Raw genomic sequence first — 112,517 nt, 5'->3', positions numbered from 1 at the left:
AAGCGCAGATCGGGCCACAGGGGCACCGGCCATTGCAGGGCCTCGCACGTCAGATCGCCGATCCGGCGCTCCTGCGCGGACTCGGGGGCGCCGAGGACCGAGCGGTAGCGGGACGCGGCGGACCGTGAGCGCGGGACGTGCAGCATCGCCTGCCAGCGCCGGTTGGCCTCGCGCATGTCGGCGATGGACACGCCCAGTTCGTGACGGGCGTCCTCGACCGGGCCCGGGTTGTGGTCGGCCATGCGGCGCAGCAGGACCAGCTGGAAGTCGAGCGGGGTGAAGGGGGTGGCGGGGCGTTTGGCCGGCATGGGTCCATGGTCGCTCGCCCGGCCCTCGCCGGGCCCTCGCCGGGCCCTCGCATGGCCCTCGCATGGAGGACGGGAGGAGGACGGGAGGAGGAGGCGAGCGGCAGCCGACCGGAGCCGGGCAGCGTTCCCCGGCCGCCGGCCTCGCCCTGCCGACCTCCTGCCGACCTCGCCCCGTCGGGCAGCCGCGCCGGGCGCCATGAACACGCCGTGGGGTTCGCCGTGGGGTCCGTCACGAGGAACCGACGTGGGTTCGCAGCGGGGCCGTCGCGGGGGGCGCCGTGGGGTTCGCCGTGGGGTCCGTCACGCGCACCTTCGAGCAGGGGGCACCCCCAAACCATTGCCCGCCCGAGGGCACTATGGCTAGCCTGGCCCCTGTTCGTCATCCCGATCGTCTGTTGAAATTTCGAACAAAAGAGAGGGGGCCGGTTGTGGGACGCCTCGTACCTGCCGTGACCCGAGCTCTGGACATACTGGAGCTCTTTCTCGACGGGGACGGGACTCTCTCCGCCCCCGACATCGTGCGCAGGCTCCAGCTGCCCCGCACGACCGTGCACGAGCTGGTGACCACCCTCGCCGCCCGTTCGTACATCGTGCAGGTGCCCGGTCAGCCGGGACGCTACCGGCTCGGGGTGCGCCCGTACCAGCTCGGCAGCCGTTACGCCGAGCAGCTCGACCTCGCGGCCGAGGGCCAGCAGGTCGCCCGCTCCGTCGCCGAGACCTGCGACGAGACCGTGCACGTGGCGATCCTCGAAGGCACCGACGTCATCTACATCGCGAAGGTCGACTCCACGCACGCCGTCCGCATGGTCTCGGCGGCGGGCCGCCGCCTTCCCGCGCACTGCACCTCCGTCGGGAAGATGCTGCTCGCCTCCCTCTCCGAGCCGGAGCTGACCTCGCGCGTCCCCGACGACGCCGACCTCGTCGCGATGACGCCCAACAGCATCACCGAGCCGGGCGCGCTGCGCGAGGCCCTCGCCGAGATCCGCAGTCGTGGGATCGCCGTCGAGAGCCGTGAGTCCAACCCGGACGTGAGCTGTGTGGCGGCACCGGTGCGCGACCGAGCCGGACAGGTCGTCGCCGCGCTCTCGATCTCCGTACCGATGATCCGGTGGAGCGACGAGCGCCGCGTCGAGCTGGAGCAGCTCGCGGCGAAGGGCGCCGCGGAACTGTCCGAGCGGCTCGGCCACCGGAACGTGCGATGACCGCCGTCGAGGTCGCGGTCCCCGCGCACGCGGCGCTGGGCGAGGGCCCGACCTGGGACACCCGGGCGGGCCGGCTCATCTGGGTCGACATCCTCGGCTCCCGGGTCCACACCTACGACCCCGCCTCCGGCCGCCGCACGGTGATGACGACCGAGCAGCACGTCGGCGCGGCCAAGCTCCGTGCGGGCGGCGGCCTGGTCGTCAACCTCCGCGACGGCGTGGGCCTGTACGGGCCGCCGACGGGGGCCGGCGGGGTCACCGCCGCCGGAGCCGAAAGCGCCACCGGAGCCGAAGGGACCGCCGGAGCCGCCGAGCCCGGCGGCGCGTTCCGGTGGCTGCACCGGGAGCCCGTGCCGGGCCGCCGCGCCAACGACGCGGCCGTCGCCCCCGACGGCTCGCTGTGGTGCGGCACCATGCGCTACGACGAGGCGCCGGGCGGGGGCACGCTGACGCGGATCGCCCCCGACGGCACGGTCCGTCCGATCCTCGACGACGTCGCCGTCAGCAACGGCACGGGCTGGAGCCCCGACGGCCGCCGTGTCTACTACGTCGACTCGCCGACCCGCCGCATCGACGTCTTCGACCTCGACGACGATCAACTCCCGGTCGACAGGCGCCCGTTCGCGACCGTGGAGGACGGATTCCCCGACGGTCTGACGGTGGATGCCGAGGGCGGCGTATGGGTGGCCCTCTGGGACGGCGGGGCGGTCCGCCGCTACACGCCGGAGGGCGCGCTGGACCGGGTCCTCGACCTGCCGGTCCGCCGCCCCACCGCCTGTGCGTTCGGCGGCGCCGACCTCACCGACCTTTACATCACCACCGCCCGTACGGGTCTCACGGCGCCGCACCCGATGTCCGGCTCCCTGCTCGTCGTCCCCGGCGTGGGCAAGGGCCTGCCGCAGCCGGCGTTCGCCGGCTAGCCGACACCGGCCGACATCGACACGGGCCGACACTGACACCGGCCGGCTTTGACACCGGCCGACACCGACACCGGTCGACACCGGCCAGTCCTGCCCCCAGTCCCACCGCGAGTCCCCGCCCAGGTGCCGGTCACCGGGCGGGGACTCGCGTTTTCGCGCCACCGTTTTTTTGCGCAAACCATTGACTAGTAAGCGCTTCCTATCTACGGTCCCGTTCGAAGTTGCGATCACCTGACGAAATTTCGAACAGTGGGAGCACGGTATGGGACGACCTGGCCTGAACCGCAGGCAACTCCTCTCCGCGGTGGGCGGGCTGACGGTCGCGGGCAGTCTCGGCTTCGCCGCGCTCGGCACCGGCGCGGACGCCCTCGCCTCCGGCGCGAGCACCCGGGTCCGTTACTGGAACCTTTTCACCGGAGGCGACGGCGCCAACATGGTCGCGATGGTGGACGCCTTCCGGAAGGAACATCCCGGCATCGCGGTCAAGGACTCCACGCTCACCTGGGGCGACCCGTACTACACGAAGCTCGCGATGGCCGCCGCGGGCAACCGCGCGCCGGACCTCGGCGTCATGCACCAGGGCCGCGTGCCCGGCTTCGCGCCCGGCCGTCTCCTGGACCCCTGGGACATGGACCTGCTCACCAAGTACGGCGTCCGGGAAGCCGACTTCAACCCCGTCCTCTGGAAACGCGGCATCGTCGACGGCAAGCTCTACGCCCTGCCCCTCGACATCCACGTCCAGCTCAGCTTCTACCGCAAGGACGTCTGCCGGAAGGCCGGCCTGCTCGACGCGGACGGGAGGCTGCCGACCGCGACCTCCACCGACGACTGGTTCGCCATCCTGAAGGAGGCCAAGAAGCAGCTGAAGGACGGGCAGCAGACCCTCGGCCTGCACGCCTTCGACCAGAACTTCTCCTGGTGGTTCTTCGTCGCCTTCTACCAGCAGCTCGGCGGCGGCTACTTCGACGACGAGCGCACCGACGTCACCTTCGACACCGACAAGGCCACCCAGGTCCTGGAGTTCCTCCACCAGCACGTCGCCGACGGGTACACGATCGTCGGCCAGACCGACGCCGAGGCCTTCCTCGCCGGATCACCGTTCGTGTGGGAGGGGAACTGGTCGGTGCCGTACTTCAGCGGCGAGAAGGTCGGCTACGGGGCCCAGCCGCTGCCCCCGGTCTTCGGTACCCCGGCCACCCACGCCGAGTCGCACTCCTTCGTCCTGCCGCACCAGGCCGACCGCGGCGGCCCCGCCGACGAGGGCGCTCACCTGCTGGCCGCCTACATGGTCAAGCACGCGACCGCCTGGGCGGGCGGCGGCCATGTCCCCGCCTATCTGCCGACCTTCCAGGACCCGGCCTATCTCAAGCTGACCCCGCAGAACGAGTACTCCCGCCCGGCCATGGAACACCCGGCCACCGAACCGCGCATCTGGTTCGCCGGCTCCACCGGCACCCTCGCCAAACGGATCGGCCCGGTCGTCGCCTCCTCCAACGTCGGCTCCGCGAAACCGGCCGCCGCCGCCCACCGGATGAAGTCCGTCCTGGAGGAACTGCTGGCCATGCGGAACCCGATGGACGGCCGCACCGCCGCCCAGGAGCTGAAGGGAACCGCGGCATGACCACCACCGTCGCCCCCGCCACCGGCCTGCGGCCCCGAACGGCCACCGCGACGGAGTCCGCCCGCGCGCGCTGGGGCCGCCGGTTCCAGCACGGCGGCTGGTTCGTCGCACCGTTCTTCGTGCTGTACGGGCTGTTCGTCGTCGTGCCCGTCGTACGCGGCCTCTACCTCAGCCTCACCGACGCCAACATCTCCGGCGACCACACCCGCTTCATCGGCCTCGACAACTACCGCGAGGCGTTCCAGGACCACCTGGTGTGGAACTCCCTGTGGCACAGCGTCCAGTTCACCCTCTACGTCGTGCCCTGCATCGTCGTCGTGGCGCTGCTCATGGCTCTGATCGCCCACCACATCACCCACCTCAAATGGCTGTGGCGGCTGTGCTTCTTCGCACCGTTCCTGCTCCCGTCGGCCGTGGTCGGCAACCTGTGGTGGTGGCTGTTCCAGCCCACCAACGGCATGGTCAACCACGTCCTGGGCATCGACACGCCCTGGCTCACCCAGAAGTCCACCGCCATGATCGCGGTCGTCATCGCGACCCTGTGGTGGACGGTCGGCTTCTCCTTCCTGCTCTACCTGGCCGCGCTCCAGAACATCCCGCACCACCTCTACGAGGCGGCCGAACTCGACGGCGCCAACGCCTTCCAGCGGATGCTGCACATCACCGTGCCGAACCTGCGCAACATCACCGGCCTGGTGCTCGCCCTCCAGGTCCTCGCCTCGCTCCAGGTCTTCGACCAGGCAGTCGTCATGTACCAGTTCGGCCCGGGGCCCGAGGAATCGACCCGCACCTTCGTCCAGTACACGCTCGAACAGGGCTTCACCAGCTACCGCGTGGGCTACGCCTCCGCGATCTCCTTCATCCTGTTCCTCATCATCGCGGCCGTCGCCCTCGGGCGTATGTGGCTGCTGCGGCTCCGCGAGGAGGACGCCCGATGACCACCGCCGACCCGACCACCGCCGACCCGACTCCCGTACCGCGCAAGGCCCGCAGCACCTGGACGCCGGGACAGGTCGCGCTGACGGCGGTCGCCGCCGCGCTGTCCCTCGTGTGGATGGCTCCGCTCGGCTGGGCACTGTCCACCTCGCTGAAGACGCCCACCGAGTCGGTGATCTCCCCGCACTGGATCCCGGAGCACCTCACGGTGGCGTCCTGGAAGAGCGTCATCGAGGCCGGCAACATCCCCAACTGGTTCGTGAACTCCCTGGTGGTGTCGGTCTGCGTCACCTCCGTCGTGCTGCTCGTGGCGGCCCTCGCCGGATACGGCTTCGCCCGCACCGAGTTCCGCGGCAAACCGGCCCTGATGGCCCTGACGATGGCGGGCCTGATGTTCTCCCCGGCCGTCCTCGGCGTCCCCCTCTTCGCGACCGTGCAGTCGCTCGGCATGGTCGACACCTACTGGGGCATGATCCTGCCGCAGTGCGCCCCGGCGGCCATGGTCTACATCCTGTACAAGTTCTTCCAGTCGCTGCCCCGCGAGCTGGAGGAGGCCGCGTTCATCGACGGCGCGGGCCGCTGGCGGATCTTCTTCACCATCGTCCTCCCGCTCTCCAAGCCGTCCCTGTCGGCGGTCGGGATCTTCACGTTCATCGCCTCGTGGAACAACTTCCTGTGGCCGTACATGGTGACCAACAACCCGGACCTGATGACCATGCCGAACGGCATCGCCACCGTGCAGAACTCCTTCGGCATCATCTGGCCGCAGCTCATGGCGGGCGGTCTGATCGCGGGCCTCCCGCTGATCGTCGTGTTCGTCTTCTTCCAGAGCCAGATCGTGCGGGGCGTGGCCCACACCGGTCTGGCCGGCCAGTGACCGGACGAGGAGCCCCAGTTGACCGCACACCGACTCGCCGCCCTGCTCGCCGCGGCCGTCGTCGCCCTGCTGCCGACCACGGCGCAGGCCGACGTCGGCTACCCCGACCCGGAGCCCGTCACCGGACAGCAGATCATCCATGACCCGACCGTCATCCAGCTCAAGTCCGGTGGATACGTGGCCTATTCGACCGGCGGGGTGATCGGCGCCCGTCTCTCCCGGGACCGGGTCCAGTGGGACGACACGGACAGCACGGGCACCCCGATGCTCGAAGGCGGCGGCGACCTCCTGCTGGCCGGCCACGGCCGCTACATCGGTCCCGGTGGCGAGTCGGTCTTCCGGGACGGCGGCCAGGACTGGCTGGCCTACCACTACTACGACGCGGACGACAACGGCACACCCAAGCTGGGTCTGAACAGGCTGAGCTGGACGAAGGCCGGCTGGCCCGTCGTCGGGTAGGGCTGTGCGGGGCCGCGTCGGTACGCGGCTCCGCGGCGGGGCCGAGACCGGCGGCGACGGACCCGCACCCGCCCGCGAAACCCAAGCCACCCCCCGGCCACCCAAGCGACTCTCCACCTGTGCCGCCACTCAAGGCGCCCCCGAAAGGACCCCATGCGCACCGCCCGCTTCGCCCTCGACCCCGCCTTCACCATCGGTGAGGTCAACCCCCGTCTCTTCGGTTCCTTCGTCGAGCACCTCGGCCGCTGCGTCTACACCGGGATATTCGAACCCGGCCACCCCTCCGCGGACCCCGAGGGCCTGCGCACGGACGTGCTGGAGCTGGTCCGCGAGCTCGGTGTCACGGCCGTCCGCTATCCCGGCGGCAACTTCGTCTCCGGCTACAACTGGGAGGACTCGGTGGGCCCCGCCGAGGAGCGGCCCCGCCGCCTCGACCTCGCCTGGCGCTCCACCGAGTCCAACCGCTTCGGGCTCGGCGAGTACATCGGGTTCCTGAAGAAGATCGGCCCGCAGGCCGAGCCCATGATGGCCGTCAACCTCGGCACCCGGGGCGTCGCCGAGGCCCTGGAACTCCAGGAGTACGCCAACCACCCCTCGGGGACGGCCCGTTCCGACCTGCGGATCGCGCACGGCGACAAGGACCCGTTCGGCATCCGGCTCTGGTGCCTCGGCAACGAGATGGACGGCCCCTGGCAGACCGGCCACAAGACCGCCGAGGAATACGGCCGGATCGCCGCCGAGACCGCCCGCGCCATGCGGCAGATCGAGCCGGACCTCGAACTCGTCGCGTGCGGCTCCTCCGGACAGGGGATGGCGACGTTCGCCGCGTGGGAGGCGACCGTCCTCGCCGAGACCTACGACCTCGTCGACCACATCTCCCTGCACGCCTACTACGAGGAGACCGACGGCGACCGCGACTCCTTCCTCGCCTCCGCCGTCGACACGGAGTCGTTCATCGAGAACGTGGTGGCGACCTGCGACCACGTGGGCGCCCGTCTGAAGTCGAAGAAGAGGATCAGCCTCTCCTTCGACGAGTGGAACGTCTGGTACCAGAACCGGCCCAACCCGCACCCGGTCGAGGACTGGCAGGAGGCCCCGCGCCTGCTGGAGGACGTCTACTCCGTCACGGACGCGGTCGTGTTCGGTTCGTTGCTCATCGCGCTGCTGCGGCACGCGGACCGGGTGACCGTCGCCTGCCTCGCCCAGCTCGTCAACGTCATCGCGCCGATCATGACCGAACCGGGCGGTCCGGCCTGGCGGCAGACGACCTTCTACCCGTTCGCGCAGGCCTCGGCGCACGGGCGCGGGCAGGTCCTCGACGTCCGGGTGGACTCGCCGACGTACCCGACCCGCAAGTACGGCGAGGCGGACCTGCTGCACGCCACCGCGGTGCGCGCCGAGGACGCTTCGGTCACCGTGTTCGCCGTCAACCGCAGCCAGACCGACCCTTTGCCGCTCGAAGTCGCCCTGAACCGACTGGGTTTGACGACGGTCGTCGAGCACAGCGCGCTCGCCGACGCCGACCCGGACGCCACCAACACCCTGCACGACCAGGAGCGGGTCACCCCGCACCCGGTCGAGGGGACCACGCTCCGAGGCGGCACGCTGAACGCCGTCCTGGAGCCGCTGTCCTGGAACGTGATCCGGCTGGTCTAGGACCTGTCCTGGGCGGCGCCGGGGCCGGGGGAGTGCACCGGGGTCACCGGTACTCCTCCGGCCGCGCTGCCCAGCAGCGTCAGTTCCACCCGGCCGGGGCCGGCGGGTGTGGTCCCGTCGGACAGCACCGCGAGGGCCAGTGTGTTGCGCCCCCGTGTGCGCAGCACCCCGTTGGGAAGGACGAACGTGTGCTGGGGCCCTACGTCGTTGATGTACTGGCCCATGTTCCAGCCGTTCAGGAAGATCTGGACGCGATAGGCGCGGGCCGGATCGTCGGTGAGGGTGAGCCCGATCGACGCGTCCACCCCGGTGTCCACCGCGAGCCGGAATTCGGTGCGGTACCAGGTGACACCCTGCCGCCGTTCGGCGCGCGGGAAGCCGACGGTCTTCCAGCCCCCGTCCGCGAACCCCGGCAGATGCCAGCCGTGCCGTTCCCCGTGCAGACCTCCGGTGTTCAGCGGTCCGCGCACCGGGTCGGGGGCCGCCGTGCCCTGGACGCGCCAGCGGATCGCGGGAGCGGCACCGGCGAAGGCGACGGCCGTCAGACCCCGGGCCGCCTTGTGCGTGTCGTTCGCCTTCCCGTCCTCGTCGTGCTGCATCCGCCGGACCAGGACGGACAGCACATGGGAGTGCCCGTCCCGCGGCAGGACGGGAAAGGTGGCGGTGGCCGCCCAGGTCCCCTGCCGGACGGTCTTCTTGTCCGGTACCGGCATCCGGTGGGTGCCCAGCGGCTCACCGTCCAGCCAGGCCATCAACAGCCCCTGTGCGCCCGCGACATAGGAGAGGGACACGGACTCCGCGTCGCCCGCGTCCGCGAAGTGCCCGCGGTACCAGACGTCGCCGTAGTGGAAGCCGTAGTCGTCGGCGAACAGCACGGGCTGCCCGGCGGGGACGGGGGTGACGCTGTACGAGGACGTCCTGTCGGCGACGGGCCATGCCGAGTCCTCGTAGTCGGCTGCCGACTCGGGATTCCCCTCCGCCCGGCGCCAGTCGGTCAGGGCGGGCAGCCGCACCTGGTCCACACCGGCCAGCGGCCGCTCGGCCCGCAGGCTCCCGGAGGCGGTGGCGCGGGACTTCAACGTGTCGTGATTCCAGGCGAGTTCGCTCATTCCGCGCGGCCCCCACACCTCCAGGTCCGCCGCGTCCACCGTGTCGCCGGTGAGCTGGACGGTCGTGCCGCGCAGGGCGGCCGTGCGCAGCAGCGCCGGGCCGCGCACCAGTACCGGACCCGACGGGGTGTCGTACCGCCACAGCAGGCGGGAGCTCTCGTCGTCGGCGAACAGCAGCAGGAGGGGGGCGGCGATGCCGCCGCCCTCCACCCGGACCCGGGTGATGCCGTCCAGCACGGTGTCGATCCGCAGGGCCCCGTCCCCGTAGCCGTGCCGGGCGTCCCCGTCCAGCACGGTGACCGTCGGCTCGCTCGCCGACTCCAGACAGGTGCGCGTCGACTCGCCCGCCCGGCCCGTGAACACCGCGATGTCCTGCCGCCCCGCGTTCAGCCACAGCATCGGCTGAGCGGTCGAGTAGCTCAGCCTCCTTCGTCCCAGGGCGATACCGGCGGTGAGCAGTCGGGCGTCGAGGCCGGGCACCGGCACGGCGACCGTCGTCCCCGCGAGCGCGACGGAGGCGACGGCCTCGGTGGACGTGTCGTTGCGCAGCACATGGAAGTGCGCCTTCGTGTCCGGATTGACGAGGTGGTACGCCTTGATGCCGGGGCCGGCCCCCATGCCGTCGCCGGGGACCGGTTCGGCTGGGTCCAGCTTCGCCAGGTCGGGCACCGAGTGCAGCAGTTGGCCGATCTGGTGCATCGGCAGGAGCTTCTCGGTCGGCTGCCGCGCTTCGTCGAGGGCGGCCCCGTAGTCGTACGACGTGTAGACGATCGGCGCGGGCAGCCAGCCCCAGGACGTGCCGCCGAAGGTCATGTAGACGTTGTGGACCGTGATGCCGTTGGCGAGGTTGGTGAGGTAGAAACGCCGTTCGTAGGCCGCGTCCCGGGTGCGGCGCGACTGCGCGTATCCCAGGCCGTCGAACTCCGCCCCGCCCCACGGATCGAACCAGCCGCCCCCGAACTCGGGGATGAACCCAGGGGTGTCGGGACTCGCGGTCGAGCCGCCCTTCATGCCGCCGGGGCCGAAGTGCCCCCAGTCCGGAGGTGTCCTGAAGGGGGAGGGGTAGCCGTCGAAGCCGTAGAGGTAACGCCCCTGCTCGCCGCCCGTGTCGAAGGTGCCGGGGGCCCAATGACCGTTCCTGCCCTTGTCGTTGTGGAAGAGCGGCACGTCGATGCCGTCGGCCCGCACCTTGGCGTACAGGTGCGCCATGTAGTCGCGGCCCGCGGGCTCGGTCACATGGTCGTCGTACTCGTTCTCCAGCTGGTAGAGGACGATCGTGCCGCCGCCGTCGGTGTAGAGGTGGCGGGCGGCGATGCGGTCGACGGCGGTCAGCCACTCGTCGGCGTGCTTCAGATAGGCCGGGTCGGAGGTGCGGGCCACCCCCGGGGCGGCGGTGAGCCAGCCGGGGAAGCCGCCCGCGTCGACCTCGGCGTTGATGTACGGGCCGGGGCGCAGGATGACGTACAGCCCGGTCTCGGCGGCGGTCCGCAGGAACAGGTCGAGGTCGCGGACCCCGGTGAAGTCGTACTGTCCGGGTGCGGGGGAGTGGTAGTTCCACGCGACGTAGATGCTGATCGCGTTGTACCCGTGGGCGCGCAGCTTCTGCAGGACGTCCCGCCACAGCGACGGGCTCGGCAGCCGGAACGGGTGGACCTCTCCCGACCAGATCACCAGGCGCCTGCCGTCGATCAGCATCGAATAGCGGTCGAAGCCGACCGTGTGCGCCCTGCCGTCGGCGGCGGGCGGTGCGGGCGCGGGCCCGGTGGGTGCGAGAGGCGTCCTTCCCGCCGCGCGCGCCTCGTCGCCGCCGCCGGAGTTCAGCGAGAGACCGAGCGCGGCGGTGCCGGCGAGTGCGCTGAAGGTACGTCTGCTCAACACCATGCGGGTTCTCCCGGGGACGGCGAAGGGGGTTCCCCCCGCTCGGTCCGAGCCCGAGAACCCGGGGGAAGGTGCGGCCATTGTCCACAGGAGCCGGTCATTTGATGGTCATATGACCATCTCGGCGCGGGGGATTACGCGGTATGGGCGCTGCAGGGCGCTGCAGGGGGCGGCAGGGCGCGGTCGGCGCGGCCGGGGACGGCCCGCACGGTCGCGGGCCGCCCCCGGCCTCCGTGGGGGGAAGGAGCGGGTCAGCTCGTCTCGACGCCGAGCGTCAGGGTGCCGGTGTAGCCGGCGGAGGTGGTGCTGCCGAGGGCCGTCAGGGTCAGGAGGCCGGAGGAGGCGCCTCCGTCGTCGTAGATGGAGTCCTGGGCGAGCGTGGTGCGGGTGACCGTGTTGGTGGAGTACGGGGACACCTTGGCCATCGCCGCGGTGATCGTCTCGCTGCAGAAGAGCTGGCCGGTGTGGAGTTCCCTGCCGCCGGTGAAGGAGCCGTCGGAGGTGAGGGTGACGCCGGTGTGCACCTTGACGTGGATGTGCACGCAGCGGCCCCGGTACCAGCCGGGGTAGATCGTGGTGATGTTCGCGACGCCGGACGCGTTCGTCAGGACGCCGCCGCGCAGGAACGTGCCGTCGTCCGGTTCGCTGTGGCCGTTGTTGCCGACGAAGCCGGAGTACTCGCCGAGCGCGTCGCAGTGCCAGATCTCGACGAGGGCGTTGCTGATCGGTACGCAGGTGTCGTCGTCGACGACGGTGAGCACCAGCTTGAGCGGGGCGCCCGCCTTGCCTTCGGTGACGTTGGCGCGGACGAGCTGTCCGTCGAGGTAGTAGGGGCCTTCGGTCATCTCCTTGGTCAGGGTGCAGACGGCCGCCGCGGCGGCGGGGACGGCGTCCGCCGCGTCGGTGGCGGGGGTGGGGGCGGCGGGTGCCGCCGCGCCCACGGCCAGCGCCGCGGCCGTGGCGCCCGTGGCGATCAGTACGGTTCGGCGCCCGAGCGGGGTCGCCTCTGACATGTCTTTCGAGGGGGAATCTGTCATGAACACGGCACCGTAGGGGTGGATGCTGTCGGTCACCTGTCAGTTCCGCAAAGTGACAGCCCGTCAAGTTCCTTGTTGGACACCTTGCGGGTCCCGGCTCGCTCGGCGTGCCGCGCCCGCGGCCGACGGGGGAGACCCGCCCGGCGCGGGGCCGCGCCGTCTCCGGCCGCAGGGGTGCGACGGGAGGCGGTTACGGGTGAGGGCGAAGGCGTCGGTGCCCCGGTTCGCCGGGCACCGCGCCGTGGTGTCCGGCGCCGGAGTCCGCGGCGCCGGACACGGGGATCCTCCGGCGCCGGGAGGGCGTACTCCTGCCCTGCCCGCGTCGTCGGTGACGGGCGGTTCCCGTCGGCCGGCCCCTGGCCGGCCGCGCGGAGGTCCGCCCGGAGATGTGAGTGGCCTGTCAGCCGGCCTGGTTGTACAGCATCGCGCCCACGGCTCCCCAGCCGCCGTCCGACTGGGGTGGCGGTGGTTCCGGCTGCGTCCTGCCCCGGACCTGGGCCGCCGTCAGGCCGCCCTGCGCGCCCGCGGAGTTCGTCATGCCGGGCATACCCGTCTGGGCGGCCGGCTGGAGACCCGGCGACTGGGGCGGCCCGGTCATCGCCGCGGGCGGCATCTGGGCCGGCATCGCACCCGGGCCCTGGGCCGCGGCCGGCCAGTTGGTGGGCTGCGGAGCGGGGTAGCCGGGCGCCCCCATGGGCTGCTGCTGGGCGGGATAGCCCGGGGCCGCCACGGGCTGCTGCTGGGCGGGGTAGGGCGAAGCCGCGGCGGGCTGCTGGGCGGGGTAGGGCGAAGCCGCGGCGGGTCGCGCCGGCGGACCGGGCGGCAGGCTGGGCTGCGGGGCGGCCGCCGCCACCGGCTGGGGCTGGGCGGGCTGGCCGGGCCAGGCGTTCGCCTGCGCGGCCAGCCCCTGCATGCCCGCTCCGTTGGTCGCGCCGACGAGACGGTCCACCATGGCCGTACCCGAGCTGTACCCGGTCCCATTGCTGAGCTCGGGTACGGGGGCTTCCTTCCTGGACCCGTAGAGCACCTGTTCCAGGCCGGCCACCAGGCGGCGCACGTCCGTCTGCGGACGTACCACGAGTCTCAGGAAGCGGCTGGACGAACCGACCTTGTTGCCGCACTCGCGGACCAGGATGCGGTGCTCGGTGAGCAGTCGGTCCCGGACCACGGTGCCCTCGGCGCCGACGGGAAGGCGTACGAACAGGAAGTTGCCCTGCGAGGGGTAGATCGTCAGACCGGGCAGCGCGGAGAGCTGGCGGGCCATGTCCAGCCGGTCGCGGCGGACCATGTGCAGGCTCTCCATGTACTCCTTGCCGTGGTTCTTGAGCATGAACACCACGGTCTCCGCGAAGGAGTTGAGGTTCCACTTCGGCAGCATCGAGCGGACCTTGCCCGCCAGGGAGGGGTTGGCGACCATGTAGCCGAAGCGGATGCCGTGCAGGCCGAAGTTCTTGCCGAGGCTGCGCAGCACGATGACGTTGGGTCTCATCACCGCGTCCTCGACCACGCTGGGCTCCGACTCGGCGTCGGCGAACTCCAGGAACGACTCGTCGATGACGACCAGGTCCAGATCGGCCATCGCGTCCATGAACTGGATGACCGACTGGCGCGGCAGGAAGCCGCCGTCGGGGTTGTTCGGGTTGCAGATGACGGCGACCTTGGTGCCGCGCGCGCGGATGAACTTGGCGTACGCGGCGAGGTCGAGCGCGAAGCCGGTGGACTCCTGGAGCGGGAACATGTCCACCCGCTTGCCGGTCTCCATCGGCTGGTCGGTCCAGCGGCCGAACGTGGGGACGGGTATCGCGAGGGACTCACGGACCAGCAAGTGATCGATCCATGTGATGAGTTCGGTCGAACCGTTACCCATCGCGACGCATTGCGGCGGGAGTTGGAGCAGCGAGCACAGTTCGCTGGTGATCGTGTCGGCGCTGCTCGGGTAGTAGGTGATGATCTCGCGCAGCCGGCCCGCGAGTTCGTCGAACATCGCGGGCGTGGGGAAGTACGGGTTGCAGGGAATACAGAAGTCCACCGGGCCGGCTCCGTCGCCCTCCCGCGTCAGTGCGGCCATCGACGGACTGTGCGCCGCGGTGCCGCGAAAGAGCGAGGTGACATTGCCGGCCATGGAACCTCCGTATAGGGCGAGCCCGCTGGGGAGGACGGGCCCTCCGTCTTTGGGTGGCCCGCGCGGGGGAGCACGGGCCGCCCTCTCATACGGAAACGGAAGTGGCGCTGTTCAATCGCTGCGCAATCGTGCGGATTTTGTGAACCGGCTGTGAGGTCCGGTCACGAACCCGGCACATACGGCTGTGAGGAAGGTCCGTTCAGGCGCCGAACGAGTGCACCGTGGAGGTCCGGTAGGTCTGCCCCGGCCGCAGCACCGTCGACGGGAACGACGGGTGGTTGGGGGAGTCCGGGAAGTGCTGGGTCTCCAGGCACAGGGCGTCGCCCTGGCGGTAGATGTGACCGCCGGTGCCGACCAGCGTGCCGTCCAGGAAGTTGCCCGAGTAGAACTGCAGGCCGGGCTCGGTCGTCGCGATGCTCAGGGTGCGGCCGGAGGAGGGGTCGCGGAGCGTGGCGACGTGCGCGGGCTTCGCCGTGACGCCCTTGTCGAGAACCCAGTTGTGGTCGATGCCCTTGCCGTACAGGAGCTGCTGGTGGGCCACCCTGATGTCCCTGCCGACGGTCTTCGTCCGGCGGAAGTCGAAGGGGGTGCCCGCGACCCCGGCCAGTTCACCGGTGGGGATCAGGCCCGAGTCGACGGGAGTGAAACGGGCGGCCGCGATCTCCAGCTCGTGGTCGTAGATCGAGCCGCTGCCCTCGCCGGCCAGGTTCCAGTACACATGGCTGGTGAGGTTGACGACGGTGGCCTTGTCGGTGGTGGCCTCGTAGTCGATGCGCCAGTCGCCGTGCCTGGTCAGGGTGTAGGTGACCTTCGCCCTGAGCGTGCCGGGATAGCCCATCTCGCCGTCGACGCTCGTGTAGTGCAGGACGAGCCCGACGTCGGAGCCCGAGGTGAAGCCCTCCACGTCCCACAGGCGCTTGTCGAAGCCCTTGGCGCCGCCGTGCAGGCTGTTGACGCCGTCGTTGACGGAGAGCTGGTGGCTCTTGCCGTCCAGGGTGAACTGCCCCTTGCCGATGCGGTTGCCGTACCGGCCGATCAGCGCGCCGAAGTACGGGCTGCTCGCGACGTAGTCGTCGATGTCGTCGAAGCCCAGCGCGACGTTCCTGTACCTGCCGTGCCGGTCGGGGATCTCCAGGGACTGGACGATTCCGCCGTACGACAGGACCTTGAGCCGCGTCCCGCCGTTCTCCAGCGACCACCGGTGGACCTTCGTCCCGTCGGCGAGCTTGCCGAAGAGCTCCCTCACGGGCTTCCTGCCGCCCGAGGCGTGCGCGGTGCCGATGGTGGCCGCGGTTAATCCCGCCGCCGCCGCTCCTGCGATGACCGTGCGTCTGCTCATGTCCATTGCGGCTCCTGCAAATGGAGGGGCCCCGCCTTCCGGCGGGGCCCAGCTGAGTTACGAACCGGACTTGCGCTTGTTCCACACGTCGAACCCGACCGCCGCCAGCAGGGCCAGGCCCTTGATGACCTGTTGCCAGTCGGTGCCGACACTGAGGAGGTTCATTCCGTTGTTCAGCACGCCGAGGACCAGGCCGCCGATGATCGCGCCGAGGACGGTACCCACACCGCCGCTCATGGACGCGCCACCGATGAACGACGAGGCGATCGCTTCCAGCTCGAAGCTCAGGCCGGCCTTCGGGGAGGCCGCGTTCAGGCGGGCGGCTACCACCAGACCCGCCAGGGCCGCGAGCATGCCCATGTTCAGGAAGACATAGAAGGTGACCTTCTTGTCCTTGACGCCGGACAGCTGCGCCGCCGGGAGGTTGCCGCCGATCGCGTAGATGTGGCGGCCGAAGACGGCGTTGCGCATCATGTAGCCGTAGCCGACGACCAGCGCGCCGAGGATCAGCAGCACGATCGGCGCGCCCTTGTAGCTGGCGAGCATCATCGTGACGATGAGGACCGCGGCGACCAGCGCGACCAGCTTGAGCACGAACAGCTTGGCCGGCAGCACGTCCAGCGAGAACTCCTGCTGGCGCTTGCGGTCACGGATCTCCTGCAGGACCACGAAGACGATCACCGCCAGGCCCAGCAGCAGCGTGATGTTGTGGTAGTTGGTGGTCGGGCCGACCTCCGGCAGGAAGCCGTTGCCCATCTTCTGCAGGCCGCCCGGGAACGGGCCGAGGGTCTGCCCCTTGAGCAGGATCTCCGTCAGACCGCGGAAGATCAGCATCCCGGCGAGGGTGACGATGAAGGACGGTATGCCGAGATAGGCGATCAGGAATCCCTGGACCGAGCCCGCCACGGCGCCCACCGCCAGGCTCAGCACCAGGGCGACGGGCCACGACATGCCGTGCTGCACCGTCAGTACGGCCGCGAACGCGCCGACGAACGCCGTCAGCGAACCGACCGACAGGTCGATGTGGCCCGCGATGATCACCAGCATCATGCCGATCGCGAGGATCAGGATGTAGCTGTTCTGCAGGACCAGGTTGGAGATGTTGTGCGGCAGCAGCGTGCTTCCGCCGGTCCAGACGGCGAAGAGGGCGACGATCAGGCCGAGGGCGATCAGCATGCCGTACTGGCGCATGTTGCGGCGCATGCCGTCGAACATCAGCCGCACCAGGTTCTCCCCGGTCTCGCCGCCGCCCTTGCCCGGCGGTGCCTCGGCCGGGGTCTTGGTCACATCGGTGCTCATCGCGTTACCTCTTTGTCCTTCGTCATCTGACGCATCAGCACTTCCTGCGTGGCCTCGGCCCGCGAGAACTCACCCGTCAGCCGCCCCGCTGCCATGGTGTAGATGCGGTCGCACATGCCGAGCAGTTCGGGCAGCTCGGAGGAGATGAAGATGATTGCCTTGCCCTCGGCGGCCAGCTTGTCGATGACCGTGTAGATCTCGAACTTGGCCCCCACGTCGATGCCGCGGGTCGGTTCGTCCAGGATCAGCACGTCCGGACCCGCGAAGATCCACTTGCTGAGGACGACCTTCTGCTGGTTGCCGCCGGAGAGCTTGCCGACCCGCTCGAAGACGGTCGGCGCCTTGATGTTCATCGACTTGCGGTAGCGCTCGGCGACCTGGCGCTCCTCGTGCTCGTCGACCAGACCCCGGTTGGAGACCTTCTTCAGGGCGGTCAGCGAGATGTTGCGGTTGATGGTGTCGATGAGGTTCAGGCCGTAGTGCTTACGGTCCTCGGTGACGTAGGCGATGCCGTGGCCGACCGCCGCCGCGACGGACTTGGTGCGGATCTCCTTGCCGTCCTTGAGGACCGTGCCGCCCATGTACCGGCCGTACGAGCGTCCGAAGACGCTCATCGCGAGCTCGGTGCGGCCGGCTCCCATGAGGCCCGCGATACCGACGATCTCCCCGCGCCGCGCGTGGAGCGACACGTCGTCGACCACCTTGCGCTGCTGGTCGATCGGATGGTGCACGGTCCAGTCGCGGATCTCCAGCGCCGGGGCCGCGCCCTCCTCCGGTTGGTGCGGGGTGCGCTCGGGGAAGCGGTGGTCGAGGTCCCGGCCGACCATTCCGCTGATGATCCGGTCCTCGGTCGTCTCCGGCGCCTTCACGTCGAGGGTCTCGATGGACTGGCCGTCACGAAGGATCGTCACCGAGTCGGCGACCTTGCGGATCTCGTTCAGCTTGTGGGAGATGACGATCGAGGTGATGCCCTGCTTCTTCAACTCCAGTATGAGATCCAGGAGTTTGTCGCTGTCCTCGTCGTTGAGCGCCGCGGTCGGCTCGTCGAGGATGAGCAGCTTCACCTTCTTCGAGAGCGCCTTCGCGATCTCCACGAGCTGCTGCTTGCCCACGCCGATGTCGGCGACGCGGGTCTCCGGGTGATCGGTCAGACCGACCCGGCGCAGCAGCTGCGTGGCGTGCCGCAGCGTCTCGTTCCAGTTGATGAACCCGCCCCTGGCGTGTTCGTTGCCGAGGAAGATGTTCTCCGCGAGGGAGAGGTACGGCGACAGCGCCAGTTCCTGGTGGATGATGACGATGCCGTGCTGCTCGCTCGCCCGGATGTCCCCGAAGCGGCAGACGTCACCCTCGAAGAGGATCTCGCCCTCGTAACTCCCGTGCGGGTGGACGCCGGAGAGGACCTTCATCAAGGTCGACTTGCCGGCGCCGTTCTCCCCGCAGATGGCGTGGACCTCGCCCTGGCGGACGGTCAGCGTGACGTCCGACAGCGCTTTGACGCCGGGAAAGGTCTTGACGATCGAGCGCATTTCCAGGACGGGTCCCGCCATGGTCGTGCCTTCCAATCAGTAAGAGATCAGTGGGACCGGGTGGTTACTTGAGCTCGTCCGCCGTGTAGTAGCCGCCGTCCACCAGGACCTGCGAGTAGTTGGTCTTGTCGACGCTGACCGGCTGGAGCAGGTAGGCGGGGACGACCTTCGAGCCGTTGTCGTACGTCTTGGTGTCGTTCGTCTCCGGCTTCTTGCCGTTGAGGGCCGCGTCGACCATGTTCGAGGCGACCTTGGCCAGTTCGCGGGTGTCCTTGTAGACGGTCTGCGTCTGCTCGCCCGCGATGATCGACTTCACCGAGGCCAGCTCGGCGTCCTGACCGGTGAGGACCGGCAGCGGCTTGCTCTTGGAGCCGTAGTCGTCCGACTTCAGCGCCGACAGGATGCCGATGGAGATGCCGTCGTACGGCGACAGGACCGCGTCGACCTTCTTGCTGGCGTACGACTTGGTGAGGATGTCGTCCATGCGCTTCTGGGCGGTGGCGCCGTCCCAGCGCAGGGTGGTGACCTGGGTGAGGCCGGTCTGGCCGGACTGGACGACGAGCTTCTTGCTGTCGATGTACGGCTGGAGCACGCTCATCGCGCCGCCGAAGAAGTACTTCGTGTTGTTGTCGTCGTTGGAGCCGGCGAACAGCTCGATGTTGAAGGGGCCCTTGCCGCTCTTCAGACCGAGCTTGTCGACGATGTAGTTGGCCTGGAGCTCGCCGACCTTGCTGTTGTCGAAGGACGCGTAGTAGTCGACGTTCTTCGTGCCCAGGATCAGGCGGTCGTAGGCGATGACCGGGATGTGCGCGTCCGCGGCCTCCTGGAGCACGTTGTCCAGGGACTTGTTGTCGATGGCCGCGACGATCAGCGCCTTGACGCCCTGCGTGATCAGGTTCTCGATCTGCGAGACCTGCTGCTGGGGGTCGTCCTCCCCGTAGACCAGCTTGGTCTTGTAGCCCTTGGACTCCAGGTTCTTCACGACGTTGTTGCCGTCGCCGATCCAGCGCTCGGAGGACTTCGTCGGCATCGCGATGCCGATGGTCCCGCCCTTGCTGCTGCCGCTCGTCTCTTCCTTGCTGCCGCCGCTGCCGCTCTGGCCGCAGGCGGTCAGGGCGAGGGCGAGGGAGGCGGCTCCGGCTATGGCGGTGAGGGCGGCTCTGCGGTTACGCATGATCATCATCCTTGATGTCTTGGACCGGGCTCGGTCTCGCGGAACTCGAATACTCCGGGAGCTTTGAGAGGAAGGCCGAGAGGGTGTGTTGGATTGTGCGCGACTGTGTCGGCTTGTGTGAAGGGGGTTTGTGCGAACGTTATGAGGGAGTGTCGAACCGTGAGAGCGCGCCGGGCAGCCGGGTGCCGAGCGGCGCCATGTCGCCGTCCGCTCCGTGCCGTGCCAGCAGATCAAGGGCGAGCCGGCCGCGCCGCACCCTTTCCCGGGCCGTGCTCAGGGTCAGGTCCCGCAGATGGTGTCCGTACGGATAGATCCCGGGGGTCTTGGACAGCCCGAACTTCAGGTACAGCGGTGCGCCGCGGCGGATCAGCTCGGCGACCTCGTACATCCGTATGTACCCGCCGAGATCGTCGGGGGCCTCGATGTACATGTCCATGGGGGCGGCGGAGACCCGCCGGATCTCGGTGAGATGATCGAGCGTCAGATCGCTCGGCACGTTCACCGAGTCGGCGCCGAGGTTCTCGTACACGGCGTACGAGGCCGGGTTGACCGGACCTATCAGCGCCGAGACCTTGAGGGTGGTGTCGGCCGGGATGATCCCGGCGGCCCGTGCCCGGTGCAGTGTCCACAGCACGCCCTCGTCGGCGACGAGCAGACACTTGACGCCCAGCTCCGTCGCCCGGACGGCGTCCTCGACACAGCCGGCCACCGCGTCGTGGCCGCGGGCGCGCAGCCCGCCGCCGCGCGAGTCGGTACGGGCCGAGGCGCCGATGTCCCAGATGCCGCGCGGGCCGGTGAACAGACAGAGCTCGATGTCGCGTTCACCGGTGGCCTCGACCATCTCGGTGATCTCGGCGTCGGTCAGCATCCAGATGCCGCTGCCCTGGCTGATCCGGTGGATCGGCACATCGAGCCGGGAGGACTCCTTGAGGACCACCGCGAGCGCCTCGGGCCCCTCCACGGAGGGGACCTCGGTGCGCCAGCGACCGCCACCCGGGAAGGTGTGCGGCGAGGCGTCGGCGGGGGAGAGGGCGGGCGCGCCCAGGCCGAGCGCGGCGAGCGCGCTCTCACCGGGTCGACGGGCTGCCGTAGGGGAGGCGTCGGTCACGAGCTGTCCTTCATGTTCGATATTTCGGGCGGAGTTCGCGGCTCAGGGTGTGCGGGGGCCTGGTGTACGCCGGTACGGAGCCGTCAGGAGTCTCCGTACCGGCGTACGGCTCGGATGGTCAGGGCTTCAGCAGGACCTTGCCGACCTTGGGATCACCGGACCCCACCAGCTCGATGGCCTCCGGGAACGCGGCGAGCGGCAGCTCGTGCGTCACCAGCGGCGACGGGTTCAGCAGACCGGCGCCGAACACCCGCACCGTGTGCGCCCAGGCCTCCGGCGGCGCCCCGAACACGGTGTGCACCTCCAGCTGCCGTACGACGAGATCGGTCGGGTCGAGACCCTCGGCACCCGGCGCCGGGATCCCCGTGAGGACCAGGCGTCCGCCGCGCCGCAGCAGGGAGGCGGCGGTGCGCGCGGCGGACGCGGACCCGGCGGTCTCGATCACGACGTCGAAGTCGTCCGGGAGTTCCTGGTCCCTCGTACGGAAGTCGGTGGCGCCGAAGTCCTTCGACAGCGCGGCCCGGTCGGGGCGGGTGCCCACCACGAGCAGCTCGGCCGGCGAACCCGCCTTCAGGAACTGCACGGCGAACATCCCGAGCGTCCCGGTGCCCACCACGGCCACGCGCTCACCGGGCCGCGCGTTCGCCTTGAGCGCGGCGGCCGCGATGCAGGCGGCCGGCTCCAGCAGGGCGGCGGCGGTCAGATCGGCGTCGTCGGGCAGCACGTGGAGCAGCCGCGCCGGCAGCGTCAGCGTGCCCGCCATCGCGCCGGGCTGGGTGAACCCGGTCTCCTCGTACCCGGCGGTGCACAACGTTGTCTCGCCCGCGTGGCAACGGTCGCAGACCTGGCAGTTGCGGAAGCCCTCACCGACGACCTTGCGGCCGACCAGCGCCCGGGGGACACCGGCGCCGACCTCCTCGACGGTCCCGGACCACTCGTGACCCGGGGTCAGGGGGTAGCGGACGTAGCCCTCGGGCCGGTTGCCCTGGTAGACCTCGCGGTCGCTGCCGCAGATGCCGACCGCGTGCACCCGTACGAGCGCCTCGCCCGCCGACGGCCGGACCGGCTCGTGCGGGATCAGCCGGTGCTCGCCCGGACCCTCGACGACGACCGCGGTGCTCACTTCGCCCCCTTGGGCTTGCGCTGCTCCCAGCCGTCGGCCCACAGGTCGAACCGGGCCTGCTGCTGCGGGAACTCGGCCGCCGCGTCCACGTCCAGCTCGACGCCCAGACCGGGCTCGTGGGACAGCTCGAAGTAGCCGTCGACGACCTGCGGGGCGCCCTTCACGACCTTCTTGATCTCCGCGTCCGCGAAGTCGTTGAAGTGCTCCAGGATCTTGAAGTTCGGCGAGGTGAAGCCGACCTGGAGCGAGGCCGCGGTCAGTACCGGGCCGCCGACGTTGTGCGGCGCGACCAGGACGTAGTGCGCCTCGGCGGTCGCGGCGAGCTTCCGGGTCTCCCAGATGCCGCCGATGTGGCCGACGTCGGGCTGGATGATGTCGACGGCCTGGCTCTCGAAGAGCTCGCGGAACTCGACGCGGTCGTGGATGCGTTCGCCCGTGGCGACCGGGATGTCGACCTTGGCGGCCACCTTCTCCAGCGCCTTGAGGTTCTCCGGCGGAACCGGCTCCTCCAGCCACGCGGGCTTGAAGGGCGCGAGCTCGTTGGCCAGCCGGACGGCGGTGGACGGCGAGAAGCGGCCGTGCATCTCCAGCATCAGCTCGGTCTCGGGACCGATCGCGTCGCGCACCGCCTCGATGAGCGACACCGAGTAGAGGGTGGCCGCGTGGTCGAGCTCGAAGTGGCCGGTGCCGAAGGGGTCGATCTTGAGGGCCTTGTACCCTCGTGCGACGACCTCCTGCGCGGCCTTGTGATAGGCCTCCGGGGTCCGTTCGGTGGTGTACCACCCGTTGGCGTACGCCTTGACCCTGTCGGTGACCTTGCCGCCGAGGAGCTGCCAGACCGGCACCCCGAGCGCCTTGCCCTTGATGTCCCAGCACGCCATCTCGATGACCGCGATGCCGGACATCACGATCTCGCCGGCGCGTCCGTAGTCGCCGTACTTCATCCGGCGGACCAGGTCCTCGACGGCGAACGGGTCGGAACCGAGAATATGGTTGGCCTGCGCCTCGTGCAGATAGCCGAGCAGCGCGTCGGTGTGGCCCAGCATGCGGGTCTCGCCGACTCCGGTGATGCCCTCGTCGGTGTGCACCTGGACGTAGGTCAGGTTCCTCCAGGGTGTCCCGACCACGTGTGTGGTGATTCCCGTGATGCGCACGGCAGATGCCCCCTGTGCTTTCGGCTCTGTTCGAAATTTCGTCACACGTTCGAAATGCTGGCGTGACAGTAAGGACGCGGCCCCGGGAGTGTCAATGGGTCGCGCGCATAACGGTTTCGACGCGATGGGCGCAGGATGGTGGGGAATGGTCGGGGGTGTCGGGGTCCGACGGACCGGAATCCTGGATTCCGCACAGAATCTTCACAACTGCGCCTAGGAACGTTACCGGCGGTGACCCTAGTCTTCCCGCGTCATGGACTACTGCCACGTGTGCCGAAGGCACCTCAACGGCGCCCTCGCCTGTCCCGGGTGCGGCACCCCGGTCGACGAACTCGGCGCGGACGCCGAAGACGCCGACGCGCGCCCGGAACCGGGCGCCGACGCGTACCGCGGTGAGGACGGCGGCACCGAGGGGCGGGCCGCGCGACGGCGCGGAGGCCGTGGCCGGGACGCCGGGAGTCCGGGCGGCGCGCAGGGCCCCGACGCCCCGGCCGGCACCAGCAGGCGTGACCGCAAGGCCGCGGCGCACCGCCGGCGGCGGCGGCGCACCCTGTACGTCGCGGTGGGCTTCGTCCTCGCGGCCGGCGGTCTGAGCCTCGCCGAACTCGGCGTCGACGCACCCGGACTGGGCCCGGGCCCCGCGGCGGCCGGAGGCGAGTCGCCGGACGGCTCGGCCTCCTCGGCGGCGTCCTCGCGACCGAAGAGCTCCCCGTCCGGCTCCGCCTCGGCGACCCGCGAGTCCGGCTCCTCGTCGTCACCCTCCGGATCGGCCCCCGTATCCGCCTCCGCGTCTCCCGCGGCGGCCGGCGAGAAGAGCGCAGGGGGTGGGTCGGCGAGCGCCGGCACGCTCCCGGGCCGTTCCGCCTCGGCCCCGGCGACCGGCTCCTCGAACCCCAGGACCTCGGCCCCCGCCACTACGGCGCCCACGACGTCGGCGCCCACGCCGACCCCCTCGTCCTCGGACGCGTGCAACCACGTCTTGTGGTGGTGCGCTTGACGCCCTCACCTGCCCGAGGGCAGGTGATTCCGGTCCGTACTGCTCCGCAGTACCACCATGGGTTCCTGTTTCACGGGCCTCTGCCGGCCGGTGAGGTCGGTCTTGCGTGGCCTCCGCAGGCCTGACTTCCCGCCCGTCCGGCGGTAGGTCGGACAACTCCGTTGTCCGACAAGGTGATTCTGCCGTGCCGCTGCGGCTCTCCGGGCCGCTATAGGCAGGATGCCCTTCACCTCCACCCTGAGGGTGGAGCACTGAGTAAATGTTCGGTAGCGCCTGCCGGTGCACAAGCTGGGCCCGCGACGGTCCGACACGCCGGTGACAAGGCCCCACGCCCGTCACGCGGCGGTCCCTTTCCGGGGCGTCCTCGGCGATTTTCCCCGCCGGGCCCCGGTGGACCCCGGTCGGTCACCGCCCCTGCGCAGTGAGACGTTCCGGTCCACCGCGCCGGTGCCGGCGCAGGCGTTCTCAGCCGCTGGCGGCGTCATCGCCCAGCATGCGGCGCAGCAGGTCGCGCAACGCCAGCCGTTCCTGGTCGGAGAGCTCCGCCAGGGGTTCGCGGGCGAAGTCCAGCGAGTCGCGCAGCCCCCCGGCGATCCTGCGCCCCTCGGCCGTCGCCGCGGCCAGTTTCACCCGGCGGTCCGCCGGGTCGGGGCGCCGTTCCACCAGTCCGCGCGTCTCCAGCCGGTCCACGATCCCCGTGACGTTGGACGGCTCGCACTTCAGCTTCTGTGCCAGGCGCCGCATCGGCAGCGGCTCCAGCGAGAGCAGGCTCAGCAGCCGCGCCTGCGCGCCGGTGAGGGCGTGCTCGGCGGCGGCGTCCTCGTACTCCTCGTGATAGCGGGCCACGACCGTGCCGATCAGTTCGACGACCTCCATGGTCAAAGGGTCGATCCGTGGTCTCTTGTGGGTGGCCATGCCTCCGAGCCTACCGGGTTACTTGACATCATGAAATATTGAGGCGCATGGTTGTTTCAGGTACTGAAGCATTCGTGAAGCACCAGAGCCGCTCGCCGGTCACCGTGAAAGGCGCAATCTCATGTCCGAGACCCCCCAGCTCCCCTCCGTCGGCCGCGAATGGCACCTGGTCAGCCGTCCCGTCGGCTGGCCCAAGCCCGCGGACTTCGCCCTGGTCGAGGCCGAGGTCCGGCAGCCGGGTCCGGGCGAGGTCCTGGTGCGGAACGCCTACGTATCCGTCGACCCGTACATGCGGGGCCGCATGAGCGCCGCCAAGTCCTACGTCGCCCCCTTCGAGCTGGGCAAGACCATGCAGGGCGGCGCGGTCGGCGAGGTCATCGCCTCGAACGCCGAGGGCATCGAGGCCGGCGACCACGTACTGCACTTCCTCGGCTGGCGCGAGTACGCCGTCGTGGACGCCAAGCAGGCCGTCAAGGTGGACCCCGAGGCCGCGCCGCTCTCGACGTACCTCGGCGTCCTCGGCATGACCGGCCTCACCGCCTACGCCGGACTCCTGCGCACCGCCTCCTTCAAGGAGGGCGACTCCGTCTTCGTGTCCGGCGCCGCCGGTGCCGTCGGCAGCCAGGTGGGCCAGATCGCCAGGCTCAAGGGCGCCTCGCGTGTCATCGGCTCCGCCGGGTCCGACGAGAAGGTCAAGCTGCTGGTCGAGGAGTACGGCTTCGACGCCGCCTTCAACTACAAGAGCGGCCCGGTCTCCCGGCAGCTGCGCGAGGCCGCCCCCGACGGCGTCGACGTCTACTTCGACAACGTGGGCGGTGACCACCTGGAGGCGGCCATCGGCTCGCTGAACCGGGACGGCCGCATCGCGGTCTGCGGCATGATCTCCGTCTACAACGACACCGAGCCGGCCCCCGGGCCGAGGAACCTGGCCCGGCTGATCCAGACCCGCGGCCGTATCCAGGGCTTCCTCGTCGGCGACAACTACGACCTCCAGCCGGAGTTCGTCCAGGAGGTCGGCGCCTGGGTCCGCTCCGGTGAGCTGAAGTACGCCGAGACGGTCGTGGAGGGCATCGAGAACAACGTGGAGGCATTCTTCGGCGTCCTGCGCGGCGACAACATCGGAAAGATGATCGTCAAGCTCTGACCCGGCCCACGGGCTGTCACCCACACTCGAACCGGGTCCGTCACCGGCGCTGGACGCCGAGTCCGTGCCCGCGCCGGGTGCCGGGTGCCGGGCGCCATGGTCCGTAGTGGATGCCGAGGCCGTTCTCGTCGTGCGGGGTGCCGAAGCCGTTACCGCCACGCGCTGGGGTCGGCCCCGGCACCCCGATAAAGTTGCCCCATGCGCGATCTTGGGGTGGGCTTCGGCTATTTGCTGCGCGGCCAGCGGTGGGTGGCCCGGCACGGGAGGAGTTACGGGTTCGGGCTGGTGCCGGGGCTCATCACGCTCGTGCTGTACGCGGCGGCTCTCGTCGCCCTCGGCATGTACGGGGAGGGCTTCGTCACCTGGGCGACACCGTTCGCGGACGGCTGGACCAGCCCCTGGGCAGGCCTTTTCCGCGGCTTCCTCACCGCGGTGCTCTTCGGTCTCGCCCTCCTCCTCGCCGTCCTCACCTTCACCGCGGTCACCCTGCTCATAGGCCAGCCCTTCTACGAGAACCTCTCGGAGAAGGTCGACCGCGACGTCTCCCCGGACGGCACGGCCCCCGAGTCGGGGCTGCCGCTCTGGCGTGAACTGTGGATCTCCGCGCGCGACAGCCTCCGCATCCTCGTGCGGGCCCTCGTCTGGGCGGTCCTCCTCTTCGCGCTCGGCTTCGTTCCGTTCATCGGACAGACCGTCGTCCCGGTGCTCGGGTTCTTCGTCACCGGCTTCTTCCTCACCGAGGAACTCGTCGCCGTCGCGCTGCAACGCCGTGGCGTCGACCTGAGGGCGCGCCTCGCCCTGCTCCGTTCCCGCAAGACACTGGTCTGGGGCTTCGGCACGCCGCTGGGCCTCGCCTTCCTCGTTCCGTTCGTCGCCGTCTTCCTGATGCCGGGCGCCGTCGCGGGCGCCACCCTGATGGCCCGGGACCTGCTCGGCGAGGAGATCGACGAGAGCGGCGAGAGCGGCGAGGGCGAGACCGACGACGACTCCGAGGGGGCGTCCGAGGGGCAGCGCGCCACCTCGTGACCTGGTCGGACGGGCTACGGGTTGTCCGTGCCGCCGGCGCCCACCTGGTGCGGTTCGGCGGTGCCGGGCTCGGCGTCACCCCCGCGCTCGCTCCGTCCCGCTGACGGCCGGGGCGGACGCGTCCGCGGCCACCGTCAGGATCGCCCGCACCTGCGCGATGATGTCGAGACGGTTGCGCACGAACTCGGGGTCCGTCACCGTCCCGGTCGCCGGGTCCGTGTTGTCTGCGCCGAACTGCAGGACGGGCGTGTGCACATGCCCGCAGGGCAGGCTCGCGCCCAGGCCGAGGCGGTCCCGCAGCAGGGTCGCCCGGTAGGCGATCTCGTTCGACAGATAGTCCCCGCCTCCACCCGCGCGGGCCTGCGATCCCGGGGTCGGCCCGTCGGGGCGCACCACGGGATCGGTCCCGCCCGCCGGGATCTCCGTCACCGAGGTGTGGTCGTAGACGGGGAAGCGGCCCGTGTGCGCGGCGACGATCCGCGCGTACGGGAGGGACGTCGTCGTCCACTGGGGCTGCGAGGCCGGATCGGTGACCGGGACGGTCCCCGTCACCGAGACGTTGTCGTTGTCGGGGAAGCCGCCCCGCCAGGCCCCGTTGGTCCGCTCCACGTCGAACCGGCCGACGCGCCCCTGGCTGACCGTCGTGAACAGGTCCACCCGCGGGAGGTACGGCCGCAGGGTCCGCTCCACCGTCCCCTCCCCGGAGCCGGACCCCGGGGAGGTGTCCCCGCTGAAGTCCTGCCAGCGGACCGGGAACACGACGGTCTCCACCCGCGCGGGACCGTCGGCCGTCCGGATCGTCGTGCCGTCGAGAGCGAGCGCGGTCGCCCCGGACGGGTTGGAGATCCGGATGTCGCGGTCGAGCGTGAACGGGTCGAAGCCGGTGACCAGGATGCGCTTCATCCCCTGGTGGGGCCCGGTGCGCGCCGGGTACCGCACGGAGTCCTGGCCGCGCGAGGTCCGCTCCAACTCGTCCAGCAGCCGGGCGCGTCGGGCATCCGTCAGCCCGAACCCGGGTTCCCACCCGCGCACTTCGCGGGTCATGCCGAGCCGCGCCCAGTACAGCGGCCGGTCGTCGTCCCGGCTCAGGTCCCCGCCCGCCGGGCCCCGGCCCTGCGCCCGGTCGACCGCCCGCCGCCACAGCCGGGCACCCTCCCGCGCCACGATCCGCTCGGCCCGCGCGTACGTGGCGGCCCGGCCCAGCGCCCGGACGAACTCCGGTGCCACCGTGTCGAATCCGGAGCGCCGCAGAATCTCCTGGGGCGCCGCCCCGTCGAGCCGCCGCTCCTCGGTCGAGGGGGTCCGGGCGGCGGGAATCCCGGCCGGCGTCGCCGTCGCGGCGGGTGTCACGGTGAGTCCCGCCAGCAGTGCCAGTCCGAGGACACCGATCCGAACGCGTAAGTGGGTCAAGGGATTTCGGGCCTTCCGTCAGGTGGGGGGGTGCTGCCGGACGGCGGCAGTATCCCGTGACGTGGGGGCGTCCACCATGGCGCGGGGCGGAAGTGGCCGAAGGGCATGGGCCGTTGTCCGGGACGGACGGACCGGTGTTGCGGCGGCCCCGGCGGACGCCCTCGCCCCGTGGCCTCGATGGCCTCGCGAGACGGTCAGTCCTCGCCCAGCAGCGTCAGGAAGTCCCGGAACGCGGCCGGCATGTCCACCGACTCCGGGTCCAGCAGCCACTGGTACTGCAGCCCGTCCATCACGGCGACGAGCAGGGGGGCGGCGCGCTCCGGCGTGAGACCGCTCGGCAGCCGCTCTCCGTACTCGGCCCGCAGCACCGAGGCCATGCTCGCGCGCACCGCGGTGTAGCGCCGGGTGAAGAACTCGCGGGCCGGATGCCCCTCCGTGACGCTCTCGCCCAGCAGCGCCGCGAAGGTCTGGATGATCGCGGGCCGCATGGCGTTGTACTCGACGAGCGACACGAGCAGATCGGCCCGCCAGGTGGTGTCCGGCAGGGCGTCCCACTGGTCCCGCTCCTTGAGGACGGCGACGAGCAGGGCCTCCTTGGTGGGGAAGTGGTGCAGCAGACCCTGCTGGGTGAGGCCCACGCGCTCGGCGACAGCCGCGAGGCTCGCGCCCCGGTAACCGCGCTCGGCGATCACCTCCAGCGTCGCGCGCACGATCTCCGCGCGCCGCTCCTCGCTCCTGGTCCTGGTCGCCATGGCGTCACCGTACGGCATCCGATCACCCCCGTCATAACGGCCACGTCACGAAACCTACCGCTCTACAGGTGGCGGATGCAGGATGGGGGAGACCGACGGCTTTCAACGAGGAGGTGCCGCGATGGCGGAGACTGCGGTGGAGACGGCGAACGACCGGAAGACGGCGAACGACCGGAAGACGGCGAACGACCGGAAGGACGCGGAGGCGGACGCGGCCCGCGAGGCCGTCGTCGAGGCGGCCCTCGGCCGGCTCGACCTGGACGCGAAGGCCCGGCTGCTGTCCGGCCGGAACATGTGGACGCTGCCCGCGCTCCCCGAGATCGGGCTGAAGCCCCTCGTGATGTCGGACGGCCCGATCGGCGTACGCGGCGTCCGCTGGACCGCCGACGACCCCTCCGTCGCGCTCCCCTCGCCCACCGCGCTGGCCGCCACCTGGGACCCGGACCTGGCCCGCCGCGCCGGCGTGCTCCTCGCCCAGGAGGCCCGCCGCAAGGGTGTCCACCTGCTGCTCGCCCCCACCGTCAACCTGCACCGCTCCCCGCTCGGCGGCCGCCACTTCGAGGCCTACAGCGAGGACCCGCTCCTGACCGGCGTGATCGGCGGCGGCTATGTCCGGGGCGTGCAGTCCGGCGGCGTCGGCACCACCGTCAAGCACTTCGTGGCGAACGACGCCGAGACCGACCGCTTCACCGTGAACAACCTCGTCTCCGAACGTGCCCTGCGCGAGCTGTACCTGGCGCCCTTCGAGGCCATCGTCGAGAACGCCCACCCGTGGGGGATCATGACGGCCTACAACTCGGTCAACGGCACGACGATGAGCGAGCACCGCCATCTCGTGAACGAGGTCCTGCGCGGCGAATGGGGCTTCGACGGCTTCAACGTCTCCGACTGGACGGCCGCCCGCTCCACCGAGGCCGCGATCGAGGGTGGCCTCGACGTCGCCATGCCCGGCCCCCTGACCGTCTACGGCCCGCCGCTCGCCGCCGCCGTGCGCGCCGGCGAGGTGGCGGAGGCGACGGTCGACGCGGCCGTCCGCCGTGTGCTCCGCCTCGCCGCCCGCGTCGGCGTCCTGGACGGTGCCGAGCCCGTCGTGACCGAGCCTCCTGCGACCGTGGACGGGGAGGCGCTGGCCCGCGAGATCGCCCGCCGCGGCTTCGTCCTCGTCCGCAACGAGGGTGCCCTGCCGCTCGCCGGGGGCCACCGGGTGGCCCTCATCGGAGCCGCCGCCCGCGACGCCCGCGTGCTCGGCGGCGGCTCCGCCACCGTCTTCCCGGCCCGGATCGTCTCGCCCCTCGACGGTCTCACCGCCGCCCTCCCCGAGGGCGGCCTGACGTACGCCGTCGGGGCCTACCCGACCGTGGAACTCCCCATCGCGGACAAGGGCTTCGAGCTGCGCGCCGTCTGCCGCGACGCCGCCGGCGAGATCATCGCCACCGTCTCCGCCCCGAACGGCCAGATCCAGTGGACGGGTGACGACCTGCCCGAAGGAGTCGCCCTCCCCCCTGCTTCCGACTCCGCTCAAGCAGGGGATACCCCCAGCGTCCTCCGCACCGTCGAACTCACCGGCACCTTCACCCCGTGCGACAGCGGCCCGCACACCTTCGGCGTCAAGGGCCTCGGCGCGTTCACCCTCACCGTCGACGGCACGACGTACTTCGACGACGTCCAGGGCGCCGACAAGGACGACCCCTTCGTGACGTTCTTCGGTGCCCCGGTCCCGCACGGCAGGCCCGAACTCACCGCGGGCGAACCGGTCGAGGTCTCCCTCACCCACGTCGTCGCGCGCCCCGAGGGAACCCCGATGACGGTCGTCGGCTTCTCGCTCGCCCACCAGGAGCCCGTGCGCGACGCGGACGAGCTGATCGCCGAGGCCGTCGAGGCCGCCCGCGCCGCCGACACCGCCGTCGTCGTGGTCGCGACCACCGAGCGCGTCGAGTCCGAGGGCTTCGACCGGGCGGACCTCAGGCTCCCCGGACGCCAGGACGAACTGGTGCACGCCGTCGCCGCCGCCAACCCGAACACCGTCGTGGTCGTCAACTCAGGATCCCCGGTGGAACTCCCCTGGCGGGAGGAGGTCGCGGCCGTGCTCCTCAGCTGGTTCCCGGGCCAGGAGGGCGGCGCCGCCCTCGCCGACGTCCTCACCGGCGCCCACGAGCCGGGCGGCCGCCTCCCCACCACCTGGGGCTCCCTCACCGACGCCCCGGTCACCCAGGTACGCCCCGTCGACGGTGAACTCCCGTACACCGAGGACGTCTTCATCGGCTACCGCGCCTGGGAGAAGGAGGGAAGGACCCCCTCGTACGCCTTCGGCCACGGCCTCGGCTACACCGACTGGACGTACGAGTCCATCGAGGTCGAGGGCACGACCGCCACCGTCCGCGTCCGCAACTCAGGTGAGCGCGCCGGGCGCGAGGTCGTCCAGGTCTACCTCGCCCCGGCGGAACCCGGCACCGAGCGCCCCGTCCGAGTGCTCGCCGGTTTCGCGGGGGTCGAGGCCGGGCCCGGCGAGAGTGCCGAGGCCGTCGTGGAACTCCCGCGCCGCGCTTTCGAGATCTGGGACGCCACCGCGAAAAGCTGGGCGTTTGTGAAGGGTTCGTACGAGGTTGAGGCAGGCCGTTCCCTCGCGGACCGTCGTCTGAGCAGGATCATCGAGGCGTGACCGGCAAGCGCCCGATCGGCGAGCCCCGGCCCGGAACCTGACATCCGGACCGGGACTCGCCGTCCCTCTAGGACCGCACGGAGAACCCGTACACCGTCTCCGACCTGTACACATCGCCCGGCCGCAGCTCCGTGCTCGGGAAGTCCGGCCGGTTCGGGGAGTCGGGGAAGTGCTGGGTCTCCAGCGCGATGCCGTCGTTGGGTGCGAAGGGGTCGCTCAGGTGGTCGGCGGTGTAGAGCTGGAGACCGGGTTCGGTGGTCGCGACGGTCAGCACGCGCCCGGACGCCGGATCGTGCAGCTCGGCGACCTCCGTGGGAGCGCCGGTGATCCCCTTGTCGAGCACGTAGTTGTGGTCGTATCCCGCGCCGGTCTTGCGGGACTCCCGGAAGTCGAACCGGGTGCCCTCGACCGGGTCGAGTTCCCCGGTCGGGACGAGGTCCGCGTCCACCCGCGTCAACCGCGACGCGTCGAGGCGGAGTTCGTGCCCGAGCGCGCTGCCGGAGCCGCTCAGGTTCCAGTACGTGTGGTTCGTCAGGTTCACCACGGTCGGCGCGTCGGTGACCGCCTCGTAGGCGATCCGCAGCGCGCCCCGCTCGTCGAGCGAGTACGTCGCCGAGACCTCCAGGCGCCCCGGGAAGCCCTCCTCTCCGTCCGGGCTGACCCGGGAGAGCCGCACCCCGTGTTCGAGCGGCTCCGCGTCCCACACGCGCTTGTCGAAGCCGCCGTCGCCGCCGTGCAGCGAGTTGGGCCCGTTGTTCGGGTCGAGCCGGTAGGTCGCTCCGTCCAGCGAGAAGCGGGCGCCGCCGATCCGGTTCGCGTACCGCCCGACCAGGGCCCCGAGATAGGGCTCCGGGTGCGCCACGTAACCCGCCAGACCGGGGAAACCCAGCGTCACGTCCACGGTCCGCCCGTCCCGGTCCGGCACCTCGGCCGACTGCACGATCCCGCCGTACGTGAGCACACGCACCCGGACCCCGGCGCGCTCCAGCGTCCAGCGGTGGACCGGGGTTCCGTCGGAAAGTGTGCCGAAAAGTTCACTCATGAGGGAAACCCTAGGTCACGGGTTCGCGTGCCGTGACGGTCCGGTAGGCGATCTCCGCGAGTCGCGCCTGTCCGTCCCTGCTCGGGTGGAACCAGTCCCAGTGGCTCAACTGGTCCGTGCCGAAGTGGTAGTCGAAGACCGCGTCCCCGTCGAAGCGGCAGCGTCGGTCCTTGGAGCACACCTCACGCAGCACCTGGTTGTACGCCTTCACCCGGTCCCGCACCTGCCCGCGCCGCAGGGTCGCCGCAGCGCCCAGCGAGTCCGCGTCGCCGAGCATCGAGGGGCAGATCCCCAGCTTCCAGACCTGCTTGCCCAGCGGATTGCCGCGTCCCTGGGACCACAGGCGCTTCAGATCCGGCACGCTCGACACGTACACCTGGCTCCTGGGCAGTGCCCGGCGCAGGGTGCCCATCGCGTCCTGGAACTCGGCACGGAAGTCGGCGACGTCCGTCATCGCCGAGGCCGAGGAGCGGCAGGCGTCGTTGGCGCCCGCCATGACGGTGACCAGCTCCGGCCTGCGGGTCGCCGCCTGCGCCATCTGTCCGGGGAGGTCGGCCATCCGCGCGCCGGTGACCGCGTAGTTCCAGCTGCGCTCGGCCGCCCCGGTCGCGCCGAGCAGCCGTACGGCGAGACTGTCGACCTGCGGGTCGCTGCCCGTCGCCCACGACACCTCGGGGCAGTCGGACAGCACGCTGCACGCGTCGAACCCGCGCGTGATGGAGTCGCCGACCGCCGCCATGGAGTCCGGGCTGCGGTCCCAGACCGGCGTGGGCTTCGGGGACGGCCGGGTCCCGCTGGACGCGGAGGAGCCGCCACCGGTGGCGTCGCACGCGGCGACGCCCAGGAGCGCCACCGCCGCGGCGACGGCGAGGACGGCCCGTGAACGGTGGCTGCGATTCCGCATCCCCTGGTCTCCTCGTTCGTTGTACAGGGTTGGTCGGCACCCGTCCCGCGCGGTCGGTCGCACCACGTCGTACACGGTCGGTCGCACCGCGTCTCCATGGGGCGGCCGTCTCCACCCGGGAGGCAACCCCGTACCCCCGACAGGGGGGTCCGGACGCGTCCCGCCGGGTGAAACCTCGGAGGTTCACGGCGCTTGGACCGACGGTACGTCACACTCCTTGCGCCGCCGCAGGGTAGCCTCGCCACGTGGCCGCCCTGCCACTGCCGTTCCGCTAAGTTACAAGATGTCTCGCTCTGTCCGGAGGCCCCAGTGACGACACGTGGAGTTCTCTACGTGCACTCCGCGCCCCGCGCGTTGTGCCCTCACGTCGAGTGGGCGGTCGCGGGGGTGCTCGGCACGCGCGTCAACCTCGACTGGATCCGGCAGCCCGCCGCCCCGGGTACCTGGAGATCCGAGTTCTCCTGGAAGGGCGAGGTCGGCACCGCCTCCAAGCTCGCCTCCGCGCTGCGCGGCTGGCACCTGCTGCGCTTCGAGGTCACCGCCGAACCGTGCCCCACCGCCGAGGGCGAGCGCTACAGCTGCACCCCCGAGCTCGGCATCTTCCACGCGGTCACCGGCATCCACGGCGACATCCTCATCCCCGAGGACCGGCTGCGCGCCGCGCTGCTGCGCTCCCAGCGCGGCGAGAGCGACCTGGAGGCCGACCTCGCCAAGCTCCTCGGCAAGCCCTGGGACGACGAGCTGGAACCCTTCCGCTACGCGGGTGAGGGCGCCCCGGTCCGCTGGTTGCACCAGGTGGTGTGACGCTCCGTCAGGGGCCTGCCAGGGGCCTCCGTCAGGGACGCGGGGCTCAACCCGACCGAAGAACGAACGGCGTGTGGCCCGTACCCCTGGAACCAGGGGTACGGGCCACACGCCGTTCGGAACAGGGAACCCGGCGTCAGACGGAACGGAACGCCAGCACCACGTTGTGCCCACCGAAGCCGAACGAGTCGTTCAGCGCGGCGATACGGCCCTCGACGGGCAGCTTGCGCGCCTCGCCGCGGACGATGTCGGCGGCGGCCTCCGCCTCGGGGTCGAGGTTGTCCACGTTGATGGTCGGCGGCGCGAGACGGTGGTACAGGGCCAGCACGGTCGCGACCGACTCGACGCCACCGGCGCCACCGAGGAGGTGACCGGTCATCGACTTGGTCGCGGAGACCGCGAAGTGGTCGGCCTCGTCGCCGAACACCTTGCGCAGCGCCTTCAGCTCGGCCACGTCACCGGCCGGCGTCGAGGTGGCGTGCGCGTTCACGTGCACGATCTCGGCCGGGTCCAGGTCGGTGTTGTCGAGCAGGTTCTGCAGGGCGCGCGCGATGCCGCGGCCCTCGGGCTCCGGCTGCACGATGTCGTGCGCGTCGGCAGAGATGCCCTGGCCGACCGCCTCGGCGTACACCCGGGCGCCGCGCTTGGCGGCGTGCTCGGCGGACTCCAGGACGACGACGCCGGCGCCCTCGCCGAGAACGAAGCCGTCACGGGCGACGTCGTAGGGGCGCGAGGCACCCTCGGGGTCGTCGTTGTTCTTGGACATCGCCATCATGTTGCCGAACGCGGCGATGGGAAGCGGGTGGATGGCCGCCTCGGTGCCACCGGCGACGACGACGTCGGCGCGGCCCGTGCGGATCATCTCGATGGCGTAGCCGATGGCCTCGGCGCCGGAGGCGCAGGCGGAGACCGGGGTGTGCACACCGGCGCGGGCGCCCACGGCGAGCCCCACGTTGGCGGAGGGACCGTTCGGCATCAGCATCGGGACGGTGTGCGGGGAGACACGGCGTACGCCCTTCTCCTTCAGCACGTCGTACTGGTCGAGCAGGGTCGTTACGCCACCGATGCCGGAGGCGATGACCGTGCCCAGCCGGTCGGGGTCGACGCTCGGGTCCTCGCCCGCCTTGTCGGTGAAACCGGCGTTCGCCCAGGCCTCCTTGGCCGCGATCAGCGCGAACTGCGCCGAGCGGTCCAGGCGACGGGCCTGCGGGCGGGGAATGACCTCGCCCGGCTCCACGGCGATCTGCGCCGCGATACGGACAGCCTGGTCGGCGGCCCACTCCTGCTCGAGGGGGCGTACGCCGGAACGTCCGGCGATCAGGCCCTCCCAGGTAGAGGCTGCGTCGCCACCCAGCGGTGTGGTTGCGCCGATACCGGTGACGACCACGGTGCGATTGGTCGGGCTCACGGGAATTCTTTCTCCAACGGATACGAGGATTCAGCGGCGCCACCGCCGGGTGGCGGGGCATCAGCCCAGGGGAACCAGGGCACCAGGCCCCGGTGAACCCGGACGGTCGGCCCAGGTGACCGGAAGATCAGGCCTGGTTCTTGAGGATGTAGTTCGTCGCGTCGCCGACGGTCTTGAGGTTCTTGACGTCCTCGTCCGGGATCTTGACGTCGAAGCGCTCTTCGGCGGCGACGACGACCTCGACCATGGACAGCGAGTCGACGTCCAGGTCGTCGGTGAAGGACTTGTCCAGCTGGACGTCCTCGGTGGGGATCCCGGCGATCTCGTTGACGATCTCGGCGAGACCTTCGACGATCTCTTCCTGAGTGGCGGCCATGTCAGGCGCTCCTTCGGTGTGTTTCCAGAGGGGTGGCGGTATTCCGTACGGACCGGATGATCCGGTACGGAGTGCCTAGGGGAGGGTAACGACCGTCGCGGCGTACACGAGACCCGCCCCGAAGCCGATGACGAGCGCGGTGTCGCCGCTCTTCGCCTCACCGGTCGCCAGGAGCCGCTCCATTGCGAGCGGGATCGAGGCGGCCGAGGTGTTGCCGGTGGTGCGCACGTCACGCGCGACCGTGACGTGTCCCGGCAGTTTCAGCGTCTTCACCATCGAGTCGATGATCCGCTCGTTGGCCTGGTGGGGAATGAAGACATCCAGGTCGTCCGGCGAAAGTCCGGAGGCTTCCAGCGCCTCCTTGGCGACCTTCGCCATCTCGAACACGGCCCAGCGGAAGACCGCCTGGCCCTCCTGCGTGATGGCAGGGAACTTGATCTCGCCCTTGGAGTCGAGCGGGAGCGCGGAGACGTCGCCGACCCTGAAGCGGTCCCACGGCACGGTCTGCTTGATCGTGCCGGCCTTGTCGCCCTCGCTGCCCCAGACCGTGGGGCCGATGTGCGGCTCCTCGGAGGGACCGACGACGATCGCGCCCGCGCCGTCGCCGAACAGGAAGGCCGTCGCGCGGTCCTCCAGGTCGGTGAGGTCGGACAGCCGCTCCACGCCGATGACGAGGACGTACTCCGCCGAACCCTCGACGATCATGCCCTTGGCGAGGGTCAGGCCGTAGCCGAAGCCCGCGCAGCCGGCCGAGATGTCGAAGGCCGCGGCCTTGTTCGTGCCGAGCTTGTCGGCGATCTCGGTGGCGATGGCCGGGGTCTGGCTGAAGTGCGACACGGTGGCGACCACCACGGCGCCGATCTGCTCGGCGCTGATCCCGGCGTCGGCGATGGCCTTGCCGGACGCCTCGATCGACATCGCGGCGACGGTCTCCTCGTCGGAGGCCCAGTGCCGGGTCTCGATGCCCGAGCGCGAGCGGATCCATTCGTCGGACGAGTCGATCGTCTCCAGGATCACCTCGTTGGGCACCACCCGGACAGGACGGTAGCCGCCGACGCCGAGGATGCGCGCGAAAGGAGCTCCCTTGGGGGCCTTGATCTTCGACATGCTCTCAGGCTCCTTGGGCCGCGCTGTGCTCGGCGATGAGCTCGCGAGCCGCGTCGAGGTCGTCGGGTGTCTTCAGGGCCAGCGTCGCGACGCCGGGCAGCGCGCGCTTGGCGAGACCGGTCAGCGTGCCGCCGGGGCACACCTCGATCAGCGCGGTCGCGCCGAGCTTCTGGAAGGTCTCCATGCACAGGTCCCAGCGGACCGGGTTGGCGACCTGGCCGACCAGACGCGAGACGACCTCGGCACCGGAGGCGACGGCCTGACCGTCCCGGTTCGAGACGTAGGTGACCCGCGGGTCCGCCGGACTCAGTTCCTCGGCGGCCTTGGCCAGCGCCTCGACCGCGGGGGCCATGTGGACGGTGTGGAACGCGCCCGCCACCTTCAGGGCCACGACACGGCGGACGCCCTCGGGCTTGTCCGCCTCCAGGGCGGCCAGCTGCTCCAGCGTGCCGGCGGCCACGATCTGGCCCGCGCCGTTCACGTTCGCCGGGGTCAGCCCCAGCTTCTCCAGGTGCGCGACCGTGGTCTCGGGGTCCCCGCCCAGCAGTGCCGACATCCCGGTCCGCGTGATCGCGGCGGCGTCGGCCATCGCCAGGCCGCGCTTGCGTACGAGGGACAGCGCGGCGGTGTCGTCGAGCACGCCCGCGAACGCGGCGGCGGTGATCTCGCCCACGCTGTGGCCGGCGACGGCACCAGGGGTCACGTCACCGAGTGCCGCGGCGGACAGCAGACCGGCGGCGACCAGGAGCGGCTGGGCGACGGCCGTGTCGCGGATCGCGTCCGCGTCGGCCTGCGTGCCGTAGTGGGCAAGGTCGAGCCCGATGGCGTCCGACCACGCGGCGAGGCGTTCGGCGGCACCGGGGAGGTCGAGCCAAGGAGTCAGGAAGCCGGGCGTCTGAGCGCCCTGGCCGGGAGCGACGAGTACGAGCACTCTCACACTCTCTCTTGTGGACGGCCACGGCCGCCCGTGGGGACAGGGACGAAGAACACGAGAGGGAATTGTAGGTCCCCGACAAAAGCCTAGGTCTGGGGATCTCCATCGGCCAGACGCCCCAGAATCAGCGCGATCCGCAGCGTGAACGCGGATCGTACATCCGAGGGCGACCAGCCGGTGACGTCAGTCACACGTCGGAGCCGGTAGCGGACGGTGTTGGGATGGACGAACAGCATCCGGGCAGCGCCTTCGAGGCTGCTCGCCTGCTCCAGATAGACGCTCAGCGTCTCCAGGAGCGCGGAGCCGGCCTCCTCCAGCGGTCTGTAGATCTCCTCCACCAACTGCTCACGGGCGGACGGGTCCGAGGCGATGGCGCGCTCGGGCAGCAGATCGTCCGCGAGCACCGGGCGCGGGGCGTCCTGCCAGGCAAAACACGCCTTCAGCCCGGCCGCCGCGGCCTGCGCGGACCGGGTCGCGGCGAGCAGGTCGGGCACGATGGGCCCGGCGACGACCGATCCGGCGGCGAACGGGCCGATCAGCGACTTGGCGACGGCGAGCGGGTTGTCGCTGCCGCCCGCGATGACGACCAGCCGGTCCCCGAGCACCCCCGTCAGCACCTGGAGCTTGGCGTGCCGGGCGGCCCGCCGGATGGCCTCGACCGTCAGCTCGCTGTCACCGTCGGGTGCCGTGCCCAGCACCACGCAGACATGTTCGGGCGAGTTCCAGCCGAGCGCGGCGGCCCGGGAGACGGCGCCCTCGTCGGCCTCGCCGGAGAGCACGGCGTTCACGACGAGCGATTCGAGCCGGGCGTCCCAGGCACCGCGTGCCTCCGCCGCCTGCGCGTACACCTGGGCGGTGGCGAAGGCGATCTCGCGGGCGTACACCAGGAGCGCCTCGCGCAGCACGGACTCGTCGCCGGGAGCCGCCACCTCGTCGATGGCCGACTCCATGACCTCGATGGTGGTCCGCACCATCTCCACCGTCTGACGCAGGGTGATGGCCCTGGTCAGCTCGCGCGGCGCGGTCCCGAAGACATCGGTGGAGATGGCCTGCGGCGCGTCCGGGTGCCGGAACCACTCGGTGAAGGCGGCGATACCGGCCTGGGCGACCAGCCCGATCCACGAGCGGTTCTCCGGAGGCATGGCCCGGTACCACGGCAGCGTCTCGTCCATCCGCGTGATGGCCTGGGCGGCGAGACTGCCGGCCGACTTCTCCAGCCGCTTGAGGGTCGCGGTGTGCGAGTGGACGTCGTGCGCTTGGCGCTCGGTCTTGCTGGCTTCGGGTTCGGGCACGGGACAAGACTGCCTTATCCGGACGGAGCTGTGCGGCGGCGGGTCGCAAGTAGGAGCGGAGCGGCCGCCGGGCCGGGGCTACGGTGGTGGATGTGATGGACGTCCGCCGCGCCGACGAGCGCTACCGCGGAGGGGACCCGGCGGCCGGGATCTCCTCGCTCCACGCCTTTTCCTTCGGCCCGCACTACGACCCCGACAACCTCCGCTTCGGCGCGGTGATCGCCTGCAACGAGGAGCGGCTCGCCCCCGGCGCCGGCTTCGACGAGCACCCGCACGCTCACACCGAGATCGTCACCTGGGTGGTGGAAGGCGAGCTGACCCATCGCGACTCGGCGGGCCACGAGACGGTGCTCCGCCACGGCGACGTCCAGCGGCTGAGTTCCGCGGGCGGTGTCCGTCACGTCGAGCGCAACGACGGTGAGCTGCCGCTGGTCTTCGTCCAGATGTGGCTGGCCCCGCTGGAACCGGGCGGTGACCCCGTGTACGAGACCGTCCGGGGCATCGCCGACTCCACCCCGTACGCGGTCCCGGAGGCGGGCGCCATGCTCCATGTGCGCCGGCTGACGGCGGGAGAGCGCACGGCCGTCCCGGACGCGCCGTTCGTCTACGTCCATGTCGTGCGCGGCGAGGTCCGGCTGGACGGTGTGGAACTGGGGGAGGGCGACGAGGCCCGGGTCACGGACGCCAAGGACCTGGAGCTGGTCGCGGGTGTCCCCGCCGAGCTGCTGGTGTGGGAGATGGCTGTCGGCTGACACCGGGGGGCCGACCCGTCGGCCCCGACCGGATCAGCCGGTCCCTACACCGTCGTGTCGAGTTCCCGGATCAGCCGGTCTCCCTCCCGGGTCATGATCTCCGGGTCGCGCAGGGCGTTGGAGAGCAGGGACATCCCCTGGTAGGCGCCGACCAGTGTCAGCGCGCGGCCCGCCGGGTCGGCGGCGCCGATCTCCCTGTACTGCCGCTCGACCCAGTCCAGCAACTGGCGGACGACCTGTCCCGCCAGGAGGTCGAGGCCGCCCTCCTCCCGTTTGTCGAGCTCCGCGGCGAGGGTGCCGGTGGGGCAGCCGTAGCGCGCCGCGGTGTCCCGACCGGAGACCCAGGCCGCGATGAGCCCCTTGAGGCGGTTCCGCGGGTCGGGGAGCTGGTCGAGCTCGTCGGTGAGTTCGCGCAGATGGCCCGCGTGTTCGGCGAGAGCGGCCTCGACCAGCTCGTCCTTGGTCTTGAAGTAGTAGTACACGTTGCCCGCCGGGACCTCGGCGGCGCGGGCGATGTCGGCGATCGTCGTGCGTTCGACGCCCTGCTCGTGCAGCACCCGGGCCGCGGCCGCCGTCAGCTGCCGCCGCTTGCCGGCCGCCTTGGCCCGCGGCCGCGTTCCCCGGGACATCTCTGAGTCAGTCACCCGACTGACTATAGACAGCGGCATCCCGACTTGCTAGCGTCCTGTCCATCGGGGTTAGTCAGTCGACTAACTAACTTACGGGTCGAGGAGATCGACATGTACGTGGTGACGGGTGCGACCGGGAACGTCGGACGCGCGCTGGTGCGGACGCTCAGCGGAGCCGGACTGCCGGTGACGGCGGTGGCCCGGAAGATCACCGGGGACGAGGTGCCCGAAGGCGTCCGCGCGGTCGCCGCCGACCTGGCCGAACCGGCCGGGCTCGGACCGGCGTTCGAGGGTGCCGGAGCACTGTTCCTGCTGGTGGCGGGCGAGGATCCGCAGGGTGTCCTGGCGGCGGCGAAGACCGCAGGAATCCGCCGGGTGGTACTGCTGTCCTCACAGGGTGCGGGAACGCGCCCGGAGGCCTACGCCCACCCGGCGCGCTTCGAGAAGGCCGTGCGGGAATCCGGCCTCGGCTGGACGGTCCTGCGGTCGGGCGGGATGGACACCAACGCCTACGCCTGGGCCGAGTCGGTCCGCGCCCGGCGGGAGGCCGCCGCGCCGTTCGGTGACATCGGTCTGCCCTTCGTCGACCCCGACGACGTCGCGGCCGTCGCGGCGGCGGCCCTGCGCGAGGACGCCCACGCCGGGGCCGTCTACACCCTGACCGGTCCCGCGCCGACCACCCCGCGCGAACGGGCCGCCGCGATCGGCGCCGCCCTGGGCGAGCCGGTGCGCTTCACCGAGCAGACCCGCGAGGAGGCGCACGCCCTGATGGCCGGGTTCATGCCGCTGCCCGTCGTCGAGGGCACCCTCGCCATCCTGGGCGAGCCGACCGAGGGGGAGCGGCGGGTCAGTCCCGACGTGGAACGCGTCCTCGGCCGCGCGCCGGGCACCTTCGCGGCCTGGGCGCGGCGCAACGCGGCGGCGTTCCGCTGACGCCGCCGGGGCCGCCGGGCCGCGTCAGGAGTCTTGCGTCAGGAGGCGAGATCGGCCAGCACCGCGTCCGTGAACGGGGTCCACGCCTCGATGGCCCAGGGCCCGAAGGTCCGGTCGGTCAGCGCGACACAGGCGGCGCCCACGGCCGGGTCGACCCACAGGAACGTACCGGCCTGCCCGAAGTGGCCGAAGGTCCGCGGTGAGGACGAACTCCCGGTCCAGTGGGGTGACTTGGAGTCGCGGATCTCGAAGCCGAGCCCCCAGTCGTTGGGGCTCTGATGGCCGTACCCCGGCAGCACGCCCTTGGTCCCGGGGTACTGGACGGTCATCGCCTCCGCGACCGTGCGGGGGTCCAGCAGCCGGGGCGCCTGGAGCTCGGCGGCGAAGCGGACGAGGTCGTCCACCGTCGAGACGCCGTCCTTCGCGGGCGAGCCGTCCAGCGTCGTCGCCGTCATGCCGAGCGGTTCGAGGACCGCCTGGCGCAGATACTCCGCGAAGGGCATGTCGGCCGCCTTGGCGATGTGGTCCCCGAGCACCTCGAACCCGGCGTTGGAGTACAGCCGCCGCTCCCCGGGCGCGAAGGTCGCCCGGTGCTCGTCGAAGGCCAGCCCCGAGGTGTGCGCGAGCAGATGACGGACCGTCGAGCCGGCGGGCCCGGCCGGTTCGTCGAGCTCGATCGCCCCCTCCTCGTACGCGACGAGCGCGGCGTACGCGGCGAGCGGCTTGGTGACCGAGGCCAGCGCGAAACGGTGCCCGCCCGGCCCCTGCGAGCCGGCCACCGTGCCGTCCGCGCGGACGACCGCGGCGGCGGCGGTGGGAACGGGCCAGTTCGAGATCAGCGCCAGACTCTGCAAGGACATGCCCACGAGCCTAAGTCGTTCACAGGCTCAGCCGCATCGAGGGGTCGGGCTTGCGGACGAACCCGAGGGCCGCGTAGAGCGGCTCGGCCTCGGCGGACGCGTTCAGGTCGACGTGGGCGACACCCCGCTCGCGGAACCAGTCGAGGAGCGTCTCCACACAGGCACGGGCGTAACCGCGGCGCCGGGTGTCCGGGTCGGTGGCGACGCTGAAGACGTATCCGACCGTGCCGTGCGGGTTGTCCGCCCGCCCGATCCGGTACTCGACCGTCCCGGTGGCGAGGGCCGCGAGAGCCCCCGGCCGGTCCGGACGGTCGACCACGAAGGCGGCGAAGGATCCTCCGGGATCGGCGAGCTTCCCGCGTACGGTGGGCAGCGACGCCGCGTGCCACTCGGTGGAGGAACCGACGTCGAACACCGAATCGATCATCACCTGGCGCAGGCGCAGTACTTCCCGGGCGTCCTCGGGCGTGGCACGGCGTACGAGACTCATGATCCGCACGGTAACCACCGCCTCCCGGCCACGTCCTCGCAATTTCGGCGGATTCGGCTTGCTTCGAGTGCACTCCAGGGTTTTAGCGTGGGGGCATGACGGTGATGGAGACCACAGCCGAGGCCACGGGGGCCGGTACCGGGGCCGACACCTGCGCCGGCCCTCCCGAGCGGGAGCGGCGTCCGGACGGCCGGGACAACTACACGATCAGCGAGGTCGTCGTCTTCACCGGCCTCAGCGCGCACACCCTGCGCTGGTACGAGCGCATCGGTCTGATGCCGCACATCGACCGCTCGCACACCGGCCAGCGCCGCTACAGCAACCGCGACCTGGACTGGCTGGGTCTCGTCGGCAAGCTCCGGCTCACCGGGATGCCTGTCGCCGACATGGTCCGCTACGCGGAGATGGTCCGCGCGGGCGACCACACCTACCTGGAGCGCTACGAACTCCTGGAGGCGACCCGCCGGGACGTCCAGGCCCGGATCGCGGAGCTGCGGGACACCCTCGCCGTGCTCGACCGGAAGATCAGCTTCTACGGTGACGCGGGGCACGCCCTCGCGTCGGAGAGGTCTCGATGACCGACAGCAGGATCAGGGCGGTACGGCTCGGCGACGAGGGGCCCGAGGTCGGTGTGCAGGGCCTCGGCTGCATGGGCATGACCTGGGCGTACGGACCGCCGGACGCCGACGCCTCCCGGGCCGCCCTGCACCGCGCGCTGGAACTCGGCGTCACGCTCTACGACACCGCCGAGGGCTACGGCGGCGGCGAGAACGAGAGGTTCCTCGCGCCGTTCCTCAAGGCGCACCGGGACGAGATCGTCATCGCGACCAAGTACGGCGTCACGGTCCCGCCGGACAACCCGCGCAAGCGGATCATCCGCAACGACCCGCCGTACATCCGCCAGGCCGTCGAGGGCAGCCTCCAGCGCCTCGGCGTCGATGTGATCGACCTCTATTACATGCACCGACGCGATGTGAACGTGCCGATCGAGGAGAGCGTCGGCGCGATGGCCGACCTCGTCCGCGAGGGCAAGGTCAAGCATCTGGGTCTGAGCGAGGTCACCGCGGGGGAGCTGCGGGCCGCCCAGGCCGTGCATCCCATCGCGGCCGTCCAGTCGGAGTGGTCGTTGTTCAGCCGGGACATCGAGGCGAACGTGGTGCCCGCCGCGCGTGAGCTGGGCGTGGCGCTCGTCCCGTACTCGCCGCTGGGCCGCGGCTTCCTCACCGGCTCCTTCGGCAACGCCGACCAGGACCTCTCGCAGGACGACGTCCGCCGCACCCAGCCCCGCTTCACCGGCGAGAACGCGGCGGCGAACGTGGCGCTCCTCGCCCCGATCCGTACCGTCGCCGAAGCCCGTGGCGTCTCGCTCGGCCAGATCGCGCTGGCCTGGGTCCAGCAGCGGGCGAGTGTCCACGGCCTGACCGTCGTACCGATCCCGGGCACCACCCGGCGCGCGAGGGTGGAGGAGAACACGGCGGCCACCGGCATCGCCCTGACCGAGGACGAGCTGGCCCTTCTGGAGCCGATCGCGGCCGGGGTGGCGGGCGACCGCTACCCCGACATGTCGTTCTCGTCGGCGGGCCGGGAGTGAGCGGGGCCCGGAGCGTCCCGGCCCCCGCCGCTACAGCTGCGCCAGCAGTTCCGCCTTCTTGACGGAGAACTCCTCGTCCGTGAGGAGCCCCGCCCCGTGCAGTTCCCCGAGGTGCCGGATCCGGTCGGCGATGTCGGCCGGATCCCTGCGCGGCACCGGGGCCGCCGCCACCGGCGCGGGACTCGCGGAGCGCGCGGCGGCCAGCACGGCCGCCGCGAACGGCAGCGACTCGTGGACCGGCCCGTACCCGAGCCCGAAGACGACCGCCGCCGGGTCCTGGTCCGCCTGGGCGGGCTGCGCCTGCGCGGGCTCCCGTCGGAGCAGCCGCAGATGGCCCTCGAACACCTCCGGGGACCGCCACTCGACCCCGCACAGTGCGGAGACCGGGAAGGTCTGGTCGCCGGCCTTCCACTTCGCCGAGGACGCGCCCGTCCAGAACCACCGGAAGGACACCGCCTTGCCGTCGAAGGACGCCTTCCCGTCGTAGGCCTTGAAGTGCAGCGGTCCCTCGGGCGGCTTCACGAGATAGCGCTCGGCGGGCTCGTCGTCCGTGGTGATCTGTTCGCGCAGCTCGTCCGCGTAGTACTCGGCGAGCGTCTCGCGCTCGGCCGGCAGCACCAGTCGATAGGGATCGCACCCCTCCTTGAGCTGTCCCGCGGCCGCCTCCATCAGCGGATCGGCGCCGGGCCTCGGCACCGCGTGCAGAACGACCGTGCCTCGCTTCCCGGGCGTCAGCGTCACCGCCGCGATCGCCTCCAGGGGGATCCGGCGTTCGCCCAGTGCCTGGAACAGCTTCGGCGTACGGATCCCCCGTTCGAAGCGGATGAGCACGGAGTCGGACTCGAACTCCCAGGCGGCATGAAATCCGGCCAGTACGTCACCCATGCGGGCCATCGTATGCGGCACGCGAGCCTCCGTCGCCTCTCTGGGCGGACCGCAGTTTTTCGTCCTCTACGCGCGTCAGGCCGACGCGCCGACGGACAAACCCGTCCGGCATACGTCATCATCGTGCGCGCATCGGACGGCGCGGTACGCGCCGATCCCGATCTCCGCGAAGTTGCGGAGACTCTCCGTGCCCGGCTCGAAGTAGCCGGCGTGCCCCTTCGCCCCGTCGGCGGACAGGAGACGTGCCCCGAACCCCTTCGACACCGGGTCGGCCCCGTGCCCGAGGCCGCCGACCTCCATGTGCGGCACGTCCTGGATCCAGTCGTCCGCGTCGCGCATCGCCCATACCCGGGCGGTGGTGTGCAGGTTCGCCGCCTTCGCCGCCCGCATGCCGGGGCTGCCCGCCACCGCTATGTCGGACACCCGGGAGGGCAGCGAGGAAGCGGCCACCCCGCACAGGACCGAGCCGTAGCTGTGGCAGTACAGCGCCACCTCCGTGTTCCCCGGCAGCGCCCGCACCAGCGCGTTCAGCCGAACCGCGCCCCCCTCGGCGCGCATCGCGGTGGCCGAGTCGATGCCGAGCCCGCTGGGCGCGGTGTAGTCGGCCCACGCGATCACCGCCGTACGCGCGCCCGGGTCCGCCGAGCGCTCCGCCCGGTAGAGGGAACCCGCCATGCCGACCGGCGCCGAGTACTGCTTGTACGTGCGCTGGAAGGTGAGCAGGTCGGTGTCGACACCGGGCACCACGACCGAGACGCGGCGCGCCGTGTCGAGGTCGCCGAAGACCTCGGCGACGCGCCCCGAGCCGTTGGGGTCGAAGGCGAGGATCTTGCGGCCGTCGTGCAGCAGCGCTTCGTAGCGGTGCATCCGGCGGCCCGCCTCGTGCTGGCCGAGCGAGGACAGCCGGTTGTCGTGCGTACGCCTCTGCTCGACCTCGCGCTCGTGCTTCAGCGCGAGACGGTTCGCCGCGTAGCGCAGGGTCACCGGTGCGCCGTTCATGTTGCCGACCGCGAGCGGATAGCGATGGGCGAGCCGGGAACGCTGCTGCGTGTCGAGCGTGGTGAAGAAGTGGGCCAGCCGGCCCGGAGCGGAGTCCGGGTCGGGCAGCTTGTGTCCGGCGATGCCGCCGTGCTCCCACGCGGAGCGGGACGCCTGGAGCGGGGAGGCTGTGCGGTGGCTGTGGAGCGCGGTCCAGCCACTGGTGGCCAGCATCACGAACACCACGGCCAGCGCGAGCAGCGCGCGCCAGGCGTTGAGTTGGGGGGGTGTGTCGAAGGAAGTCACTGAGAGGACACCCTAGGAGAAGTGGGCAGCCTCCCGTTAAACGAGTGACTGGTATCACGTTTCTGATGGGGTGATTGGGGCAAACCGGGTTCAGTTTGAGATAAAGAGTGACGCTCTGTGCGCATATCCCTGCGACGCGTGTGCGATATGTGGCGCTCCGTGTGGGCGTGTTGTGATTCCGCGGGCGCGCCGTGAGGGATGTCGCGCGGACGTCATCCGTACAACGAGCGCGAACGGGTGCGAGGTTCCGTATACGGACATGCGCTGGGTTCTTCACGCGGGCGCGCGCCGAGCTCTCGGTGCGTGAACCTCACCGGCTGTCCCGAGGGGGCACCCCGGGGTGACGTCACGAAGCGTCACGCCGCCGTCACCGCGGCGCCGTGCCCCACTTCTCCGCCAACGCGGGCCCCACGTGGTCGAGATAGGACGCGGTCAGCTCACGGATCGCCTCGACGCTGGTGTCCTCGCCGGCGCCCCACAGCCGGCCCGTGACCCGCATCACCCCGCCGAACACCGCGACCGCGATGCGCGGGCGCGGGTCCATGTCCACGTCGAGGCCCTCGCGCTCGGCGATCAGCCGCGCGATCTCCTCCTCGATCTCCTCCGAGCGACGCAGATGGACGGCGAGCAGGGCGGGCGTCGACTCGATCAACTGGTAGGTGCGCATGTGCAGTTCGATCGGCACGACGGCTTCGATCGCCTCGCCGATGGTGTCCCAGCTCTCCAGGACCGCCCGGCGCAGCGCCTCCAACGGGGCTTCGTGGGGCGGTCGTTCGCGCACCGCGGCGATGAAGTGCGACTCGCTGAGTCGCTGCAGGAACAGAGCGGCGTCCTCCTTGCCCGCGAAGTAGCGGAAGAAGGTGCGCTGGGAGACGTCGACGGCCTCGGCGATCTCGTCGACCGTGGTCCGTTCGTACCCCTGGGTGGTGAACAGTTCGAGGGCGGCCCGCAGCAGCGCGTCCCGGGTGCGCTGCTTCTTGCGTTCCCGCAGCCCGGGGCGTGACGCCGTCGGAGGCGCCGCGCCGACCGTCCCCGCCGTGCCGACCGTGTCCGTCATGGTGTCGCGATCTCTCCCTGTCCGAACTGTTCGCCCTGTTCAGCCTATCTGTGAGTGACGTGACAGTTACCGACTTGTGAATCGGTTTGTCAATTGTCAGTGGCTGTCACTAGCCTCGAAAAATGACTAGTCAGACCACCATCGACAAGACGGGCCCGGGCGACAAGACTCCGGTCTCCCCGTTGGACCGGGCTCCGTCCACGGGCCTGCGCGGCCATCAGTGGTTCACCCTCATCACCGTGGCCGTCGGGGTCATGATGGTGGCGCTGGACGGCACCATCGTGGCCATCGCCAACCCGGCCATCGCCAAGGACCTCGGCGCGACCTTCGCCGACGTCCAGTGGATCACCAACGCCTACTTCCTCGCCCTCGCGGTCTCCCTCATCACCGCGGGCAAGCTCGGCGACCGCTTCGGCCACCGGCAGACCTTCCTGATCGGTGTGACCGGCTTCGCCGCCGCGTCCGGCGCGATCGGCCTTTCGCACAGCATCGCGCTCGTGGTCACCTTCCGCGTCTTCCAGGGCCTGTTCGGCGCGCTGCTGATGCCGGCCGCGCTCGGCCTGCTCCGCGCCACCTTCCCGGCCGAGAAGCTGAACATGGCGATCGGCATCTGGGGCATGGTCATCGGTGCCTCCACCGCGGGCGGCCCGATCCTCGGCGGTCTGCTCGTCCAGCACGTCAGCTGGCAGTCGGTGTTCTTCATCAACGTGCCGGTCGGTCTGATCGCCCTCGTGCTGGGCCTGCTGATCCTGCTGGACCACCGCGCCGAGAACGCCCCGCGCTCCTTCGACATCCTTGGCATCGTGCTGCTGTCCGGCGCGATGTTCTGCCTGGTGTGGGCCCTGATCAAGGCCCCGGCCTGGGGCTGGGGCGACACCAAGACCTGGCTCTTCCTGGGGCTGTCGGTCCTGGGCTTCGCGGCGTTCTCCTTCTGGGAGACGCGGGTGAAGGAACCGCTGATCCCGCTCGCCCTCTTCCGCTCCGTCCCGCTCTCGGCGGGTGTGGTGCTGATGATGCTCATGGCCATCGCCTTCATGGGCGGCCTGTTCTTCGTGACGTTCTACCTCCAGAGCGTGCACGGCATGAGCCCGGTCGACGCGGGCCTGCACCTGCTCCCGCTCACCGGCATGATGATCGTCGGCTCCCCGCTCGCGGGTCTGGCCATCACCAAGCTCGGCCCGCGCATCCCGCTCGCGAGCGGCATGGCGGCCACCGCGATCGCCATGTACGGCATGTCGACGCTGGAGGCCGACACCTCCAGCGGTGTGATGTCCGTCTGGTTCGCCCTGCTCGGCTTCGGCCTCGCGCCGGTCATGGTCGGCGCGACCGAGGTCATCGTCGGCAACGCGCCGATGGAGCTCTCCGGCGTCGCCGGGGGTCTCCAGCAGGCCGCCATGCAGGTCGGCGGAAGCCTCGGTACGGCCGTCCTGGGCGCCGTGATGGCCTCCAAGGTCGACAGCGCCCTCCCGGGCAACTGGACCGACGCCAAGCTGCCGCCGCTCACCCCGGCCCAGCTCGACCAGGCCTCCGAGGCGGTCCGGGTCGGCGTCGCGCCGGTCACCAAGGACACCCCGGCCGCGATCGCCGCGCAGATCACCGACGTCGCCCACGAGACCTTCATCTCCGGCATGAGCCTCGCCTGCCTCGTCGCCTCGGGTGTCGCCGTCGTGGCCGTCTTCGTCGCGCTGCTCACCAAGCGCGGCGAGAACGCGGAGGCCGGAGCGGGCGTCGGTCACATCTGACCGCTCGTCGATTCCCCGTCCGGCGGCGCGCTCCTGCGCGCCGCCGGACGGAACGGCGCGTCGGCAGGTCTTGTCCGGGCGTTGCGGGGTACCCGACTCATCGACCCGAACCGACCGAGAGGTCACGGGAGTTCAGGAGACGACGATGGCGGGCTTCGGAAACGGCACGCGCAGGCACCCCCGTTCACGTGGCCGGATGGGACCACGGACCGGGCCGGACAGCGCGACCCTGGGCATCATCGGAGTCGTGTGCGCGGTGGCCGGCTTCTTCACTCTGGGGATCGTCCTCGGCCCGGCCGCGATGGTCTGCGGGTGGCTCGCGATGGGCCGCCGCTGGACCGGCTCGGGGCCGGTGCCGGCGCTGATAGCCCTGGTGCTGGGAGCGATCGACACACTCCTGGCGGTCATCTGGCTGGCCGGCGGAGCGGGCAACGGCCTGCTCTGACGCCGACCCGGTGGCCGGAACCGGCTGTGGGCCCCGTGCCGCTTCGCGCGGCGCGCGGGCCCACAGGTCTGTACGGGGGTTGTTCCACCGTCCCCGGAGCCGCCGGAGCCGCCGGGCCCCCGGGTTCTACGTGGGGGAGTGTTCGTCCGACCCCGTCGCCAGGGGACGGGGCAGGAGCCCCTGGCCGCCGGTCAGGGCGGCGACCTCCGCCCGCAGCGCCCGTACCTCCGCCGCCAGAGCCTCGATCGCCGCGGTCTGCCGCCGCTCCTCCACGTCGTCCTTCTCGAACCGGGAGATGAACCAGGCGGCGATGTTCGCGGTGACCACACCGAGCAGCGCGATCCCGGAGAGCATCAGGCCGACCGCGAGGACGCGGCCCATCCCCGTGGTCGGGGCGTGATCGCCGTACCCCACGGTCGTCATGGTCGTGAACGACCACCACACCGCGTCACCCAGCGTCCTGATGTTCCCGTTCGGCGAGTCCCGCTCCACCGACAGGACGGCGAGCGAGCCGAACATCAGCAGGCCGATGACCGCGCCCCCGACGTACGTCGTCAGCCGGATCTGCGAGGCCATCCGCGCGCGCCGCCCCACCAGCATCAGCGTCGAGACGAGCCGCAGCAGCCGCAGCGGCTGGAGGATCGGCAGGATCACGGCGCACAGGTCGAGCCAGTGGTCGCGGACGAAGGACCGCCGCTGCCGCGCGAGCGCGAGCCGCACGAGGTAGTCGGTGGCGAAGGCGCCCCACACCACCCACTCCACCAGCGTGCAGGTGAACGTCACCGAGCGGCCGGCGTCGTTGTCCACGATCGGCACGGCGTACCCGAGGGCGAACGCCACCGCGAGGACGAGCAGGGGCCGCTGGGTGTGCAGCTCCCAACGGACCTGTGCCGATTCTTCCTTCATGCTCCGCATCGTAGAAAGAAAAGGCGCGAGGGGCGGGGGGCCCCCCCCCCCCCCCCCCCCCGCCGCCCGCCCCCCCCCCCGGCCCCCGCCCCCCCCGCGGCCCCCCCCCCCCCCCGGGGGGGCCCGGGGGGGGGGGGGGGGGCCCCGCCCCCCCGGCCCGGGGCCCTTCGAGTCCTACCGGCCCCCCCGTTTAAAAAAAACGGGGGGGGGGGGGGGGGGCCCCCCGCCCCCCCGCCCCTCGTCCGCCGTACCTGCGGCCAGGACCCGTCCTACGCGTCGCCGCCCGCCGCGCCGGGGTCGGCCGCCGTCACGTCGAGCAGCTGATAGCGGTCGACCGCCTGCTTCAGCACCGACCGGTCGACCTTCCCCTCACGGGCCAGCTCGGTCAGCACGGCGACCACGATCGACTGCGCGTCGATGTGGAAGAAGCGCCGGGCCGCGCCGCGCGTGTCCGCGAAGCCGAAACCGTCCGCGCCGAGGGACTGGTACGTGCCGGGCACCCACCGGGCGATCTGGTCCGGAACCGATCGCATCCAGTCGGAGACGGCCACGAACGGACCCTGGGCGGCGGACAGCTTCCGCGTCACGTACGGGACGCGCTGCTCCTCCTCGGGGTGCAGCAGGTTGTGCCGCTCCACGTCGACGGCCTCGCGCCGCAGCTCGTTCCAGGACGTCGCCGACCAGACGTCGGCCCTGACGTTCCACTCCTCGGCCAGGATCCGCTGCGCCTCAAGGGCCCACGGAACGGCGACACCGGAGGCCATGATCTGCGCGGGGATGGTGCCCGAGGTGCCCTCGCTGAAGCGGTGGAGGCCCTTCAGGATGCCCTCGGCGTCCACGTTCTCCGGCTCGGCCGGGTGCTGGAGCGGCTCGTTGTAGACGGTGAGGTAGTAGAAGACGTCCTCGCCGTGCGGGTGCTCCTCGGACGAGCCGTACATCCGGCGCAGACCGTCCTGGACGATGTGCGCGATCTCGAAGCCGAACGCCGGGTCGTAGGCGACACAGCCCGGGTTCGTCGAGGCGAGCAGCTGCGAGTGGCCGTCCGCGTGCTGGAGGCCCTCACCGGTCAGCGTCGTCCGTCCGGCGGTCGCGCCCAGGACGAAACCGCGCGCCAACTGGTCGGCCATTTGCCAGAACTGGTCACCCGTTCGCTGGAAACCGAACATCGAGTAGAAGACGTAGACGGGGATGAGAGGCTCGCCGTGGGTGGCGTACGCCGAGCCCGCCGCGATCAGCGAGGCGGTGCAGCCCGCCTCCGAGATGCCGTCGTGCAGCATCTGGCCGGTCGGCGACTCCTTGTAGGCGAGCAGCAGTTCGCGGTCCACGGACTCGTACTGCTGGCCGAGCGGGTTGTAGATCTTCGCACTCGGGAAGAACGAGTCCATGCCGAAGGTGCGGTACTCGTCGGGCGCGATCAGCACGAACCGCTTGCCGATCTCCTTGTCCCGCATGAGGTCCTTGAGCAGGCGCACAAAGGCCATGGTCGTGGCGATGGACTGCTGACCCGAGCCCTTCTTCACGCTCGCGTACGTCTTGTCCTCGGGCAGGACCAGCGGCTTCGACCGCACGACGCGCGTCGGGACGTACCCGCCGAGCCCCTTGCGGCGGTCGTGCATGTACTGGATCTCCTCCGAGCTGCGGCCCGGGTGGTAGTACGGCGGCGCGCCGTCCTCCAGCTCCCTGTCGGAGATCGGCAGGTGCAGCCGGTCGCGGAAACCCTTGAGGTCGGCGACCGTCAGCTTCTTCATCTGGTGCGTGGCGTTGCGGCCCTCGAAGTTCGGGCCCAGCGTCCAGCCCTTGACCGTCTGGGCCAGGATCACCGTCGGCTGGCCCTTGTGCTCCTTGGCCGCCGAGAACGCCGCGAAGATCTTCTTGTGGTCGTGACCGCCGCGCCCGAGGTGCAGGATCTGGTCGTCGGTCATGCCCTCGACCATCGCCCGCAGCCGGTGGTCGTCGCCGAAGAAGTGCTGGCGGATGTACGCGCCCGTCTCCGTGGCGTACGTCTGGAACTGGCCGTCCGGCGTGGTGTTCAGCCGGTTGACCAGCACCCCGTCGCGGTCCTGCGCCAGCAGCGGGTCCCAGGTGCGGTCCCAGACCAGCTTGATGACGTTCCAGCCGGCGCCCCGGAACTGCGACTCCAGCTCCTGGATGATCTTGCCGTTGCCGCGCACCGGGCCGTCGAGGCGCTGGAGGTTGCAGTTCACGACGAAGGTCAGGTTGTCCAGGCCCTCGCGCGCGGCGATCGACAGCTGGCCGAGCGACTCCGGCTCGTCCATCTCGCCGTCACCGAGGAACGCCCATACGTGGGACTTGGAGGTGTCCGCGATGCCGCGCGCCTCCATGTAGCGGTTCATCCGCGCCTGGAAGATCGCGCCGAGCGGGCCGAGGCCCATCGACACGGTCGGGAACTCCCAGAATTCCGGCATCAGCCGCGGGTGCGGGTACGAGGACAGCCCGTACGGCGCCTTCGACTTCTCCTGGCGGAACGCGTCGAGCTGCTGCTCGGAGAGCCGGTCGAGGAGGAACGCGCGGGCGTAGATGCCGGGCGAGGCGTGCCCCTGGAAGAAGATCTGGTCGCCGCCGTCGCCCTCGTCCTTGCCGCGGAAGAAGTGGTTGAAGCCGACGTCGTACAGAGAGGCCGAGGAGGCGAAGGTCGCGATGTGGCCGCCCACGCCGATACCGGGGCGCTGCGCCCTGGAGACCATCACGGCGGCGTTCCAGCGGGTCGCGTTGAGGACCTTGCGCTCGATCTCCTCGTTGCCCGGGAAGAACGGCTCGTCCTTGGTCGCGATCGTGTTGACGTAGTCCGTGCTGCGCATCTCGGGCACGGCCACGCGCTTCTCACGGGCCCGCTCGATCAGCCGCAGCATCAGATAGCGGGCCCGCTCACGGCCGCGCTGGTCGACGGCGGCGTCGAGGGAGTCGAGCCACTCCTGAGTCTCCTCAGGGTCGAAGTCCGGGACCTGGCTGGGAAGGCCGCCAATGATGATCGGGTTGCGATCGGATCCGGAAGCCACGCTGTTCCTTCGCTGTCAGAGGGCTGTCTACGGTGGGTTTTCCCTGCATCTGCACCGATCCCCATCGTGTACCTCGGGAACGCGTACGTCATCTCTACTAGGGGGTAACCGAGACGCTCGTGCAGACCGTTGGGACGGCCCCGACCAAAACGTAACGATACGCTCAGGGCGTGACGCGTTCCGCAAAGCCGTTCGGCTCTCGTGCGCTCCAAGGGTTCCGAATGGAATAAATGGGGCAGAAGGGTGTGGTGCCCGTCACTCGGCGTCATGATGGCCCGCCGGGAGTTGCGTCGACACTGCCAGGATCGTCACCGTTTCGGCGGTCTCGACGGCCGGGTACTTGCGCGATCCGCTCCGCCCGTGTGGACTACGGCCAACGCTTCGCGCACGCGCGTGGCTGAGACTCCCCCTGACTCTGGACGAGCAGAGGGAGACCCCAATCCCGAAACATGATCAGGAGGCAAGCCGTGAGCGCGACCGCGGACCACGCGGAGGAGCGGACCAACCCGGCCGCCAGGCTGGGGTTCGAGCCCGGACAGGTGGTCCAGGAGATCGGCTTCGACGACGACGTTGACCACGAGCTCCGTGAAGGCATCGAATCGCTGATCGGCCAGGATCTGGTCGACGAGGACTACGACGACGTCGCTGACGTGGTGTTGTTGTGGTTCCGGGATGAGGACGGCGATCTCACGGACGCACTGGTGGACGTCATCGGTCTCCTTGAGGACGGCGGCATGATCTGGCTGCTGACCCCGAAGACCGGCAGGGACGGTTACGTCGAGCCCAGCGACATCAGCGATGCCGCACAGACAGCCGGCCTCTCCCAGACGAAGAGCATCTCCGTCGGCAAGGAATGGTCGGGCACCCGCCTGGCCACCCCCAAGTCGAAGCGCTGAGCTGCAGCCCCGTCTGCAAGCAGAGCATCCGTGAGGCCCCCGCCGAGCCACCTCGGCGGGGGCCTCACGTATGCCACGGACCGAACACCCGGTCCGGGCCCCGGCGCGCCCGTGAGCCAGCCGGGCGGGGGTCTCGCCCACGCGTCCGGGTGATCCTGGCGGGGGGTCGCGCCGCGGCCGGGAGTCGATCAATGCGTACGCTGGTCGTCACCCGAACAGACCTTTGGAAGGGAAGCGAGTGACTATGGCCATCGAGGTCGGCACCAAGGCCCCGGACTTCGAGCTGAAGGACAACCACGGCGCGACCGTGAAGCTGTCCGACTTCCGTGGCGAGAAGAACGTGGTGCTGCTCTTCTACCCCTTCGCTTTCACCGGCGTGTGCACCGGCGAGCTGTGCTCCCTGCGCGACAACCTGCCGCAGTTCACCGACCGCGACACCCAGCTCCTCGCGGTCTCCAACGACTCCATCCACACCCTGCGCGTCTTCGCCGAGCAGGAGGGCCTGGAGTACCCGCTGCTCTCCGACTTCTGGCCGCACGGCAACACTTCGCGCGCGTACGGCGTCTTCGACGAGGACAAGGGCTGCGCCGTGCGCGGCACGTTCATCATCGACAAGGAGGGCGTCGTCCGCTGGACGGTCGTCAACGCGCTGCCGGACGCGCGTGACCTGAACGAGTACGTCAAGGCGCTCGACACCCTGTGATTCTTCGGTTCCAAGCCCTGCGGGGCACGGGAACCCGTCACTAGGATCGAACCGTTGATCCGATACCAACGCACCTACGGGGCTCCCCGCCCCTGAACACCATTGGGAGGACTCGTGGGAGTCAGCCTCAGCAAGGGCGGCAACGTATCGCTGTCGAAGGAGGCCCCGGGACTGACCGCGGTCATCGTCGGCCTCGGATGGGACGCCCGGACCACCACCGGCGTGGACTTCGACCTCGACGCCAGCGCCATCCTCACGAACGCGGACGGCAAGGTCAGCACCGACCAGAACTTCGTGTTCTTCAACAACCTGAAGAGCCCGGACGGCTCGGTCGAGCACACCGGTGACAACATCACCGGTGAGGGCGAGGGCGACGACGAGCAGATCAAGGTCAACCTCGCCACCGTTCCCGCCGACATCACGAAGATCGTGTTCCCGGTCTCCATCTACGAGGCCGAGAACCGTCAGCAGTCCTTCGGCCAGGTCCGCAACGCGTACATCCGCGTGGTGAACCAGGCCGGCGAGGCGGAGATCGCGCGCTACGACCTCTCCGAGGACGCCTCGACGGAGACCGCGATGGTCTTCGGCGAGCTCTACCGCAACGGCGCCGAATGGAAGTTCCGCGCCATCGGCCAGGGCTACGCCTCGGGCCTGCGCGGCATCGCGCAGGACTTCGGCGTCAACGTCTGAGCCACAGGGCCTCGGGCATCCCGGTCCGGTGCCGCACCGCCTCGGTGCGGCACCGGATCCGCCGTACCAAGTGAAGATCGAACCTCGGGGAGGACCAGCATCATGGGCGTCACGCTCGCCAAGGGGGGCAATGTCTCCCTCTCGAAGGCCGCACCGAACCTCACACACGTGATGATCGGGCTCGGCTGGGACGCGCGCTCCACCACCGGAGCCGACTTCGACCTCGACGCCAGCGCCCTGCTGTGCAGCGGCGGCCGGGTGCTCGGGGACGAGTGGTTCATCTTCTACAACCAGCTCAAGAGCCCGGACGGCTCGGTGGAGCACACCGGCGACAACCTCACGGGTGAGGGCGAGGGCGACGACGAGTCGATCCTGATCGACCTCGCCAAGGTCCCGGCCGGCGTCGACAAGATCGTCTTCCCGGTCTCCATCCATGACGCGGACAATCGCGGCCAGACCTTCGGACAGGTCAGCAACGCCTTCATCCGCGTCGTCAACCAGGCCGACGGCCAGGAACTCGCGCGCTACGACCTCTCCGAGGACGCCTCCACCGAAACGGCGATGATCTTCGGCGAGGTCTACCGCTACAACAGCGAGTGGAAGTTCCGCGCGGTCGGTCAGGGGTACGCGTCGGGACTGCGGGGCATCGCGCTCGACTTCGGCGTCAACGTTTCCTAGGCCCACCTGCGTCAGCCGAAGGCGGCCCCTTAGACTTCGTGGTCAACAGTAGGTAAAGCCGAGTGCGGCACGAGGGTTGCACACCCCGAGCCACCGCTTGGGGGTGCCCCCACCACACGATGATTGGGTAGCCAGTGCTTCTGAAAACCTTCGGCTGGTCGTTCGCGATCACCGTGCTAGGGCTGGCGGCGGCGGCCGCCTACGACGGGTGGACCGCCTTCGGCATCGTGGCGATCCTGGCCGTCCTGGAGATCTCGCTGTCCTTCGACAACGCGGTGGTCAACGCCGGAATCCTGAAGAAGATGAACGCCTTCTGGCAGAAGATCTTCCTCACGGTCGGTGTGCTGATCGCCGTCTTCGGCATGCGCCTGGTCTTCCCCGTCGTCATCGTCGCCATCAGCGCCAAGATCGGCCCGATCGACGCGGTCGATCTCGCGCTGAACGACAAGGACAAGTACCAGCAGCTGGTGACCGACGCCCACCCGTCGATCGCGGCCTTCGGCGGCATGTTCCTGCTGATGATCTTCCTCGACTTCATCTTCGAGGACCGGGACATCCAGTGGCTGCGCTGGATCGAGCGCCCGCTGGCCAAGCTCGGCAAGGTCGACATGCTGGCGGTCTGCATCGCCCTGATCGTCCTGCTGATCAGCTCCATGACCTTCGCGGTCCACGCCCACCAGCACGGCGGCGGACACGTCGACAAGGCGCAGACGGTGCTCGTCTCCGGCATCGCGGGCCTGATCACGTACATGATCGTCGGTGGACTCTCCGGCTACTTCGAGGACAGGCTCGAAGAGGACGAGGAGCGCGAACACGAGGCGGAGGAGGAGGCCGAGCGGAGCGGCAAGAAGAAGCCGGCCGTCGTCCTCGCCGGCCAGGCCGCGTTCTTCATGTTCCTCTACCTGGAAGTGCTGGACGCCTCCTTCTCCTTCGACGGCGTCATCGGCGCCTTCGCCATCACCAACGACATCGTGCTGATGGCGCTCGGCCTCGGTATCGGCGCCATGTACGTCCGGTCGCTCACGGTCTACCTGGTCCGCCAGGGCACCCTCGACGACTACGTCTACCTGGAGCACGGCGCGCACTACGCGATCGGCGCGCTCGCCATGATCCTCCTCGTGACCATCCAGTACGAGATCAACGAGGTCATCACCGGACTCGTCGGCGTCGTCCTGATCGCCCTGTCCTTCTGGTCCTCGGTGCGCCGCAACAAGGCCATCGCCGAGGCCGAGGGAAAAGGCCCGACCTCGGACGAGAAGGCTGAGGTCTCGTCCGGGGTGTGACACCCCTCCGGCTGAGGAACGCTCTGGGCGGGGCGGTCGTCGAGGACGAGTCCTCCGCGGCCGCCCCGCCGCATACCGAGAAACGTGGGGGGCGGAATGGGCATCTGGCAGGACCTGTGGCGCGGGCGCTCGGCGGACTTCGACTCCGGCAGCGCGGCGTCCAACTCCATCGAAATGACCAAGCGCAACCACACCGTCTCGCTCACCAAGCAGGGCGCGGCCACCGGCAACCTCCGCATCAACCTGTCCTGGCGGATGCGCACCTCCGACATAGGCGGCCCGCAGCGCGGCAGCCTGCTGCGCCACCCCTTCCGCACCTTCAAGCCGGAAATGGTCCAGGCGCACACCCAGAGCATGGTCAACGTCGACCTCGACCTCGGTGTCATGTACGAGCTGACGGACGGCACCAAGGGCGTCGTCCAGCCGCTCGGCAGCTTCTTCGGCGAACTCAACGCCCCGCCGTTCGTCAAGCTCAGCGGCGACGACCGCTTCGGCTCGGGCACCGGCGAGACGGCCTTCGTCAACCTCGACCACCGCGACGACATCAAGCGGCTGCTGGTCTTCGTCTACATCTACGACCAGACCCCGGCCTTCGACCGTACGCACGCCGTCATCACGCTCTATCCGAGCAACGGCCCGCGCATCGAGATCGGCCTGGAGGAACGCCATCCGCAGGCCCGCTCCTGCGCCGTCGTCATGATCGAGTTCAACAAGGGCGTGGTGACCGTGCGCCGCGAGGTGAGGTTCGTGTACGGCTTCCAGGCCGAACTCGACCGCCTCTACGGCTGGGGGCTCCAGTGGGGGCGCGGGTACAAGTCGAAGGCCGACCGTTAGCGTGCGGCCGGCCGCCGCGGCCGGCCTGCGCTTACCACCGGCGGCGGCCTCGTCTGCCTCGTCTGCCTCAGCGGCCTATGAACTGCGGCCCCTGCGGGGGCAGCCTGAAGTCCGGGTCCGGTCCCGCGCCCACGGGCTGCGGGAAGCCGTACGCCGGCTGTGTGGCCGGCGCGGTCTGGGGCTGCGGGTAGCCGTAGGCGGACGGGTCGGCCTGCGGGCTGGCCGGCTGGGGGTAGCCGTACGCCGGCCCGGCCGACGCCGCGGCCGCGGCGGGCTGCGGATAGCCGTACGCCGGCTGCTGCGGGACCGGGGCCGGCCGCTGCTGAACCTGGGCGGAGTGCTCCGGCGGCAGCGGCAGCGAGGTCTCCGGAGCCGTGGCGGGCGCGGCCCAGGCGGCCGGTTCCGGCGCGGACCCGGCCGCGGGCACGGCGGCGGCCTCGGACTCGTCCACCGAGATCCCGAAGTCGGTCGCGAGCCCCACCAGACCGTTGGAGTAGCCCTCGCCGAGCGCCCGGAACTTCCATCCCTCGCCGCGCCGGTACAGCTCGCCGCAGATCAGCGCGGTCTCCGCACCGGTCTCCGGTTTGATGTCGAAGTACGCCAGCGGTTCACCGTCCGCGAGGGCCGCGTCGTACAGCAGAATGCGCAGATCGCGTACGTGATCGAAGGTGACGTCATCAGCCGATGCGACCAGGAGAATCTGTCGGACACCGGGCTCGACACCCGCCAGGTCTGTCTGGATGGTGTCGGTGAGGCCCTCGGCGCCCCGCTTCTTGCCGAGCCGCCACACCTTGCCGGACGGATGGCGGGGCTGGTTGTAGAAGACGAAGTCCTCGTCGGATCGCACACGACCGTCGGGGCCGAGGAGCAGCGCCGAGGCATCGACATCGGGGACACCCTGACCGGGCGTCCAACGCAGGACGGCGCGCACCGCTGTGGTGTCCAGCGGGACGTTCGACCCTTTCAGCATCGCGTGCGTCATGCGGTCATCCTGCCCTGTCGGTCCTGGTCACGACAATGTGGGGTCGTTCCGGAACCGGTCGGTGTTGGACATGGCGGAGTTACCTGAACTTCATGCCCGGTGGGAATCTCTGACATGGATCCGTACGTACTATTACCGGCCACATCACATTCGGCCATCTAGCCGCCGCGGGGGAGTCCCATGCGTCATTTCGGTCACGTCACCCCGGAAGAGCGGCAACGTCTCTTCCACCAGGAGCCGGGCGTCTTCACGTCCGATTCTCCGGCCAGAATCCTCGCCGCGGCCCTCGGGGCGACGCTGTACAGCCCGGCGACCCGGCCGACACTGGCCGACGACATCATCAAGCAGAGTACGCGCGGCGTGGTCTCGATGGTGCTGTGTCTCGAAGATTCGATCGACGACTCCGAGGTCGTGGGCGCCGAGGAGAACCTGGTCCGCCAGTTCACCGACCTCGCGGCCCGTCCGGACGCCGGCGAGCTGCCCCTGCTGTTCGTGCGGGTCCGCTTCCCCGAGCAGATCCCCGACCTCGTGCGGCGCCTCGGCCCCGCCGTCCGGCTGCTGTCCGGATTCGTGATGCCGAAGTTCACCGAGGAACGCGGCACCCCCTTCCTGGAGGCCCTCGCCGTCGCCGAGGCGGCGAGCGGACGACGGCTCTTCGCCATGCCCGTGCTGGAGTCGCCCGAGCTGCTCTACCGCGAATCGCGCGTGGAGACCCTGGAGGGCATCTCCCGCGCCGTCGACAAGTACCGCGACCGGGTGCTCGCACTGCGCCTCGGCGTGACGGACTTCTGCTCCTCGTACGCGCTGCGCCGGGCCCCCGACATGACGGCGTACGACGTCCAGGTGGTCGCCTCCGTGATCGCCGACGTGGTGAACATGCTGGGGCGGGCCGACGGCACCGGCTTCACCGTCACCGGACCCGTGTGGGAGTACTTCCGGGTCCAGGAACGCATGTTCAAGCCGCAGCTGCGCCGCAGCCCCTTCCTGGAGGGCCAGGCCGAGGAACTGCGCGAGACTCTGATCGAACACGCCATGGACGGGCTGCTGCGCGAGATCACCCTCGACCAGGCCAACGGCCTGATGGGCAAGACCTGCATCCACCCCTCCCACGTGCTGCCCGTGCACGCACTCTCCGTGGTCAGCCACGAGGAATTCAGTGACGCCCAGGACATCCTCAGGCCAGAGCGCGGCGGCGGGGGTGTACTGAGATCGGCGTACACGAACAAAATGAACGAGGTGAAGCCGCATCGCGCCTGGGCCGAGCGCACCCTGCTGCGCGCCGAGGTCTTCGGGGTCGCCCACGAGGACATCGGCTTCGTCGAACTGCTCACCGCCGGACTCCCGGCGTGAGCCGGCCCGGCCGAGCGACGCGCAACCCCGACAGCAAGGATTCGATGAACACCCCAGCGCACGACCCGAACCACCCCGACGACGCGCACGGCCCTGTCGGCCCGCACGGTCAGGTCGGCCCGCACGGCGCGGATGACGCGGTGTGGACCGGGACCTGGGTCGCCGAGCGGCTCGGCGTCGAGCTCGTCGGTGACGAGGGACTGAGCGACCTGCTGGGGCTCGCGCTGCGGCGCAACCCCAAGCGCGCCCACCTGCTCGTCTCGAACGTCCTGGGCAAGCACGTGCCGCAGTCGCCGGCCGTCGTCCACGGTTACGGCGTCGAGCTCGGCCGGCGGGTGCGCGAGCTGCTGGGCACCGACGAGGCCCGCTCGGCCGTGGTCCTCGGGTACGCCGAGACGGCCACCGGGCTCGGCCACTCGGTCGCCGACGGGGTGGGCGTCGCCCCCTACCTCCACTCCACCCGCCGACCGGTCACCGGGGTCCGGCCGGCGGGCGGCTTCGAGGAGTCCCACTCGCACGCCACCTCGCATCTCCTGCTTCCCGAGGACCCGGGCCTGCTGGCGGGCTCCGGCCCGCTGGTCCTCGTCGACGACGAGTTCTCCACCGGCAACACCGTCCTCAACACCATCCGCGACCTGCACGAGCGCTACCCGCGCGAGCGGTACGTCGTCGTGGCGCTGGTCGACATGCGGTCGGCGGCCGATCACGCGCGCTTCGAGAAGTTCGCCGGGGACATCGGCGCCCGCGTGGACCTGATCGCGGCCGCGTCGGGCACCGTGCGCCTCCCGGAGGACGTCCTGGCGAAGGGGACGGCCCTGGTCGCCCGGCACGAGGCGGCGGCGCCCGGCGCCCCCGCCCCGGCCCCCGGGCACGCGGGCCGGGCCGTCCGCGTCGAGCTCGGCTGGCCCCGCGGCCTCCCCGACGGCGGACGGCACGGGTTCACGCCCGGACACCGAATACGTCTGGACGACGCCCTGCCCGCCATGGCGGCACGGCTCGCCGAGGCCCTGCCCGAGGGCGCGCGCCGCGTCCTGGTGCTCGGCTTCGAGGAGCTGATGTACGCGCCACTTCGACTGGCCCGCGAGCTGGAGCGGCTCGTGCCCGCCGAGGTGCGCTTCTCCACCACGACCCGGTCCCCGGTGCTCGCCCTCGACGACCCCGGCTACGCGATCCGCAGCCGCATCGCCTTCCCGGCCCACGACGACCCGGACGACGGCCCCGGCGAGCGCTACGCCTACAACGTCGCGGGCGCCGGCTTCGACGCCGTCGTGGCGGTGGTCGACTCCACCGCCGACACCCCCGAACTGCACGCGTCCGGCGGCCTGTTGGACCGGCTGGCGGCGCACACCCCGCGTGTCCTGCTCGCCGTCGTCCCGTCGTACGTCCCCGCACGGCCGTCCACCGAAAGGCCATCCATGCTGCCCGAGCCCCTCCGCGGCCCCGCCTTCTCCTCGTACGCCCCCGACGAGGTCGGCTGGCTGCTGCAGGACCTGTCGGAGGTGACGCTGGAGGCGCCGACCGAGGAACGCGAGGAGGCGATCCAGAGCGGCGGCGCCCACTACGCCGAGTCGCTGCCGGTCGAGTACCAGCCGAGCGCCGAGTACCAGGAGCTCTTCCGCGCGGCCCTCGCCACCTCGGCCGCCCGGATCGCCGAGGCCGTCGGCGCCGTCACCGAGCTCGTCCTCGCCGACCGGTCGCCGCGCCCGGTCCTGGTGTCCCTGGCCCGGGCCGGGACCCCCGTCGGCGTACTGATGCGCCGCTGGGCCCAGCACCAGCACGGCCTCGACCTGCCGCACTACGCCGTCTCCATCGTCCGCGGCCGCGGCATCGACGCCAACGCGCTGCGCTGGCTCGCCGCCCACCACGACCCCGCCGACGTCGTCTTCGTCGACGGCTGGACCGGCAAGGGCGCCATCACCCGCGAACTCGCCGACGCCATCGAGGAGTTCGAGGAAGCCGAGGGCATCACCGGCTTCGACCCGGAGATAGCCGTGCTCGCCGACCCGGGCTCCTGCGTGCGCACGTACGGCACCCGCGAGGACTTCCTCATCCCCTCCGCCTGCCTCAACTCCACCGTCTCCGGGCTGATTTCGCGCACGGTGCTGCGTTCCGACCTGGTCGGCGAACACGACTTCCACGGCGCGAAGTTCTACCGCGAGCTCGCCGGCGCCGACGTCTCCGTCGAGTTCCTGGACGCCGTCGCCGCCCACTTCCCCGATGTCGCCGAAGCGGCCCGCGACCGGGCGAAGGAACTCCTCGCCGCCGACCGCGAACCCACCTGGGAGGGCTGGGCGGCGGTCGAACGGATCAGCGAGGAGTACGGCATCCACGACGTGAACCTCGTCAAGCCGGGCGTCGGCGAGACCACCCGGGTACTGCTGCGCCGGGTCCCCTGGAAGATCCTCGCGCGCGCCGGTGCGGGCGCCGACCTCGACCACGTCCGGCTGCTCGCCGGGCAGCGCGGGGTACCCGTCGAGGAGGTCGAGGAACTCCCGTACACCTGCGTGGGGTTGATCCACCCGAAGTACACGCGCGGCGCGACCGGTGCCGACGGCAAGGCGGTGACCCTCTGATGTCCGCGCCCAAGGTGCTCGTCGCCAGTGACCTCGACCGCACGCTCATCTACTCCTCGGCCGCGCTCGCGCTGACCATGCCGGACGCCCGCGCGCCCCGGCTGCTCTGTGTCGAGGTGCACGAGAGCAAGCCGCTGTCCTATATGACGGAGACGGCCGCGGGCCTGCTGACCGAACTCGGCGACATCGCGCACTTCGTGCCCACCACGACCCGCACCCGCAAGCAGTACCAGCGCATCAACATGCCCGGTCCGGCACCGGAGTTCGCGATCTGCGCCAACGGCGGGCATCTGCTGGTCGACGGTGTCTCCGATCCCGACTGGCACGCCGGTGTGAAGGAGCGGCTCGCCGCCGAGTGCGCGCCGCTCGACGAGGTGTGCGAGCACCTGGAGGCCACCGCGGACCCGGCCTGGGTGCGCAAGCACCGGGTCGCCGAGGATCTGTTCGCCTATCTGGTGGTGGAGCGGGAACTGCTCCCGGAGCAGTGGGTGAAGGACCTGGCCGTGTGGGCGGAGAACCGCGGCTGGACGGTCTCGCTGCAGGGCCGCAAGATCTACGCCGTGCCGAAGCCGCTCACCAAGAGCGCGGCGGTGCGCGAGGTCGCCCGCCGTACCGGAGCCGTCCTCACCCTCGCCGCCGGGGACTCGCTGCTCGACGCCGATCTGCTGCTCGCCGCCGACCGCGGCTGGCGTCCGGGCCACGGTGAACTCGCCGAGGCCGACTGGACGGCACCGGCGATCACCGCGCTGCCGGAGCGGGGTGTCGCGGCGGGGGAGCGGATCCTGCGCGAGTTCGTGGGAGCCTGCGCCGGTCCGGGACCGGCCTGAGGGACACGCGGAACCCGGTTCCGGTCCCGCGGGGGTGTGTGTCCGGGGGCGTCCCGCCCCTGATACGCCGGGAGCGGGGCCGGACCGGGCGTGGTCCCGAACCCGGCTGTGTCCGCACCTGGCTTCGGCCCCCGTCGGGCCGGGGCGTGCGGGTGCCGGTCCGCGACGCCCGCTTCGGTGCGGGGTGGGCGGTATGCCGAACTCGGTTCCGGCCCGCCGTATTCGGCGCTCCTGGCCGGCTCCGGCCGGTATGTGCCCGGCTGGGCACGCCTGACGGATACGCGGAACTTGGTCCCGGTGCCGCCCCATTGGGGACGACCGGGGCCGTTCCGCCGCGACACGCCGGAACGGATTCGGGCGTGACTGAAGAGTTGGTAAGAAATCTCCCGGGATCAGCCGCAGCAGCCGCCGCCGCAGCACCCGCCCCCGCCGCCGGCCGAACGCGGTGCGGGCGCCGGCGCGGACGCCGGACCACCCCTGGCGACAGCGACCGTCGACAGCAGTTTGACGGTGTCGTCGTGCCCGGCCGGACAGGCCGCGGGGGCGGCGGATTCGGCCATGGGACGGCTCAGTTCAAAGGTGTCGCCGCAGGTCCGGCAGCGGTACTCGTAGCGAGGCATGCGCACAGGTTAGCCGGAACGAGCCGCCGTCCGTAGGGCTCCGGGACCTTCGTCGCGTGTGGCGGATCGAGGTCCCCGGGGCACGCGTGAGGGCAGGTCGAAGGGGTGAACCGGTGAACTCCGTTGCCCCTTGAGCTTTTTTGTCTCGTTGCCGATCGAAGGGATCTCAATGGTCGCTGATAATTTAATAGGGCCGCGACGAGCCGCAAGGTCGGGGAGGGGGGCTCGCAGCCGCGAAAGTGGCCGCTGCAACTACCCGCGCGCGCAATTCCGAAGTGCGGAGGGAGACGCAGTCGTGACCAGGACATGGCATCGCAACGATGCTCCGGATCTCCTGTCCTCGGGCCGCCCGGGGGCAGGGGTGCGCCGTGGCTAGCCCAACCGGACCGCAGCGCGGTCGCGGCAGCCGCCGCAAGCCCTCGCAGCCCTCCAAGCTGTCCGGCCTCGCCGCACGTCTCGTGCCGCTCGCCCGTCGCCTCAGGCCCGCCTATCCGCGCCCCGGCCGGGTCGGCTGGCGGCGCTGGGCGCCGTCCTGGCGGCAGTGGCTCGGCGGCATCGCGCTGTCCATCGGGCTGAGCGGCTCGCTGCTCGTCATTGCCTACGCCGCAACGGACATACCCCAGAACCTGAACACATATGCCACCCAGCAGGACAATGTCTACTTCTGGTCGGACGGCACGCCGATGGCCCGTACCGGCTGGGTGCGGCGCCAGGCCATGCCGCTGAAGGACATACCCGAGGACGTGCGCTCGGCGGTCCTCGCGGCGGAGAACGAGAGCTTCTACACCGACCCCGGGATCTCCGCCAAGGGCCTGGCCCGCGCCCTGGTGCGCACGGTCGGCCAGGGAGACACCCAGGGCGGTTCCACCATCACCCAGCAGTACGTCAAGAACGTCTACCTGACCCAGAACCGTTCGGTGACCCGCAAGTTCACCGAGGCCATGATCGCCCTCAAGCTCGACAACAGGATGAGCAAGGACAAGATCCTCGAGGGCTATCTCAACACCAGCTGGTTCGGGCGTGGCACCTACGGTCTCCAGCGGGCCTCGCAGGCCTACTACGGCAAGGACGTGAGCCACCTCGACGCCAGCGAGGGCGCCATGCTCGCCTCGCTCCTCAAGGGCGCGGGCCTCTTCGACCCCACCCTGAGCAAGGCCAACCACAAGCGCGCCGAGGAGCGCTGGTCCTGGATCCTCGACCGCATGGTCGAGTACGGCAAGATCTCGGCTGCCCAGCGGGCCAAGTACACGAAGTTCCCCGAGCCGATCAAACAGGGCGGGACCTACGACACCGGGAAGCAGAGCGACTACCTGGTCGAGCTGGCGACCCAGTTCGCCAAGAAGTCCGGGCACATCTCGGACCGGGACTTCGACCTCGGCGGCTACCAGATCTACACGACCTTCGACCGCAAGCGGGAGACCGCGCTCACCGACGCCGTGGCCGAGGCCCGCAAGCAGACGAAGAAGGACCACCCGCAGGAGGCGCAGGCAGCCCACTACGGTGCGGCGTCGATCGCCGCCGACGGACGGGTCCTCGCCGTCTACGGCGGCCCCGACCACCGTGAACAGGGTTACAACGAGTCCAACGCCACCACCGTCCCGGCCGGTTCGGCCTTCCTGCCCTTCGTCTACGCGGCGGCCCTGGAGAACGGCGTCCGCAAGACCCGCGAAGGCGCGGCCACCCCGGTCACCCCCGACTCCCTCTACAACGGCGACGACGGCGTCCCGGTCAGCACGCCCGAGGGCCCCTACTGGGACCGCGGAGGCAAGAAGGTCGCCGCCCACAACGAGGGCAACCGCAACTACGGCCAGATCTCGCTGCGTTCGGCGCTCGCCCAGAACGTGAACACCCCGTTCATGCAGCTCGGCATGGACGCCGGCCTGGACAAGGTGCGCAAGACCGCCGAGGCGTCGGGGCTGCTCTCCTCCAGTATCGGACCGCAGGTGCCCGGACTGTCCCTCGGCTCCGCCACGCCCAGCGCGATCCGCATGGCCAGCTCCTACGCCACCTTCGCCGCCGGCGGAACGCACATCGAGCCGTACTCCGTGCGCCGCATCACCCGCAACGGCGCCGGCGTCCGGCTGGACAAGCCCGCACCCCATCGGGCGATGCGCGCGGAGGTGGCCCGCCAGGTCACCGAGGCGCTCTCGGACTCCTTCCGCACCGGTCACCCCGGCGCGGCCCCCCCTTCGGCGCAGGTGGCCGGCAAGCGGGGCGCCACGCTGGACGACAAGGCCGCCTGGTACGTCGGCTCGAACCGTTCCGTGTCGACGGCCGTGGTCCTGTACCGCATCGACCTGACCAAGAGCCTCGAACCGCTTCCGCTCGAGGGGATCGGCGGCACGCCCGCCGCCGACGTGCCGTACGGCATCTGGTCCGGTGCCATGAGCCCGCTCCGCTGATCCCGTCGGCCGACCGATCGGTCCGGCCCCCGCCGGCGGCCACCCGGTGGCCGCGCCACGCTCCTTCCACCCCCCTCGCAGAATGTGCCCCGTATGAACTCGAAGCACAGCCGGCGCCGTCGCCGTGAGCCCGATCCCGGTTCTGCCGCAGCCTCCGCACGCCAGGGCTTCGCGGCCATGACGGCTTTCCTCGTCGTCACGTCCGTGACCGCCACCTATCTGGCCCTGAACACGGACCACACCACACCGGCCGCGTCCGCCCGCGCGCACTCCGACGCCGCCAAGGCGAAGAAGGAACCGGTGTGGGACGGGAAGACCCATGTGCTGGGCGACGGCTCCACGTCCTACACCGGCCCGCAGAAGGGCGAGTTGAAGGCCGTCCCGCTCAAGCCCGGTGAGAAGCCGCCCCAGTTCGTCGTCTTCTCCTGGGACGGCGCCCTTCAGGGCGACGACCAGCTCTTCTCGCACTACCGGGAGCTGGCCCAGCAGTACAACGCCCACATGACGTTCTTCCTGACCGGCATCTATCTGCTGCCCAAGGACAAGAAGACGCTCTACGAACCGCCGATGCACTCGCCGGGCTCGGCGGCCATCAGCTACGCCACCGACGACCACCTGCGCGCCACGCTGGAGGAGCTCGGCAAGGCGTGGAAGCAGGGCAACGAGATCGGCACCCACTTCAACGGCCACTTCTGCGGCGACAAGGGCGGAGGGGACTGGAGCGTGACGGAGTGGGAGAGCGAGATCAACCAGTTCTTCTCCTTCGTGGAGAAATGGAAGACCAACACCGGTTACACCGACCTGGCGCCGCTGCCCTTCGACCCGGCCCGTGCCATCAGCGGCGGGCGCGCGCCCTGCCTCGAAGGCCAGAAGAATCTGCTCAAGGCCATGAAGGCCACGGCCAAGAAGTACAACTGGCGCTACGACGCCAGCTCCGCGGGCGACTTCCAGATATGGCCCAAGAAGAAGGAGGGTGTGTGGGACTTCCCGCTCCAGATGCTCCCCTACGAGGACGGCAAGTACCAAGGCCTGTCCATGGACTTCAACTTCCTCTACAACCAGTCCGACGGTGAGACCGAGGGAGACCCGGCCCAGTACCCGCAGTGGGAACAGGAGACCATCAAGTCCTACGAGGCCGGTTTCAACCGCGTCTACTACGGCAGCCGGGCACCGCTGTTCATCGGCAACCACTTCGAGGACTGGAACGGCGGCATCTACATGAAGGCCATCGACCAGGTCATCAAGAACGTGTGCACGAAGAAGGGCGTTCGCTGTGTGTCCTTCCAAGAACTGACCAACTGGCTCGACGTTCAGAAGCCCGAGACCCTGGAACGCCTCCGCAGCCTGGATCCCGCCCAGTCGCCGGACTGGTCGACCGTGGTGAAGTAGGCCCCGCCATGGGGCCGTAGGCCCTGCCATGGGGCCGTAGGCCCTGCGGCAGCGCACTGAAACCCAACTTACCTCCGACATATGGGACTTGGTTGTACTGGATGCGAACTCCCCCCGGATTCAGCACAGTTGAGTGGGACATGTAAAGATTCCCTTCCCTGGAGTCCGACCGGGGATCAAGGAGAATCATCAGTGATAGCGAAGAACTTAAGCCGCAGTTGCTCCGTCGTGGGGGCGATCACCCTCTCCGCCCTCCTGCTGCCCCTGTCCGCCGCCCACGCGGCTGCCACCGCTCCCCGGGTGAGCGCATCGACGGCCGACGCCTTCGGCCGCGTGGCCGACGCCGTGTTCACCGACCGCACGGCCGCCCTGCTGGACGGGGCCCCGACGGCCCGTACGGCCCTCAAGACGACCACGGCGGGCATACGGGTGTCCGACGTCCTCGCGCGCACCGAGAACACCGCCGTCTCCTCCCTGCACGGCACCCGCTCCCGCCTCGCGGCCCTCGGTGAGGCCTACAGCGCCGCCGACACCCGGGTCGCCGTGGACAGAACCCGGGTGACGGGACAGCGGGCCACCGCCTGGGTCACCGAGACCACCACCCTCACCTACCGCAGGATCCGCGGCGACGAGCCCGCCACCACGGGCTTTCGCGCACACCACGTACTGACCTTCGCCGCCCAGCCGGACGGCACCTGGAAGCTGACGGGCGAGCGCTCGACCGACAAGGGTCCCCGGCAGGTCAACGAGCCCGTCACGACGACGCCCCGCAGGACCACGATGGCCGCTGTCGACGCCCCCCGGGCAGCGACCACGTACCCCGCGCCCGCCAACGCCAAGACGCTCACCGGCGGCCCGTACGACTACGCCGCCATGGCGACCTACGCCGAGACGTACTGGAAGAACTACAACCCCGCCTACCGCAGCTTCAACTCCGTCGGCGGCGACTGCACCAACTACGTCAGCCAGTCCCTGAAGGCAGGCGGCTGGGCGCCGGTCACCAGCTCCGACGAGGACTACGGCACCTGGAACTACGGCGCGACCACCCAGACCGACACCTGGGTCGGCGTCAACGAGTTGTCCTGGTTCACCCAGACCGCCCGGCGCTCCGCGCCCCTGGCGAACGTCTACCAGATGGACGTCGGTGACGTCATGCAGATGGACTTCGACAAGGACGGGTCCAAGGACCACTCCATGATCACGTCGTACCGGAGCGCGAGCGGGGTGCCGTACGTGACCTACCACGACATCGACACCTACCGGCGGTCGGTGGCGAGCCTCATCGCGTCGTACCCGAACGCGGCGTACTACGCGTACCGCACCTGATCCGTGCCACGGCGCGGCCCCGCGACGCGACGCATGCGCGCGTCGCGGGGCGGCTGCCACGCCCCGCGACGCCGGCCAAGGCATAACTGCCGCCTGACGCCGGGACGCGGGCCTCCGAACCCGAGCCCCGCCCGGTACCGTCCCCCGCCTTCCTCAGACGCCGCCGCGCTGCTCGCGGATCTGCGCGACCACGCCCGCCACCGTCCGGCGCACCGCCTCCGTCTCGGTCAGGAAGTGCCAGTAGTCGGGGTGCCGGCCCTCCAGCGTCGCGACGGCCCGGTCGAGCCGGGCGACGGAGTCGTCGAGCGGGCCCGCCTGCCGGGGGTCGGGGGTGGTGCGGCCCGCCATGGCCAGCCGCTGCGCGTCCCGGATCGCGAACCGGGTGCGGTCGATCTCCTGCTGGGGGTCCTTCTGTACGGCGTTCAGCCGCCGCAGCCGGTCACCGGCCGCCGACACGGCCTCGTCGGTGCTGTTCAGCAGCGCGCGCACCGTCGCCAGCAGCGAGGCCGCGTCAGGCCAGCGCTGCGCCTCACGCGCGGTCCGCGCCTCCTTCAGCTTCGCCTCGGCCTGCCGTACGTTCTCCGCGGCCTGCTCCGGCACATGCTGGAGGTCCTGCCAGCACGCAGCGGAGAACCGTCGGCGCAACTCGCTCAGCACGGGCTCCACCTGTCCCGAGCGGGTAGTCAGCGCCTGCGCCCGGGTCCGCAGCGAAACGAGCCGGTGGTCGATCTCGGCGGCCCGCTCCGGCAGCCGCTCCGCCTCCGAGCGCACCGCCGCGGCCTCCCGGGAAACCCGCTCGGCCCGTTCCAGCGTCTCCGGCACGCCGTGCTGCCCGGCGCCCTGGTTGAGCTTGGTCAGCTCGGGCCCGAGAGCGGCGAGCCGGGCGGCGAGATCATCGGCCCTCAGCCCCGACTGCCGTACGGAATCAAGGGCGTTCGAGGCGGCGAGCAACGCCTGACGGGCGCGCTCGACGGCCGGGGCCAGCCGGGCGAGCTGGGTCTCGGCCTTGCCGAGCAGCGGTCCGAGACTCTGCTCGAACCGGTCGAGCTCGGCCTTCGCACGGTCCAGTTCGTCCTTCGCGGCGACGAGCTCGGCGCGGGCCCGCGCCGCGACCGACGCCTCCAGCTCGTCCCGGTCCAGATCGTGGGCGTCGACGGCGGTGATGTACTTCTGGCTGGCCTCGTCGATCCGCCGCCCCAGCGCCTCGAAGTCGGAGACCGCGCGCCGGGCGGCCGGCGAGGCGTCCACGGCCGTGATGGTCTCGATCGAGATCCGCAGGTCGCGCTGGGCGGTGTCGAGTTCGTAGAACGCCGCCGCGGCCGCGTCCTTGGCGGCCTGCGCCTCGGCCCGCTGACCCTCGGACCGCCCGCCGAACCAGCGCCGGGTGCCGCCTCCCGCGAAGGCCGCGGGCAGGGCGAGGGCGGCGAGCAGGGGCAGAGCGACGAGCGTGAGCACGTCACGGGCGACGTACGAACGAGGTCGGTGCTCCGGCCGCTCCGGCTGTCCCGCCTGCTCCGGCCGCTCCGGCGAGAGGGCTCGTCGGGTGGCAAGAGGGTGTGCAGGCCGCGCGCGTCGCGCAAACGGCGAATACGGCCGCGAAGGTGTCGCCGTCACATCCCTCTCCCGTGCTGTCATCCGCCTTGCCCGGCTGTCATTCTCCCACCGGTTCAAGACGAACACACGGGCCGGTCAGTTCGCTGTTCGTACCGTGATCTTTCCGTCGCCGGTGTGCGCGGAGACCCGGTGGGAGCTGGAGTCGTCACGGGGCACGTCCACCTGGACCGAGCCGTCGCCGCTTTTGGTCGTCACCCGGTAGGTGGCCCGGGGCAGCACGATCGAGACGGAGCCGTCGCCGCTGCGGGAGTCCACCAGGTCCGGCACGACGCCGAGTTCGAGCCGCACCGAACCGTCCCCCGTACGGGTCCGCACGCTGCGGGCGTTCACGCCGACCGCCCGGACCGAGCCGTCTCCGCTGCGCAGATCCAGCGCTCCCGAGGAGTCGCTGACCCGCACCGAACCGTCCGACGTACGAATGCTCAGCGCTTCCTCGAAGCCCCGCGCGCTCACCCCTCCGTCCCCGCCCTCCACCTTGACGGCCACCCCTCGCGGTACCACGATCCGGTGCCGGGCCGAACAGTCGGCGACGACTCCCGAGCACTTCATCCGCAGCACCAGCCGGTCACCGCCCTTCATCGCCCAGGTGACCTCGGGGTCCCCGCCGAGCGTGACATGCCCCTGGAACCACCGGGTGACCTGGACCTCGCCCGCCTTCGCGGAATCCGACACCACCAGATCGAGCGCGGAGTCGTCCGAGTCGACGGTCAGGGTCCGCCCGTGCAGCCCGAAGGACCGCTGCTCGGGGTGCGTGTCGTCTCCGGCGTCCGCGCCGCACGCGGTCGCACCCACGACGAGCGCGAGCACGACACCGCTGACGGCCGCGGCACGGGTGCGCGTGGGGTGCACGGCGTGCACGGCGTGCACGGCGTGTGCGGCGTGTGCGGCGCTGTGGGTACGGTTCCGGGTGGCGCTACGGGTGTGCGTACGGGCCATGACGTTTTCCCCCTGGGACGGTCTGCGAGTCGCTTCGACCTTCGACCGGAGCCGGTCCGCGAAGCCTCTTCGACGGTAGGCACCCACGGAGCCCGGGACGATCCGGCCCGCTCCCGAATGGTGGGTGGGGATAACCCCCCCCGGCCCCACCGGGCCCCGTCCTGCCCTCCGTCCCGCCACCCACTCGCCGGATACGGGTTTGCGGGGCACACCCCCGGGCAATGTAGGCTGTCGACTCGTCCTGGGCGCGTAGCTCAGCGGTAGAGCGCCGCCCTTACAAGGCGGATGTCGGCGGTTCGAAACCGTCCGCGCCCACCAGTCTCAGGACACGAACAAGGCCCAGGTCAGCCGGTGTGAATCCGGATGCCTGGGCCTTGATCTTTTTCGGTTGCTCGGGGCCGCCGTGCCACTCACGTGCCAGATGGACCGCGCGGAGGCCGCCGCACCTTCCTGATCTGACGGTCCACGTAGTCGGCGATCTGGTGGTCGCGCCCGTTGACGAGGTGCTGATGGACCAGCGCGGCCCGCACCGACGAGTGGCCCATCCGCGGCATGAGCTCGCGGGTGGTGGCGCCACCGGTCGCGGCGAGCGTGTTCCCGGCGTGTCGGAGGGTCCTCATACTGGGCGTATTCGGGCGATCCGGCAACGCGGCGTGGGGGTCCCCCCCTGCTCGAAGAGCTTGGGGGAGTGCCGTAGCTGTCGTCGTGCGCCCGCCGGGGATTACGGGACAGCCCTTAGGCCGCCGGAGCGCATCCGTTACCGGTATACGCGTCTCCAACACGTACTGCCTTCTCTGCCCCTCCTTGTCGTTGTCTGCGGCACGACGGCTGGGATTGGATGACCTGGAAGCCCGCCGGGGCTGAGATAGCCGAGTCGTTTGGCTTGTGGGGCGCCATGCTGTTCGTGCTGTTGATCACCGGGCAGTACTTCGGCGTCACTCTCACGGAGTCGACGGCCATCGTGCACAGCCTCCGCCGCCGGACCATCCAGTCCACACCATCGGCAGGTGGTGGCTGGACCACCGCGGCCCGGATCGGACGCCTGTCCTGCTTCCGGGGGCGCGGTTGAGCGGCCCACCGGTTCTCGACGGGAACCCTTTCGCCTCCCCCACGTAGTAGTCGGCGCCGGCCCTCGTAGCGGCGGCATGGCCGTGGCTGACCGCTCCGGCTAAAGCTATGGATCAGACGGTATCCGTGCCACAGTCGCGCCAGATCGGACGGGGACTCACGGGGAACTGCGGCTGCTGGCGGAGGCCACAGCCAGCAGAAGCCGAAGTCGGCATCCCGCAGGTCAGACCCCAACTCGCCCAACCTCGCTCCCAAAGCGGGTGTCGCAGGTTCGAATCCTGCCGTGCCACACCTGTGCCATCGACCAAGATCGCGCCGACGCCCACGTGTGTCAGCACTCCCGCCCGAGGCTGGCCTGAGAACCACTACGTTCTCCCTGGTCAACGAGCTCTGATCATCAGGTAGCCTGCCGGTTCGCCTAATTGGAACAGTAAGCACACTGGTGGGAACCGTGAACGTCCGTACTCAGATACACCTCTTGATCCTGTTTGCTGTCGGCTTCGGTCTGTTTTTCGGCGGCCTGACGTTGGGAGGGGCGCCACTCGGTCTGCTGGGCTTCGTGATCTTCTTTTTTGTTCTTCAGCCGTTGATTTGGGCGCTACTTCCGGTTTCCTTCCTCATGGCTCCGAAGGGGGCGCAAGCGACCTGCGCCCTGTACCGCGGCTGGGCCGCAAAACTGACCGCTCGCCTCGGGCTGGGAGCCTCCCGCACGGTCGAGGCCGACGCCGCGAGGCTTCGGCAAGGAGTGCGTCTCGGCATGCTCTCGCTTGGCCTGCGCGACGGCAGTCAGACCCTCGGCCACGTGCTCCTGCACCGGTCCTCGGACGGCGAGGTCTGTCTGGCCTGGCGCAAGCGCGGGAAGGGCAGTACTGACCAGCTGATCAACCTTCAGGGCCCGGTGGCCGTACGTCGGGAGCGCCAGCAGCAGAATGGCGCACAGGCCCGAATGGGGTACACCGTAGCCGTGGATCTCGGCACCGAGTCCTACTGGCTCCGCCCCCACGACGCTGCCCTGCTCGAGCTCCTTCTCGGGAACGGCGCGTCAGTTACCACTGACGTCTCCATTTGACGTCGCCAATGGCTCCGCGGCTGCCCGGGACGGCTCAGGCGATAACGCACGGGCCGGCCAAGCTGCCGCATATTCGTGGATCGGCACCTGAGCGAAGGAGCATCGTTCGTCTCTGATCAGCGCCACGCCGGAAGTCGCAACGGCCTCCGAAGTCGTGCTTGATCGGCGGTGGCTGACATCCACGGCTGACATCAACGTCGTCGGACGGTGACGGGTCCACACTCATCGACGCGCGCAGGCGGAGTCCGGCGCGGTAGCCGTCCGGGGTCTTGTCGTACCTGGTCGCGATGCATGGGCCAGCGGCTCATCGGGGGTCCGTGAGCGGGGCCGTCTGTGGGCCGTCCGAGGGTGCTCAACGACGACTGACGCTGACAACCGTAGACGGCTGAGTTGCAGGTCGCAGCGTTGATCGATTGGAGGGTTGCAGGTCGGAGACCCGGCCCCGCACTTCTTCGGCTACTGATAGTCGTCATGGCTGCTGACTCGCCCATTGAGCCTCGAGCCCAAAGCCGTTCCGCCGACCACGTGACGCGGTGACCGTCCCCGTAGGCGGCTCCCTTGACCCGACTCGTATCGTGCCGGCATGCGCAATGAGCGGCATGACGAGCCACTGTCGGACACGGAGCTGGAGTTCTTCCTCCGCGCGACGCACCAAGCGCCTTCTAAGCGCTTGGCCGCAGGTTCGAGTCCTGCCGGGGGCGCCAGTCTCCGCCCTCCCTTTGGGGAGGGCTTTTTGCTGGTCAGAGTACGTTTCGCTCGATACGGCGAAGCCCCGAACACCTCTCCGATGATCAAAGGGAAGGTCCGTGGCCGTCCGGCTGTCACCGGGTTTTCGCGGGTGGCCCTGTCGAATACGTGTCGAAGTTTTCGGCCGGAGACCTCAGCCCGGGTCGGGTGGCTCGGGAAGATCTCCGGCGTCTTCGAGGCGCCTTTTCAGGTCAGGCAGCTGTCCTTCGACGCATCGGGCGTAGGTGGCCAGGAGCACCGGCACGCTGTTCCCGGCCCAGTCCGCCACCTGAGCGGGCGGGATCCCGTCGTTGAGCCACTTCGTCAGGCGCGTGTGCCGGTTGTCGTACACCCGCCTTTCTGTGGGCGACTCGAAGACGTGCGGGGGCAGGACGGCCTTGCGCGCACTGCGCCACGCCCGGCGGATGACCGACCCGGCCAGAATCCCGCCCGTCTCCCCCTGGAACAGGAGATCACCGGGCTTGAGCTGTTCGTCCTCGATGTGCTGTCGCAGGATGCGCGTCAGCGCGGGATGCCCCGGCGCGGTGTACCAGCTCATCGAAGCCGACTTGGAGCGGTGGGACACCGGCAGCCCGGTGCCGATGACGAAGGCCTCGCCCACTCGCCCCATGGCAGCTCCCGCCCAAAGCCGTTCCGCCGACCTCATTCCCGAAGGCTCAGGCCGAGGACCTTTCCCCGGGGCGAGTGCCCGCCATGAATCGCGACTCCACCGGTACAGATGGACGACCCACCCGGCGGAGAGGGAGAAGACGGTGGTCTAGCTCAGAGCGCCAGGAAGCCTCCGAGCCGCTCCACCGTGTTGATGAGGGCACCGTTCGATGGGTCGACGATGTTGTTGGCGACAGAGTTGCCGTTGCCGCTGCTGTGGTTGCTGAGCAACCCGTCGTTTCCGCTGTTGGCACCTTCGTTGCCGCTGGCGGTCTGGCTGACTCTGATGTCGTCCCCGGGGTCGGGGTTGGGGTCGGCCGACGCGGGTGCGGCAGCGGCAAGGGCGAAGGCGCCGACGACGGCCGCGACTCCGAGGGTTCGACTGAAGATCTTGGTCATGCCCAGGGAACGACTGTTGCGCGCGGACGGACACGGGACTGCGGGACGGATCAGGCAGTCGTAACCTGTTTGGCTCCGTACACCTGGGACTGTGCCCGTGCCCCTCCTGTGCCCGTTCGGTCGGGAAACAGCAGGGAGTCACGGTCACTGGCGGACAATGCCCACGAGCATGACCCCTGACCGATTTACCTGGTCAGGGGCCGTTCACGTGCGGTGGGTGTGGGATTTGAACCCACGGTGACTCGCGCCACGACGGTTTTCAAGACCGCTCAAGCGGGTCGACTCAGCATTGAGACTCCACCGACGTCACGTGATTTCGGTCCACGGGCCGGTGGTCTCGTCTTTTGCAATCCAGAGCAGTGGTTGCCCCGTGCGACAGCGCTCGTCTGCGCCCTCTTCCCAGGGGAACCGTCCGGCCTTGTCCGGCCAGAACAACTGCATGATCGGCAGTGGCGGGGTCTGGTAGAAGTCGATGCCGGCGCCGAAGAAGTCGTGGTACCAGCTGGGATGCACGGGCCGGACGGCCACGTCGTAGCCGTTGAGGACGTCTCCCCGGCGCTGGTCGGGCTCAAGTGGGTTGCCGTCCCGTATCGCTGCCCCAGCGGCGTTCGCGACGCGCATCGCGGTCTGCGACGGCAGGCCGAACACGCTTATCTCGGGACTGCGCAGTGTGTGCCAGAGACCGATGGAGTAGCCCCAATTGCCGGGGGCATCGTCGCCGGCCACGCCCATGACATGCCAGCCGAAGTCCGCCACGCTCTTGGCTATGCGGCTGTCGCGTTCCTCCGACACGGGGCCGCCCCATTCCGTCGGGGCGCAGAGGAGGCAGAAGCAAGGGGCGTCGTCCATTCGAGGAGAGTAGGCATGCTCGCGCAGGGGCCGTCGTCCGGGGTGGCTGTACGGCAGCGAAGTACAGCCACCGTCGCGACCAGCCCTGACCACTAACGGCCCTGAGCACCCGTCCGACATGCCCGGGAGACCTCAGCAACCATCGTGTCCATAGTTCGCATCGAGAAGGTCAGGGCCTTCACGGACCTGTCAGCCGCGGCCGACCTGGTTGCTTGAGTCATTGAGACTCCACCGACCTCAACGTCGGCGACGCCCCAGCGTAGGAAGCCCGCCAGAGACAGTTCGAATGCTGCTGCCCTGGCCTTCCATGGCTGGTCGTTCAGGTAGCGGCTCTGCACGCCAGGGCGAGGTGTCCTCCTCAGGTTCAGCGTGTCGCCTCACATCCACCGTCTTTTTGAGTGCAATGCGCGCCTCTTCCGGGTCATCCAAGCCCGTCAGCGCACGAATCGCGCCTCGGCATCGAGCCAGTAGTTCAAGGACGTACTTAGCGTTTTGCGGCAGCTCAACAGGCTTGCATGTCGCGCCAGCCACGGGATGCAGGGCGGCTTGTGGCTGACCTCGATCATCAACCCAAACCCACACACGTATCCGCGGCCAGTTGTCTCGCGCCCCCGTATTCGTCACATCCGCATCCTGCCCGACTCGTATCGTGCCGGCATGCGCAATGAGCGGCATGACGAGTCACTGTCGGACACGGAGCTGGAGTTGTTCCTGCAGTATCTGCACCGGTTCGCCAACCACGATCTGGATCTCTTCGCCCTCATGCAGGTGGGCGATCCCGAGCACCCCGTCTATGTGAGCTTCTCCAGGAAGCCCGAGGCAGGAGTTGCCCCCGAGGCCTACCGGCGGCCGTAGCGAACCCCGGGCCCTGTCGAATGCGTGTCGAGGGCTGGTGGACGGGGCCTCGGGGCGGGGGAGTGGTGCAGGTCAGAGGGAGTGCTCCGCGCGACGCACCAAGCGCCTTCTAAGCCCGCAGCCCCTCTGCGCGTGCCGCAGTCGTGCCGCATCGTGCGGTCAACCACGGTCAACAGCGGCTCGCCACAGTCGAGATACGTCGTTGAGCTGGCTGGCGCTACAGCCGGAGTGACCTGGGCATCCCCGCTACCGATCACACCCGCCCTTACAAGGCGGATGTCGGCGGTTCGAAACCGTCCGCGCCCACCGGGCCAAAGACCCCCAGCCGATCATGGCTGGGGGTCTTTGACATCCCGATCTGACACCAGTGCCGGTGTCACTCGCGCTGTAGCCGCCGCGTGAGCAGTCGGTCCATGTGACTGACGGCCTCGCGCTGCGTGTCCTGGACGACGTGGCCGTAGACGTTCATCGGCACGGCGATCTGGCTGTGCCCCAGGATCTCCATCACGACGCGGGGCGCCACGCCGGCCGCGGTGAGCAGGGGCGCGCAGCCGTGCCGGGCGTCGTGTAGCCGGATGACCCACACGTCGGCGTTCTTGGCGACCCGGGTGAAGGAGCGGTACATGTTGCGCGGTTCGATCGGGCGCCCCGTTCGGATGTCCTGCGTGCAGGGGCTCAGCAAGCCCGGGCTTACGGGCGTGTCCGGACCATCCGGCACTCAGATGTCGGGAGTTCCCGTCAGCGAGGACATCAGGCTGATCATCGTGGGGTTCGCGGCTCCGGAGTAGGCGCGCACCTCGTCCACGGTGCCCTTGAAGTACTCACCGTGGATCGCCGAGCGGCCTACCTGAAGGCCGCCCGACGCCGCCCACGAGGTCGTGTCCACGGCGGTGGACGTGTTGGCCAGTTGACCGTTCACGTAGAAGCGAAGCTCATGAGCGGGGGCGTCGAAGACAACGGCCAAGTGGTCGCCCACGCCGTAGGGATCGTCATTGGGCAAAGCCTGCTCCTCGGTGATGACCACTTGCGGAGCATTCGCCTTGTCCTTGGTGGACACCACGACTTCCCACTTGCCGCTTGTCGCCTGGTACCGGATCGCGATGCGGTCGGCGTCGGAGCCTGGAAGCGACAGGACCGTCTGCGTCCTGTTGTTCGCTGCGGCCGGGCGAGCGCGAACGGCGAGGGTGAAACTTCCGTCCCCGCTGACCGGTGCTCCGGAAGTCGCTGCCCAGTCGCCGTCGCCGTCGAGCCTGAGATCACCCTGATCAACCAGTGCGGGATCTCCGAAGATGTCCTCGTTGTGGTAGATCCAGGCATCGCCGTTCAAGGTCAGCGGCAGGCCTCCCGGCTCCACGTTGGGAGCGATTCCGCCGGGCGCCCCCTCCAAGGGCCAGTAGCCCTCCCGGCTCAGCGGCGTCTCCGCAGCCCGGTAATTGTGTCCCTTGCCTGCCGCGTGGGCGGCACCAGGCAGCGCACCGAGTGTTACCGAGATGGCGACGGCGCCTACCGTCACAAAAGCCGAACGATATCTGCTGTACATGGCCCCTCTATTGAAAAAATATAGTCAAAGTTCTGACGAGATCTTCCAGTCTCGCTCCTGCGGACGCAAGGAGTTTCAGTTGCCCAGCTCACAAGTCCGGCCTCCTTCCGAGGCGGACCGGACATGGCCGGGCGGAGCAACTGCCTAAGCGAGTCGGTGCAGCGGCGGCGTACCGCAACCGCTGCACCGCAGCCGACTGTCATGAGCGATCGAGGGCTGATCAGCCGACTCGTTGAACCTCGACGACCGTCGATTCGAGAGTTCAGGAGGCAGCGGTCGCGTGCCACAGTCGTGCCGCACCCGGCTGCCCTTTTCGGTCACCTGCACGTACCCGGCGGCCTGGAGCTGGGCGGCATACCCGGCTGTGTAGCGACGGCCGGCTTTGATCCCGATCAATGAGAGGGGCATCAGCACGGCCCAGGCTGAGCCGGTGGCGGCGACGGCGGTGGTGTCCGCGCCGAGATTGAAACACACGCTCAACGCCAGCGCGGTGAAGCCGATGCTCACGAGCGCGATCCGCTGCTTCACGCTGACGCTGCCCGCGAGGTCGTGCCTCATACGGACGTTGAGCAGCTCGACCGCCTCGGGCGTGGCGGGCGGCAACGCGCCTCCGTCGACGGCGTCGGGATAACTGGCCCGGTTCCGTTCGGCCCGTGCGCGGGCCTGCGGGCTGGGGTCGGGCACGATGGACAACACGTATCCGTTGCCCTTCGGTCCACCGCTCTGCGAGATGTCCGAGTATGCGTACCCGAACTGCTCGGCTACGAAGGCGATCCGGGCGATCTCCTTCAGGGTCATCATGGAACAAGAAACCTGGACCGGCTTCCCGCTCGCCATCTGACGCAGCATCTTCCGCGCGCGCCGTTCACTCACCGGCGCTCCCCGTGTCACTCATGATCCATCGAGTATTGCATATGGCATGCCCATGTCGATGTAGAGGGGGTTATCGCTGGGGCAATCGACTCGACTGACCCAACTCGCGCCGTTTCATGAGGAGTTCACAGTTCTCGGGATTCATGAAGGACTGACGGATTAGGGTCGGCTTGCGCTTCGAGCGCCGGCTGGGCCGGTGCGGGAGGCTGTCGTGCAGTTGTAGGTCGATCCCCATGGCGGGATGCTCTCGGGTGGGGCGAGGCATTACGCCGGGCGCACACGGGCCCGGAGTAATGCCGCATCAGGGCTGGAAGGGGAGAGAGTGAACTTTTGGGGTGCTCGGGTCGTGTCATTTGCGGTGCCACTCGGGCTCGGCTTGTTGCTTGGCCTGTTAGGGCCTACCGCTGAACATTGGGGCGGCCGTCCAGGTGCGGCCGTGGGCGCTGTTTTCACCGGTGGGTGGCCGTGGGCCTGTTATGCGTTTCTGGTGGGTTATTTCCGCCGGTCCAAAATCGAATCTGTTGTTCTCGCACCCCTGGGACTGGCTATCGGTGTCGTGACCTACTACCTGACCAAGGGAAACCTGGCCTCCTTGGATGGACTGGATTCCTCAGGTGCGGGATCATCCGGAATTGCCCTCTGGGGTGTGCTGGCATTCCTCTTCGGAGCACCCCTCGGGCTCCTGGGGAACTTCGCACGGGTGCCGGGCATCGGCGGCCTGTTCTTCCGGCTGCTTGTTCCCCTGGTGGCCTTTTATGAGACTTCCATGCGTCTGGAGACGGAGTCGCGCGGGCCGAGTCAGGTTGTTCTTGGCACCTGGACCACCGTTCGTTTCACGGCTGTCGCCGTTGCGGTCGCTCTGGTGGGCCACACGGTCTGGGGTTGGTGGAGGTCTCGCCGTATTCGTTCCGCCGGGGTGGGCGTCGGCTGATCAGTGAGCGACGGCGAGGGCGTGGAACTTGAGCGCTCCGATCCCCAGGACGATGATCTGCACCGCGCTCGGGATGCGCCATCGAAAGGCCAGAAGGCCACCGCCCGTGAGCACGGCACCGCCGGCCAGGTACCACGTTGTCCGCCACGCGAACATCTGCGCCTCAAGTGCGTTACTGCCGTCGTCGGACCATCCCGTGATCCCATGGCCGAACAGCAGCCCGGCGATGACCACCACGTCGCTGACGAGCAGTGCCGCACCCATCACCACCTGTCGGCCGGTCGACGGCTCCTTTCCACGCCTCATGCCCATCCCGCTCTGTTCGCGTCCGTTCGCGGTCGCCGGTCCGCCGATCGCCTGCGGCCCAGCGTGCCGAGCCGGCACGTGCCACGCATGAGTACACGTACTCAGAACGGCCGACGTGGTCAGCCAGTAGCCTGCGGCCGACAGTCACTTGCCGACCTTGGAGGACGCGTGGCCCATGCCGCTCTCACCGAACCGGATCGGCTGTGGTCGGGGCAGGAGGTCTTGACGCGTCCCAGCCCAGTACCCGCGGCGGCCGGGGTCCACGGGTGGCACTTCGAAGACCTCCCTGTGCGGACCTCGCTGCCGGGCGCCTGCTCCACGTCGGTGCAGCCCCGAACCGGCGCGGTGTCGCCGCTAGGATCGGCTCATGACGTCACATCAGGCGGATGCCGCGTAGATCCCCGCGCGAGCTGAGGGGCACCGCGCCCGACAGGCAAGGCGACGGTGCGGTGAGCACGCTGCTCATCAGCGCTTGTCCTGGGCCGCCGGTGTGTGCTGCCGTCCACACGTATCTCTTCGTCGACGGCCTCGACGTGATCGCGCGCAGCGACAGCAGAATGGCCGGCCTCGAGCCGGGGCGACTGCTCGGCCCCGGCGGACCGCTCTGTCCGAGGGATATGCCGCACACGGTGGAAGTGGCATCCCAGGAGCGGCCCGAGCCAGGGCCTGGCAGGCTGACCGTCCGGGTCCGGCTCCGGCGCGAGACGGTCATCTGGTCCGACCTCATGTACCCGGGCCTCGACGGGCGGGGCATCACGGAGGTCCGCTTCCGCCTGGAGCAGTACCTGGGTGAGGTCGAGCGCGCGTACGCGGTGTTGAAAGATCAGCTGGTGACCCCGCCCTGTGAACCGGGAGGGGTGGCCTGATGGGCGGCCGTCAACAGGGGAGGTACCGGCGCGCCTGCCGAACCCGGCGGCGCCTCTATCGCGCCTGCCGAACCCGGCGTGCGTCTCTATAACGGGGTGTCGCGCGTGTGCTTCAGCCGCATCCGGGCGTCGACCTTGTCCGGCGGGGGGACCTCAGACCAGAAGCGGTGGCCGGAGACGAACACGGTGAGCTCGCGCTCGCGCTGGCGGAGTTTCTCGACCTCGGCCTGTTCGTCGGAGGTCCAGCCCGGGGAAGCGGGGCGCTCCACCTTGCGCCAGCCGCCGGTGTCACTGAAGCCGTCCAGCGGCTCCACCGACCAGGGGAGTCGTTTCAGCAGGGCCAGTAGCTCGGCCCGGACCTGATGCAGCTCCTCCTGACCGGCGAGGAGGTCACTCGGAAAGTCATAGGTCGCAGCCACACGGCAATGCTACGCCTGTTCGATTTTGTGATGCGAGTTCCTTCCGGGACTTCACGCGAACGAGTGTTCCGAACGGGTGTTCAGGTGGTGTGTGACCTGGGAGAACTCTTCGTCCCCCGGGTTCCGCCCAGTGGTGGGCAGTGAACGGACCGCGGGCGGACCGCGGGCGGACCGCGGGCGGACCCCGGGCGGACCCCGGGCGGGCCCTGGGGCTGTAGGCAGGCCGGTTGCGAGCCCGTGTTCCCGGCAGTATTGCCCAGGTGAAACTGGACAGTCTCAACTGGACAGTTTCGGCTGAGCGATTTACGGTGACGGTATGGATCAGAGCGGCAATCGGCGGAACGACGCGGGCGTCTCGGATTCCGCGGCGCGTGCCGCGCAGGATCTGCGGGTCGCGTTCAGCCTGCTCCGGCGGCGGATCCGTGAGGTCTCCGAGAAGCAGGACCTCACGCCGTCCCAGATCTCAGCGCTCACCCTGGTGAGCAAGAGCGGAGCCGCCACGGCCAGTGCGCTCGCGGCGACCGAGGGGGTGCGCCCGCAGTCGATGGCCGCCACGCTCGCGGCCCTCGACCAGTACGGACTCATCCAGCGCAACCCGGACCCCGGGGACGGACGGCGCCAGCTGGTCACGCTCACGGACGCCGGACGCGAGCGCGTCGACGGCACCCGGCAGGCCCGTTCGGAGTGGCTCGCCCGAGCCTTCCAGGACCGGTGCACGGAGGACGAGCGGCAGACGGTCATCGAGGCGATGGCCCTGCTGGAACGACTGACCCGGCCGTGATACCCGCCATCCGGGACTGGCTCCAGCACCGCCTCGTCCCCGCGCGTCACCGCCCGCCCGATCGTTTCGACCGCCGGCTGATCGCCCCGATGGTCCTCGGTTCCGTGCTGAACCCGGTCAACTCCTCCATGATCGCGGTGGCGTTGGTGCCGATCGGCAGAGCCCTCGGGGCGTCGGCGGCGGAGACCGCGTGGCTGGTCTCGGGGCTCTATCTCGCCACCGCCGTGGGGCAGCCCGTCATCGGACGGCTCGTCGATCTGTACGGTCCCCGACGCCTCTACCTCGCCGGTACGGCCATGGTGGGCATCGCCGGACTTCTCGGTGCCCTCTCCCCGAACCTCGGCGCTCTGGTCGCCGCCCGGGTACTGCTCGGATTCGGAACCTCGGCCGCGTACCCAGCCGCGATGCACCTCACCCGCAGCGAGGCGGAACGCACCGGGCAGGGCAGTCCGGCCGGAGTACTGACCGCGCTCGCCGTCTCCGCGCAGACCGTCGCCGTGGTCGGGCCCACTCTGGGCGGCCTGCTCATCGGCGTGGGCGGCTGGCGCACCATCTTCCTGATCAACGTGCCACTGTCGCTGGCCTGTCTGGTCCTCGGGGCGCTGCGGCTGCCCAAAGCACGGCCGCCGAGGACGCGGCTGCCGAGGACGCGCATGCCGAAGGTTCCGGAGTCGTCGCCGCATCCGAGCGTGACCGCCCCGGACCCCACGACCGTGCAGGACGAGTCCCACGCGCCGCACGTACCGGCCGCGCGCGGCGTCGACCTCGTCGGCATGGCCCTCTTCGCCGCCCTGCTCGTCTCACTGATGCTGTTCCTGATGAGGCCGCGAGCCGCGGACTGGTACCTGCCGGTGCTCGCGCTCGTCGCCGGGGGAGCCTTCGCACGGCGGGAACTCCGGGTCCCGGAGCCGTTCATCGACCTGCGGGTGCTCGGCGGCAACGGTCCCATACTGGCCACCTTCCTGCGCCAGTTCCTCAGCTACACCACCGCGTACGCCTTCCTCTACGGGTTCACGCAGTGGATGGAGGAGGGGTACGGGCTGCACGCGGCCGGCGCGGGGCTCGTCCTGCTGCCGCTGTCGTTGAGCGGGCTCATCGTCTCCGGGGTCACCGGGCGTCGGGAGGCCGTCCGCGGCAAGCTGGTGGTCGGGAGTCTCGTCCAGATCGCCGGGTGCGCGGCGCTGCTGATCATGAACTCCGGCAGCGCGATCTGGATGCTGGCCGGTGTCGGTGCCCTCATGGGCGTTCCGCAGGGTCTCAACGGCCTGGCCAACCAGAACGCCCTGTACCGGCAGGCCGATTCCGCCCGGATGGGCTCCGCGGCCGGACTGCTGCGCACCTTCACCTACCTCGGCGCGATGGCCGCCTCCGCCGCCGACGCCGCCTTCTTCACGCACGGCGCCGACACCGGCGGTCTGCACCACCTGGCCCTCTTCATGCTCGCCGGAGCAGTGCTGCTCCTGGCGGTGACCCTCATCGACCGATCCCTGCGCGATCTCATCCCCCGAAAGGCCTGACCATGGCAGTCACCACGCTCGACCCCCGCACCGCGCTCGTCCTCATCGACCTCCAGCACGGCATCGTCGGCAACCCTGGCCTCGCCCCGCACGCCGCCGCCGACGTCGTGCGGCGGGCCGTCCGGCTCGCGGACGCCTTCCGCGGCCATGACCTCCCGGTCGTCCTCGTCCGGGTCACCGCCGCCGCCGACGGCGCGGACGCCGTACACGGCCGTATCGACGGCGGGAGCCGCGGCCGCGCCTTCCCGGAGGGCTGGGACGTCATCGTCGAGGAACTGGCCGGGCACCCCGGGGACATCACCGTGACCAAGCGGAACTGGGGCGCCTTCTACGGCACCGACCTCGACCTTCAGCTGCGCCGCCGCGGAATCACCCAGATCGTGCTGGCCGGCATCGCGACCAGCATCGGCGTGGAGTCCTCCGCCCGCGCCGCCCACGAACACGGCTACCACGTCACCCTCGCCACCGACGCGATGTCCGACCTCGACCCCGAGACGCACCGCAACAGCGTCGAGCGGATCTTCCCCCGCCTCGGTGAGAGCGGCACGACCGAGGAGATCGTCGAGCTGCTCGACAAGACCCGGGCCTGAGCGGCCAACTCCGCCGGGCCGCCGCTACCTTGGGTCTGTGACCCTGGATGATCTTCGCGTGTTCGTCGCCGTCTGCCGGGCCGGGAGCCTGAGTGCCGTGGCCCGGGAGCTGGGCTGTACGCAGTCGGCGGTGAGCCAGCACGTACGCCGGCTCGAACGGGAGGTCGGGGTCGGGCTCGTCGAGCGGCAGGCCCGGGGCGTGGTGCCCACCCGCGCCGGGCGGCTCCTCGAACGGGCCGCCGCCGACGGGATCGCGGGCCTCGACCTCGCGCTGCGCCGACTCGACGAGCTGGCGCGCGGGGGCGTCGGGACGGTACGTATCGCCACCGGGGGCACCACCGTGCGGCACTTCATGGCCGGGGCAGTGGTCGAGTTCCGGCGGCGGTACCCCAAGGTGAGCCTGGAGTTCCAGACCGAGAACTCCAGCCGGAGCTGTTTCGACGCGCTCGCCGACCACGGACTCGACCTGGCCTGGATCACCCTCGGTCAGCCCGTACGCGGGGTCGAGCAGCGGGCCGTCGCGGAGCTTTCCTGGGTGCTCGCGGTACGCGCCGACGACGAACTCGCCGCGCGGGAGCGGATCGAGGCGGAGGAACTGGCCGGACTCCGGATCGTCGGACTGCCCGAGAACTCCACCTCCCGGGCTCATCTCGACGCCGCCTACCGAGAGTTGGGGATACCGATAGGTGTCTGTGACACCAGCGTCGCCGACTGGGACACGGCGATCCTGCTCGCCGGACTCGGCCTCGGCCACGCCGTCGTCCCCGACCTGCCCGGCCTGCGCGGCCCCGGCCTGCCCGGCCTCCGCTTCCTCCCCGTCCCGGCCCTGCCGCCCCTCACGGTCGGCTGGGCCGTACGTCAGTGGGACGCCCTGTCACCCGTGGCGCACGCCTTCGCCGACACGGTGACCCGGCACTGCGCGGGCGCCGGAACCGCGACGGGGGACTGACGCCGAGACAGGTCACCGTGACGGGGGACTGACGCCGAAACAGGTCACCACGATGGGGGCTGACGTCTGCACAGGTCACCACGATGGGGGGGCAGGCGTCGGCACAGGTCACCGCGACGGGGACTGGCGCCGGCGCAGGTCCCGTATGCCCCGACCCCATCGGGCGCCGCCCCGCTGTCAGGTGCCCGTCTCGGCGGTCGGCGTCAGCTCTCGGACCAGCCTGCTCGTCACCGGTGCCGGCACCCCGGTCCGCTCGGCCGCCCGCAGCAACGCACCGCCGATCGCGTCGAGTTCGAGTGTGCGGCCCGCCTCGGCGTCACGCTGCATGGAGGACCTGGTGGCCGCCGGAAAGGCGTCGTAGCGGGCGAGGGCGGCCGCCGCATCGACGGAGGCTCCGCACGCGCGGCCGACCGCCGCCGTCTCCTCGACGAGGGCGGCCAACTCCTCTCGGTGCAGCGTGCGTACGTCGCCCACCGGCACCCCGTACCGCGTCGTCAGCAGTGCGAACGGCGCGAGGAACGACATCTTCGCCCAGAGCGTCGCCGTCTCGCTGTCCTGGACCCGGGCGCGCACCCCGGCCCACTCCAGGGTCCCGGCGAATGCCTCGATCCGCGCCCGGGGTGCCGTGTCGGCGGTCAGGTCGACCTCGGCGAACGGGCTGCCGTGCTCGATCACTCCCGGCGTGATCCGCGTCGACTCCACGCGGATCACCGCGGGGGCCACCTGCTCGGGGCGGTAGCGCTCGCGCAGCGGTGCCGGGTGCTCGACACCGTTCAGGAGCGGGACGATCAGGCCTTCCTCGCCCAGGGCCTTCGCCGGGAGGCGCTCCAGCGCGGCGTCCAGGGCCGTCGCCTTGACCGCGATCAGACACACGTCGGCCGGTTCGCGCAGTTCGGTGTCCGCCGAGACCCGCGCCGTGAAGTCGCCGAAGCGACCGCTGCGCACCTCGATACCGTTCGCGGCCAGTGCCCGAGCGGTCTCGTCCCCGGCGAGGCAGATCACCCGGTGGCCGGCGCGGGACAGAAGCGCCGCGAGCAGTCCGCCGACCCCGCCAGGACCCAGCACCGCCACCGTCAGCCCGTTGTTCGCCATGTGATCTCGCTCCTCTCGGTGAGCCCCCGAAGGAGGGCCCGGTGATGGTCACAAAGAGCCCTCACCCAAGTCAATCCTCAGAGAAGCTTGCCCAACTCCAAGGATTCACTGGGGTGTCGGAGGTTCGCGGTGGACTGGACCGCGGACGCGGCTAAGGAACCTGTACCGAAGCACCGGGATCGAGGAGCCGAAGCCGGTCAGTGAGCCCGGCCTCCGCGAAGGCCTTCGTCAGGGTCGGGCCGTCCTCGGTGAAGTGGCCCCAGTGCTCGAAGTGCAGCGGGACGACCAGGGCGGCGCCGAGGATCTCCGCCGCCCGCGCCGCGTCCTCGCTGGTCAGGGTCAGCGGAGCGTCCGGTACCAGCGGGGTCCGCGCCGCGCCGGCGAACAGCACGGCCACGTCGAAGGGGCCCTCCCGGCCCGCGATCTCCCGTACGACGTCCAGGGACGCGTTGTCGCCGCTCACGTACACCTTGGGCAGCCCCTCCCCGGACAGCACGAAACCGGTCACCTCGCCCACGAGAGGCAGCGAGCCGTCGGGTCCGTGCTGAGCCGGAACGGCCGTCACGCGCAGCACCCCGCCGTCGGGACGCGCCAGTTCGAGGGACTCCCAGGGGCGCAGGGCCCTTACGGGCGCGCCGATCCGCTCGTACGCCGATACCGTCGACAGCGTCACCGGGGCGCTCTGGAGATATCCGCGCCCGGAGGCGTCCAGGTTGTCCGGGTGCTGGTCGTGGGAGAGCAGGACGGCGTCGACCGGGCCGAGCTTGTCGGCCGTTAGCGCGGGCCCGGCCGTCTTCACCAGTCTCCGTGCGCCGACGGGGTACTCGCCGGGAGCGTCGAAGGTCGGATCGGTGAGGAGCCGCAGGCCGCCGACCGCGATGACGGCTGTGGGGCCGCCGACGTAGGTGATCTCCGTTGAGGTCATGCTCTGCTCAATCCGCGGAACCGGCGGCGCTATTCCCGGCCGCGGCGGCCCCCTTTCGCGAGCGGTGACCATGACGGCGCCGGACGCGCGAGACTGGACTCATGTGCCGCAGCATCAAGACGCTTCGTCCGCCCGCGATCCCCGAGGAAGCGACCGAGGAGGAGATCCGCGCCGCCGCTCTGCAGTACGTCCGCAAGGTCTCCGGGTTCCGTGCCCCGGCCGCCCACAACCGTGAGGTCTTCGACCGTGCCGTGGAGGCGGTCGCGGCCGCCACGGCCGAGTTGCTGGACGACCTGGAGGTACGCGGGGTGGCGGCCCAGCGCGCCGCCGGATAGCGCGCCCGCGGGCCGCACGGCCCGTGGCCCGCGGATTACGGGCTGCCGCCCGCAGGCCGTAGTCCGCACCCGTAGCCGGGGTCGGTACCCGCACGCCGCGCGCGGAGTCCGGGTCCGCGCCCGTACCCGTAGTCCGGGGTCGGTCCCAGTCGTCCGGCCGTACTGGCAGTCCGGGTCCGGGTCCGTATCCGCAGTCCGTGATCCGAGGCCCCTGGTCCGCGGCTCAGGCGCGGGTTCCCTGCTCCCGTACGGCGGGTCGGCGCACGAGGTAGGCCGCGCCCGCTCCCGCGGCGAACAGGGCCCCGAACGAGACACCCGTCGCGAGCCAGGTGGCACCCAGCCACTGGCCGCCGAAGTAGCCGAGGGCCACGCTGTAGCCGGCCCAGGCCAGCCCCGCGAGGACCGACCAGGGCAGGAACTCGCGGACCCGGCGGTGCGCGGCGCCCGCGCCGAGCGAGACGACCGAGCGGCCGGCGGGCGCGAAACGGGCGACGACGACGAGCACGCCGCGGGCTCCGCCGCCGCGCGCCAGGACCTCGCCGAGACGTTCCTGCGCGCTGGTCAGGCGGCGCGATCGGGCGATGGCGCGATCCAGGCGGTCGCCACCGCGCCAGGCGAGGCGATACGCGACCAGGTCGCCGAAGACCGACGCCGTGGCCGCGCAGAGGGTGAGCACCAGGATGTCGGGCACGGCGTGCGGAACGGCGCCGGTGGCGGTGGCGGAACCCGCGGCGGCCGTCGCCGCGGTGATGACCAGGACACCGCTCGGCAGGACCGGCAGAAACACATCAAGAACGATGGACACGGCGACCACCGCGTAGATCCATGGGCTGCCCGTCAGCGACCCCACACTCTCCAGCACCGAAACTCTCCCCCGACTCCCCGTAAGCACGACCGTGCCGCGACTCGCGGGGAGTGGCGGGGCGGCCTGTGACAGCCCTACAGCGTACGCCGAGGATGTGACAGATGATCCTCGGGGGTCGCATGTGTCGGTCACATCACGTTCACGCGCCCGCACGCTCAGGTACGCCGTCCGGCGTTCCGGCGTACGGCGCCGGTGTCCGCCATGGGTACGGATGCCGGCCCGGGTGAGCGGTTCCGTCGGCGAGTCGCGCGGCACCGGTGCTCCGCCCGCGGAGAAGGCCCCTATTTCGGCGTGATCGTGGACTCCTCCACCGTGGTCAGCCGGGCGCCTCTCGCTGTGCTGCCGGTGTCGCCGCCCCGTGCCTCTCGTGCCTGTTCGAGGCGCAGGGAGGCCGAACGGCCGTGCAGGGTAAGGGTCATCAGCTGATTGCCGAACCAAGGGCCGCCGGACTTGCGCCAGTCGACGGGTGGGCGCCCGCAACGACCGTGCCGGGCAAGGAGGTTGCCGAGCAGCCGGGCCGGACGGCTCCAGCCGAAGCGGAAGCCGAGCCGTACGGAGCGCGGGATGGAGTTGTGGACGGGGGAGCAGGTCAGCTGGAGGACCCGGGCGTCGGGCTGCCGGGCGGGGTCGGCCCAGACCGGCTCGGCGACGTAGGCGTGGTGCACGTCTCCCGACAGCACGCACACCGTCGCCGGCGCGTGCTCGCCCGAGCCGGCCTCGGCGATCAGCTCCGCCAGCTCCTCGAACGACTCCGGGAACGCCGCCCAGTGCTCCAGGTCGGCGGCCCGCCGCAGCCGCTCGCCGAACCGCGCCCAGCGCGCGCCCCGCTCACCCCGGCACAGTACGGCGTCCCACGTCTCCGCCTGGTGGATCAGCGGGGGCAGCAGCCAGGGCAGGGACGTGCCGATCAGGAGGTGGTCGCGGGAGTCCGGCGCGTCCAGTGCCTGCTCGCGCAGCCAGGCCGCCTCCCCGGTGTCGAGCATCGCTCGGTGCTTCTCGTCCAGGACACGGGCGGCGCGGGTGTCGAGCATCAGGACGCGGGTCCGGCCGAAGTCGCGGCGGTAGCTCCAGCGGACCGAGGCCGGGTCGGTGTCGGCCTGGGCGGCGAAGGCGCGCAGTACGTCCGTGCCGTCGGGGGTCTCGCGCACGGCCGCGTACAGCGGGTCCGCGGAGAGCTCGGTGGGGGTGAGGTTGCCGAGGTGCTGGTGGACCCAGTACGACATCAGGCCGCTCAGCACCCGCTCGCGCCACCACGGGGTCGCCCGGATCTCCGCGAGCCAGGCCTCGCTGGTGTTCCAATCATCGATGACGTCGTGGTCGTCGAAGATCATGCAGCTCGGCACGGTCGACAGCAGCCAGCGGATCTCGGGGTCGAGCCAGGATTCGTAGTAGAGGCGGGTGTACTCCTCGTAGTCCGCGACCTGATGGCCCGGGGGGTCCGCCAGACCCCTTCGTGCCGCGATCCACGCGCGGGTCGCCCTGGAGACCTCGTCCGCGTACACCTGGTCGCCCAACAGCAGGAGCACGTCCGGGCGTTCGGCGTCGGGAGCCGCGGCGATCCGGGCGGCGAGGGTGTCCAGGGCGTCGGGGCCGACCGGGTCCTTCTCGTCGGCGGGTGGCGCCGCCCAGCGGCAGGAACCGAAGGTGACGCGGACGGCGGCTCCGTCGCCCTCGGGGGTGCGGACGGCCGAGGGGGGAAAGGGCGAGTCGGGCAGCGGCCAGACGGTCGCCCCGTCCAGCAGGACCTCGTACGCGGTGACCGTGCCCGGCGTCAGTCCGCTCACCGGCACCAGCGCGTAGTGGTGGCCCGCGATCTGGAACGTACGGGCCCTTCCGCGGGCGCCGTCCGCGCAGCGCACCTCGGCGGTGCACGGACGGCTCGCCTCGACCCAGAAGGTCGCGGACGAGCCGTCGACGTACCTCAGCAGCGGTCCCAGGCGCAGTTCGGCCATGATGATCCCCCTCCTCCGTCGCCCCGTACGGTACGGAACGACGGAGGACGGTGGGGAGGTTCCGGAAACCGTGCGGAACACCGTGGGGGGAACGGTGTCCGGAACCCGGGCGACCGGCGGCCGCCGGTCCGTGACGCGGGTGGGTCAGCAGCCGCTCAGGACCGAGCTCAGCTTCGACTTCTCGGCGGAGTCGACCTTGAGGTTGTAGTAGTACTTCACCTGGACCCAGGCGCGGACGTAGGTGCAGGCGTACGACGTGAGTGAGGGCATCCACTCGGCCGGGTCCTTGTCGCCCTTGGACTGGTTCACGTTGTCCGTGACGGCGAGGAGCTGCGGGCGGGTCACGTCATTGGCGAAGGCCTGGCGCTGGGCCGTGGTCCAGGCGCTGGCGCCGGAGTCCCAGGCCTCGGCGAGCGGCACGAGGTGGTCGATGTCGACGTCGGAGGCGGCGGTCCAGGTGGCGCCGTCGTACACGGAGTACCAGCTGCCGCTGGTGGCCGCGCACGCGGAGTCGGTGACGACGTTCGAACCGTCGCGCTTGAGTATGTACTCACGGGTGTTGCAGGTGCCGCTGATCGTGATCCAGGTGGGGAACAGATCGCGGGCGTAGCCGGTGCGGTTCTCCGTCGCGACGGTGAGGGACGCGAGGTAGGTGCGGGCGGTGGCCGCGCTGACCGGGGTGGGGAGGGCGGCGGAGGCGTTCGGGCCGTTGAAAACACTGGCCATGGCTATGAGGCCCGTGATGGCTGCGAGTATGCTCAGCCGTCGACGCGCGTAGACCTTTGGCATGCGAACTCCCTTGGGGTGTGGGGGTGTTGGAGTGCGAGCGAACGAATGCTCGCGGCGCCGTATTGCCGGGAGGTAAGTACGTGGTTAGAAGTTAGTGACGCGTACATGACATGACAAGGTTTATGGCGGAACTTTCGGCACGGCGGGAATTCCCGGCCACGGGACTTTCGGCCCTGTGGGGCCGCATCGCGGGTCGCGTACTATGGACGGCGCAGAAGGGGAGTAGCTCTTCGCCGGACCGTCGACATACTGCTCAGCTCGTCTGAGCCGGCGCCCGGAGGCAGACCTCGTTCACGAGGCCGGCCAGCGAGACCTTCGGCAAGCAGTGCACTCGCCCGTGCCGGGCCCGTCCGGCGTGGGTCTGCCCGCGCCTCCCGGCGCGGGTGCGATGTGTGCTGCCGTGCCGAGGTGTCGCGCAGTCACAGCACGCGCAGTCGCAACACTCTCGGCGGGGCAGCCCGACCGATTGAGGAATTTTGATCAGCTTCAGCGTGATGGCGCTCGTCTTCGGTGTCGTCTTCCTTGCCGAACTGCCGGACAAGACGGCCCTCGCCGGCCTCGTCCTCGGCACGCGCTACCGCGCTTCGTACGTCTTCGCCGGTGTCGCCGCCGCGTTCGCCGTCCATGTGGCGCTCGCCGTCGCGGCGGGCAGTGTGCTGACGCTGCTGCCGCAGCAGATCGTGCACGCGGTCACCGGTGTGCTGTTCCTCGGCGGCGCCGCGGTGCTGCTGATGAAGAAGGACGAGGACGAGGAGGAGATCCGCAAGCCGGAGAACCAGACCTTCTGGAAGGTCTCCGGGGCGGGCTTCATGCTCATCCTCGTCGCCGAGTTCGGCGACCTCACGCAGATCATGACGGCGAACCTCGCCGCGCGGTACGACGACCCGCTGTCCGTGGGGCTCGGTGCGGTGCTGGCGCTGTGGGCTGTCGCGGGGCTCGGGATCGTGGGCGGCAAGGCCCTGATGAAGCGGGTGCCGTTGACGCTGATCACCAAGGTGGCGGCGATGCTGATGCTGGGGCTGGGGATCTGGAGCCTGTACGAGGCTGTGGCGGGCTGAGTCCTGTCCGGGCGGGCACTCGCCTTGGTGGGGCGCTCTTCGAGGGGCGCCCTTCACGGGGCCCTTCACGGGGCTCGTCACGGTGCTCCGTGTGGTGCCGGGGTGTCCCTCTGCGGGTGCCTCTGCGGGTGCCTCGGGGCTCGGTGTCCGCGGGTGTGTGGGGTCGGAGGCGGCTGCCTCCCGCGGGTGGATGCCGTGGGAGATGTCGGTGTCCGGGGAGTGTCTCGGAAGCGTCTCGATGGCGTCCTGGGGGTTGCGCTCGGCAGCTGTCTGAATAAAGGGCAGGTCAGAGGCGGTGGCGCCGGAGGCGCTTGTTTTGTATCGTGTAGGAACAAAGTGGTTCCCGTCCGCACATCCCTGACCGGCGGGCGGGGCCGCCTTGTTTCCTGGGGGTGTGTTGACCCCCCATATCTTCGCTTTGGAGCATGCCGATGACGACGGCCACCACCGTTCTGACCGCCCGCGCCCTCCTGCTCGACATGGACGGCACCCTCGTCAACTCGGACGTCGTCGTCGAGCGCTGCTGGCGCGGCTGGGCCGATCGGCACGGGCTGGACGGGGACGAGGTCATGAAGGTCGTCCACGGCAGGCAGGGTTACGCCTCGATGGCGTTGCTGCTGCCGGACAGGCCCATGGAGCAGAATCACGCGGACAACGAGCGGATGCTGGCCGAGGAGACCGCCGACATGGACGGTGTCGTCGCGATCCCGGGAGCGCCGGAGTTCCTCGCCTCCCTCGCCGGAGTGCCGCACGCGCTCGTCACCTCGGCGGACGTGGCGCTGTCCGGCGCGCGGATGGCCGCCGCCGGGCTCGGACTTCCCGATGTACGTGTCACGGCCGAGTCCGTCGGCGCCAGCAAGCCCGATCCCGAGGGTTTCCTGAAGGGCGCGGCCGAGCTGGGGATCGCGCCCGAGGACTGTGTCGTCTTCGAGGACTCCGGAGCGGGGATCGCCGCGGGGCGGGCCGCCGGAATGCGGGTCGTGGGGATCGGATCCCGGGCGCCGTTCCACAGGCCTGACGTGGCCGTACGTGATCTGACCGAGGTCCGGGTCGAGGTTGTCGCGGACGGGACCGTTCGCCTTCACATCGGCTGAAGCGCGGAACGGATCACTCCGGGGAGAGTGAGGGGAGTGGGGCCGGGCACAGGATTTCGCCCCCTCCGCCCCTGCCCTGCCCTTTCCGTACCCGGGGCTCCGCCCCGGACCCCGCTCCTCGAACGCCGGAGGGGCTGAACCTTCCCGGCCGGGGCTGAAATGGTCGGCCACCACGACGCACCCGCAGTCGGGTACGCGCGGGAGGGGCCGTGCCGGTACATCGGATGCCCGTCGCTCACGTCCGGATCGAGCAGCGGCTCCTTCTCGGACCCACGTCTGATCCAACGGCGACGGGCGGATGTACCGGCACGGCCCCGACCCACCCACCGGACCCGAACCCGCGAACGCCAGAGGCGAACTACGGCTCGGACGTCTCCGCCTCCAGGCTCGCCCGTGTCGCCGGCCCGTACACGCCGGGGTCGTCCCCCGTGATGCCCCGTGCCCACTGGTACCAGCGCACGGCGTCCTCGAGGTGACGGTCGAACTGGCCGTCGGCCTTCCGCATGTACATCCTGAGCTGGCTCATCCGCAGCTGGAGCTCGGTCACCCCGGCCCCGCTGTCGCCACGCCGCAGGGTGGGCCCGGCCGCCACGTTCGCACCGCCGCCGCCCGTGGAGGCCGCGGATCCCGGCGCGGTCGCCGTCTGGCTCGGCCGCGCGGACGTCGCCGACGCCGTGGCCGACGAGGACGGTGTCGCCGACGTGTCCGACGTGTCCGACGCGGACGCCGACGGCGACGGGCTCGCGCTCGCCGAGGCGGACGGGGACGACGACGCCGTGGCCGTCGAGGACGCGCTCGCCGACGGCACCGCGGAAGCCGTGTCGGACAGGACGTCCGGCGCGGTCGTCCGGACGCCCTTCGGCTGGGCCTCGTCCCGCGAGGGCGGGTCGGAGGAGAGCAGTCCGCTCACGACCCCCGCCGCGGCCACCACGGTCACCACGACTCCGGTGACGGCGAGGACCCCGGTACGTCGGCGACGCCTGGGCCGGCCGGTGGCCGAGACCTCCTGGCCGGGCTTCGAGCCGCGCGAGCCGCCGTGGGAAAGGCGGACGTCGGTGGCGCGCACGTCCGAGGGGAGCACCTTCAGCTGCATGGTGGCATCGGTCGGCATCGCCGCCGACGGCGTGGTGACCTCCGGCGGCAGCGGAGCCGATCGCGGGGCCGCGTCCGCAGGCACGAGGGCCGGTCGCATGGTCGCGTCCGCCGGGATCGCGGCCAGCTGCATGGTGGAAGCGGTCGCGTCCTCGCCGTTCGCGGGCGGCATCGGTACTCCGCCGACCGGCGGAGTGCCGTACACGGAGCCCGTCGGCTCGACGCCGTCGGCGGGCATGTCGCCGTGGAACCGAGGGTCGGTGCCGTGCACCTGCATGGCGTGGGCTTCCCCGGAGCCCCCCATGGTCCCGGCGCCGCCGACGGGCATGCCGCCGCTCTCGGGTGCTCCGTGAGAGCCCACGTGCGCCGAGGCGCCCTCCGGCGCCCAGACACCCGTCTCGGCCGGGGCCCAGGCACCCGTTTCAGCCGCCGCCCAGGCACCCGCTTCGGCGGCCGCCCACGGCTCTCCGGCGGTCGGGGCGGCATGCCAGGGCCCCGGGGCCGTTCCGGTCAGGCCGCCAGGGCCACCGGTGCCCTCGGCCGGTCCCCGGTCTCCTCCGGTGTGCCCGGAGTTCTCCGTACCCAGTTCTACGTAAGGCCGTATGCGCAGCGGGTTGAAGTCCTCCGCTGCGGCCTGCGCCGCGCGCTTGTCGCGCAGCGCGTCGGACGCCGTGCGGGCACAGCCGCAGAACGGTGTGCCGTCCTGCGCCCGGTGTGCGGCGCACTCGGGGCAGACATGCCCGGTCGGTTCAGTCACGAGTGGGTCCCTCCCCCCTGAAAGCTCCAGTGATTATGCGGAGGACCTTCATACAACCTTCAAGCAGCCCCCCTGAACCGGGGGCTTCCGCTCGGTTCGACAGGCCATAACCGGACACACCGCTCAGGATGGAGGATGACCGGGACCCTCGGGGCTCAGGGAGGCCGCATGACCGGGGACGCGCACGGTTCGGACACGCCGACCGGCCGGGGGCCGGAGGAGGGGGACGCGCCGGCCGGCAGCGGCACGCACGGCCCGCCCGAACTGCACGACTCGGTCGAGGTGAGCGAGTCGGCGGTGCGCCGCCGCACCGCGGCCGCCACCGACGCCCGGGACACCGTCCACGGCAGCGTCTTCGTCTCCATCGGCGCGCTGCTGCTCGGCATGCTGCTCGCCGCGCTGGACCAGACGATCGTGTCGACCGCGCTGCCGACCATCGTCAGCGACCTCGGCGGTCTGGAGCATCTGTCCTGGGTGGTGACGGCGTACCTGCTCGCGTCGACGGCGGCGACCCCGCTGTGGGGCAAGCTCGGTGACCAGTACGGCCGCAAGAAGCTGTTCCAGACGGCGATCGTGATCTTCCTGATCGGATCGGCGCTGTGCGGCGCGTCGCAGAACATGGGCGAGCTGATCGGCTTCCGGGCGTTGCAGGGCCTCGGCGGCGGCGGCCTGATGGTGCTGTCGATGGCGATCGTCGGCGACCTCGTACCGCCGCGCGAACGGGGCAAGTACCAGGGGCTGTTCGGCGCGGTGTTCGGCGCGACAAGTGTGCTCGGGCCGCTGCTCGGCGGTCTGTTCACGGAACATCTCAGCTGGCGCTGGGTGTTCTACGTCAACCTCCCCGTCGGCGTCGTCGCGCTCGCGGTGATCGCGGCGGTCCTGCACATCCCGAAGAAGTCGGCCCGGCACGTCATCGACTATTTCGGTACGTTCCTGATCGCCGCGGTCGCCACCTGCCTGGTCCTGGTGGCCTCGCTGGGCGGCACCACCTGGGACTGGGGCTCGCCGCAGATCATCGGCCTCGTGATCCTCGGCGTGGTCCTCGGTGCCGCGTTCGTCGTGGTGGAGCGGCGCGCGGCCGAACCCGTCCTGCCGCTCAAGCTCTTCCGTGTCCACACCTTCACGCTGTCCGCGATCATCAGCTTCATCGTCGGCTTCGCGATGTTCGGCGCGATGACCTATCTGCCGACGTTCCTCCAGGTCGTGCAGGGCGTGTCCCCCACGATGTCCGGTGTGCACATGCTGCCGATGGTGTTCGGCCTGCTGCTGTCGTCCACGGCCTCCGGGCAGATCGTCAGCCGGACCGGCCGCTGGAAGGTGTTCCCGGTCGCGGGCACCGGGATCACCGCCATCGGTCTGCTCCTGCTGCACCAGTTGGACGAGAACAGCAGCACGTGGGAGATGAGCGCGTACTTCTTCGTCTTCGGCCTGGGCCTCGGCCTGGTCATGCAGGTCCTGGTCCTGATCGTGCAGAACGCGGTGTCGTACGAGGATCTGGGCGTCGCGACCTCCGGGGCGACCTTCTTCCGGTCCATCGGCGCCTCGTTCGGCGTCGCGATCTTCGGAACGGTGTTCGCGAGCCGCCTCGGCGACAACCTGACGAAGGCGCTGAGCGGGCAGCGACTGCCCCCCGGCATCACCACGGACTCCCTGAAGGCCGACCCGAAGGGGATCGGCCAGCTGCCGGCCGATCTCCAGCCGGCCGTCCTGCACGCCTTCGCGACCTCGATCACGGATGTCTTCCTGTACGCCGCCCCGGTCGCCCTGCTCGGTTTCGTGCTGGCCTGGTTCCTGCGCGAGGACAAGCTGCGCGGCTCCGTCACGGCACCCGACGTGACGGAGACACTCGCCAGCAATCCGGTCGAGCGGTCGTCGTACGACGAGGTGTGCCGGGCGCTGTCCGTGCTCGGCACCCGGGAGGGCCGCCGCGAGATCTACGAGAAGATCACCGCGCGCGCCGGTTACGACCTCCTGCCCGCGGCGAGCTGGCTGCTGCTGCGGATCAAGAAGTACGGGTGGGCGGAGCCCGCGCTCCTGGCCGAGCACCATGCCGTCCCCCTGAACGTCGTCCTGGCCGCCGCCCGCCAGCTCGAGGAACGCCGGCTCGCCCGCCGCGAGGGCCTGGACCTGGTCCTGACCGACGAGGGCCGCGCGGCCGCCGGGAACCTGTCCAGGGCCCGCGAGCAGTCCTTCTCCGACCTCCTCGGCGACTGGTGGACACCGGACCGCCCGACGGACCTCACCCAGCTGGTCGAGGAGCTGAACGAAGAGATGTGCGGCTCCGACGCGGAACGGCCCCACGAGCGCACGCTGCTCGGCCGGCCGGAGGGAGAAATGGGCTGAGCGTCAGCCGGTCAGGTCCTTCCGGAACCAGTGCTCGGCGTAGACGTCGTCGTTGTGCGCCGCGCTCTCCGCGTAGCCGTGCCGGGCGTACAGGGCCCGTGCCTCGACGAGGTCGCCGCGGGTGTCGAGGACCAGCTGCCGGGCGCCCAGGCCGCGGGCCGCCGCCTCGGCCGCCGCCAGCAGGAGGGGCGCGCCGCCCTTGCCGCGCAGGTCCTCGCGGACGAAGACGCGGCTCAGTTCGCCCGTCGTGGCGTCGAGCATGCGCACCCCCGTGGTGCCGCCGGGCTCACCGTCGTGGCGCGCGACGAGCAGCACACCCGTCGGCGGTGCGAACTCGGCGCCCGTCACCGCGGCGACCTCCCGCTCCAGCTCGCCGGGATCCGTCGTGCGCCCTTCGTGCAGCAGGTACCACCGGTCGCTGACCTCCGTGTAGTACGCCCGCCAAAGCGCGGCGGCGACAGGGGAGTCGAAGGGTTCGGGGGCCACGCTCCAGGAAGCGGGCGCGCCGGAAGGCGATCGGGTCATGCCGGTCATTGTCGTCAGGTGCAGCCCTCGGCTCGCAACCGGATAACGGCGTCGGACCGGGTGATCGGCTTCGAGGGCGCGGTGGTTCGCGGCGGGGCGGGGTCGTTTGAGGAGCGGGTTCCGGGCAACCCGGTTGAGGAACCGGCCCGTTGGGTCGAGAACCCCGGAAGGCACCCATGTCCACAGGCGTGATCATCGCTGTGATCGTGATCGTGGCGGCCGTTGCCGTTGTCGCGGCCGCCCTGACCCTCCTCGCCCGAAGGCCGCCGGGCGGGCGCACCCTGCGGCGGCGCTTCGGACCGGAGTACGACCGGACCGTCGCCCGGCACGACGGCGACACCCAGGCGGCCGAACGCGACCTCAACGAGCGCGTGAAGCGGCACGGCGCGCTGCGCGAGCGGCCCCTCGAACCCGCGGCCCGGGAGCGGTACGCGGCCGGCTGGACGGCCGCCCAGGAACGCTTCGTCGATTCGCCCCAGGAGGCGGTGGCCGAGGCCGACCGGCTGCTCGGCGAGCTGGCCGGAGCACGCGGGTTCCCCGAAGGGGACCGTTACGAGGAGCAGGTCTCCGCCCTCTCCGTTCACCACGGACACCACGTCCACGGTTACCGGCGCGTGCACCGTGCCGCGCTGGCCCGCACCGGCGGGGGCCACAACGGCGGTGCCGACACCGAGCAGATGCGCGAGGCCATGCTGGAGGCCCGTGACCTCTTCGACGACCTGCTGACCCCGACCCGCCAGGACACCTCCCCCGGCCGGGTGCGCGACACGGACGACGCCGGCGAGGCGACGGCCGCCCGCCCGGAGCGCACCAAGCGGTTCGGCATGGCCAAGGACGCCCGACGCGCCGAGCCCGCGCGGACGGCGGAGAGCGCCGGGAGCACGGAGCGCGACGAGAGCACCGAGAGCACCGACAGCACCGAGACATCCACCCCCGACACTCGCTCCCCCCTGCCCTGGTCATTCACCAGGCGTCAGGTGAAGGGGAGTTGAAGAAGGTGAGCGCCATGAAGCCGGACCAGGACCCTGAGCGGACCCCGTCTCGTGAGGCGGCTGTGGTGAAGGGCCGTGTGACCCCGGTACCCGCCGAGCGTTCCCCGGACGACCGGGAGAGCGGGAACCGCAAGGAGACCGAGGAAATGTCGCGCCGCGAGGCTCTGAAGGGCCAGGTGGATCCCGCGTCCGCCGAGGCCGCCCCGGGCGAGCCGGGCAGGAACGGCGACCGGGCCGGGAACGGCGACCGGGCCGGGAACGGCGACGGCGCGGTGGCCCGGCCGACGGGGGCCGGCACAACGGCTCGCGAGACGACGGGTGTTGACGTCGACGAGCGGGAGGCCCGGCGCGGCGACCGTACGGGGCGTACGGGCGACGGCGTCGCACCCCGCGTGTCCGACGGCCCCGGGCCGCGTCCCGGGACGCCGCCCGTGCCGGTTCACACCGGAGGAGCGCCCGCCAGGGGAGACCGGACGGACGGCACGAGCCGTACAGGTACAGGTACAGGTACAGGTACGGATACAGGTACAGGTACGGATACAGGTACAGGTGCAGGTACAGGTATAGGTACGGAAGATCGTGCCGGGCGGGACGAGCGGCTGCTGCCGTTGGACGCGTACGACAAGTTCTCGCTGCGGATGCGGCACGCGGTCGGCGGGTTCGTGGACGGGCCGCAGGCCTCCGTCGAGGAGGCCGACCAGGTGCTGGAAGAGCTCGCGGGCCGGTTCACGGAAGCCGTGACCCGGCGGCGCCGCGCCCTGCGCACGTCCTGGCAGTCCGGCGGCGAGGACAAGTCGACGGGCTCCGACACGGAGCGGCTCCGGCTGGCCCTGCGGGACTACCGCGAGATGACCGAGCGGCTCCTGCGGCTCTGAGCCCGCTCGGACACCTCTCGCACGAGGTGAGGTGAGGCCGCGTCCCGGACCATGCCCCGGGACGCGGCCTCACGCCATGCGTGCGGCCTCACGTCATTCCAGCGGCCGCACGGGTTCGTCGTGGGCTTCGCGCCGTGCTCCGCACGGGTCGTCGAGTCCGTGCGCGGCCGCGCGGCTCACGGTGCCGCGGGTTCTCGCAGGGACTCCCTCCCGTGTCCCCGTGGGACACCGAGGCCTCACGCGGCTCCGGCACCTCCCCGCCCTTCGGCCCGCCCTTCGGGGTGCCCGCCGTCGGGGGCCGGGCGCTCGCGGGCCGCGCGCCACTCCCGCACGATCTTCTCCACGTCGTACGGTTTGAGCCCGAGGGGAGGCCCCGGTGGTGGCTTGAACATGACCTCGCGGATCTTGGCGTTGATGTCCTCGACGATGCGCCGCACCGTACGCTCCGACGGGGCCGCGGAGACCGCCACGAGGGCGTCTTCCGCCTCCTTGCGCAGGGCCAGGGTGGGCGGCAGGACCGACAGTCCCTCACGGGCCATCTTGCGCTTGATCCACCAGAGTTCGTCGTACGGGGTGTCGGTGATCTCCGGCAGCGGTTTGCCCGCGCCCGGGAGTTCCGTGAACTCGCCGCGGGCCTCCGCGTCGCGGATCTGTTTGTCGACCCAGGACTCGAAGCTGACACCGGGTGGCTTGCGCTCGGTCATGAGTCCATTGTGCCGGAGGTCACACGGCGAGGGGAAAGGTCGAATTATCATGCGGCGGCGACGGGGCAACCACGTTCCGCGCCAGGACAATTGGACCAGCACCTCACGAAGGAGCGCGCGTGCTCGAACTCACCATGGCCTCGGTGTCCGGAGCGGACGCCGGTGCGACGGCCGGGATGCAGATGGCCGACGCGCCGAGCGACCCCGGAGCCATGCTGCGGGTGGGCAGGGACCGGGCCGAGTGCCGTCTCGCGACCCCCGACGACTGGCTGTTCGTGTCCCGGGTCCACCTGGAGTTCCTGTGCGGCCCGGACGGCTCCTGGCAGGTCACCTGGCTCCGGGGTTCCCACGCGGAGCCGTCCTCAGAGGTCGCGCTGATCCTGACGGGGCTGCCGTCCCAGCCGCTTCCGTACGGCGGGACGGCCAGACTCCCGGCGGGCGGCTCCGGCGAACTCGTCATCCAGGACCGCACCGGCCCCCGCAGCGTGAACGTGGGCTTCTACCACGAGGCCTGACCGCCGGGCCGGGGACACGTGAGGCGGCGCGGGGGCGGCACCGGGTGACTGCTCAGGCCTGTACGCGGGCCAGCGCGAACCCGTCGTACCCCTTGCTGCCCACCGTCTGCACCGCCGTGCCGTTCAGCTTCGGGTGGGAGGCGATCAGTTCGAGAGCGGCCCGGGTGCCCCGCACACTCGGGTCGGTGCTCGCCCCGTCGGTGACCGCTCCGCCGCGGACGACGTTGTCGAGGACGATCACGCTGCCGGGCCGGGTGAGCCGGACCGCCCACTCGATGTAGTGGGGGTTGTTCACCTTGTCCGCGTCGACGAAGACGAAGTCGAACGGCTCCGGGTTCTCGTCCGCCAGCTTCGGCAGGGACTCCAGCGCGGGGCCCACCCGAACCTCGGCGATCCGGTCGAGGCCGGCCCGCGTGAGGTTGGCGCGCGCGACCTCGGCGTGCCGCGGGTCGTACTCCAGCGTGATCAATTGTCCGTCGGCGGGCAGGGCGCGGCCCAGCCAGATCGTGCTGTAGCCGCCGAGCGTGCCGATCTCCAGGATGCGGCGGGCGCCCTGGATCTCGGCGAGCAGCTGGAGCAGTTTGCCCTGGTTCGGCGCGACGTTGATGGCCGGCAGTCCGGCCGCGGCGCTGTCGCGCAGCGCGGCGGTCAGGATCTCGTCGGCGGGAGCCAGGAGGGTGGTGAAGTGGTCGTCGACGTCGTTCCAGAGCTGCGACTCGCTCATACACCGGGCCTTTCATATGCCTAGTTAGATGCGCTAAGGACTTCCGGGGACGAACCTAGCCGCCGGTGCCCGCGCGGGCCAGCGGGATTCCGGCCCCGCGGGTCCCCGGCGCGTCCGGTCCGGTCCGGTCCGGTTCCGGGGCGGGGCACCGGCGGCCGCCGGGAGCGGTGTGTCCTCAGCGGTGTGCGGGCGGCGACGAGGGAGAGGCGCCGGCGGCGCGGGGTTCCAGCGCGGGTGCGGAACCCGGCAGCGGCCGGCCCGCCGACTCCGTCATGAACCAGACGGCCACGCCGCCGACGACGGCCGCGGCCATCATGTAGTACGCGGGCATCATCAGGTTCCCGGTCGCTCCCACGAGGGCGGTGACGACCAGCGGGGTCGTGCCGCCGAAGAGCGAGACGGAGACGTTGAAGCCGATCGAGAGCGAGCCGTAGCGGACCCGTGTCGGGAAGAGGGCCGGGAGCGCGGCGGGCATCGCGGCGGTGAAGCAGACCAGCAGCAGGCCGAGGGCGCCCATGCCGAGCGCGACGGCGAGCAGGCTGCCCTGGCGGATCAGCAGCAGTGCCGGGACGGACAGGGCGAGGAAGCCCGCGCAGCCCGCCGCGATCACCGGGCGGCGGCCGATCCGGTCGGTCAGGGCGCCCGCGAAGGGCTGCACGACCATCATCAGCGCCATCACGCCGAGGACCACGAGCAGCCCGTGCGTCTCGTCGTGCTTGAGTTCGCTGGTCAGGTAGCTCGGCATGTAGGAGAGCAGCATGTAGTCGGTGACGTTGAAGACCAGGACCAGGCCCATGCACAGGAGCAGGGTGCGCCACTGGCCGGTGATCATCTCGCGCAGCGGCACCTTGGGGCGGCCGGCCTCGGACTTCTCGATCTCCGCGGCGAACGCCGGGGTCTCCTCCAGGCGCATCCGCAGATAGAGGCCGATGATGCCCATCGGGCCCGCGATCAGGAACGGGAGGCGCCAGCCCCAGGACAGCAGGTCGTCGGTGGACAGCAGCGCGGTCATGAGGGTCACCAGGCCCGCGCCGCCGATGTATCCGGCCAGCGTGCCGAACTCCAGCCAGCTGCCGAAGAATCCGCGCCTCCTGTCGGGCGCGTACTCGGCGATGAAGGTCGAGGCGCCCGCGTACTCGCCGCCGGTGGAGAAGCCCTGCACCAGACGGGCCGCGAGCAGGAGGATCGGGGCGCCGACGCCGATGGAGGCGTACGACGGGATCAGACCGATCGCGAAAGTGCCCGCCGCCATCATGATCATGGTGATCGCGAGGACCTTCTGGCGGCCGATCCGGTCGCCGAGCGGGCCAAAAACCATGCCGCCGAGCGGGCGTACGAGGAAGGCCGCGGCGAAGGCGCCGAAGGCCGAGAGCAACTGGGCGGTCGGGTTGCCGGAGGGGAAGAAGACCTTGCCCAGGGTCACGGCGATGTAGCTGTAGACACCGAAGTCGAACCATTCCATCGCGTTGCCGAGCGCCGCCGCCTTCACGGCGCGCTTGACCAGCGCGGGGTCGGTGACGGTGGCCTCCGTGGAGGCGGGGCGCACGGGGGCCGGGACGCGTGCTGCGGGGGCTGTCGGGATCGCGGTCGGCAAGGGCCTTCCTTTCGCCGGGGGCAGGGACGGGTCCGCCCTCGGGCGGCCGGCGGCTCGCCCGGGGCTGGACCGGCGGCTCGCCCGGAGGCGTTCCGGCGGCTCGCCCGGGGCGGACCGAAGAAGCGACCTTAGGACTGTTCGTCCACGTCACGTGCGGTGCGCGACCCGCGGCTCAGCGCGCATAAAGGCGGCATACGCAGGCGCGACGAGGCTGCCGGGACGGTCCTTCCGGAGGGGGATTTGTGATCCATGTCGCGAGGCCGAGGGGGAACCGGCCCCTTCGCGGACTATCGTCAACCGGGCAAAAGGGAGAAAGGTGTCTGGTGGGGCGAGGGTCTCCGCGTATGTCGACGAGGGCGGTCGCGCCTCATAGGGTCCTGATATGGACTGATATATGGGATGTGTGAGGCACTCGGGAATCAACGGGGCGGGAGGGCCGACAGGGCGTGGCGAACGTGGAGCGCGGCGGACGAGCGGGCAATGCCTTCCCGGGGGCGGCGGAGACGGCCCGGGCACGGCTGCGCGCGCTCCGCGTCGGGCTCTGGGCGATCGCCGCGACCCTTGCCGTACGACAGGTCGCCGTCGTTCTCGGCACACCCAAGGCGGACCGGCTGACGGATCTGGAGACCTGGGCAGGCCCGGGCGGCGTACTGCATGTGACCGGCTCGCTGTACGACTCGACACGGTTCACCGGCACCCCGTTCGGCGGACTCGTCCTCAAACCCCTCACCCGGGCGGCCGAACAGGCCCTCGGCTGGGGCTGGACCTTCGGCACCCTGCTGCTGGTCGTCGCGCTCGGCCTGATCGCCGCCCGCGCTCTGCCCCACCCCGTGGGCCGGCGTACGGCGCTGCTCGCCGCGCCCGTCGCCGTCAGCCTGCTGATGCTGTCGCTCCCCGTGCGCAACGCCCTCTATCTCGGCCAGACCAGCATCATCCCGGTGCTGCTCGTCCTGCTGGGCTGCTTCGCCGTCCGCGGGGAGCGCGCCTGCGGGGTCCTCATCGGGCTCGCGGCGGCCCTCCAGCCGACCCTGCTGCTCTTCACGCCGCTGCTCTGGTTCACCGGGCGCCGCCGCGCCGCCGCCTCCACGGGCGCCACCTTCGCCGCCCTCACGGTGCTCGCCTGGGCCGTGATGCCGCACGACTCGAACACCTACTGGGTGCACCACCTGGCGGGCGTCGGCCTCGGCAAGGACGCCGACGACGTCGCCAACCAGTCCCTGCACGGCGCGCTGCTGCGGTTCGGTCTCACCGGACCGCCGGAGATCACCCTCTTCCTGGCGCTCGGCGCGGCCGTCGCCGTCGTCGGACTCCGTCGCGCGGTGCGCCGCGCGCGCGACGGGCAGCTGCTGCTCGCCGTGGCGATGACCGGCTGCGTCGCCGTCGCCGTCTCGCCCACCACCTGGCAGCACCAGCTGCTGTGGGTGCTGCTCGCGCTCGTCGGCAGGGTCGGGCGAAAGGCCTCGGACCGCTACGTATGGCCCGTCGCCGTCGTCCTCGTCATGACGCTGCCCGCCAGGATGATGCTGCCGGACAAACCGGTGCTCGAACCGCTGCGCGACAACGTGGTGCTGATCGCCGCGCTGGCCGCCGCCACCGTCGTACCGTTCCTCTCCCGCACCTCGGAGTTCTACCGGGCCCCGATCCCCACCGACCACGCCGCGCCCGTCCTCACCCGGTGGAATCGGGTGCCGCTCCTCCCGTTCCTCGGCCGGGTCCTCACCCGCCCGAACCTGCTGCTCGAACTGCTCCTCATCCGCGTCGGCTACTCCGCCTACTCCTCCGTACGGCTCGCCGTGACGGGCGGCTCCAACGCGGACGGCCGGGCCACCGCCGAGCGCCACGGCGACCAGATCCTCGCCGTCGAGCGGTTCCTGCGCCTCGACGTCGAGCACGGGGTCAACCACGCGGTGGTGCAGGTCCCCCTCCTGCGGGACTTCTTCGACTTCTACTACGAGTCGTTCCACTTCGGCGCCCCGCTCACGGTCCTCGCCGTGCTCTACGTCCGCCGTCCCGCCGACTACCGTTGGGCCCGCTCCGCCCTCGGCTTCGCCACCCTGCTCGCCCTCGTCGGCTTCTGGATCTACCCGCTCGCCCCGCCACGCCTGCTGCCGGGCCTCGGCGTCATCGACACCGTGCACGGCGTGCAGGACTTCTCCAAGCCGGACTACGGCACCCTGACCGCCCTGACCAACCAGTACGCGGCGATGCCCTCGCTGCACTTCGGCTGGTCCCTGTGGTGCGGGGCCGTCATCGTGATGCTGGCGCCCAGGTGGTGGATGAAGGCGCTGGGGCTGCTGCACCCGCTGTTCACGGTCTCCGCGATCGTGGCGACCGGCAACCACTGGGTCCTGGACGCCGTCGGTGGCGCGGCCGTGGTCGCCGCGGGATTCGGCCTGACCCATCTCCTCCAGGGCCCGCGGCCCCGCACGCTGATGGGACCGGCCGAGGCCGGCTCGGTGGAGCCGGTCCCGGCGACGGGCCGTACCCGGAGCTGATCCGGTACGCCCCCGGCATGGGTGGGTGCGGGGTGCGGGGTGCGAGGTGGGCGAGGGTTGTGCGTGTGCGTGTGCGTGTGCGCGGTCTCGGGGGAGGCAGGGGCGGGCGCGGGGGATGGGCCCCTGCCCCCCTCGGGACGGGCCGACGGTGCCGGGAGGCCGTCGGCCCGAGCGTGCGGCGCCCGCTGCACGTGACCGACCTGGAGTTCCTTCACACGTGACTGACCTGGAGTTCCTTGACACCGTTCAGCCAGGCGGAGCGGAGGCGGCGCGGGTCGCCGACGAGCCGCAGGCTCGGCATCGCGTCGGCGATCGCGTTGAAGATCAGGTCGATCTCCAGCGTGGCCAGGGACTTGCCGAGGCAGAAGTGCGGACCCCCGCCGCCGAACCCGAGATGGGGGTTGGGGTCACGGGTGATGTCGAAGACCTCGGGGCTCTCGAACACCTCGGGGTCGTTGTTGGCGGAGGAGTAGAAGATGCCGACGCGGTCGCCCTTCCTGATCCGCTGCCCGCCCAGTCCGGTGTCCTGGGTCGCGGTGCGCTGGAAGGCGACGACCGGGGTCGCCCAGCGGACGATCTCCTCGGCGGTGGTCTTCGGCCGCTCCCGCTTGTAGAGGTCCCACTGGTCGGGGTGGGTGAGCAGGGCGTGCATCCCGTGGGTGATGGCGTTGCGGGTCGTCTCGTTGCCGGCGACCGCCAACAGCAGGACGAAGAAACCGAATTCGTCGGAGGCGAGGTTTCCCTCGTCCTCGGCGGCCACCAGCGTGCTCACGATGTCCTTGGCGGGGCACTGCTTGCGGTCCGCCGCCATGTTCATCGCGTACGAGATGAGTTCGGTGGCCGACTCGGCGCCGATCTCCTCGGTGATCGCGTACTCCGGATCGTCGTACGCCACCATCTTGTTGGACCAGTCGAAGATCTTGACGCGGTCCTCCTGCGGGACGCCGATGAGCTCGGCTATCGCCTGCAGCGGCAGTTCGCAGGCGACCTGGGTGACGAAGTCGAAGGCACCGTCGGGGCCGGCCCCCGCGAGCGCGTTCGCGACGATGGAGCCGGCCCGGGCGCGCAGCGCGTCCTCCAGCGAGCGGATGGCGCGCGGGGTGAAACCGCGCTGCACGATCTGGCGGACCCGGGTGTGCTCGGGCGGGTCCATGTTGAGCATGATGAGCCGCTGGACCTCGATCTGCTCGCGCTGGATGTGCTCGTTGAAGCGGATGACGGCGGTGTTGAGGAACGAGGAGAACAGTTCGGGGTGCGTCGAGACGTACTTGACGTCCGCGTGCCGCGTGACCGCCCAGTAGCCGTCGTCCTCGAAGCCCGCGACACCGGGCTGTTGCGCGATCCAGTGGACGGGTTCGGCCCGGCGCAGCTCGGCGAACTCCGGGAGGGGCACGCGGTGGTGCAGTACGTCGGGGTCGGTGAAATCGAACCCGTCGGGCAGCGCTGGACAGGGCATCGGCAACTCCAGGTCTCGCGCCTACGGTGGTGCCTGCGGTGGTGACGGCCGTCCCCGCGGATGGTTCTGACGGTCCATCAGGAACAGGGAATCGCCGTGAAGGTAGTAACGGGTTCTACAAGAGGCAAGGGGTGTGAGCCCCCCAATTGCGTGCGGGATTCGTGCAGATCACGACTTCGGGAGCTGCAGGACCCTTGCGGCGCGGGGGGTTCGCTCAGCAAACTGCACGCAGAACTGGTACGCGTTCTAGTTCTGCGCGGTGGGTGGGCCGGGACGCCCCGCGCTGCGCGGGTCAGCAGGGCCTGGCCGCCGGGCAGGCCTGAGGAGAGGACGAGCCCCCATGGCCGCGGAACCCGTGATCGTCGAAGCCGTACGGACCCCCATCGGCAAGCGCGCCGGCGCGCTCGCCAATCTGCATCCCGCCTATCTCCTGGGCGAGACCTACCGTGAACTCCTCGGCCGGACCGGCATCCACGCCGACTGCGTCGAGCAGATCGTCGGCGGCACGGTGACGCACGCCGGCGAGCAGTCCATGAACCCCGCGCGTACGGCATGGCTGACGATGGGACTGCCCTACGAGACGGCGGCGACGACGGTCGACTGCCAGTGCGGATCCTCGCAGCAGGCCTCCCACATGGTCGCCAACATGATCGCGGCGGGTGTCATCGACGTCGGGATCAGCTGCGGCATCGAGGCGATGTCGCGGGTGCCGCTGGGTTCGGGATCCAAGCACGGTCCGGGCAAGCCGTTCCCCGACGAGTGGAACGTCGATCTGCCGAACCAGTTCGAGGCCGCCGAACGCATCGCGCGCCACCGCGGTCTGACCCGCGAGAACGTCGACTCCCTCGGGCTCATCTCGCAGGAGCGGGCCGCCATCGCCTGGGCCGAGGAGCGGTTCAAGCGTGAGACGTTCGCCGTGCAGGTGCCCACCACCGAGGACGAGCAGCGGGCCGGTCAGGGCATGTGGCGCCTCGTCGACCGGGACGAGGGGCTGCGCGACACCTCCATGGAGGCGCTGGCGAAGCTGAAGCCCGTGATGCCGACGGCCGTCCACACGGCCGGCAACTCCTCCCAGATCTCCGACGGCGCGGCCGCCATCCTGTGGGCGTCCAAGCGGATGGCGCGGGCGCTGAAGCTGCGGCCGCGGGCGCGGATCGTGGCCCAGGCGCTGGTGGGTTCCGATCCGCACTTCCACCTGGACGGCCCGATCGACGCCACCCGGGCCGTGCTCGGCAAGGCCGGGATGTCCCTGAAGGACATCGACCTCGTCGAGATCAACGAGGCCTTCGCTTCGGTGGTGTTGAGCTGGGCGCAGGTCTTCGGCCAGGACCTGGAGAAGGTGAACGTGAACGGGGGCGGGATCGCGCTCGGGCATCCGGTGGGGGCCACGGGGGCCCGGCTCATCACCACGGCGCTGCACGAACTGGAGCGCGGCGACAAGGAGTTCGCGCTGATCACGATGTGCGCGGGCGGGGGGCTGGCCACGGGGACGATCATTCAGCGGCTCTAGCCCGACGACGGCGCCGCAGCCGACGGCGTTGTCGTCGTCGCTGCCGGCGCCGTCGACCGGTAGCCACCGGCCCTCGGCCACCGGCCATGGTGTCGGAACTACTCCGTCCCCGACGCCGTCACCGCCAGGGCCGCCGGCACCAGTGCCGCGATCAGCAGGGGGATGGCGAGGCCCTGGTTCAGGACCAGCCAGGCGCCGAGCAGGGCGCCCGCCAGCATCGCGAACACGGAGGCGATGCGGCGCGGGGAGTTGTGGCCCACGCCGCCGCCGAGGCGGGAGTCGGCGGCCAGGCCCGTCAGGGTCATCGTCAGGACGGTCGTCGTCAGGTCGGCCACGCCGAGCCTGCGGACCGTCGCGTTGCGCAGGCCCATCGCGAAGGCCGTGACGGCGATCAGGACGTAGGCCGTGGCGGTGGCGTCCGGGGCGGCGAAGGCGACCGCCGCGCAGGCGGCCGTCAGCACCGCCTCGGCGGCGAACGTGCCGCGGGCCCAGGTGCGGCGCGAGCCCTTGCCGAACCGCACGGCGATCCGTCCGCCGGTCACCGCGCCCGCCAGGAAGCAGCACAGCGAGGTCAGGGTGTGCGGTACGGAGAAGCCGGGCGCTCCGGCCGCCGCGAATCCGAGGACCACCACGTTGCCGGTCATGTTCGCCGTGAAGACGTGCCCCAGGCCCAGGTAGCTCACCGCGTCGATGAGTCCGCTGACCACGGTCAGCGACAGCAGCGCCGGTGTCAGTCGCAGGCCTCGTGACTCAGGGTCGTACGGGGTGTCCGTCTGCGTGGTCATGGAGGCCAGTCCACCACGGACGTGCTCACGTTCGCGTTCGGTGCCGGGTTCGTCGTCGTGGCCGGTTCGGCCCTTCCGGCGTGTGGGGGCGGAGCCCGGGGGAGAGAGGAGGGGGCCACGGGAGTGCGGTCGGGTACGACGCGGAGTGTGCCCGGGTACGACGAAGGCGGCAGCCCCGGGGAAGGGGGTGCCGCCTTGCGTGTGCTGTGAGGCTCTGGGGCTGATCAGTACCAGCCGTTGGCCTGCCAGAAGTTCCAGGCGCCGGCCGGGCTGCCGTAGCGGGAGTTCATGTAGTCCAGGCCCCACTTGATCTGCGTCTTG

The 112,517-nt window shown here is 70.5% G+C and carries 101 protein-coding genes, 3 tRNA genes and 5 pseudogenes (1 of these 109 running past the window's edge); 52 read left to right on the top strand and 57 right to left on the bottom strand.

The genetic code is table 11. The features are described from left to right. Positions 1-308, bottom strand: a pseudogene (locus ACFYW8_RS22755) (hypothetical protein) (its annotated part extends 277 nt beyond the left edge of the window); the annotation flags it as partial. Positions 309-736: 428 nt separating this feature from the next. Here ACFYW8_RS22755 and ACFYW8_RS22750 point away from each other — a divergent pair. From ACFYW8_RS22750 to ACFYW8_RS22720, 7 genes are all read left to right on the top strand, one after another. Next, on the top strand, positions 737-1,510 hold the full coding sequence (locus ACFYW8_RS22750) for an IclR family transcriptional regulator (protein ID WP_389078806.1): 774 nt from the start codon (positions 737-739) through the stop codon (positions 1,508-1,510). Then, entirely contained in the window at positions 1,507-2,430 is a 924-nt protein-coding gene (locus ACFYW8_RS22745) for an SMP-30/gluconolactonase/LRE family protein (RefSeq protein ID WP_389078803.1), read from the top strand. The genes ACFYW8_RS22750 and ACFYW8_RS22745 overlap by 4 nt, the downstream gene beginning before the upstream one ends. A 262-nt stretch (positions 2,431-2,692) precedes the next feature. Continuing rightward, a complete protein-coding gene (locus ACFYW8_RS22740) occupies positions 2,693-4,051 on the top strand; it encodes an extracellular solute-binding protein (protein ID WP_389078800.1) in 1,359 nt (452 codons plus the stop codon). After that, on the top strand, positions 4,048-4,989 hold the full coding sequence (locus tag ACFYW8_RS22735) for a carbohydrate ABC transporter permease (RefSeq protein ID WP_389078794.1): 942 nt from the start codon (positions 4,048-4,050) through the stop codon (positions 4,987-4,989). The genes ACFYW8_RS22740 and ACFYW8_RS22735 overlap by 4 nt, the downstream gene beginning before the upstream one ends. Further along, positions 4,986-5,864 (top strand): carbohydrate ABC transporter permease, encoded by an 879-nt coding sequence (locus tag ACFYW8_RS22730; RefSeq protein ID WP_389078789.1) that lies wholly within the window; start codon positions 4,986-4,988, stop codon positions 5,862-5,864. Before ACFYW8_RS22735 ends, ACFYW8_RS22730 begins: the two co-directional genes overlap by 4 nt. Positions 5,865-5,882: 18 nt before the next feature. Then, a complete protein-coding gene (locus ACFYW8_RS22725) occupies positions 5,883-6,323 on the top strand; it encodes a hypothetical protein (protein ID WP_389078785.1) in 441 nt (146 codons plus the stop codon). Positions 6,324-6,476: 153 nt separating this feature from the next. Next, positions 6,477-7,979 carry an alpha-N-arabinofuranosidase gene (locus tag ACFYW8_RS22720; protein WP_389078780.1) on the top strand — a complete coding sequence of 501 codons (1,503 nt, stop codon included), beginning with the start codon at positions 6,477-6,479 and terminating at the stop codon, positions 7,977-7,979. Here the strand turns inward: ACFYW8_RS22720 and ACFYW8_RS22715 are convergent. The 10 genes from ACFYW8_RS22715 to ACFYW8_RS22670 form a co-directional block, all read right to left on the bottom strand. After that, entirely contained in the window at positions 7,976-10,969 is a 2,994-nt protein-coding gene (locus ACFYW8_RS22715) for a beta-galactosidase (protein WP_389078775.1), read from the bottom strand. The genes ACFYW8_RS22720 and ACFYW8_RS22715 overlap by 4 nt on opposite strands. A gap of 248 nt (positions 10,970-11,217) precedes the next feature. Then, positions 11,218-12,003: an intradiol ring-cleavage dioxygenase gene (locus ACFYW8_RS22710; RefSeq protein ID WP_389078770.1), complete on the bottom strand. Its 786-nt coding sequence runs from the start codon at positions 12,001-12,003 to the stop codon at positions 11,218-11,220. A 400-nt stretch (positions 12,004-12,403) separates the two neighbouring features. Then, positions 12,404-14,125: an aminotransferase class I/II-fold pyridoxal phosphate-dependent enzyme gene (locus ACFYW8_RS22705; RefSeq protein WP_389078766.1), complete on the bottom strand. Its 1,722-nt coding sequence runs from the start codon at positions 14,123-14,125 to the stop codon at positions 12,404-12,406. A 199-nt stretch (positions 14,126-14,324) separates the two neighbouring features. Continuing rightward, positions 14,325-15,470, bottom strand: a complete 1,146-nt coding sequence (locus ACFYW8_RS22700) for an aldose epimerase family protein (RefSeq protein ID WP_389078762.1) — start codon at positions 15,468-15,470, stop codon at positions 14,325-14,327. A 51-nt stretch (positions 15,471-15,521) separates the two neighbouring features. After that, positions 15,522-16,763, bottom strand: a complete 1,242-nt coding sequence (gene mmsB / locus ACFYW8_RS22695) for a multiple monosaccharide ABC transporter permease (protein WP_365871020.1) — start codon at positions 16,761-16,763, stop codon at positions 15,522-15,524. Then, positions 16,760-18,310 carry a multiple monosaccharide ABC transporter ATP-binding protein gene (gene mmsA, locus ACFYW8_RS22690; RefSeq protein WP_389078753.1) on the bottom strand — a complete coding sequence of 517 codons (1,551 nt, stop codon included), beginning with the start codon at positions 18,308-18,310 and terminating at the stop codon, positions 16,760-16,762. The genes mmsB and mmsA overlap by 4 nt, the downstream gene beginning before the upstream one ends. A 43-nt stretch (positions 18,311-18,353) precedes the next feature. Next, a complete protein-coding gene (chvE, locus tag ACFYW8_RS22685; protein WP_365871018.1) occupies positions 18,354-19,463 on the bottom strand; it encodes a multiple monosaccharide ABC transporter substrate-binding protein in 1,110 nt (369 codons plus the stop codon). 139 nt (positions 19,464-19,602) lie between these two features. Then, a complete protein-coding gene (locus tag ACFYW8_RS22680; RefSeq protein ID WP_389078748.1) occupies positions 19,603-20,571 on the bottom strand; it encodes a hypothetical protein in 969 nt (322 codons plus the stop codon). Between the two features lie 118 nt (positions 20,572-20,689). Then, a complete protein-coding gene (locus ACFYW8_RS22675) occupies positions 20,690-21,694 on the bottom strand; it encodes a zinc-binding dehydrogenase (protein WP_389078743.1) in 1,005 nt (334 codons plus the stop codon). After that, complete coding sequence (locus tag ACFYW8_RS22670) at positions 21,691-22,848, bottom strand: mandelate racemase/muconate lactonizing enzyme family protein (protein ID WP_389078738.1); 1,158 nt, start codon at positions 22,846-22,848, stop codon at positions 21,691-21,693. Before ACFYW8_RS22670 ends, ACFYW8_RS22675 begins: the two co-directional genes overlap by 4 nt. Before the next feature lie 253 nt (positions 22,849-23,101). Here ACFYW8_RS22670 and ACFYW8_RS22665 point away from each other — a divergent pair, with 253 nt between their 5' ends. Further along, complete coding sequence (locus tag ACFYW8_RS22665) at positions 23,102-23,845, top strand: hypothetical protein (protein ID WP_389078734.1); 744 nt, start codon at positions 23,102-23,104, stop codon at positions 23,843-23,845. A 465-nt stretch (positions 23,846-24,310) separates the two neighbouring features. Here the strand turns inward: ACFYW8_RS22665 and ACFYW8_RS22660 are convergent, their stop codons facing one another. Beyond that, the gene (locus ACFYW8_RS22660; RefSeq protein WP_389078730.1) at positions 24,311-24,760 is read right to left on the bottom strand and encodes a MarR family winged helix-turn-helix transcriptional regulator; all 450 of its coding nucleotides are present in this window, start codon (positions 24,758-24,760) and stop codon (positions 24,311-24,313) included. A gap of 121 nt (positions 24,761-24,881) precedes the next feature. Between ACFYW8_RS22660 and ACFYW8_RS22655 the strand changes: the two genes are divergently transcribed. Next, positions 24,882-25,904 carry an NADP-dependent oxidoreductase gene (locus ACFYW8_RS22655; RefSeq protein WP_389078725.1) on the top strand — a complete coding sequence of 341 codons (1,023 nt, stop codon included), beginning with the start codon at positions 24,882-24,884 and terminating at the stop codon, positions 25,902-25,904. Between the two features lie 40 nt (positions 25,905-25,944). Here ACFYW8_RS22655 and ACFYW8_RS22650 read toward each other — a convergent pair whose 3' ends face one another. Next, complete coding sequence (locus ACFYW8_RS22650) at positions 25,945-26,085, bottom strand: hypothetical protein (protein WP_389078720.1); 141 nt, start codon at positions 26,083-26,085, stop codon at positions 25,945-25,947. A 17-nt stretch (positions 26,086-26,102) separates the two neighbouring features. Between ACFYW8_RS22650 and ACFYW8_RS22645 the strand changes: the two genes are divergently transcribed. Then, positions 26,103-26,930 (top strand): EI24 domain-containing protein, encoded by an 828-nt coding sequence (locus ACFYW8_RS22645; protein ID WP_389078717.1) that lies wholly within the window; start codon positions 26,103-26,105, stop codon positions 26,928-26,930. A gap of 75 nt (positions 26,931-27,005) precedes the next feature. Here ACFYW8_RS22645 and ACFYW8_RS22640 read toward each other — a convergent pair whose 3' ends face one another. Both ACFYW8_RS22640 and ACFYW8_RS22635 read right to left on the bottom strand, forming a co-directional pair. Further along, entirely contained in the window at positions 27,006-28,340 is a 1,335-nt protein-coding gene (locus ACFYW8_RS22640) for a pyroglutamyl peptidase (protein ID WP_389078713.1), read from the bottom strand. A gap of 194 nt (positions 28,341-28,534) precedes the next feature. Then, on the bottom strand, positions 28,535-29,110 hold the full coding sequence (locus ACFYW8_RS22635; RefSeq protein ID WP_389078708.1) for a TetR/AcrR family transcriptional regulator: 576 nt from the start codon (positions 29,108-29,110) through the stop codon (positions 28,535-28,537). Between the two features lie 64 nt (positions 29,111-29,174). On the opposite strand from ACFYW8_RS22635, the pseudogene ACFYW8_RS22630 reads away from it, so the two are divergent. The 3 genes and pseudogenes from ACFYW8_RS22630 to ACFYW8_RS22620 form a co-directional block, all read left to right on the top strand. Next, positions 29,175-30,131 (top strand): annotated as a pseudogene (locus tag ACFYW8_RS22630) (glycoside hydrolase family 3 protein); the annotation flags it as partial. Further along, a pseudogene (locus tag ACFYW8_RS22625) lies at positions 30,132-31,406 on the top strand (glycoside hydrolase family 3 C-terminal domain-containing protein); the annotation flags it as partial. A 33-nt stretch (positions 31,407-31,439) separates the two neighbouring features. Then, positions 31,440-31,751, top strand: a complete 312-nt coding sequence (locus ACFYW8_RS22620) for a fibronectin type III-like domain-contianing protein (protein WP_389079403.1) — start codon at positions 31,440-31,442, stop codon at positions 31,749-31,751. Between the two features lie 67 nt (positions 31,752-31,818). Here the strand turns inward: ACFYW8_RS22620 and ACFYW8_RS22615 are convergent, their stop codons facing one another. Both ACFYW8_RS22615 and ACFYW8_RS22610 read right to left on the bottom strand, forming a co-directional pair. Continuing rightward, positions 31,819-32,793 (bottom strand): aldose epimerase family protein, encoded by a 975-nt coding sequence (locus tag ACFYW8_RS22615; RefSeq protein WP_389078704.1) that lies wholly within the window; start codon positions 32,791-32,793, stop codon positions 31,819-31,821. Between the two features lie 10 nt (positions 32,794-32,803). Next, positions 32,804-33,697 carry an SGNH/GDSL hydrolase family protein gene (locus ACFYW8_RS22610; RefSeq protein ID WP_389078698.1) on the bottom strand — a complete coding sequence of 298 codons (894 nt, stop codon included), beginning with the start codon at positions 33,695-33,697 and terminating at the stop codon, positions 32,804-32,806. 309 nt (positions 33,698-34,006) lie between these two features. On the opposite strand from ACFYW8_RS22610, the gene ACFYW8_RS22605 reads away from it, so the two are divergent. Further along, the gene (locus tag ACFYW8_RS22605; RefSeq protein WP_261702513.1) at positions 34,007-34,501 is read left to right on the top strand and encodes a DUF3145 domain-containing protein; all 495 of its coding nucleotides are present in this window, start codon (positions 34,007-34,009) and stop codon (positions 34,499-34,501) included. 136 nt (positions 34,502-34,637) lie between these two features. Here the strand turns inward: ACFYW8_RS22605 and fabF are convergent, their stop codons facing one another. The 5 genes from fabF to fasR form a co-directional block, all read right to left on the bottom strand. Continuing rightward, positions 34,638-35,909, bottom strand: a complete 1,272-nt coding sequence (gene fabF, locus ACFYW8_RS22600) for a beta-ketoacyl-ACP synthase II (protein WP_389078694.1) — start codon at positions 35,907-35,909, stop codon at positions 34,638-34,640. Between the two features lie 127 nt (positions 35,910-36,036). Further along, on the bottom strand, positions 36,037-36,285 hold the full coding sequence (locus tag ACFYW8_RS22595) for an acyl carrier protein (protein WP_365871003.1): 249 nt from the start codon (positions 36,283-36,285) through the stop codon (positions 36,037-36,039). 75 nt (positions 36,286-36,360) lie between these two features. Beyond that, complete coding sequence (locus ACFYW8_RS22590) at positions 36,361-37,392, bottom strand: ketoacyl-ACP synthase III (protein WP_365871002.1); 1,032 nt, start codon at positions 37,390-37,392, stop codon at positions 36,361-36,363. Positions 37,393-37,396: 4 nt separating this feature from the next. Then, complete coding sequence (locus ACFYW8_RS22585) at positions 37,397-38,323, bottom strand: ACP S-malonyltransferase (protein ID WP_365871001.1); 927 nt, start codon at positions 38,321-38,323, stop codon at positions 37,397-37,399. A gap of 89 nt (positions 38,324-38,412) precedes the next feature. Then, the gene (gene fasR / locus ACFYW8_RS22580; RefSeq protein ID WP_365871000.1) at positions 38,413-39,618 is read right to left on the bottom strand and encodes a fatty acid biosynthesis transcriptional regulator FasR; all 1,206 of its coding nucleotides are present in this window, start codon (positions 39,616-39,618) and stop codon (positions 38,413-38,415) included. A gap of 95 nt (positions 39,619-39,713) precedes the next feature. Between fasR and ACFYW8_RS22575 the strand changes: the two genes are divergently transcribed. Further along, entirely contained in the window at positions 39,714-40,370 is a 657-nt protein-coding gene (locus ACFYW8_RS22575; RefSeq protein WP_389079398.1) for a pirin family protein, read from the top strand. 44 nt (positions 40,371-40,414) lie between these two features. Here the strand turns inward: ACFYW8_RS22575 and ACFYW8_RS22570 are convergent, their stop codons facing one another. Continuing rightward, the gene (locus tag ACFYW8_RS22570) at positions 40,415-40,999 is read right to left on the bottom strand and encodes a TetR/AcrR family transcriptional regulator (protein WP_389079394.1); all 585 of its coding nucleotides are present in this window, start codon (positions 40,997-40,999) and stop codon (positions 40,415-40,417) included. A 111-nt stretch (positions 41,000-41,110) separates the two neighbouring features. Between ACFYW8_RS22570 and ACFYW8_RS22565 the strand changes: the two genes are divergently transcribed. Continuing rightward, positions 41,111-41,932 (top strand): NAD(P)H-binding protein, encoded by an 822-nt coding sequence (locus ACFYW8_RS22565; protein ID WP_389078678.1) that lies wholly within the window; start codon positions 41,111-41,113, stop codon positions 41,930-41,932. 38 nt (positions 41,933-41,970) lie between these two features. Here ACFYW8_RS22565 and ACFYW8_RS22560 read toward each other — a convergent pair whose 3' ends face one another. Both ACFYW8_RS22560 and ACFYW8_RS22555 read right to left on the bottom strand, forming a co-directional pair. Beyond that, positions 41,971-42,792: a serine hydrolase domain-containing protein gene (locus ACFYW8_RS22560; protein WP_365870998.1), complete on the bottom strand. Its 822-nt coding sequence runs from the start codon at positions 42,790-42,792 to the stop codon at positions 41,971-41,973. A 19-nt stretch (positions 42,793-42,811) separates the two neighbouring features. Continuing rightward, positions 42,812-43,282 carry a GNAT family N-acetyltransferase gene (locus ACFYW8_RS22555; protein WP_389078671.1) on the bottom strand — a complete coding sequence of 157 codons (471 nt, stop codon included), beginning with the start codon at positions 43,280-43,282 and terminating at the stop codon, positions 42,812-42,814. A gap of 95 nt (positions 43,283-43,377) precedes the next feature. On the opposite strand from ACFYW8_RS22555, the gene ACFYW8_RS22550 reads away from it, so the two are divergent. Then, positions 43,378-43,860: a MerR family transcriptional regulator gene (locus ACFYW8_RS22550; protein WP_365870996.1), complete on the top strand. Its 483-nt coding sequence runs from the start codon at positions 43,378-43,380 to the stop codon at positions 43,858-43,860. Then, positions 43,857-44,873, top strand: a complete 1,017-nt coding sequence (locus ACFYW8_RS22545) for an aldo/keto reductase (protein ID WP_389078664.1) — start codon at positions 43,857-43,859, stop codon at positions 44,871-44,873. The genes ACFYW8_RS22550 and ACFYW8_RS22545 overlap by 4 nt, the downstream gene beginning before the upstream one ends. Positions 44,874-44,903: 30 nt before the next feature. Here the strand turns inward: ACFYW8_RS22545 and ACFYW8_RS22540 are convergent, their stop codons facing one another. The 3 genes from ACFYW8_RS22540 to ACFYW8_RS22530 all read right to left on the bottom strand — a co-directional run bounded on the left by ACFYW8_RS22540 (position 44,904) and on the right by ACFYW8_RS22530 (position 48,099). After that, on the bottom strand, positions 44,904-45,767 hold the full coding sequence (locus ACFYW8_RS22540) for a DUF4429 domain-containing protein (protein ID WP_389079389.1): 864 nt from the start codon (positions 45,765-45,767) through the stop codon (positions 44,904-44,906). A gap of 66 nt (positions 45,768-45,833) precedes the next feature. After that, a complete protein-coding gene (locus ACFYW8_RS22535) occupies positions 45,834-47,042 on the bottom strand; it encodes an alpha/beta hydrolase (RefSeq protein WP_389078658.1) in 1,209 nt (402 codons plus the stop codon). A gap of 367 nt (positions 47,043-47,409) precedes the next feature. Further along, on the bottom strand, positions 47,410-48,099 hold the full coding sequence (locus ACFYW8_RS22530; RefSeq protein ID WP_389078653.1) for a TetR family transcriptional regulator: 690 nt from the start codon (positions 48,097-48,099) through the stop codon (positions 47,410-47,412). A gap of 122 nt (positions 48,100-48,221) precedes the next feature. On the opposite strand from ACFYW8_RS22530, the gene ACFYW8_RS22525 reads away from it, so the two are divergent. Both ACFYW8_RS22525 and ACFYW8_RS22520 read left to right on the top strand, forming a co-directional pair. Further along, positions 48,222-49,841, top strand: a complete 1,620-nt coding sequence (locus ACFYW8_RS22525; protein WP_365870992.1) for an MFS transporter — start codon at positions 48,222-48,224, stop codon at positions 49,839-49,841. A gap of 145 nt (positions 49,842-49,986) precedes the next feature. Next, a complete protein-coding gene (locus tag ACFYW8_RS22520; RefSeq protein WP_389078648.1) occupies positions 49,987-50,286 on the top strand; it encodes a small hydrophobic protein in 300 nt (99 codons plus the stop codon). A 126-nt stretch (positions 50,287-50,412) separates the two neighbouring features. On the opposite strand, the gene ACFYW8_RS22515 is transcribed toward ACFYW8_RS22520, so the two are convergent. Continuing rightward, positions 50,413-51,192 carry a potassium channel family protein gene (locus ACFYW8_RS22515; protein ID WP_389078644.1) on the bottom strand — a complete coding sequence of 260 codons (780 nt, stop codon included), beginning with the start codon at positions 51,190-51,192 and terminating at the stop codon, positions 50,413-50,415. 269 nt (positions 51,193-51,461) lie between these two features. Beyond that, positions 51,462-54,209, bottom strand: a complete 2,748-nt coding sequence (gene aceE / locus ACFYW8_RS22510; RefSeq protein ID WP_389078640.1) for a pyruvate dehydrogenase (acetyl-transferring), homodimeric type — start codon at positions 54,207-54,209, stop codon at positions 51,462-51,464. A gap of 467 nt (positions 54,210-54,676) precedes the next feature. Here aceE and ACFYW8_RS22505 point away from each other — a divergent pair, with 467 nt between their 5' ends. The 6 genes from ACFYW8_RS22505 to ACFYW8_RS22480 all read left to right on the top strand — a co-directional run bounded on the left by ACFYW8_RS22505 (position 54,677) and on the right by ACFYW8_RS22480 (position 59,293). Continuing rightward, positions 54,677-55,105 (top strand): DUF3052 domain-containing protein, encoded by a 429-nt coding sequence (locus tag ACFYW8_RS22505; protein ID WP_081217087.1) that lies wholly within the window; start codon positions 54,677-54,679, stop codon positions 55,103-55,105. A gap of 244 nt (positions 55,106-55,349) precedes the next feature. Further along, complete coding sequence (locus ACFYW8_RS22500) at positions 55,350-55,808, top strand: peroxiredoxin (RefSeq protein WP_389078632.1); 459 nt, start codon at positions 55,350-55,352, stop codon at positions 55,806-55,808. 114 nt (positions 55,809-55,922) lie between these two features. Further along, positions 55,923-56,498 (top strand): TerD family protein, encoded by a 576-nt coding sequence (locus ACFYW8_RS22495; protein WP_365870985.1) that lies wholly within the window; start codon positions 55,923-55,925, stop codon positions 56,496-56,498. 102 nt (positions 56,499-56,600) lie between these two features. Beyond that, positions 56,601-57,176 (top strand): TerD family protein, encoded by a 576-nt coding sequence (locus ACFYW8_RS22490; RefSeq protein ID WP_365870984.1) that lies wholly within the window; start codon positions 56,601-56,603, stop codon positions 57,174-57,176. A 134-nt stretch (positions 57,177-57,310) separates the two neighbouring features. Continuing rightward, positions 57,311-58,459 carry a DUF475 domain-containing protein gene (locus tag ACFYW8_RS22485; protein WP_389078623.1) on the top strand — a complete coding sequence of 383 codons (1,149 nt, stop codon included), beginning with the start codon at positions 57,311-57,313 and terminating at the stop codon, positions 58,457-58,459. A 96-nt stretch (positions 58,460-58,555) separates the two neighbouring features. Beyond that, positions 58,556-59,293 (top strand): Tellurium resistance, encoded by a 738-nt coding sequence (locus ACFYW8_RS22480; protein ID WP_389078618.1) that lies wholly within the window; start codon positions 58,556-58,558, stop codon positions 59,291-59,293. A gap of 67 nt (positions 59,294-59,360) precedes the next feature. Here ACFYW8_RS22480 and ACFYW8_RS22475 read toward each other — a convergent pair whose 3' ends face one another. Then, positions 59,361-60,275, bottom strand: a complete 915-nt coding sequence (locus tag ACFYW8_RS22475; RefSeq protein ID WP_389078614.1) for a TerD family protein — start codon at positions 60,273-60,275, stop codon at positions 59,361-59,363. A gap of 180 nt (positions 60,276-60,455) precedes the next feature. On the opposite strand from ACFYW8_RS22475, the gene ACFYW8_RS22470 reads away from it, so the two are divergent. The 3 genes from ACFYW8_RS22470 to ACFYW8_RS22460 are packed head-to-tail and all read left to right on the top strand — an operon-like array spanning position 60,456 to position 65,025. After that, a complete protein-coding gene (locus ACFYW8_RS22470) occupies positions 60,456-61,625 on the top strand; it encodes an HpcH/HpaI aldolase/citrate lyase family protein (protein ID WP_389078609.1) in 1,170 nt (389 codons plus the stop codon). 44 nt (positions 61,626-61,669) lie between these two features. Beyond that, a complete protein-coding gene (locus ACFYW8_RS22465) occupies positions 61,670-64,198 on the top strand; it encodes a phosphoribosyltransferase (RefSeq protein ID WP_389078604.1) in 2,529 nt (842 codons plus the stop codon). Then, entirely contained in the window at positions 64,198-65,025 is an 828-nt protein-coding gene (locus ACFYW8_RS22460; RefSeq protein WP_365870978.1) for an HAD family hydrolase, read from the top strand. Before ACFYW8_RS22465 ends, ACFYW8_RS22460 begins: the two co-directional genes overlap by 1 nt. 392 nt (positions 65,026-65,417) lie before the next feature. Here ACFYW8_RS22460 and ACFYW8_RS22455 read toward each other — a convergent pair whose 3' ends face one another. After that, positions 65,418-65,645 (bottom strand): zinc ribbon domain-containing protein, encoded by a 228-nt coding sequence (locus tag ACFYW8_RS22455; protein WP_365870977.1) that lies wholly within the window; start codon positions 65,643-65,645, stop codon positions 65,418-65,420. A 320-nt stretch (positions 65,646-65,965) separates the two neighbouring features. Here ACFYW8_RS22455 and ACFYW8_RS22450 point away from each other — a divergent pair, with 320 nt between their 5' ends. The 3 genes from ACFYW8_RS22450 (at position 65,966) to ACFYW8_RS22440 (ending at position 70,762) form a co-directional block, all read left to right on the top strand. Further along, a complete protein-coding gene (locus ACFYW8_RS22450) occupies positions 65,966-68,047 on the top strand; it encodes a transglycosylase domain-containing protein (protein ID WP_389078593.1) in 2,082 nt (693 codons plus the stop codon). A 93-nt stretch (positions 68,048-68,140) separates the two neighbouring features. After that, on the top strand, positions 68,141-69,436 hold the full coding sequence (locus ACFYW8_RS22445; RefSeq protein ID WP_389078589.1) for a hypothetical protein: 1,296 nt from the start codon (positions 68,141-68,143) through the stop codon (positions 69,434-69,436). A 192-nt stretch (positions 69,437-69,628) separates the two neighbouring features. Then, the gene (locus tag ACFYW8_RS22440) at positions 69,629-70,762 is read left to right on the top strand and encodes an amidase domain-containing protein (protein WP_389078583.1); all 1,134 of its coding nucleotides are present in this window, start codon (positions 69,629-69,631) and stop codon (positions 70,760-70,762) included. Positions 70,763-70,915: 153 nt separating this feature from the next. On the opposite strand, the gene ACFYW8_RS22435 is transcribed toward ACFYW8_RS22440, so the two are convergent. Continuing rightward, on the bottom strand, positions 70,916-72,376 hold the full coding sequence (locus ACFYW8_RS22435) for a hypothetical protein (protein WP_389078578.1): 1,461 nt from the start codon (positions 72,374-72,376) through the stop codon (positions 70,916-70,918). Between the two features lie 75 nt (positions 72,377-72,451). Continuing rightward, a complete protein-coding gene (locus tag ACFYW8_RS22430; RefSeq protein WP_389078573.1) occupies positions 72,452-73,312 on the bottom strand; it encodes a DUF4097 family beta strand repeat-containing protein in 861 nt (286 codons plus the stop codon). Between the two features lie 243 nt (positions 73,313-73,555). Between ACFYW8_RS22430 and ACFYW8_RS22425 the strand changes: the two genes are divergently transcribed. Beyond that, a tRNA-Val gene (locus tag ACFYW8_RS22425) sits at positions 73,556-73,630 on the top strand. A 92-nt stretch (positions 73,631-73,722) separates the two neighbouring features. Here ACFYW8_RS22425 and ACFYW8_RS22420 read toward each other — a convergent pair. Then, positions 73,723-73,932, bottom strand: coding sequence for a hypothetical protein (locus ACFYW8_RS22420; protein ID WP_389078569.1), 210 nt, complete (start codon positions 73,930-73,932; stop codon positions 73,723-73,725). Between the two features lie 218 nt (positions 73,933-74,150). Between ACFYW8_RS22420 and ACFYW8_RS22415 the strand changes: the two genes are divergently transcribed. The 3 genes from ACFYW8_RS22415 (at position 74,151) to ACFYW8_RS22405 (ending at position 76,153) form a co-directional block, all read left to right on the top strand. Next, positions 74,151-74,381 carry a hypothetical protein gene (locus tag ACFYW8_RS22415; protein ID WP_389078564.1) on the top strand — a complete coding sequence of 77 codons (231 nt, stop codon included), beginning with the start codon at positions 74,151-74,153 and terminating at the stop codon, positions 74,379-74,381. Between the two features lie 450 nt (positions 74,382-74,831). After that, complete coding sequence (locus ACFYW8_RS22410) at positions 74,832-75,449, top strand: hypothetical protein (RefSeq protein WP_389078559.1); 618 nt, start codon at positions 74,832-74,834, stop codon at positions 75,447-75,449. 606 nt (positions 75,450-76,055) lie between these two features. Beyond that, positions 76,056-76,153, top strand: a tRNA-Arg gene (locus ACFYW8_RS22405). Positions 76,154-76,329: 176 nt separating this feature from the next. On the opposite strand, the gene ACFYW8_RS22400 is transcribed toward ACFYW8_RS22405, so the two are convergent. From ACFYW8_RS22400 to ACFYW8_RS22385, 4 genes are all read right to left on the bottom strand, one after another. Next, positions 76,330-76,806 (bottom strand): hypothetical protein, encoded by a 477-nt coding sequence (locus tag ACFYW8_RS22400; RefSeq protein ID WP_389078554.1) that lies wholly within the window; start codon positions 76,804-76,806, stop codon positions 76,330-76,332. 152 nt (positions 76,807-76,958) lie between these two features. Continuing rightward, positions 76,959-77,243 carry a hypothetical protein gene (locus ACFYW8_RS22395; protein ID WP_389078549.1) on the bottom strand — a complete coding sequence of 95 codons (285 nt, stop codon included), beginning with the start codon at positions 77,241-77,243 and terminating at the stop codon, positions 76,959-76,961. Positions 77,244-77,454: 211 nt separating this feature from the next. Further along, positions 77,455-77,545 (bottom strand) — tRNA-OTHER (locus ACFYW8_RS22390). A gap of 4 nt (positions 77,546-77,549) precedes the next feature. Next, a complete protein-coding gene (locus tag ACFYW8_RS22385) occupies positions 77,550-78,092 on the bottom strand; it encodes a DUF4262 domain-containing protein (protein WP_389078545.1) in 543 nt (180 codons plus the stop codon). Positions 78,093-78,749: 657 nt separating this feature from the next. Between ACFYW8_RS22385 and ACFYW8_RS22380 the strand changes: the two genes are divergently transcribed. Further along, on the top strand, positions 78,750-78,947 hold the full coding sequence (locus tag ACFYW8_RS22380; protein ID WP_389078540.1) for a hypothetical protein: 198 nt from the start codon (positions 78,750-78,752) through the stop codon (positions 78,945-78,947). A 376-nt stretch (positions 78,948-79,323) separates the two neighbouring features. Here ACFYW8_RS22380 and ACFYW8_RS22375 read toward each other — a convergent pair. The 3 genes and pseudogenes from ACFYW8_RS22375 to ACFYW8_RS22365 all read right to left on the bottom strand — a co-directional run. After that, positions 79,324-79,602 (bottom strand): annotated as a pseudogene (locus tag ACFYW8_RS22375) (tyrosine-type recombinase/integrase); the annotation flags it as partial. Positions 79,603-79,665: 63 nt separating this feature from the next. After that, positions 79,666-80,460 (bottom strand): LamG domain-containing protein, encoded by a 795-nt coding sequence (locus tag ACFYW8_RS22370; RefSeq protein WP_389078535.1) that lies wholly within the window; start codon positions 80,458-80,460, stop codon positions 79,666-79,668. A gap of 171 nt (positions 80,461-80,631) precedes the next feature. Continuing rightward, positions 80,632-81,360, bottom strand: a complete 729-nt coding sequence (locus ACFYW8_RS22365; protein ID WP_389078530.1) for a hypothetical protein — start codon at positions 81,358-81,360, stop codon at positions 80,632-80,634. A 436-nt stretch (positions 81,361-81,796) separates the two neighbouring features. Here ACFYW8_RS22365 and ACFYW8_RS22360 point away from each other — a divergent pair, with 436 nt between their 5' ends. Continuing rightward, positions 81,797-82,291, top strand: a complete 495-nt coding sequence (locus ACFYW8_RS22360) for a hypothetical protein (protein WP_389078526.1) — start codon at positions 81,797-81,799, stop codon at positions 82,289-82,291. Here ACFYW8_RS22360 and ACFYW8_RS22355 read toward each other — a convergent pair whose 3' ends face one another. Beyond that, complete coding sequence (locus ACFYW8_RS22355) at positions 82,292-82,597, bottom strand: hypothetical protein (protein ID WP_389078521.1); 306 nt, start codon at positions 82,595-82,597, stop codon at positions 82,292-82,294. A 449-nt stretch (positions 82,598-83,046) separates the two neighbouring features. Between ACFYW8_RS22355 and ACFYW8_RS22350 the strand changes: the two genes are divergently transcribed. Then, positions 83,047-83,463 (top strand): hypothetical protein, encoded by a 417-nt coding sequence (locus ACFYW8_RS22350; RefSeq protein ID WP_389078516.1) that lies wholly within the window; start codon positions 83,047-83,049, stop codon positions 83,461-83,463. 86 nt (positions 83,464-83,549) lie between these two features. Here the strand turns inward: ACFYW8_RS22350 and ACFYW8_RS22345 are convergent, their stop codons facing one another. Next, positions 83,550-83,882: a hypothetical protein gene (locus tag ACFYW8_RS22345; protein WP_365870964.1), complete on the bottom strand. Its 333-nt coding sequence runs from the start codon at positions 83,880-83,882 to the stop codon at positions 83,550-83,552. 316 nt (positions 83,883-84,198) lie between these two features. Between ACFYW8_RS22345 and ACFYW8_RS22340 the strand changes: the two genes are divergently transcribed. From ACFYW8_RS22340 to ACFYW8_RS22325, 4 genes are read left to right on the top strand one after another with little or no spacing between them, the layout of a single operon-like run. Further along, positions 84,199-84,663 carry a MarR family winged helix-turn-helix transcriptional regulator gene (locus ACFYW8_RS22340; RefSeq protein WP_389078509.1) on the top strand — a complete coding sequence of 155 codons (465 nt, stop codon included), beginning with the start codon at positions 84,199-84,201 and terminating at the stop codon, positions 84,661-84,663. Continuing rightward, complete coding sequence (locus tag ACFYW8_RS22335; RefSeq protein ID WP_389079385.1) at positions 84,663-86,180, top strand: MFS transporter; 1,518 nt, start codon at positions 84,663-84,665, stop codon at positions 86,178-86,180. The genes ACFYW8_RS22340 and ACFYW8_RS22335 overlap by 1 nt, the downstream gene beginning before the upstream one ends. Before the next feature lie 2 nt (positions 86,181-86,182). Next, positions 86,183-86,770, top strand: coding sequence for a hydrolase (locus tag ACFYW8_RS22330; RefSeq protein WP_389078505.1), 588 nt, complete (start codon positions 86,183-86,185; stop codon positions 86,768-86,770). Between the two features lie 37 nt (positions 86,771-86,807). Further along, a complete protein-coding gene (locus tag ACFYW8_RS22325) occupies positions 86,808-87,719 on the top strand; it encodes a LysR family transcriptional regulator (protein WP_389078500.1) in 912 nt (303 codons plus the stop codon). A gap of 177 nt (positions 87,720-87,896) precedes the next feature. Here the strand turns inward: ACFYW8_RS22325 and ACFYW8_RS22320 are convergent, their stop codons facing one another. Beyond that, on the bottom strand, positions 87,897-88,811 hold the full coding sequence (locus tag ACFYW8_RS22320; RefSeq protein WP_389078495.1) for a ketopantoate reductase family protein: 915 nt from the start codon (positions 88,809-88,811) through the stop codon (positions 87,897-87,899). Positions 88,812-88,962: 151 nt separating this feature from the next. Next, complete coding sequence (locus tag ACFYW8_RS22315; protein ID WP_389078490.1) at positions 88,963-89,736, bottom strand: MBL fold metallo-hydrolase; 774 nt, start codon at positions 89,734-89,736, stop codon at positions 88,963-88,965. Between the two features lie 101 nt (positions 89,737-89,837). Between ACFYW8_RS22315 and ACFYW8_RS22310 the strand changes: the two genes are divergently transcribed. Further along, complete coding sequence (locus ACFYW8_RS22310) at positions 89,838-90,071, top strand: DUF2277 domain-containing protein (protein ID WP_365870958.1); 234 nt, start codon at positions 89,838-89,840, stop codon at positions 90,069-90,071. Between the two features lie 223 nt (positions 90,072-90,294). On the opposite strand, the gene ACFYW8_RS22305 is transcribed toward ACFYW8_RS22310, so the two are convergent. The 3 genes from ACFYW8_RS22305 to ACFYW8_RS22295 all read right to left on the bottom strand — a co-directional run bounded on the left by ACFYW8_RS22305 (position 90,295) and on the right by ACFYW8_RS22295 (position 93,677). After that, on the bottom strand, positions 90,295-90,933 hold the full coding sequence (locus ACFYW8_RS22305) for a DedA family protein (RefSeq protein WP_389078483.1): 639 nt from the start codon (positions 90,931-90,933) through the stop codon (positions 90,295-90,297). A gap of 284 nt (positions 90,934-91,217) precedes the next feature. Then, positions 91,218-92,888: an alkaline phosphatase D family protein gene (locus ACFYW8_RS22300; RefSeq protein ID WP_389078480.1), complete on the bottom strand. Its 1,671-nt coding sequence runs from the start codon at positions 92,886-92,888 to the stop codon at positions 91,218-91,220. Between the two features lie 144 nt (positions 92,889-93,032). Continuing rightward, the gene (locus ACFYW8_RS22295) at positions 93,033-93,677 is read right to left on the bottom strand and encodes an HNH endonuclease family protein (protein WP_389078475.1); all 645 of its coding nucleotides are present in this window, start codon (positions 93,675-93,677) and stop codon (positions 93,033-93,035) included. Between the two features lie 476 nt (positions 93,678-94,153). On the opposite strand from ACFYW8_RS22295, the gene ACFYW8_RS22290 reads away from it, so the two are divergent. Continuing rightward, a complete protein-coding gene (locus ACFYW8_RS22290; protein ID WP_389078469.1) occupies positions 94,154-94,735 on the top strand; it encodes a TMEM165/GDT1 family protein in 582 nt (193 codons plus the stop codon). 425 nt (positions 94,736-95,160) lie between these two features. After that, on the top strand, positions 95,161-95,829 hold the full coding sequence (locus tag ACFYW8_RS22285) for an HAD-IA family hydrolase (protein ID WP_389078464.1): 669 nt from the start codon (positions 95,161-95,163) through the stop codon (positions 95,827-95,829). Between the two features lie 358 nt (positions 95,830-96,187). On the opposite strand, the gene ACFYW8_RS22280 is transcribed toward ACFYW8_RS22285, so the two are convergent. Continuing rightward, positions 96,188-97,678, bottom strand: a complete 1,491-nt coding sequence (locus tag ACFYW8_RS22280; RefSeq protein ID WP_389078459.1) for a peptidoglycan-binding protein — start codon at positions 97,676-97,678, stop codon at positions 96,188-96,190. 168 nt (positions 97,679-97,846) lie between these two features. Here ACFYW8_RS22280 and ACFYW8_RS22275 point away from each other — a divergent pair, with 168 nt between their 5' ends. Beyond that, complete coding sequence (locus ACFYW8_RS22275; RefSeq protein WP_389078455.1) at positions 97,847-100,021, top strand: DHA2 family efflux MFS transporter permease subunit; 2,175 nt, start codon at positions 97,847-97,849, stop codon at positions 100,019-100,021. Positions 100,022-100,024: 3 nt separating this feature from the next. Here ACFYW8_RS22275 and ACFYW8_RS22270 read toward each other — a convergent pair whose 3' ends face one another. Continuing rightward, the gene (locus ACFYW8_RS22270) at positions 100,025-100,546 is read right to left on the bottom strand and encodes a GNAT family N-acetyltransferase (protein ID WP_389078451.1); all 522 of its coding nucleotides are present in this window, start codon (positions 100,544-100,546) and stop codon (positions 100,025-100,027) included. 176 nt (positions 100,547-100,722) lie between these two features. Between ACFYW8_RS22270 and ACFYW8_RS22265 the strand changes: the two genes are divergently transcribed. Beyond that, positions 100,723-101,538: a hypothetical protein gene (locus ACFYW8_RS22265; RefSeq protein WP_389078447.1), complete on the top strand. Its 816-nt coding sequence runs from the start codon at positions 100,723-100,725 to the stop codon at positions 101,536-101,538. A 14-nt stretch (positions 101,539-101,552) separates the two neighbouring features. Next, a complete protein-coding gene (locus ACFYW8_RS22260) occupies positions 101,553-102,413 on the top strand; it encodes a hypothetical protein (RefSeq protein WP_389078445.1) in 861 nt (286 codons plus the stop codon). A 236-nt stretch (positions 102,414-102,649) separates the two neighbouring features. On the opposite strand, the gene ACFYW8_RS22255 is transcribed toward ACFYW8_RS22260, so the two are convergent. Next, the gene (locus tag ACFYW8_RS22255; RefSeq protein ID WP_365870949.1) at positions 102,650-103,117 is read right to left on the bottom strand and encodes a DUF1992 domain-containing protein; all 468 of its coding nucleotides are present in this window, start codon (positions 103,115-103,117) and stop codon (positions 102,650-102,652) included. A gap of 119 nt (positions 103,118-103,236) precedes the next feature. On the opposite strand from ACFYW8_RS22255, the gene ACFYW8_RS22250 reads away from it, so the two are divergent. Beyond that, on the top strand, positions 103,237-103,632 hold the full coding sequence (locus ACFYW8_RS22250; RefSeq protein ID WP_365870948.1) for a hypothetical protein: 396 nt from the start codon (positions 103,237-103,239) through the stop codon (positions 103,630-103,632). Between the two features lie 52 nt (positions 103,633-103,684). Here ACFYW8_RS22250 and ACFYW8_RS22245 read toward each other — a convergent pair whose 3' ends face one another. Beyond that, positions 103,685-104,356 (bottom strand): O-methyltransferase, encoded by a 672-nt coding sequence (locus ACFYW8_RS22245; protein WP_365870947.1) that lies wholly within the window; start codon positions 104,354-104,356, stop codon positions 103,685-103,687. Positions 104,357-104,531: 175 nt separating this feature from the next. Then, positions 104,532-105,938 carry a glycine betaine/L-proline transporter ProP gene (gene proP, locus ACFYW8_RS22240; RefSeq protein WP_389079380.1) on the bottom strand — a complete coding sequence of 469 codons (1,407 nt, stop codon included), beginning with the start codon at positions 105,936-105,938 and terminating at the stop codon, positions 104,532-104,534. Between the two features lie 458 nt (positions 105,939-106,396). Between proP and ACFYW8_RS22235 the strand changes: the two genes are divergently transcribed. Continuing rightward, complete coding sequence (locus tag ACFYW8_RS22235) at positions 106,397-108,445, top strand: bifunctional glycosyltransferase 87/phosphatase PAP2 family protein (RefSeq protein ID WP_389078437.1); 2,049 nt, start codon at positions 106,397-106,399, stop codon at positions 108,443-108,445. 211 nt (positions 108,446-108,656) lie between these two features. Here ACFYW8_RS22235 and ACFYW8_RS22230 read toward each other — a convergent pair whose 3' ends face one another. Then, positions 108,657-109,901, bottom strand: a complete 1,245-nt coding sequence (locus ACFYW8_RS22230; RefSeq protein WP_365870945.1) for a cytochrome P450 — start codon at positions 109,899-109,901, stop codon at positions 108,657-108,659. A 340-nt stretch (positions 109,902-110,241) separates the two neighbouring features. Here ACFYW8_RS22230 and ACFYW8_RS22225 point away from each other — a divergent pair, with 340 nt between their 5' ends. Next, positions 110,242-111,411 carry a steroid 3-ketoacyl-CoA thiolase gene (locus tag ACFYW8_RS22225; RefSeq protein ID WP_389078430.1) on the top strand — a complete coding sequence of 390 codons (1,170 nt, stop codon included), beginning with the start codon at positions 110,242-110,244 and terminating at the stop codon, positions 111,409-111,411. Between the two features lie 98 nt (positions 111,412-111,509). Here ACFYW8_RS22225 and ACFYW8_RS22220 read toward each other — a convergent pair whose 3' ends face one another. Next, a complete protein-coding gene (locus tag ACFYW8_RS22220) occupies positions 111,510-112,196 on the bottom strand; it encodes a YoaK family protein (protein ID WP_389078425.1) in 687 nt (228 codons plus the stop codon). 224 nt (positions 112,197-112,420) lie between these two features. Further along, positions 112,421-112,517: pseudogene (locus tag ACFYW8_RS22215) on the bottom strand (lytic transglycosylase domain-containing protein); the annotation flags it as partial.

The organism is Streptomyces sp. NPDC002742 (genome assembly GCF_042888885.1).
In the GTDB taxonomy this organism is placed as follows: domain Bacteria; phylum Actinomycetota; class Actinomycetes; order Streptomycetales; family Streptomycetaceae; genus Streptomyces.
Note: the sequence above shows the minus strand (reverse complement) of the source record. Positions and strands in the feature narration are given on the sequence as shown.

Excerpts from the sequence above, each read along its gene's own strand:
- ACFYW8_RS22745 (WP_389078803.1), top strand. The coding sequence starts at position 1,507 with ATGACCGCCGTCGAGGTCGCGGTCCCCGCGCACGCGGCGCTGGGCGAG.
- ACFYW8_RS22740 (WP_389078800.1), top strand. The coding sequence starts at position 2,693 with ATGGGACGACCTGGCCTGAACCGCAGGCAACTCCTCTCCGCGGTGGGC.
- ACFYW8_RS22735 (WP_389078794.1), top strand. The coding sequence starts at position 4,048 with ATGACCACCACCGTCGCCCCCGCCACCGGCCTGCGGCCCCGAACGGCC.
- ACFYW8_RS22730 (WP_389078789.1), top strand. The coding sequence starts at position 4,986 with ATGACCACCGCCGACCCGACCACCGCCGACCCGACTCCCGTACCGCGC.
- ACFYW8_RS22720 (WP_389078780.1), top strand. The coding sequence starts at position 6,477 with ATGCGCACCGCCCGCTTCGCCCTCGACCCCGCCTTCACCATCGGTGAG.
- ACFYW8_RS22715 (WP_389078775.1), bottom strand. The coding sequence starts at position 10,969 with ATGGTGTTGAGCAGACGTACCTTCAGCGCACTCGCCGGCACCGCCGCG.
- ACFYW8_RS22710 (WP_389078770.1), bottom strand. The coding sequence starts at position 12,003 with ATGACAGATTCCCCCTCGAAAGACATGTCAGAGGCGACCCCGCTCGGG.
- ACFYW8_RS22705 (WP_389078766.1), bottom strand. The coding sequence starts at position 14,125 with ATGGCCGGCAATGTCACCTCGCTCTTTCGCGGCACCGCGGCGCACAGT.
- ACFYW8_RS22700 (WP_389078762.1), bottom strand. The coding sequence starts at position 15,470 with ATGGACATGAGCAGACGCACGGTCATCGCAGGAGCGGCGGCGGCGGGA.
- mmsB (WP_365871020.1), bottom strand. The coding sequence starts at position 16,763 with ATGAGCACCGATGTGACCAAGACCCCGGCCGAGGCACCGCCGGGCAAG.
- mmsA (WP_389078753.1), bottom strand. The coding sequence starts at position 18,310 with ATGGCGGGACCCGTCCTGGAAATGCGCTCGATCGTCAAGACCTTTCCC.
- chvE (WP_365871018.1), bottom strand. The coding sequence starts at position 19,463 with ATGCGTAACCGCAGAGCCGCCCTCACCGCCATAGCCGGAGCCGCCTCC.
- ACFYW8_RS22665 (WP_389078734.1), top strand. The coding sequence starts at position 23,102 with ATGGACTACTGCCACGTGTGCCGAAGGCACCTCAACGGCGCCCTCGCC.
- ACFYW8_RS22660 (WP_389078730.1), bottom strand. The coding sequence starts at position 24,760 with ATGGCCACCCACAAGAGACCACGGATCGACCCTTTGACCATGGAGGTC.
- ACFYW8_RS22655 (WP_389078725.1), top strand. The coding sequence starts at position 24,882 with ATGTCCGAGACCCCCCAGCTCCCCTCCGTCGGCCGCGAATGGCACCTG.
- ACFYW8_RS22645 (WP_389078717.1), top strand. The coding sequence starts at position 26,103 with ATGCGCGATCTTGGGGTGGGCTTCGGCTATTTGCTGCGCGGCCAGCGG.
- ACFYW8_RS22635 (WP_389078708.1), bottom strand. The coding sequence starts at position 29,110 with ATGCCGTACGGTGACGCCATGGCGACCAGGACCAGGAGCGAGGAGCGG.
- ACFYW8_RS22615 (WP_389078704.1), bottom strand. The coding sequence starts at position 32,793 with ATGAGTGAACTTTTCGGCACACTTTCCGACGGAACCCCGGTCCACCGC.
- ACFYW8_RS22610 (WP_389078698.1), bottom strand. The coding sequence starts at position 33,697 with ATGCGGAATCGCAGCCACCGTTCACGGGCCGTCCTCGCCGTCGCCGCG.
- ACFYW8_RS22595 (WP_365871003.1), bottom strand. The coding sequence starts at position 36,285 with ATGGCCGCCACTCAGGAAGAGATCGTCGAAGGTCTCGCCGAGATCGTC.
- ACFYW8_RS22590 (WP_365871002.1), bottom strand. The coding sequence starts at position 37,392 with ATGTCGAAGATCAAGGCCCCCAAGGGAGCTCCTTTCGCGCGCATCCTC.
- ACFYW8_RS22575 (WP_389079398.1), top strand. The coding sequence starts at position 39,714 with ATGGACGTCCGCCGCGCCGACGAGCGCTACCGCGGAGGGGACCCGGCG.
- ACFYW8_RS22570 (WP_389079394.1), bottom strand. The coding sequence starts at position 40,999 with ATGTCCCGGGGAACGCGGCCGCGGGCCAAGGCGGCCGGCAAGCGGCGG.
- ACFYW8_RS22565 (WP_389078678.1), top strand. The coding sequence starts at position 41,111 with ATGTACGTGGTGACGGGTGCGACCGGGAACGTCGGACGCGCGCTGGTG.
- ACFYW8_RS22560 (WP_365870998.1), bottom strand. The coding sequence starts at position 42,792 with ATGTCCTTGCAGAGTCTGGCGCTGATCTCGAACTGGCCCGTTCCCACC.
- ACFYW8_RS22555 (WP_389078671.1), bottom strand. The coding sequence starts at position 43,282 with ATGAGTCTCGTACGCCGTGCCACGCCCGAGGACGCCCGGGAAGTACTG.
- ACFYW8_RS22550 (WP_365870996.1), top strand. The coding sequence starts at position 43,378 with ATGACGGTGATGGAGACCACAGCCGAGGCCACGGGGGCCGGTACCGGG.
- ACFYW8_RS22545 (WP_389078664.1), top strand. The coding sequence starts at position 43,857 with ATGACCGACAGCAGGATCAGGGCGGTACGGCTCGGCGACGAGGGGCCC.
- ACFYW8_RS22540 (WP_389079389.1), bottom strand. The coding sequence starts at position 45,767 with ATGGCCCGCATGGGTGACGTACTGGCCGGATTTCATGCCGCCTGGGAG.
- ACFYW8_RS22530 (WP_389078653.1), bottom strand. The coding sequence starts at position 48,099 with ATGACGGACACGGTCGGCACGGCGGGGACGGTCGGCGCGGCGCCTCCG.
- ACFYW8_RS22525 (WP_365870992.1), top strand. The coding sequence starts at position 48,222 with ATGACTAGTCAGACCACCATCGACAAGACGGGCCCGGGCGACAAGACT.
- ACFYW8_RS22520 (WP_389078648.1), top strand. The coding sequence starts at position 49,987 with ATGGCGGGCTTCGGAAACGGCACGCGCAGGCACCCCCGTTCACGTGGC.
- ACFYW8_RS22515 (WP_389078644.1), bottom strand. The coding sequence starts at position 51,192 with ATGAAGGAAGAATCGGCACAGGTCCGTTGGGAGCTGCACACCCAGCGG.
- ACFYW8_RS22500 (WP_389078632.1), top strand. The coding sequence starts at position 55,350 with ATGGCCATCGAGGTCGGCACCAAGGCCCCGGACTTCGAGCTGAAGGAC.
- ACFYW8_RS22490 (WP_365870984.1), top strand. The coding sequence starts at position 56,601 with ATGGGCGTCACGCTCGCCAAGGGGGGCAATGTCTCCCTCTCGAAGGCC.
- ACFYW8_RS22480 (WP_389078618.1), top strand. The coding sequence starts at position 58,556 with ATGGGCATCTGGCAGGACCTGTGGCGCGGGCGCTCGGCGGACTTCGAC.
- ACFYW8_RS22475 (WP_389078614.1), bottom strand. The coding sequence starts at position 60,275 with ATGACGCACGCGATGCTGAAAGGGTCGAACGTCCCGCTGGACACCACA.
- ACFYW8_RS22470 (WP_389078609.1), top strand. The coding sequence starts at position 60,456 with ATGCGTCATTTCGGTCACGTCACCCCGGAAGAGCGGCAACGTCTCTTC.
- ACFYW8_RS22465 (WP_389078604.1), top strand. The coding sequence starts at position 61,670 with ATGAACACCCCAGCGCACGACCCGAACCACCCCGACGACGCGCACGGC.
- ACFYW8_RS22460 (WP_365870978.1), top strand. The coding sequence starts at position 64,198 with ATGTCCGCGCCCAAGGTGCTCGTCGCCAGTGACCTCGACCGCACGCTC.
- ACFYW8_RS22455 (WP_365870977.1), bottom strand. The coding sequence starts at position 65,645 with ATGCCTCGCTACGAGTACCGCTGCCGGACCTGCGGCGACACCTTTGAA.
- ACFYW8_RS22450 (WP_389078593.1), top strand. The coding sequence starts at position 65,966 with ATGCTCCGGATCTCCTGTCCTCGGGCCGCCCGGGGGCAGGGGTGCGCC.
- ACFYW8_RS22445 (WP_389078589.1), top strand. The coding sequence starts at position 68,141 with ATGAACTCGAAGCACAGCCGGCGCCGTCGCCGTGAGCCCGATCCCGGT.
- ACFYW8_RS22430 (WP_389078573.1), bottom strand. The coding sequence starts at position 73,312 with ATGGCCCGTACGCACACCCGTAGCGCCACCCGGAACCGTACCCACAGC.
- ACFYW8_RS22420 (WP_389078569.1), bottom strand. The coding sequence starts at position 73,932 with ATGAGGACCCTCCGACACGCCGGGAACACGCTCGCCGCGACCGGTGGC.
- ACFYW8_RS22415 (WP_389078564.1), top strand. The coding sequence starts at position 74,151 with ATGACCTGGAAGCCCGCCGGGGCTGAGATAGCCGAGTCGTTTGGCTTG.
- ACFYW8_RS22400 (WP_389078554.1), bottom strand. The coding sequence starts at position 76,806 with ATGGGGCGAGTGGGCGAGGCCTTCGTCATCGGCACCGGGCTGCCGGTG.
- ACFYW8_RS22395 (WP_389078549.1), bottom strand. The coding sequence starts at position 77,243 with ATGACCAAGATCTTCAGTCGAACCCTCGGAGTCGCGGCCGTCGTCGGC.
- ACFYW8_RS22385 (WP_389078545.1), bottom strand. The coding sequence starts at position 78,092 with ATGGACGACGCCCCTTGCTTCTGCCTCCTCTGCGCCCCGACGGAATGG.
- ACFYW8_RS22380 (WP_389078540.1), top strand. The coding sequence starts at position 78,750 with ATGCGCAATGAGCGGCATGACGAGTCACTGTCGGACACGGAGCTGGAG.
- ACFYW8_RS22355 (WP_389078521.1), bottom strand. The coding sequence starts at position 82,597 with ATGAGGCGTGGAAAGGAGCCGTCGACCGGCCGACAGGTGGTGATGGGT.
- ACFYW8_RS22340 (WP_389078509.1), top strand. The coding sequence starts at position 84,199 with ATGGATCAGAGCGGCAATCGGCGGAACGACGCGGGCGTCTCGGATTCC.
- ACFYW8_RS22330 (WP_389078505.1), top strand. The coding sequence starts at position 86,183 with ATGGCAGTCACCACGCTCGACCCCCGCACCGCGCTCGTCCTCATCGAC.
- ACFYW8_RS22320 (WP_389078495.1), bottom strand. The coding sequence starts at position 88,811 with ATGGCGAACAACGGGCTGACGGTGGCGGTGCTGGGTCCTGGCGGGGTC.
- ACFYW8_RS22315 (WP_389078490.1), bottom strand. The coding sequence starts at position 89,736 with ATGACCTCAACGGAGATCACCTACGTCGGCGGCCCCACAGCCGTCATC.
- ACFYW8_RS22310 (WP_365870958.1), top strand. The coding sequence starts at position 89,838 with ATGTGCCGCAGCATCAAGACGCTTCGTCCGCCCGCGATCCCCGAGGAA.
- ACFYW8_RS22300 (WP_389078480.1), bottom strand. The coding sequence starts at position 92,888 with ATGGCCGAACTGCGCCTGGGACCGCTGCTGAGGTACGTCGACGGCTCG.
- ACFYW8_RS22295 (WP_389078475.1), bottom strand. The coding sequence starts at position 93,677 with ATGCCAAAGGTCTACGCGCGTCGACGGCTGAGCATACTCGCAGCCATC.
- ACFYW8_RS22285 (WP_389078464.1), top strand. The coding sequence starts at position 95,161 with ATGCCGATGACGACGGCCACCACCGTTCTGACCGCCCGCGCCCTCCTG.
- ACFYW8_RS22275 (WP_389078455.1), top strand. The coding sequence starts at position 97,847 with ATGACCGGGGACGCGCACGGTTCGGACACGCCGACCGGCCGGGGGCCG.
- ACFYW8_RS22270 (WP_389078451.1), bottom strand. The coding sequence starts at position 100,546 with ATGACCCGATCGCCTTCCGGCGCGCCCGCTTCCTGGAGCGTGGCCCCC.
- ACFYW8_RS22265 (WP_389078447.1), top strand. The coding sequence starts at position 100,723 with ATGTCCACAGGCGTGATCATCGCTGTGATCGTGATCGTGGCGGCCGTT.
- ACFYW8_RS22260 (WP_389078445.1), top strand. The coding sequence starts at position 101,553 with ATGAAGCCGGACCAGGACCCTGAGCGGACCCCGTCTCGTGAGGCGGCT.
- ACFYW8_RS22255 (WP_365870949.1), bottom strand. The coding sequence starts at position 103,117 with ATGACCGAGCGCAAGCCACCCGGTGTCAGCTTCGAGTCCTGGGTCGAC.
- ACFYW8_RS22245 (WP_365870947.1), bottom strand. The coding sequence starts at position 104,356 with ATGAGCGAGTCGCAGCTCTGGAACGACGTCGACGACCACTTCACCACC.
- ACFYW8_RS22230 (WP_365870945.1), bottom strand. The coding sequence starts at position 109,901 with ATGCCCTGTCCAGCGCTGCCCGACGGGTTCGATTTCACCGACCCCGAC.
- ACFYW8_RS22225 (WP_389078430.1), top strand. The coding sequence starts at position 110,242 with ATGGCCGCGGAACCCGTGATCGTCGAAGCCGTACGGACCCCCATCGGC.
- ACFYW8_RS22220 (WP_389078425.1), bottom strand. The coding sequence starts at position 112,196 with ATGACCACGCAGACGGACACCCCGTACGACCCTGAGTCACGAGGCCTG.